This window comes from Pseudomonas persica, assembly GCF_900291015.1.
In the GTDB taxonomy this organism is placed as follows: Bacteria; Pseudomonadota; Gammaproteobacteria; order Pseudomonadales; family Pseudomonadaceae; genus Aquipseudomonas.
In genome coordinates this window covers 1-114,984 of record NZ_OLKL01000006.1, presented here as the reverse complement: position 1 = coordinate 114,984, position 114,984 = coordinate 1, and the positions used below count along the sequence as shown (strand labels likewise).

The 114,984-nt window shown below is 62.7% G+C and carries 98 protein-coding genes, 1 tRNA gene and 1 pseudogene; 47 read left to right on the top strand and 53 right to left on the bottom strand.

Features of this window, described 5'->3' with window-relative positions:
- Positions 1-231 precede the first annotated feature (231 nt).
- The 3 genes from FQ664_RS27485 (at position 232) to FQ664_RS01710 (ending at position 2,961) form a co-directional block, all read left to right on the top strand.
- Positions 232-1,890 (top strand): hypothetical protein, encoded by a 1,659-nt coding sequence (locus FQ664_RS27485; protein WP_218570398.1) that lies wholly within the window; start codon positions 232-234, stop codon positions 1,888-1,890.
- Between the two features lie 94 nt (positions 1,891-1,984).
- The gene (locus FQ664_RS01715) at positions 1,985-2,629 is read left to right on the top strand and encodes a hypothetical protein (RefSeq protein ID WP_256675791.1); all 645 of its coding nucleotides are present in this window, start codon (positions 1,985-1,987) and stop codon (positions 2,627-2,629) included.
- 125 nt (positions 2,630-2,754) lie between these two features.
- Positions 2,755-2,961 carry a DUF3079 domain-containing protein gene (locus FQ664_RS01710; protein WP_144170176.1) on the top strand — a complete coding sequence of 69 codons (207 nt, stop codon included), beginning with the start codon at positions 2,755-2,757 and terminating at the stop codon, positions 2,959-2,961.
- A 289-nt stretch (positions 2,962-3,250) separates the two neighbouring features.
- Here the strand turns inward: FQ664_RS01710 and FQ664_RS01705 are convergent, their stop codons facing one another.
- Positions 3,251-4,570, bottom strand: coding sequence for an OprD family porin (locus FQ664_RS01705; protein WP_144170175.1), 1,320 nt, complete (start codon positions 4,568-4,570; stop codon positions 3,251-3,253).
- Positions 4,571-5,075: 505 nt separating this feature from the next.
- Between FQ664_RS01705 and FQ664_RS01700 the strand changes: the two genes are divergently transcribed.
- Positions 5,076-7,151: a TonB-dependent receptor gene (locus FQ664_RS01700; protein ID WP_144170174.1), complete on the top strand. Its 2,076-nt coding sequence runs from the start codon at positions 5,076-5,078 to the stop codon at positions 7,149-7,151.
- A 516-nt stretch (positions 7,152-7,667) separates the two neighbouring features.
- Here FQ664_RS01700 and aguA read toward each other — a convergent pair.
- Positions 7,668-8,774 (bottom strand): agmatine deiminase, encoded by a 1,107-nt coding sequence (aguA, locus tag FQ664_RS01685; protein WP_144170173.1) that lies wholly within the window; start codon positions 8,772-8,774, stop codon positions 7,668-7,670.
- A gap of 280 nt (positions 8,775-9,054) precedes the next feature.
- Between aguA and rfbC the strand changes: the two genes are divergently transcribed.
- From rfbC to FQ664_RS01665, 4 genes are read left to right on the top strand one after another with little or no spacing between them, the layout of a single operon-like run.
- Positions 9,055-9,600, top strand: coding sequence for a dTDP-4-dehydrorhamnose 3,5-epimerase (gene rfbC, locus FQ664_RS01680; RefSeq protein WP_144170172.1), 546 nt, complete (start codon positions 9,055-9,057; stop codon positions 9,598-9,600).
- Between the two features lie 42 nt (positions 9,601-9,642).
- Positions 9,643-11,457: a sensor histidine kinase gene (locus FQ664_RS01675; RefSeq protein WP_144170246.1), complete on the top strand. Its 1,815-nt coding sequence runs from the start codon at positions 9,643-9,645 to the stop codon at positions 11,455-11,457.
- Entirely contained in the window at positions 11,454-12,860 is a 1,407-nt protein-coding gene (locus FQ664_RS01670; RefSeq protein ID WP_144170171.1) for a sigma-54-dependent transcriptional regulator, read from the top strand. Before FQ664_RS01675 ends, FQ664_RS01670 begins: the two co-directional genes overlap by 4 nt.
- Entirely contained in the window at positions 12,860-13,315 is a 456-nt protein-coding gene (locus FQ664_RS01665; protein ID WP_144170170.1) for a thioesterase domain-containing protein, read from the top strand. Before FQ664_RS01670 ends, FQ664_RS01665 begins: the two co-directional genes overlap by 1 nt.
- Positions 13,316-13,359: 44 nt before the next feature.
- Here the strand turns inward: FQ664_RS01665 and cysQ are convergent, their stop codons facing one another.
- Entirely contained in the window at positions 13,360-14,178 is an 819-nt protein-coding gene (gene cysQ, locus FQ664_RS01660; protein ID WP_144170169.1) for a 3'(2'),5'-bisphosphate nucleotidase CysQ, read from the bottom strand.
- Positions 14,175-14,741, bottom strand: a complete 567-nt coding sequence (gene nudE / locus FQ664_RS01655) for an ADP compounds hydrolase NudE (RefSeq protein WP_144170168.1) — start codon at positions 14,739-14,741, stop codon at positions 14,175-14,177. The genes cysQ and nudE overlap by 4 nt, the downstream gene beginning before the upstream one ends.
- Positions 14,742-14,805: 64 nt before the next feature.
- On the opposite strand from nudE, the gene yrfG reads away from it, so the two are divergent.
- The gene (gene yrfG, locus FQ664_RS01650) at positions 14,806-15,468 is read left to right on the top strand and encodes a GMP/IMP nucleotidase (protein WP_144170167.1); all 663 of its coding nucleotides are present in this window, start codon (positions 14,806-14,808) and stop codon (positions 15,466-15,468) included.
- Positions 15,469-15,579: 111 nt separating this feature from the next.
- On the opposite strand, the gene lysM is transcribed toward yrfG, so the two are convergent.
- Entirely contained in the window at positions 15,580-16,020 is a 441-nt protein-coding gene (lysM, locus tag FQ664_RS01645; protein WP_144170166.1) for a peptidoglycan-binding protein LysM, read from the bottom strand.
- A 181-nt stretch (positions 16,021-16,201) separates the two neighbouring features.
- On the opposite strand from lysM, the gene fdhD reads away from it, so the two are divergent.
- The 3 genes from fdhD to FQ664_RS01630 all read left to right on the top strand — a co-directional run bounded on the left by fdhD (position 16,202) and on the right by FQ664_RS01630 (position 20,182).
- Positions 16,202-17,032: a formate dehydrogenase accessory sulfurtransferase FdhD gene (fdhD, locus tag FQ664_RS01640; protein ID WP_144170165.1), complete on the top strand. Its 831-nt coding sequence runs from the start codon at positions 16,202-16,204 to the stop codon at positions 17,030-17,032.
- A gap of 5 nt (positions 17,033-17,037) precedes the next feature.
- Positions 17,038-19,383, top strand: a complete 2,346-nt coding sequence (locus FQ664_RS01635; protein WP_144170164.1) for an FdhF/YdeP family oxidoreductase — start codon at positions 17,038-17,040, stop codon at positions 19,381-19,383.
- A 316-nt stretch (positions 19,384-19,699) separates the two neighbouring features.
- On the top strand, positions 19,700-20,182 hold the full coding sequence (locus FQ664_RS01630; RefSeq protein ID WP_063914464.1) for a glycine zipper domain-containing protein: 483 nt from the start codon (positions 19,700-19,702) through the stop codon (positions 20,180-20,182).
- Between the two features lie 55 nt (positions 20,183-20,237).
- Here the strand turns inward: FQ664_RS01630 and FQ664_RS01625 are convergent, their stop codons facing one another.
- The 3 genes from FQ664_RS01625 to hslO form a co-directional block, all read right to left on the bottom strand.
- Complete coding sequence (locus FQ664_RS01625) at positions 20,238-20,678, bottom strand: acyl-CoA thioesterase (protein WP_144170163.1); 441 nt, start codon at positions 20,676-20,678, stop codon at positions 20,238-20,240.
- Positions 20,679-20,805: 127 nt separating this feature from the next.
- Positions 20,806-22,347, bottom strand: coding sequence for a phosphoenolpyruvate carboxykinase (locus FQ664_RS01620; RefSeq protein ID WP_144170162.1), 1,542 nt, complete (start codon positions 22,345-22,347; stop codon positions 20,806-20,808).
- 179 nt (positions 22,348-22,526) lie between these two features.
- Positions 22,527-23,426: an Hsp33 family molecular chaperone HslO gene (gene hslO, locus FQ664_RS01615; protein ID WP_144170161.1), complete on the bottom strand. Its 900-nt coding sequence runs from the start codon at positions 23,424-23,426 to the stop codon at positions 22,527-22,529.
- Between the two features lie 122 nt (positions 23,427-23,548).
- On the opposite strand from hslO, the gene FQ664_RS01610 reads away from it, so the two are divergent.
- Positions 23,549-24,343 carry a phosphatase PAP2 family protein gene (locus FQ664_RS01610; protein WP_144170160.1) on the top strand — a complete coding sequence of 265 codons (795 nt, stop codon included), beginning with the start codon at positions 23,549-23,551 and terminating at the stop codon, positions 24,341-24,343.
- Positions 24,344-24,663: 320 nt separating this feature from the next.
- Here the strand turns inward: FQ664_RS01610 and FQ664_RS01605 are convergent, their stop codons facing one another.
- Positions 24,664-25,065 carry an RNA-binding S4 domain-containing protein gene (locus tag FQ664_RS01605; protein ID WP_144170159.1) on the bottom strand — a complete coding sequence of 134 codons (402 nt, stop codon included), beginning with the start codon at positions 25,063-25,065 and terminating at the stop codon, positions 24,664-24,666.
- 109 nt (positions 25,066-25,174) lie between these two features.
- On the opposite strand from FQ664_RS01605, the gene rimB reads away from it, so the two are divergent.
- Positions 25,175-25,657, top strand: a complete 483-nt coding sequence (rimB, locus tag FQ664_RS01600; protein WP_041166351.1) for a retropepsin-like aspartic endopeptidase RimB — start codon at positions 25,175-25,177, stop codon at positions 25,655-25,657.
- Positions 25,654-26,559, top strand: a complete 906-nt coding sequence (rimK, locus tag FQ664_RS01595; protein WP_015268602.1) for a 30S ribosomal protein S6--L-glutamate ligase — start codon at positions 25,654-25,656, stop codon at positions 26,557-26,559. Before rimB ends, rimK begins: the two co-directional genes overlap by 4 nt.
- Positions 26,560-26,672: 113 nt before the next feature.
- Here the strand turns inward: rimK and FQ664_RS01590 are convergent, their stop codons facing one another.
- Entirely contained in the window at positions 26,673-27,986 is a 1,314-nt protein-coding gene (locus tag FQ664_RS01590; RefSeq protein ID WP_144170158.1) for an ATP-binding protein, read from the bottom strand.
- A 13-nt stretch (positions 27,987-27,999) separates the two neighbouring features.
- Positions 28,000-28,740 (bottom strand): osmolarity response regulator transcription factor OmpR, encoded by a 741-nt coding sequence (gene ompR, locus FQ664_RS01585; RefSeq protein WP_012270052.1) that lies wholly within the window; start codon positions 28,738-28,740, stop codon positions 28,000-28,002.
- Between the two features lie 217 nt (positions 28,741-28,957).
- On the opposite strand from ompR, the gene FQ664_RS01580 reads away from it, so the two are divergent.
- The 5 genes from FQ664_RS01580 (at position 28,958) to FQ664_RS01560 (ending at position 39,738) form a co-directional block, all read left to right on the top strand.
- The gene (locus FQ664_RS01580) at positions 28,958-31,282 is read left to right on the top strand and encodes a Tex family protein (RefSeq protein ID WP_144170157.1); all 2,325 of its coding nucleotides are present in this window, start codon (positions 28,958-28,960) and stop codon (positions 31,280-31,282) included.
- The gene (locus tag FQ664_RS01575; protein WP_144170156.1) at positions 31,282-31,665 is read left to right on the top strand and encodes a PaaI family thioesterase; all 384 of its coding nucleotides are present in this window, start codon (positions 31,282-31,284) and stop codon (positions 31,663-31,665) included. Before FQ664_RS01580 ends, FQ664_RS01575 begins: the two co-directional genes overlap by 1 nt.
- A gap of 286 nt (positions 31,666-31,951) precedes the next feature.
- Positions 31,952-33,529: a glutamate--cysteine ligase gene (gshA, locus tag FQ664_RS01570; protein WP_178090936.1), complete on the top strand. Its 1,578-nt coding sequence runs from the start codon at positions 31,952-31,954 to the stop codon at positions 33,527-33,529.
- Complete coding sequence (locus tag FQ664_RS01565) at positions 33,529-34,164, top strand: TetR/AcrR family transcriptional regulator (protein WP_144170154.1); 636 nt, start codon at positions 33,529-33,531, stop codon at positions 34,162-34,164. Before gshA ends, FQ664_RS01565 begins: the two co-directional genes overlap by 1 nt.
- Positions 34,165-34,251: 87 nt before the next feature.
- A complete protein-coding gene (locus tag FQ664_RS01560) occupies positions 34,252-39,738 on the top strand; it encodes a dermonecrotic toxin domain-containing protein (protein ID WP_144170153.1) in 5,487 nt (1,828 codons plus the stop codon).
- 46 nt (positions 39,739-39,784) lie between these two features.
- Here the strand turns inward: FQ664_RS01560 and FQ664_RS01555 are convergent, their stop codons facing one another.
- The 8 genes from FQ664_RS01555 to FQ664_RS01520 form a co-directional block, all read right to left on the bottom strand.
- On the bottom strand, positions 39,785-40,000 hold the full coding sequence (locus tag FQ664_RS01555; protein ID WP_003255829.1) for a TOBE domain-containing protein: 216 nt from the start codon (positions 39,998-40,000) through the stop codon (positions 39,785-39,787).
- A 44-nt stretch (positions 40,001-40,044) separates the two neighbouring features.
- Positions 40,045-40,857 carry an aliphatic sulfonates ABC transporter ATP-binding protein gene (ssuB, locus tag FQ664_RS01550; protein ID WP_144170152.1) on the bottom strand — a complete coding sequence of 271 codons (813 nt, stop codon included), beginning with the start codon at positions 40,855-40,857 and terminating at the stop codon, positions 40,045-40,047.
- Complete coding sequence (ssuC, locus tag FQ664_RS01545; protein WP_144170151.1) at positions 40,854-41,651, bottom strand: aliphatic sulfonate ABC transporter permease SsuC; 798 nt, start codon at positions 41,649-41,651, stop codon at positions 40,854-40,856. The genes ssuB and ssuC overlap by 4 nt, the downstream gene beginning before the upstream one ends.
- A gap of 10 nt (positions 41,652-41,661) precedes the next feature.
- Entirely contained in the window at positions 41,662-42,810 is a 1,149-nt protein-coding gene (gene ssuD, locus FQ664_RS01540; protein ID WP_144170150.1) for an FMNH2-dependent alkanesulfonate monooxygenase, read from the bottom strand.
- Positions 42,811-42,870: 60 nt separating this feature from the next.
- The gene (locus FQ664_RS01535) at positions 42,871-43,836 is read right to left on the bottom strand and encodes a sulfonate ABC transporter substrate-binding protein (RefSeq protein WP_144170149.1); all 966 of its coding nucleotides are present in this window, start codon (positions 43,834-43,836) and stop codon (positions 42,871-42,873) included.
- A gap of 84 nt (positions 43,837-43,920) precedes the next feature.
- Positions 43,921-44,514 (bottom strand): NADPH-dependent FMN reductase, encoded by a 594-nt coding sequence (gene ssuE / locus FQ664_RS01530; protein ID WP_144170148.1) that lies wholly within the window; start codon positions 44,512-44,514, stop codon positions 43,921-43,923.
- 245 nt (positions 44,515-44,759) lie between these two features.
- Positions 44,760-45,398, bottom strand: a complete 639-nt coding sequence (locus FQ664_RS01525) for a peroxiredoxin (RefSeq protein ID WP_144170147.1) — start codon at positions 45,396-45,398, stop codon at positions 44,760-44,762.
- Positions 45,399-45,565: 167 nt separating this feature from the next.
- Positions 45,566-46,900 (bottom strand): OprD family porin, encoded by a 1,335-nt coding sequence (locus FQ664_RS01520; RefSeq protein WP_144170146.1) that lies wholly within the window; start codon positions 46,898-46,900, stop codon positions 45,566-45,568.
- 352 nt (positions 46,901-47,252) lie between these two features.
- Here FQ664_RS01520 and FQ664_RS01515 point away from each other — a divergent pair.
- Positions 47,253-47,501, top strand: a pseudogene (locus FQ664_RS01515) (TauD/TfdA family dioxygenase); the annotation flags it as partial.
- A 108-nt stretch (positions 47,502-47,609) separates the two neighbouring features.
- Here the strand turns inward: FQ664_RS01515 and betT are convergent.
- Together betT and epsC are read right to left on the bottom strand one after the other, a co-directional pair.
- Positions 47,610-49,571, bottom strand: a complete 1,962-nt coding sequence (gene betT, locus FQ664_RS01510; RefSeq protein ID WP_178090939.1) for a choline transporter BetT — start codon at positions 49,569-49,571, stop codon at positions 47,610-47,612.
- A gap of 332 nt (positions 49,572-49,903) precedes the next feature.
- Positions 49,904-50,836, bottom strand: coding sequence for a serine O-acetyltransferase EpsC (epsC, locus tag FQ664_RS01505; protein ID WP_144170144.1), 933 nt, complete (start codon positions 50,834-50,836; stop codon positions 49,904-49,906).
- 391 nt (positions 50,837-51,227) lie between these two features.
- Here epsC and tcyJ point away from each other — a divergent pair, with 391 nt between their 5' ends.
- The 9 genes from tcyJ (at position 51,228) to FQ664_RS01450 (ending at position 60,274) form a co-directional block, all read left to right on the top strand.
- Complete coding sequence (tcyJ, locus tag FQ664_RS01500) at positions 51,228-52,022, top strand: cystine ABC transporter substrate-binding protein (RefSeq protein WP_144170143.1); 795 nt, start codon at positions 51,228-51,230, stop codon at positions 52,020-52,022.
- Positions 52,019-52,687, top strand: a complete 669-nt coding sequence (gene tcyL / locus FQ664_RS01495) for a cystine ABC transporter permease (protein WP_063914445.1) — start codon at positions 52,019-52,021, stop codon at positions 52,685-52,687. Before tcyJ ends, tcyL begins: the two co-directional genes overlap by 4 nt.
- 2 nt (positions 52,688-52,689) lie before the next feature.
- Complete coding sequence (tcyN, locus tag FQ664_RS01490; protein WP_144170142.1) at positions 52,690-53,448, top strand: L-cystine ABC transporter ATP-binding protein TcyN; 759 nt, start codon at positions 52,690-52,692, stop codon at positions 53,446-53,448.
- Positions 53,449-53,775: 327 nt separating this feature from the next.
- On the top strand, positions 53,776-55,017 hold the full coding sequence (locus FQ664_RS01480) for an SfnB family sulfur acquisition oxidoreductase (RefSeq protein WP_144170141.1): 1,242 nt from the start codon (positions 53,776-53,778) through the stop codon (positions 55,015-55,017).
- 152 nt (positions 55,018-55,169) lie between these two features.
- Positions 55,170-56,351 carry an SfnB family sulfur acquisition oxidoreductase gene (locus FQ664_RS01470; RefSeq protein ID WP_144170139.1) on the top strand — a complete coding sequence of 394 codons (1,182 nt, stop codon included), beginning with the start codon at positions 55,170-55,172 and terminating at the stop codon, positions 56,349-56,351.
- A complete protein-coding gene (locus FQ664_RS01465) occupies positions 56,351-57,736 on the top strand; it encodes an LLM class flavin-dependent oxidoreductase (RefSeq protein ID WP_144170138.1) in 1,386 nt (461 codons plus the stop codon). The genes FQ664_RS01470 and FQ664_RS01465 overlap by 1 nt, the downstream gene beginning before the upstream one ends.
- Positions 57,729-58,529: a MetQ/NlpA family ABC transporter substrate-binding protein gene (locus tag FQ664_RS01460; RefSeq protein WP_144170137.1), complete on the top strand. Its 801-nt coding sequence runs from the start codon at positions 57,729-57,731 to the stop codon at positions 58,527-58,529. Before FQ664_RS01465 ends, FQ664_RS01460 begins: the two co-directional genes overlap by 8 nt.
- 1 nt (position 58,530) lies before the next feature.
- A complete protein-coding gene (locus tag FQ664_RS01455) occupies positions 58,531-59,640 on the top strand; it encodes a methionine ABC transporter ATP-binding protein (protein ID WP_144170136.1) in 1,110 nt (369 codons plus the stop codon).
- Positions 59,630-60,274, top strand: coding sequence for a methionine ABC transporter permease (locus FQ664_RS01450; RefSeq protein WP_144170135.1), 645 nt, complete (start codon positions 59,630-59,632; stop codon positions 60,272-60,274). The genes FQ664_RS01455 and FQ664_RS01450 overlap by 11 nt, the downstream gene beginning before the upstream one ends.
- A gap of 93 nt (positions 60,275-60,367) precedes the next feature.
- Here the strand turns inward: FQ664_RS01450 and dibA are convergent, their stop codons facing one another.
- The gene (gene dibA, locus FQ664_RS01445; protein WP_144170134.1) at positions 60,368-62,263 is read right to left on the bottom strand and encodes a phosphodiesterase DibA; all 1,896 of its coding nucleotides are present in this window, start codon (positions 62,261-62,263) and stop codon (positions 60,368-60,370) included.
- Between the two features lie 146 nt (positions 62,264-62,409).
- Between dibA and desA the strand changes: the two genes are divergently transcribed.
- Together desA and FQ664_RS01435 are read left to right on the top strand one after the other, a co-directional pair.
- Positions 62,410-63,594 (top strand): delta-9 fatty acid desaturase DesA, encoded by a 1,185-nt coding sequence (desA, locus tag FQ664_RS01440; protein ID WP_144170133.1) that lies wholly within the window; start codon positions 62,410-62,412, stop codon positions 63,592-63,594.
- A gap of 99 nt (positions 63,595-63,693) precedes the next feature.
- A complete protein-coding gene (locus FQ664_RS01435; RefSeq protein ID WP_144170132.1) occupies positions 63,694-64,722 on the top strand; it encodes a GGDEF domain-containing protein in 1,029 nt (342 codons plus the stop codon).
- Between the two features lie 67 nt (positions 64,723-64,789).
- On the opposite strand, the gene FQ664_RS01430 is transcribed toward FQ664_RS01435, so the two are convergent.
- From FQ664_RS01430 to gabD, 3 genes are all read right to left on the bottom strand, one after another.
- A complete protein-coding gene (locus tag FQ664_RS01430) occupies positions 64,790-66,049 on the bottom strand; it encodes a response regulator (RefSeq protein ID WP_144170131.1) in 1,260 nt (419 codons plus the stop codon).
- 136 nt (positions 66,050-66,185) lie between these two features.
- Positions 66,186-67,463 carry a 4-aminobutyrate--2-oxoglutarate transaminase gene (gabT, locus tag FQ664_RS01425; protein ID WP_144170130.1) on the bottom strand — a complete coding sequence of 426 codons (1,278 nt, stop codon included), beginning with the start codon at positions 67,461-67,463 and terminating at the stop codon, positions 66,186-66,188.
- Positions 67,464-67,646: 183 nt separating this feature from the next.
- Complete coding sequence (gene gabD / locus FQ664_RS01420) at positions 67,647-69,089, bottom strand: NADP-dependent succinate-semialdehyde dehydrogenase (protein WP_144170129.1); 1,443 nt, start codon at positions 69,087-69,089, stop codon at positions 67,647-67,649.
- Positions 69,090-69,517: 428 nt separating this feature from the next.
- Between gabD and FQ664_RS01415 the strand changes: the two genes are divergently transcribed.
- The 6 genes from FQ664_RS01415 to FQ664_RS01390 all read left to right on the top strand — a co-directional run bounded on the left by FQ664_RS01415 (position 69,518) and on the right by FQ664_RS01390 (position 73,797).
- Positions 69,518-69,594, top strand: a tRNA-Arg gene (locus FQ664_RS01415).
- A gap of 216 nt (positions 69,595-69,810) precedes the next feature.
- Positions 69,811-70,314 (top strand): hypothetical protein, encoded by a 504-nt coding sequence (locus tag FQ664_RS01410; RefSeq protein WP_015268561.1) that lies wholly within the window; start codon positions 69,811-69,813, stop codon positions 70,312-70,314.
- An 11-nt stretch (positions 70,315-70,325) separates the two neighbouring features.
- A complete protein-coding gene (locus tag FQ664_RS01405; RefSeq protein ID WP_144170128.1) occupies positions 70,326-70,856 on the top strand; it encodes a DUF5384 family protein in 531 nt (176 codons plus the stop codon).
- Between the two features lie 57 nt (positions 70,857-70,913).
- Complete coding sequence (locus FQ664_RS01400) at positions 70,914-71,237, top strand: hypothetical protein (protein ID WP_144170127.1); 324 nt, start codon at positions 70,914-70,916, stop codon at positions 71,235-71,237.
- Positions 71,238-71,411: 174 nt separating this feature from the next.
- A complete protein-coding gene (locus FQ664_RS01395) occupies positions 71,412-73,142 on the top strand; it encodes a dipeptidase (RefSeq protein ID WP_144170126.1) in 1,731 nt (576 codons plus the stop codon).
- Between the two features lie 217 nt (positions 73,143-73,359).
- A complete protein-coding gene (locus FQ664_RS01390; RefSeq protein ID WP_144170125.1) occupies positions 73,360-73,797 on the top strand; it encodes a CBS domain-containing protein in 438 nt (145 codons plus the stop codon).
- A gap of 6 nt (positions 73,798-73,803) precedes the next feature.
- Here FQ664_RS01390 and FQ664_RS01385 read toward each other — a convergent pair whose 3' ends face one another.
- From FQ664_RS01385 to FQ664_RS01375, 3 genes are all read right to left on the bottom strand, one after another.
- Positions 73,804-74,442 (bottom strand): NADH:ubiquinone oxidoreductase subunit N, encoded by a 639-nt coding sequence (locus tag FQ664_RS01385; RefSeq protein ID WP_144170124.1) that lies wholly within the window; start codon positions 74,440-74,442, stop codon positions 73,804-73,806.
- Positions 74,443-74,510: 68 nt separating this feature from the next.
- The gene (locus FQ664_RS01380) at positions 74,511-74,753 is read right to left on the bottom strand and encodes a DUF2789 domain-containing protein (RefSeq protein ID WP_063914405.1); all 243 of its coding nucleotides are present in this window, start codon (positions 74,751-74,753) and stop codon (positions 74,511-74,513) included.
- Positions 74,754-74,814: 61 nt separating this feature from the next.
- Complete coding sequence (locus FQ664_RS01375) at positions 74,815-75,273, bottom strand: aminoacyl-tRNA deacylase (RefSeq protein WP_015268554.1); 459 nt, start codon at positions 75,271-75,273, stop codon at positions 74,815-74,817.
- 98 nt (positions 75,274-75,371) lie between these two features.
- On the opposite strand from FQ664_RS01375, the gene FQ664_RS01370 reads away from it, so the two are divergent.
- Entirely contained in the window at positions 75,372-76,718 is a 1,347-nt protein-coding gene (locus tag FQ664_RS01370) for an NfeD family protein (RefSeq protein WP_144170123.1), read from the top strand.
- A gap of 2 nt (positions 76,719-76,720) precedes the next feature.
- A complete protein-coding gene (locus FQ664_RS01365; RefSeq protein ID WP_015268552.1) occupies positions 76,721-77,473 on the top strand; it encodes a slipin family protein in 753 nt (250 codons plus the stop codon).
- Positions 77,474-77,521: 48 nt separating this feature from the next.
- Here FQ664_RS01365 and FQ664_RS01360 read toward each other — a convergent pair whose 3' ends face one another.
- From FQ664_RS01360 to abc-f, 3 genes are all read right to left on the bottom strand, one after another.
- Positions 77,522-78,154: a LysE family transporter gene (locus FQ664_RS01360; protein ID WP_144170122.1), complete on the bottom strand. Its 633-nt coding sequence runs from the start codon at positions 78,152-78,154 to the stop codon at positions 77,522-77,524.
- 136 nt (positions 78,155-78,290) lie between these two features.
- A complete protein-coding gene (locus FQ664_RS01355) occupies positions 78,291-78,878 on the bottom strand; it encodes a mechanosensitive ion channel family protein (protein ID WP_144170121.1) in 588 nt (195 codons plus the stop codon).
- The gene (gene abc-f, locus FQ664_RS01350; protein ID WP_144170120.1) at positions 78,878-80,788 is read right to left on the bottom strand and encodes a ribosomal protection-like ABC-F family protein; all 1,911 of its coding nucleotides are present in this window, start codon (positions 80,786-80,788) and stop codon (positions 78,878-78,880) included. The genes FQ664_RS01355 and abc-f overlap by 1 nt, the downstream gene beginning before the upstream one ends.
- Before the next feature lie 50 nt (positions 80,789-80,838).
- Here abc-f and FQ664_RS01345 point away from each other — a divergent pair, with 50 nt between their 5' ends.
- Positions 80,839-81,321 carry a TIGR02444 family protein gene (locus FQ664_RS01345; protein WP_144170119.1) on the top strand — a complete coding sequence of 161 codons (483 nt, stop codon included), beginning with the start codon at positions 80,839-80,841 and terminating at the stop codon, positions 81,319-81,321.
- On the opposite strand, the gene FQ664_RS01340 is transcribed toward FQ664_RS01345, so the two are convergent.
- The gene (locus tag FQ664_RS01340; RefSeq protein ID WP_144170118.1) at positions 81,297-82,346 is read right to left on the bottom strand and encodes an AlgP family protein; all 1,050 of its coding nucleotides are present in this window, start codon (positions 82,344-82,346) and stop codon (positions 81,297-81,299) included. The two genes, FQ664_RS01345 and FQ664_RS01340, sit on opposite strands and share 25 nt — an antisense overlap.
- A 352-nt stretch (positions 82,347-82,698) precedes the next feature.
- On the opposite strand from FQ664_RS01340, the gene FQ664_RS01335 reads away from it, so the two are divergent.
- Positions 82,699-83,337, top strand: a complete 639-nt coding sequence (locus FQ664_RS01335; RefSeq protein WP_144170117.1) for an FKBP-type peptidyl-prolyl cis-trans isomerase — start codon at positions 82,699-82,701, stop codon at positions 83,335-83,337.
- 9 nt (positions 83,338-83,346) lie between these two features.
- Here the strand turns inward: FQ664_RS01335 and rsd are convergent, their stop codons facing one another.
- The 7 genes from rsd to FQ664_RS01300 all read right to left on the bottom strand — a co-directional run bounded on the left by rsd (position 83,347) and on the right by FQ664_RS01300 (position 89,802).
- On the bottom strand, positions 83,347-83,817 hold the full coding sequence (gene rsd, locus FQ664_RS01330; protein ID WP_085691938.1) for a sigma D regulator: 471 nt from the start codon (positions 83,815-83,817) through the stop codon (positions 83,347-83,349).
- A 230-nt stretch (positions 83,818-84,047) separates the two neighbouring features.
- Complete coding sequence (locus FQ664_RS01325; RefSeq protein WP_144170116.1) at positions 84,048-84,554, bottom strand: disulfide bond formation protein B; 507 nt, start codon at positions 84,552-84,554, stop codon at positions 84,048-84,050.
- Positions 84,555-84,775: 221 nt separating this feature from the next.
- A complete protein-coding gene (locus FQ664_RS01320; RefSeq protein ID WP_144170115.1) occupies positions 84,776-86,014 on the bottom strand; it encodes a heme biosynthesis protein HemY in 1,239 nt (412 codons plus the stop codon).
- The gene (locus tag FQ664_RS01315) at positions 86,011-87,111 is read right to left on the bottom strand and encodes a uroporphyrinogen-III C-methyltransferase (RefSeq protein ID WP_144170114.1); all 1,101 of its coding nucleotides are present in this window, start codon (positions 87,109-87,111) and stop codon (positions 86,011-86,013) included. Before FQ664_RS01315 ends, FQ664_RS01320 begins: the two co-directional genes overlap by 4 nt.
- Positions 87,112-87,156: 45 nt before the next feature.
- On the bottom strand, positions 87,157-87,924 hold the full coding sequence (locus FQ664_RS01310; protein WP_144170113.1) for a uroporphyrinogen-III synthase: 768 nt from the start codon (positions 87,922-87,924) through the stop codon (positions 87,157-87,159).
- Positions 87,921-88,862 (bottom strand): hydroxymethylbilane synthase, encoded by a 942-nt coding sequence (gene hemC / locus FQ664_RS01305; RefSeq protein WP_144170112.1) that lies wholly within the window; start codon positions 88,860-88,862, stop codon positions 87,921-87,923. Before hemC ends, FQ664_RS01310 begins: the two co-directional genes overlap by 4 nt.
- 196 nt (positions 88,863-89,058) lie before the next feature.
- Positions 89,059-89,802, bottom strand: coding sequence for a LytR/AlgR family response regulator transcription factor (locus FQ664_RS01300; protein ID WP_144170111.1), 744 nt, complete (start codon positions 89,800-89,802; stop codon positions 89,059-89,061).
- Between the two features lie 296 nt (positions 89,803-90,098).
- Between FQ664_RS01300 and argH the strand changes: the two genes are divergently transcribed.
- Positions 90,099-91,493, top strand: coding sequence for an argininosuccinate lyase (gene argH / locus FQ664_RS01295; RefSeq protein WP_144170110.1), 1,395 nt, complete (start codon positions 90,099-90,101; stop codon positions 91,491-91,493).
- 170 nt (positions 91,494-91,663) lie between these two features.
- Here the strand turns inward: argH and FQ664_RS01290 are convergent, their stop codons facing one another.
- Positions 91,664-92,326, bottom strand: coding sequence for a glutathione S-transferase (locus tag FQ664_RS01290; protein ID WP_144170109.1), 663 nt, complete (start codon positions 92,324-92,326; stop codon positions 91,664-91,666).
- A 147-nt stretch (positions 92,327-92,473) separates the two neighbouring features.
- Here FQ664_RS01290 and FQ664_RS01285 point away from each other — a divergent pair, with 147 nt between their 5' ends.
- A complete protein-coding gene (locus FQ664_RS01285) occupies positions 92,474-92,776 on the top strand; it encodes a hypothetical protein (protein WP_144170108.1) in 303 nt (100 codons plus the stop codon).
- A 70-nt stretch (positions 92,777-92,846) separates the two neighbouring features.
- On the top strand, positions 92,847-93,092 hold the full coding sequence (locus FQ664_RS01280; RefSeq protein ID WP_144170107.1) for a TIGR02647 family protein: 246 nt from the start codon (positions 92,847-92,849) through the stop codon (positions 93,090-93,092).
- Between the two features lie 34 nt (positions 93,093-93,126).
- Here FQ664_RS01280 and FQ664_RS01275 read toward each other — a convergent pair whose 3' ends face one another.
- Positions 93,127-95,070, bottom strand: coding sequence for an FTR1 family protein (locus FQ664_RS01275; RefSeq protein ID WP_144170106.1), 1,944 nt, complete (start codon positions 95,068-95,070; stop codon positions 93,127-93,129).
- 226 nt (positions 95,071-95,296) lie between these two features.
- Between FQ664_RS01275 and FQ664_RS01270 the strand changes: the two genes are divergently transcribed.
- Positions 95,297-95,752 carry an REP-associated tyrosine transposase gene (locus FQ664_RS01270; RefSeq protein ID WP_144170105.1) on the top strand — a complete coding sequence of 152 codons (456 nt, stop codon included), beginning with the start codon at positions 95,297-95,299 and terminating at the stop codon, positions 95,750-95,752.
- Between the two features lie 181 nt (positions 95,753-95,933).
- Here FQ664_RS01270 and FQ664_RS01265 read toward each other — a convergent pair whose 3' ends face one another.
- The 6 genes from FQ664_RS01265 to FQ664_RS01240 all read right to left on the bottom strand — a co-directional run bounded on the left by FQ664_RS01265 (position 95,934) and on the right by FQ664_RS01240 (position 101,996).
- Positions 95,934-97,352 carry an efflux transporter outer membrane subunit gene (locus FQ664_RS01265; RefSeq protein ID WP_144170104.1) on the bottom strand — a complete coding sequence of 473 codons (1,419 nt, stop codon included), beginning with the start codon at positions 97,350-97,352 and terminating at the stop codon, positions 95,934-95,936.
- Positions 97,349-98,224, bottom strand: coding sequence for an efflux RND transporter periplasmic adaptor subunit (locus FQ664_RS01260; protein WP_144170103.1), 876 nt, complete (start codon positions 98,222-98,224; stop codon positions 97,349-97,351). The genes FQ664_RS01265 and FQ664_RS01260 overlap by 4 nt, the downstream gene beginning before the upstream one ends.
- The gene (locus tag FQ664_RS01255) at positions 98,221-98,433 is read right to left on the bottom strand and encodes a DUF1656 domain-containing protein (protein WP_003255905.1); all 213 of its coding nucleotides are present in this window, start codon (positions 98,431-98,433) and stop codon (positions 98,221-98,223) included. The genes FQ664_RS01260 and FQ664_RS01255 overlap by 4 nt, the downstream gene beginning before the upstream one ends.
- Complete coding sequence (locus tag FQ664_RS01250; RefSeq protein WP_144170102.1) at positions 98,430-100,517, bottom strand: FUSC family protein; 2,088 nt, start codon at positions 100,515-100,517, stop codon at positions 98,430-98,432. The genes FQ664_RS01255 and FQ664_RS01250 overlap by 4 nt, the downstream gene beginning before the upstream one ends.
- Positions 100,514-100,966: a MarR family winged helix-turn-helix transcriptional regulator gene (locus FQ664_RS01245; RefSeq protein ID WP_144170101.1), complete on the bottom strand. Its 453-nt coding sequence runs from the start codon at positions 100,964-100,966 to the stop codon at positions 100,514-100,516. The genes FQ664_RS01250 and FQ664_RS01245 overlap by 4 nt, the downstream gene beginning before the upstream one ends.
- Positions 100,967-101,201: 235 nt before the next feature.
- Entirely contained in the window at positions 101,202-101,996 is a 795-nt protein-coding gene (locus tag FQ664_RS01240) for a tetratricopeptide repeat protein (RefSeq protein ID WP_144170100.1), read from the bottom strand.
- 207 nt (positions 101,997-102,203) lie between these two features.
- Between FQ664_RS01240 and FQ664_RS01235 the strand changes: the two genes are divergently transcribed.
- Complete coding sequence (locus FQ664_RS01235) at positions 102,204-102,764, top strand: WCX domain-containing protein (RefSeq protein ID WP_144170099.1); 561 nt, start codon at positions 102,204-102,206, stop codon at positions 102,762-102,764.
- A gap of 56 nt (positions 102,765-102,820) precedes the next feature.
- On the opposite strand, the gene FQ664_RS01230 is transcribed toward FQ664_RS01235, so the two are convergent.
- The 6 genes from FQ664_RS01230 to FQ664_RS28015 form a co-directional block, all read right to left on the bottom strand.
- Positions 102,821-103,684 (bottom strand): ABC transporter permease, encoded by an 864-nt coding sequence (locus tag FQ664_RS01230; RefSeq protein ID WP_144170098.1) that lies wholly within the window; start codon positions 103,682-103,684, stop codon positions 102,821-102,823.
- A gap of 14 nt (positions 103,685-103,698) precedes the next feature.
- Positions 103,699-104,562: an ABC transporter ATP-binding protein gene (locus FQ664_RS01225; RefSeq protein WP_144170097.1), complete on the bottom strand. Its 864-nt coding sequence runs from the start codon at positions 104,560-104,562 to the stop codon at positions 103,699-103,701.
- Positions 104,563-104,568: 6 nt separating this feature from the next.
- On the bottom strand, positions 104,569-105,588 hold the full coding sequence (locus FQ664_RS01220) for an ABC transporter substrate-binding protein (protein WP_144170096.1): 1,020 nt from the start codon (positions 105,586-105,588) through the stop codon (positions 104,569-104,571).
- 18 nt (positions 105,589-105,606) lie between these two features.
- Positions 105,607-106,506, bottom strand: coding sequence for a TauD/TfdA dioxygenase family protein (locus FQ664_RS01215; RefSeq protein ID WP_144170095.1), 900 nt, complete (start codon positions 106,504-106,506; stop codon positions 105,607-105,609).
- A 198-nt stretch (positions 106,507-106,704) separates the two neighbouring features.
- Entirely contained in the window at positions 106,705-107,046 is a 342-nt protein-coding gene (locus FQ664_RS01210) for a tryptophan synthase subunit beta (protein ID WP_144170245.1), read from the bottom strand.
- Between the two features lie 251 nt (positions 107,047-107,297).
- The gene (locus FQ664_RS28015) at positions 107,298-114,977 is read right to left on the bottom strand and encodes an immunoglobulin-like domain-containing protein (protein ID WP_306109817.1); all 7,680 of its coding nucleotides are present in this window, start codon (positions 114,975-114,977) and stop codon (positions 107,298-107,300) included.
- Positions 114,978-114,984 lie beyond the last annotated feature (7 nt).

Here is a 114,984-nt window from a genome sequence, read left to right as displayed (position 1 = left end):
ACCGAGAACTGAACGACGCTGGCCCTTAAACATTTTCGGACCAGCTCGACAGTGGCATTACGCTTAAGAATGATCGCTGCACGGGGCATCTAAGCGGATTGCGGCAGGGACGACAGGATCCAATAAGCCGCGTCGCTGCAACCCAATCCTTGATATCATAAGAAAAGTAATGGCATATTGCCTCAGCGCATGCCTATGCGTACCCAATTGCCCCGGCACAAGGACGAAAATATGACAACTTACTTTGAAGATACCATTTCGAAAATTTATGGTGATAAAGACGATTTTATAATTATAGGACTGACTGGGCAAACCGGTAGCGGGTGTTCAACCGTAGCAAGTATCCTTTCAAAAAGACAAGAACAAATAAAGCACTCTTTATATAAAGGTAACTCCCCGAACAACAACACCCAAAGAAAAGAAAAAATAATATACAAATGCTTTGAACAAACCTGGAACCCTTTTATCTCAATACAAGCCAGTTCAATATTAACATTGCTGCTTAGTGAAAAAAGCATTGAAGATGTTGCAAGATTCGTGGGGGGAGTAGCAGAACTTACCAGTGAACTGCAAAAAATAATCATAGAGACAATTAAAACAATAAAAGACTCGCACAACACCCTAAACCATCAAGATATTGATGCACTAAGATTTTTTTACACCGAGTTCCTACCAAATAAAAACAATGAGCTAAAAAAGCAAATTGGGGGAGCTGGCTATGTCTCTCTATTCCAAACAGTTGGCAATAATGTCAGGAACTCCGGCGACCCAACCTCAGACGAGGTCAACGGCGGAAATTTCTTTTCTCTAGCCGAACGGATCAACAAAATAATCAAAGATATACGTAAGGCTAGGAACAAAGGTCAAAAGACATTCATCGTCATAGACGCTATCCGAAATCCATTCGAAGCAATCTACTTCCAAGATAGATACTCATCATTTTATTTGATGGCTGTTTCTTGTGAGGATGACCAACGAAAAGCCAGGCTCAGAGCACTGGGGCATACGGACAAGCAAATAAAAGCGATGGACGACGAAGAGTACGGCGACAGAAAACTAACCGACAAATCCACATATATAAAACAGGACATTCAAGCCTGCTTACAACGCTCTGATCTTTATGTTAGCAACCCGAACTCAAGCAACACAGTTTCACATTATAGTTTGCTGGCAAATCAGATCATCACTTTCGTTTGTTTGATGGTTCGCCCAGGATTAGTAACACCCACACCATTAGAAAGATGCATGCAAATAGCTTACACCGCAAAACTGAACTCAGGCTGTATTTCTAGGCAGGTCGGCGCTGTAGTAACAGACAAAAATTTCTCAGTCCAATCCGTAGGATGGAATGACACCCCATTTGGGCAAGTTCCTTGCAGTTTGAGAAACAGATTTGACTTAGTTAACGGTAACGACCAAGAAGCATATTCCGAATATGAAAAGTCCGACATTAAATACATCGCTAGATTCACCAAAGAAAGCAGCAGGTACAAAAAAATAGAAAGCACAGGAAGAAATGTCTCGTACTGTTTTAAAAGCGAATACAACGATTTAATCGGTGAAAAAAATCAAGTGCACACCCGCTCTCTACATGCGGAAGAGAATGCGTTTTTGCAACTGTCCAAATATGGTGGCAGAGGTATAGAACACGGAAAACTATTTACAACCGCAAGCCCTTGCGAACTCTGTGCAAAAAAAGCATATCAACTCGGCGTAAAAGAAATTTATTACATTGATCCATACCCTGGAATTGCAATGAGCCACATACTCATGGGCGGCACCAACAATCCAGAACTAATTCTTTTCTCAGGAGCCATTGGAAAAGCATTCCATAATTTATACTCGTCAAAAATGCCTTACAAAGATGAGCTGAATGCATTATCAATTTAACAACTAAGGTACTACATCACAAACTGCACTAACCTGAGTGAAATTTCACGAGCAGAACCAATACAGCGCTAATGTATGCAGGGGTCAGGCTAGCTTGAAACCTATCTGGCCCCCAGCCCTTTTAAAATCAAAGAACGACAAACCAAGTGAGGCGATGGCTGTGCCCTCGAATACGGCGCATGGGGCCCAGCATTGCGACACCTCACCGCTCGATTACTCGCTAGAAAAACTCTGGGCGCTTGTGTCCTCTGACATGCCCCCCTCTGATCAACATGCCCGTCAGGCACTCGAGCACCTGGTCGTTCAAGCTACAAAAACCTCGCTCGACAAGGCCGTTGCCGAGACCTTCGCTCTCCTCTTCTGGTACAGAAACGAGGAAATGCGCGAAGCACTGGAGAATCGCTTGAACATGCCAAGGCTCGCCCCCGTAAGGAATCGGCGCCTGATGTATCTGGTTGACCGGCTTCGCCGTTCTCCATGCATGAAGCCGGAACAAGCCGAGCAGATGAAGCAGCTGGTCACCCGCTGGAAGGACCTGGCTCAAGGTCTGAATGGAAAACAGGTAGAAAAGGCGCAAGCGGTAAACCGTTACGACAAGGTTGCTGCTACATGGGGCGTGGCTGAGCCCGTATCCAGTCTGATGAACATGGTGCTAGAACTGCAAACCCGGCACTTTGTAGACGCCCATCATCTGCCGAATGGCTATGCCCAGTTGGCAACGCGTCCCCCTCACCACTGATCCGGTAATGTTGGGTCAGTTGAGGTTTGTAGTGGCTGTACTCCTCCCCAAGATTGATCTCAATCAAGCCTGACGTCGGCACGCAGCATAGCCTGAGATCAGTCAGCCCTTGAGGGAAGGAAACCATGGCCAAGAAATTCCCCACAAACCCCAGTCACCCGGAGCGCATCTGCTGGGGCTGTGACCTGTACTGCCCGGCCAAGGCATTGGCCTGTGGCAATGGGGCGAGTCGAACCATGCACCCGGTGGAACTGTTTGGCGAGGACTGGGACAGTTTCGAGGACCGGCTGGAGAAGCCGATTGATCGCGAGCAAGGGACTGGGCCCAGGTGAAAGGGGGCGCCCGCTACAGGGATCGTGCCGGGCTCAAGGCATGCGCTGTACCTGTGAGAGATCACCCAGCCCTTTGGGCTGCGCTGTCGCGTAGAGAACCGGGTTCGCAAGCGGCCCGCATACCCTGTGGGCTTTAGCCGCGAAGAGTCCAACGCGGTGCATGGCACCGGCTGCGCCGGTGTTCGCGGCTAAAGCCGCTCCCACAGAGGCCCTGCTAATTCAATGAGTAATGTGCAGTTCTATGAGAGCCCGGGGGCTGCAAAGCAGCCCCTAGGCCATCAGATCAGGATCAGAAGATGCTGATCGGGTACTCGACGAATACGCGGACTTCGTTGCCGTCGTCGTTGTAACCGTTCTGCTGCACGGCGTTGTTGGTACGCACGAACGAGCTACGCAGCTTGATCGACAGGTCCTTGGCCGGGCCGTCCTGCACCACGTAACGGATCTGGTTGAAGATCTCGCGCTCTTTACCTTCACCGAAGCCCTGCGGGTTGGCGACGTTGCGGGTGTTGATGTTGTCACCCACCACGTAGGCCAGCTTGTAGGTCAGGCCCGGGATGCCGTAGGCACCGAAGTCCAGGCCGTAGCCCAGCTGCCAGGAGCGCTCGTCTTCGGCGTTGAAGTCGGACCAGTACGAGTTGGCCAGGTAGATGGTCGAACCACCGTCACCCACGCCACCGGCGTTCTGGTACCAGCCATAGTTGTAGCCGGTGCTGCCGGTGCTGCGCTGGTGCGCGAGGGTGAACGAGTGCGCACCGTACGCGTAGGTGGCTGCCAGGCTCCAGATGGTGTTGGAGTCGCCGTTGAGTTCGGCGCTCTTGACGAACTTGTTGTCGATGTCCGACTTGTAGCCGTTGAAGTCCAGGGTCAGGGACTGGTCGTTGGCGATCGGGAAGACGTAGTTCAGGCCCAGGTAGTGCTTCTTCATCACGTCTTCGTTGTCGGCGGTGTACAGCGAAGCGGTGAAGTTGTCGGTGAACTTGTAGCTACCACCGAGGACGTTGATCGACTTCAGGCCACCACCGTCACGGCGCTCGGCGCTCTTGCGCGCTTCCTGGGTGAAGCGGCCGGCGTTCAGTTCCAGGCCCTGGATCTCCTTGGAGGTGATCAGGGTACCGGTGAAGCTTTCTGGCAGCAGACGGGCGTCGTCGTACTGCAGCACTGGCAGGGCCGGCATCTGGTCACCGTACTTGAGCACGGTGTTGGAGATGCGGAACTTCACCGCAGCGCCACCACGGGCCAGGTTGTGCGGCGAGTTGGCGTTGCCGTTCTCGTCCTTGAAGTCCGAAGGCTTGAAGAAGTCGACACCAGCGCCACCGTTGTGGCCCTTGCCGCCGTCCAGACGCACGGCGTACAGGCCGAATGCATCGACGCCGACACCGACAGTGCCCTGGGTGAAGCCGGAGGAGAAGTTGGCGATGACGCCCTGGCCCCATTCGATCTGGTCGTCGGTGCCGTGTTTCTTGTCGCGGTTGATGTAGGCGTTACGCAGCAGGACGTTGGCGTGGCTGTCCTCGATGAAGCCTTTGCTGTCGGCCTGATCATTGGCCTGTGCCTGGGTCGCGGCGATCATCGCCAGGGCGACCAGGCTGATCCTGGTTTTCAACATGTTGTTTTCCTTATTTCCTAATCAAAAACGCTCTGCAATATGACGCCAGGAACCAACGCCCCTTCGTAGGTTCGACGCTATGCGGATCCAGACTGGAAGGCCGGCCGGTAATGACACGGCGGCCTCTGGCAGCAGCATGGCCAAGATCATGGCCAGCAGGCGTTGGCCGAATCCTAGCCGTGTGCGATTACAAATGTCAAAAAATCGTGAAATGCAGGTTGATATAACCAAAATATCCTGCGGGGCTGGTGCATTTCCATGCAGGTTCGCGCTATCAGGGGACAATTTATCTTGTGTGCGAAATGGCCTTTTGATCGACCGGACAATTTTCTTGTGCCGGCGCTTTCGCAGCACAAGGCTGTTCCTGCAGGAACACCCGCCCCGGCAGAGACCGCAACAAAAAGACACACATGTAACGACAAGCCTTTACAAATACTCATGCAATAGCAAATAGCAAGCATTACCATCCGCACCTCTTTTTCACCTGCTCGATCCGGATGTGCCCATGCTTGTACCCTGCCGTCTTTCACCCCTGACACTTGGCCTGTCGCTGCTGTTCAGCGCCGGCCTGGCCAGTGCCGCCTCCACCACCCTGCCGGAACTGTCGGTCACCGCCGACAGTGAGCGCGAGAAGGACAACCCGCGAGTCAAGGAGGTAAGCACCGCGACCCGCACCTCGACACCGGTGCGCTATGTGCCGCAGGCCATCGACACGGTGAAGACCGCCAACGTGCTGGATTACGGCAGCAACACCCTGGGCAAGGCGCTGGAAGGCATCCCCAACGTCAGCAGCGGTGCCGACACCCGCTTCGACAGCGTGCGCATTCGCGGCTTCGAGGCCAGCAACGACTTCTACCTGGACGGCATTCGCGACGACAGCCAGTACATCCGCGACCTGCATAACATCGAGCGGGTCGAAGTGCTCAAGGGGCCGGCAGCGGTGCTGTATGGCCGTGGCAGCCAGGGCGGTATCGTCAACCGGGTCAGCAAGGCGCCGGAGCCCGGCCGCCGCTCGACCATCGAGGCGCAGGCCGGCAGCGAAGACCTGCGCAGCCTGTATGCCGACCTCAGCACCGACCCCAGCGACACCGTCAGCCTGCGCCTGAACATGGGCAACCAGGACAACAACAGCTTCCGCGACGGCATCGATGGCAGCCGCCAGCTGTTTGCTCCGTCGATCAGCTGGCAGCTCACCCCCGACCTGAACTGGCTGGTGCAATACGAATACAGCCGCTACAACCGCACCCCGGACCGTGGCATCCCCGGGGTCAACGGCCGCCCGGCCGATGTCAGCCGCAGCACCACTTATGGCGACCAGCGCGACTACATCGACGACCGCGCCCAGTCGCTACGCTCACGCCTGAACTACCAGCTGAACGAGACCTGGCAGCTGCGCCACACCCTGGGCCTGTTCAAGCTCGACAGCGAGTTCGACAACACCTACGTCACGGGCTACGACGCCAGCACCGACATCTTGACCCGCCAGCGCTGGCAGCAGGATCTGAACACCCGCAACCTGTTCAACACCCTGGAGGCCGAGGGCGACTTCGACACCCTGGGCCTGGAGCACAAGCTGTTGCTGGGCCTGGAGTTCGGCAACCAGAAGCGTGACCCGGTGCTGTATAAAGCGGTTGACCAGAAGCTGCCAGGCCTGGGCAAACCCGGCGGCAACCAGCAGCTCAATGGCAACCTGGCGCTGTGGAGCGACAACCACACCGTGGTCGATAGCCGCGGCCTGTACCTGCAGGACCAGATCCGCCTGAACGATGAATGGCAGGTGCTTGCCGGCGTGCGCTTCGACCAGTTCGAAGTGCAGACCACCGACAAGGATGGTCGCCGCGAACCACAGGACAGCAACAGCACCAGCCCACGCCTGGGTGTGGTCTACACACCGTGGCGCGACCATTCGTTCTACGCCTCGTGGAGCAAGACCTTCTCGCCGGTAGGCGGCGGTCTGATCGGCATCACCCCAGGCGCAAAGGGCAACACCAACAAGACCAAGCCGGAAGAGACCCGGCAGAAAGAGATCGGGGTGAAAAGCGACTGGCTCGACCAGCGTCTGACCACCACCCTGGCCATCTACGAGCTGGAACTGTACAACCGCCGCACCCGCGACCCGCATGACCCGGCAAACATCCTGCTCAGCGGCTTGCAGCGTTCGCGTGGTATCGAGTTGACCGCCACCGGCAATATCGTTGGCAACTGGTATGTACGCGGTGGCATCGGCCTGCAGGATGCGATCATCGTCAAGGACAACAATGGCCAGGAAGGCAACCGCATCAATGACGTGGCCAAGCGTAACGCCAGCCTGTTCGTGACCTGGAAACCGGAACTGGGCTGGTACGCCGAAACCGGCCTGACGCTGGTGGGTGAGCGTTATGCGGACAACCAGAACACCACGGTGTTGCCGGGGTATGGCCGCTGGGATGCATTGGCGGGGTACCGCACGCATGACTGGGATGTGCGGGCGGCGCTGAGCAACATTGCCGACAAGACCTACTACAGCTCGGCGACCAGTGCGGCGCAGATCCAGGTGGGTGACCCGCGCAGCCTGGTGGTGACGGGCAGTTACAGCTTCTGATCTTTGTTGCCTGTACCGGCCTCTTCGCGGGCTTGCCCGCTCCCACAGGTACTCCACAGGGTTCGAGACATATGATGTCCCTGTGGGAGCGGCTTTAGCCGCGAAGGGGCCGGTACAGGTTCAAGCAATCGATCAGTGCCACACTGCCATCAGCGCCTGCATTTCTGCTTCGCTGATCAGTCCTTGAGGGTATCGCCCGGCAAGCAGACGTCGTGTGTCGGTCGTCCTGACCCTGATGCTTCCATGGTGTTTCAACCACTTCGCCACAAGCCTGAGCGATTGGTGATTCACTGCCGATGGGCGCAAAGCCGACTCACTTGCTGCATTCATTTCTATACGTACTCCCTGGCCCGTGAGCGGCTAATTTACGTAAGGTTTGTTACAGATCCGAGAGCGCGGCATGGCCGAGCTATCTCACTGAAAACTATACAAAACATATGCCATCACAGGCCTGCGGACGGCCCTCGGAAACAAAAAAGGCCCGTCATGTGACGGGCCCCTTCATTCACTGTGCGCTCAACGCTTGACCGGCGCCGGTTGCTGCTGGGTCAGACAGTGGATGTTGCCACCGCCCAACAGCAGCTCACGGCCAGGGATCATCACCACTTCATGGTCCGGGAAGATTTTCGCCAGGATCGCTCTGGCCTCGGAATCTGCCGGGTCGTCGAAGCTTGGCGCAATGATGCCGCCATTGACGATCAGGAAGTTCACGTACGAACCGGCCAGGCGCACCGACGGGTCACGCTCCTGGCTGCCGGCCACCTGATCGACACCGGCACACTCTTCGGCGGTGGCAAACAGCGGCCCCGGGATCGGCATCTTGTGCACGATGAACTCACGGCCCTTGGCGTCGCGGGTGTTCTTCAACACCTCCATGGCGGCGTGGCAACGTGCATAGTTGGGGTCGTTGGAATCATCGGTCCAGGCCAGTAACACTTCGCCCGGGCGCACGTAACAACAGAAGTTGTCGACGTGGCCGTCGGTCTCGTCGTTGTACAGGCCATCCGGCAGCCAGACCACGGTGTCCACCGCCAAGTGGTCGCGCAGCACCGCTTCGATCTGCTCGCGGTTCAGGTGCGGGTTGCGGTTGCGATTGAGCAGGCATTCTTCGGTGGTGATGACGGTACCTTCGCCGTCCACGTGGATCGAGCCGCCCTCGAGCACGAAGCCTTCGGTGTGGTAGCGCTGGCAGCGCTCCATTTCCAGGACCTTGGCCGCCAGCTCCTCGTCGCGGTTCCACGGTGCGTACAGGCCGCCATCGAAGCCGCCCCAGGCATTGAAGCCCCAGTCCACGCCACGCACCTCACCCTGGTCGTTGATGACGAAGGTCGGACCGGTGTCACGCACCCAGGCATCGTCGTTGCTGATCTCGACCACGCGGATGTTCGGCAGGTCGAGCTGGCGACGGGCATTTTCGTACTGGCCAGCGGAAACCGCGACGGTTACCGGCTCGAAGCGGGCAATGGCCTTGGCCAGGGTCACATGGGCAGCCTGCGCCGGCTTGCCGCCCAGGCGCCAGTTGTCCGGGCGCTCCGGCCAGACCATCCACACCTGGGTTTGCGGGGCCCACTCGGCGGGCATGTGGAAACCATCGGCACGGGGAGTGGAGTTGAGGGTTTTCATGGTTGACCTCTGTGATGGCCCTGAGCCGGACTGTGCTGGGGCGTTCGTTAATTTATAACCGATATATATCGATATTTGAAGCCCGATAATCGGGAAATACGCCAATCACCCCTGCACTTAAACCGATAACAATCGACACTAAAGCAGCCTTGGCTGGTGAGCAAAACGGCCTGACAGCTACCATGGCGAGACCTTGTGAACCCCGTTACAGCGCAAGGCGGAAAAAACCGGTGAGACCGGCTACGGTCAATAGGTGAGCAAAACGGGCCAGCGAATCACCATGAACATCATCCCTACCGCAATACCTGAAGTACTGATCATCGAGCCGAAGGTTTTCGGTGACAGCCGTGGTTTTTTCTTCGAGGCATTCAACGCCCGTGAGTTCGCCCGGCGAACCGGCGTGAATGTCGAGTTCGTCCAGGACAACCACTCGCGCTCCATCAAAGGTGTGCTGCGTGGTCTGCACTACCAGGTGGAAAACACCCAAGGCAAGCTGGTGCGCGTGGTGCAGGGAGAAATCCGTGATATTGCCGTGGACGTGCGCAAAAGCTCGCCGACTTTCGGCCAATGGGTGGCGGTGCAGCTGTCGGCCGACAACCATCGCCAGCTGTGGATTCCACCTGGCTTCGCCCATGGCTTTGCAGTGATGAGCGAGTCGGCCGAGTTCCTCTACAAGACCACCGACTACTACAACCCGGGCGCCGACCGTTGCATCCGCTGGGATGACCCGACCCTGGCCATCGACTGGCGGCTGCAGCAACCACCGCTGCTGTCGGACAAGGACAAGCGCGGCCTGCCGCTGGCGGAGGCGGAACTGCTGCCTTAACTAGCGCATAATTGCGTCAGACTTTTCTGGCGCCTTTACGTGATGATTGCAAAACCCACGCCCCCACGCCGTCCCCGCTGGCGCAGCCTGGCCCTGTTGGCCCTGTGCCTGGCCCCATTACTGTGGCCCCTGCATCACCTGGCCGAACGTTACTACCAGGAAGAACTGGCCTCGCAGAACCGCCAGACCCTCGACCTGTACGTCGCCAACCTGCTCGGTACCCTGCATCGCTACGAAACCTTGCCGCAGATACTCGGCGACCTGCCGGCGCTGCGCGGGGTACTGGCCGACCCGTTGCGCCTGGAAGCGGTGACCAACGCCAACCGCCTGCTCAAGGACATCGTCCAGCAGACCGGCGCCGAGGTGATGTACCTGATGGACGTCAACGGCAACACCCTGGCCGCCTCCAACTGGGACAAACGCGACAGCTTCGTCGGCCGCAACTTCGCCTTCCGCCCCTACTTCAACGAAGCCATGGCCGGCCGCCTGGGACGCTTCTTCGGCCAAGGCACCACATCGGCCAAGCGCGGCTACTTCTTCGCCGCCGCCGTGCATGACCGTGAACGCATCGTTGGCGTACTGGTGGTCAAGGTCGACCTTGACCACACCGAAACCCTGTGGGGTCGCACCCCCGAGCAGCTATTGCTCACCGACCACAATGGCGTGGTCATCCTGACCTCGCGGCCGGACTGGCGCTTCCGCGCGACCCGCGCACTGACCGAGGCCGAGCGCCAGGCCATCATCGCCATCCAGCCCTACCCGACCCAGGCCCCGCAACCGCTGGTGCTCAACCCGGACGCCTGGATCAGCCAGACCCGCGACATCAAGGAAACCGGCTGGCAGGTCAGCATCCTCGCCCCGCGCATGCTGGTCGACCGTTCGGTGCAAACCGTGATGGCCATCGGCGCCGGCACCCTGCTGGTGCTGATGCTGCTGGCCGGCCTGGTGATGCAGCGGCGCCGCCACTACATCGACCGCATCGACTTCGAGGCCCGTGGCCGCCAGGAGCTGGAAAAACGCGTGGCCGAGCGCACCGCCGACCTCGAAGGCCTGAACACCCGGCTCAAGAGCGCCGTGCTGGAACGCGAGAACGCCCAACAGGAGGCCGTGCGCGCCCAGGATGAGCTGGTGCAGGCCGGCAAGCTGTCGGTGCTCGGTACCATGTCGGCCAGCATCAGCCACGAGCTCAACCAGCCGCTGGCCGCCATCCGCAGCTATGCGGAAAACGCCGAGATCCTGCTCGACCACCAGCGTACCGAGGACGCCCGCAGCAACCTCAAGCTGATCGGCGAGCTGACCGGGCGCATGGCCTCGATCATCGCCCACCTGCGCGCCTTCGCCCGCCGCGACCGCCACGCCCCGGAGAGCGTGGCCCTGCAGCCGGCCCTGGACGATGCCCTGGCGCTGCTGGCCAAGCGCCGCCGGGCCATGGCCGTGGAGCTGATCCGCGACCTGCCGGAGGCCACCTTGTGGGTGCAGGCCGGCGAGACCCGCCTGCGCCAGGTGCTCGGCAACCTGCTGGCCAATGCCCTCGACGCCCTGACCGAAAAAGCCAACCCGCGCCGCCTGTGGCTAAGTGCCGAGCAGCGCGATGACTGCGTCTACCTGTACATTCGCGACAACGGCCCCGGCTTCAGCCGCCAGGCCCTGGAGCACGCCAAGGAGCCGTTCTTCACCACCAAGACCCGCACCCAGGGCCTGGGCCTGGGGCTGGCCATCTGCGAAAGCCTGATGCGCGCCCTGGGCGGTGAACTGCTGCTGGCCAACCACCCGGAAGGTGGCGCACTGCTGACCCTGCAACTGCGTGTGGCCGCACCTGGCGCTACTTTGCCCAATTCGGAGGACCCCTCGGCATGACCACCGAGACACTGATCGACAGCCGAGCCCAGGTCATCCTGGTCGATGATGACCCGCACCTGCGCCAGGCCCTGAGCCAGACCCTGGACCTGGCCGGGCTCAAGGTGGTTGCCCTGGCCGATGCCCAGGGCCTGGCCGAACGCATCGAGGCCGACTGGCCCGGCGTGGTGGTCAGCGACATCCGCATGCCGGGCATCGATGGCCTGCAACTGCTGGAGCAACTGCACGGCCGTGACAACGAGCTGCCGGTGCTGTTGATCACCGGCCACGGCGACGTGCCGCTGGCGGTTCAGGCGATGCGCGCCGGGGCCTATGACTTCCTGGAAAAACCCTTCGCCAGCGACGCCTTGCTCGACAGCGTGCGCCGCGCCCTGGCCCTGCGCCGCCTGGTACTGGACAACCGCAGCCTGCGCCTGGCCCTGAGCGACCGCCAGCAACTGGCCACCCGCCTGGTGGGCCAGTCGCCGTCCATGCAGCGCCTGCGCGAGCAGATCGGTGCCTTGGCCGGCACCCGCGCCGATGTGCTGATACTGGGTGAGACCGGTGCCGGCAAAGAGGTGGTGGCCCGCGCCCTGCACGACCTGTCCAGCCGCCGCGACGGGCCGTTCGTGGCGATCAACGCCGGCGCACTGGCCGAATCGGTGGTCGAAAGCGAGCTGTTCGGCCATGAGCCCGGTGCGTTCACCGGCGCACAGAAACGCCGCATCGGCAAGTTCGAGTTCGCCAACGGCGGCACGCTGTTCCTCGACGAAATCGAGAGCATGAGCCTGGATGTGCAGGTGAAACTGCTGCGCATGCTGCAGGAGCGGGTGGTCGAGCGCCTGGGCGGCAACCAGCTGATCCCGCTGGACATCCGCATCATCGCCGCGACCAAGGAAGACCTGCGCCAGTCCGCCGACCAAGGGCGCTTCCGCGCCGACCTGTATTACCGCCTGAACGTGGCGCCGCTGCGTATTCCACCGCTGCGCGAACGCGGCGATGACATTCTGGTGCTGTTCCAGTACTTCGCCGACGCTGCCAGCCAGCGCCATGGCCTGTCGCCGCACGCCCTGCAGCCGGCCCAGCGCGCCATGCTGCTGCGTCACGACTGGCCCGGTAACGTACGCGAGCTGCAAAACGCCGCCGAGCGTTTCGCCCTTGGCCTGGAACTGGCCCTGGACGGCCAGGCGCCACCTGCGGCAATGCCTTCGGTACCGATGCCGAGCGGCAACCTCAGCGAACAGGTCGAGCAGTTCGAACGCTCGCTGATTGCTGCCGAACTGGCCCAGCCACACAGCTCCATGCGCAGCCTGGCCGAGGCGCTGGGTATCCCCCGCAAGACCCTGCACGACAAGCTGCGCAAGCATGGCTTGAGCTTCGACGGCGGTAGCGGCGGGCATGACGATCAAGAGGACATCCGTTAATGAACAGCGATAGCCAGTACCTGCAGTCCGTCCTGCACGGCGACATCCCCCTGACCCGCGAAATGGGCCTGGAAGTGCTCGATTGGCAGCAGCACACCCTGCGCCTGCAACTGCCGCTGGCGGCCAACGTCAACCACAAGAGCACCATGTTCGGCGGCAGCCTGTACTGCGCCGCCGTGCTGGTGGGTTGGGGCTGGCTGCACCTGCGCCTGCGCGAGCTGGGGATCGATGACGGGCATATCGTCATCCAGGAAGGGCAGATCAGTTATCCGCTGCCGGTTACCGGGGCGGCGGTGGCGCGTTGTGCGGCGCCGGATGAGAAGACTTGGGAGCGGTTCCTGAACATGTACCAGCGGCGCGGCCGCGCGCGGTTGACGCTGCAGACCACGGTGAGCAATGCCAGTAGTGACGAGCCTGCTGTTACCTTCAGCGGCCAGTACGTCCTGCACCGCTGAAACTGGAAGGCTGTCGCGATCTCTGTGGGATCGCGCCAAGGCTGTCAGATCAGGTTCAGGAAGGCTTGGCGCCAGGCAGCATTTGCCGGCAACGCCAGGAAATACGGATTGAGCAACGACTCCCGCGCCGGGTACCGGAACGGCAAGCCATCAACGCCGATCACCTCGCCCCCGGCGCCTTCCACCACCCCCTGCGCCGCCGCGGTATCCCACTGCGAAGTCGGCGCCAGACGCGGATAGCAATCGGCGCTACCCTCGGCCAACAGGCAGAACTTCAACGAACTGCCGATATTGGCCAGCTCCAGTTCACCCACCGCAGCCCCCAACCCGGCCAACAGCGCTTCCTGTTCCGGGCTGGAATGGCGACGGCTGGCAACCACGGTGAAACGCCCACCCGCCGGCGGCGCGTTGCGTACCTGGATCGGCTGGGCGGCGTCACCGGCTTGCGCACGCCAGGCACCCAAGCCGCGCCCCCCGAAGTAGCAGCGCCCGTTGGTCGGCATGGACACCACGCCAAACACCACCTCGCCGTTTTCAACCAGGGCGATGTTGACCGTGAACTCTTCGCTGCCGGCGATGAACTCCTTGGTACCGTCCAGCGGGTCGACCAGCCACCAGCGGCTCCAGCCCTGGCGCTCGGCCAGCGGAATGTTGCAGTCCTCTTCGGACAGCACCGGGATCTGCGGCGCCAGCGCCAGCAGGCCATCGGCAATCACCCGGTGTGCCGCCAGGTCGGCGGCGGTGACCGGCGAATCGTCGGCCTTGTTGGTCACGGCCACATCGGCACGCCAGAACGGCAGGATCGCCTCACCCGCCAACAAGGCCAGCTTGACCACTTCGTGCATCAATTGCAGGTCGTTCATGCTTCCAGCAGCCCCCGCTGAATCAGCAGGTCACGCGCCAGGTATAGCGCAGCCAAGGCACGCCCCTCGGTGAACTGCGGGTGCATGGCCAGGGCCGAGAGTTCGCGCAGGTTGACCTTGTCGACCCGCATCGGCTCCGGCTCATCGCCTTCCAGGCGCTCCTCGTACAGCTCGCTGGCCAGCACCACCTGGATCTTCTGGCTCATGTAGCCCGGCGACAGCGACAGCTCGGTCAGGTGCTCCAGCTGGCGCGCGCCAAAACCGGCTTCTTCCTTGAGCTCCCGGTCGGCGGCCGCCAGCACGTCCTCGCCCGGCTCGATCAGGCCCTTGGGCAACGACAGCTCGTATTCGTCGGTGCCACCGCAGTATTCCTCCACCAGCACCGCGTGCTCGGCGTCGAGCATGGCCACGATCATCACCGCGCCGTAGCCATTGCCCCGGCCCACCAGGCGCTCGTAGGTGCGCTCGTTGCCATTGCTGAAGCGCAATTGCACGGCTTCGACGCGAAACAGGCGGCTGCTGGCGACGATTTCGCGGCTGAGGACGGTGGGTTTCTGGCGCATGGGGCGGCTCCTTGGCGTGAACGGGTTACTATACCGTGGCTTGCCGACTGATCGAGAGTTTCCCATGCCTGTTCTTCCCTGGTCTGCCATCGATACCGTCCTGCTGGACATGGATGGCACCCTGCTCGACCTGCATTACGACAACCGTTTCTGGCTGGACCACCTGCCCCAGCGCTATGCCGAGCTGCACGGGGTGAGCCGGGCCATGGCGGAAATGGAGCTGCAGCCGCTGTTCGAACGCAATGCCGGCACGCTGAACTGGTATTGCCTGGACTTCTGGAGCCGCGAGCTGCGCCTGCCGATCCGCGAGCTGAAACAGGAAATCGCCGACCTGATTGCCCTGCGCCCGGATGCCGATACCTTCCTGGCAGCGATCCGCGACGCGGGCAAGCGCGTGGTGATGATCACCAATGCGCACCGGGATTCGCTGTCGCTGAAGCTGGAGCGGGTGGAGCTGGCGCCGTATTTCGAGCGGCTGATCAGCTCGCATGACTATGGCTACCCGAAGGAAAGCCCGCAGTTCTGGGATGCATTGCAGGCGGACATCGGCTTTGAGCCGGGGCGCAGCCTGTTCATCGATGACACCCTGGCGATTCTGCGCAGTGCGCGCAGGTTTGGTGTGGGGCATCTGCTGGCGGTGCGCCAGCCGGATAGCCAGGCAGAGCCTCGGGATACCGAGGAGTTTGCGGCGGTCGAGGACTACCGGGAATTATTGGTAGGCCTGTGAAGGCCCTTTCGCGGGTAAACCCGCTCCCACAGGATCACCACAGGTCTGAACTGTGTGCGATCCCTGTGGGAGCGGGTTTACCCGCGAAGAGGCCGGTACAGGCGGCAGAGATCAGTCAGGAATACGCAGCACCTGCCCCGGATAGATCTTGTCCGGGTGCTTGAGCATCGGTTTGTTGGCCTCGAAGATCTTCTGGTACTTGTTGGGGTCGCCATACTCCTTCTTCGAAATGGCACTCAACGTGTCACCCTTCGCCACCGTCACGAACCGCGCCGCCTGCGCCACCGGCCCAGTCACGGTGATCTGGTCATCGACACTGGCCACGCCAGCAATGTTGCCCGCCGCCAGGATGATCTTCTCTTTCTCCTCCTGGCTGGCCACCTCGCCCTTGAGGATGATCGTGTCGCCCTCTACAGTGGCGCTGATATTCGGGTTGCCCAGGCCGACACTTTCCACGTGTTTCTTCAGCTGCTCTTCGGCATTGGCGTTACCGGGGGTCAGCAGGTCGATCAACTTCTCCCCCGCTTCCTTGACGAAACTGAACAAGCTCATAGCGCTCTCCTTGTTGATGAAGCCTCGGACACAGCAGTCTAGGCCAGCTTTTCTCCTACCGCCCCTGTACGACCAATCGACGCTGTCTATCAAGGCATAGACCCTAGCGATTAGACGCCGCCGGCCCGCACGCCTAGGCTTGTGCTATCAAAGAGCTGCCGATAGCCCCGATACCGCCCCGATGAAAAGCAAGCCTCCGGTCTGCGCGGCCTCATCACCCCTGTCCATGCCCGCCGCCAGCAACACCTACGATTACGTCCAGCTCAGCGATGCCAGACGCGACAGCACGCCCTTGGCCGAAGAAGTGGCCCTGGCCATTGCCTACAACGGCCTCAACCAGGCGGTGATGCTGGTCAGCCCCACCGACCTGGAAGACTTCGCCGTCGGCTTCAGTGTCGGCAGCGGCATTGTCGAAGGCACCACGGAAATCTACGACCTGAAGCTCTCCGGCAGCGGCTCGGCGATGTATGCCGACCTGGAGATTTCCAGCCGTGCATTCTGGAACCTGAAAAACCAGCGCCGCCAGCTGGCCGGTACCAGTGGTTGCGGCCTGTGCGGGGTCGAAGCGCTGGAGCAGGCATTGCCAGAGCTGGCCGAGCTGCCTGGTGCGCCCTTGCCACCGGCGCAATGGCTGGTCGGCCTGCGTCAGCGCATCGATGCCTTCCAGCCCCTCGGCCAGCACTGTGGCGCGGTGCATGCGGCGCTGTTCATGGACCGCCACGGCGAACTGCTGCTCGGCCGCGAAGACATCGGCCGGCACAACGCCCTCGACAAGCTGATCGGCGCCCTGCTGCGCCAAGGCATCGACAGCCAGGGCGGCCTGGCCATCGTTACCAGCCGCTGCAGCCTGGAACTGATCCAGAAGGTGTTGCGGGCCGGTATCCAGACCCTGGTCAGCCTGTCAGCGCCCACCGGCCTTGCCCTGCAATGGGCGCGCAAGCACAACCTCAACCTTATCCATCTGCCCAAGCACAGCGCACCGCGGGTCTACAGCCCAGCGGCGGAGTCGTAACACTCGTGACCTCGTACCAACACCTCCCGAACAACGCCCCAGCCTCCTCCCCTCGCTACAAGCCCTACCACGGCCCCGCCGGTGGCTGGGGCGCGCTGCGCAGCGTGGCCAAGGCCTGGGTCGGCAGCGATAACGCGCTGAAGAACATTCGCGCCCTGCTCAAGACCAACCAGAACGGCGGTTTCGACTGCCCCGGCTGCGCCTGGGGCGACGCGCCGGAAAGCGGCATGGTCAAGTTCTGCGAGAACGGTGCCAAGGCAGTGAACTGGGAGGCGACCAAGCGCCGCGTCGATGCGGCCTTTTTTGCCCGCTACAGCGTCACTTCGCTACTGCAGCAGAGCGATTACTGGCTGGAGTACCAGGGGCGCCTGACCGAGCCGATGGTCTATGACGCACCCAGCGACCGCTACCAGCCAATCAGCTGGGACGCCGCCTTCACCCTGATCGCCCGCGAACTGAACAAACTGGCCAACCCGGACCAGGCCGAGTTCTACACGTCGGGACGCGCCAGCAACGAGGCGGCATACCTGTACCAGTTGTTCGTGCGCGCCTACGGCACCAACAACTTCCCCGACTGCTCGAACATGTGCCACGAGGCCAGTGGCGTGGCCCTGGGGCAAAGCATCGGGGTCGGCAAGGGCACCGTCACCTTCGACGACTTCGAGCATGCCGACGCAATTTTCGTCTGGGGCCAGAACCCCGGTACCAACCACCCGCGCATGCTCGACCCGCTGCGCGATGCGGTAAAACGCGGAGCTCAGGTGGTGTGCATCAACCCGCTCAAGGAGCGTGGCCTGGAGCGCTTCCAGCACCCGCAGAACCCGCTGGAAATGCTGACCAATAGCGACCGGCCGACCAACACCGCATTCTTCCGCCCGGCCCTGGGCGGCGACATGGCGATGCTGCGCGGCATGGCCAAGTTCGTCCTGCAATGGGAGCGCGAAGCCCAGGCCAAGGGCGAACCGGCCGTCTTCGACCACGCCTTCATCGCCGAACATGGCCATGGCGTCGACGACTATCTGGCGGTAGTGGATGCCACCCCGTGGGAACACATCCAGACCCAGTCCGGCTTGGCGCTGACCGACATCGAACTGGCCGCGCGCATGTACTGCCGCGGCAAGCGGGTGATCATGTGCTGGGCGATGGGCATTACCCAGCACCGCCATTCGGTGCCGACCATCCAGGAAATCGTCAACCTGCAGATGCTGCGCGGCAACATCGGCGTGCCAGGCGCCGGCCTGTGCCCGGTGCGCGGCCACAGTAATGTGCAGGGTGACCGTACCATGGGCATCAACGAACGCCCGCCGGCGGCCCTGCTGGACGCCATCGAGCAGCGCTTCGGCTTCCCCGTGCCCCGGCACAACGGCCACAACACCGTCGAGGCGATCCACGCCATGCTCGACGGCCGGGCCAAGGTGTTCATCGGCCTGGGAGGCAACTTCGCCCAGGCCACGCCGGACACCGAGCGCACCGCCCAGGCACTGCGCAACTGCGAGCTGACCGTACACATCAGTACCAAGCTCAACCGCAGCCACCTGGTGCACGGCAAACAGGCACTGATCCTGCCGTGCCTGGGGCGCACCGATATCGACCTGCAGGCCGACGGGCCACAGGCGGTAACGGTGGAAGATTCCTTCAGCATGGTCCACGCCTCCAATGGCCAGCTGAAGCCGCTGTCGACGCAAATGCGCTCGGAGCCGGCGGTAATCGCTGGTATCGCCGCCGCCACCCTGGGCAAGAAGCCCGTGGACTGGCACTGGCTGGTGGCTGACTACGACCGCATCCGCGAGCTGATCGGCGACACCATCGACGGCTTCAGCGGCTTCAACCAGCGCCTGCGCGAGCCGGGCGGTTTCTACCTGGGCAACAGCGCCGCCAGCCGCGAATGGAAAACCAGCAGCGGCCGCGCCAACTTCAAGGCCAACCTGCTGCCCGACACGCTGCTCGACGAGCGCGTGCGCGCCAGCGGCCAGCTGCCGGACCTGATCATGCAGTCGCTGCGCTCGCACGATCAGTACAACACCACCATCTACGGCCTGGACGACCGCTACCGCGGCGTGCGCGGCCAGCGCGAGGTGCTGTTCGCCAACGAAGCCGACATCATCCGCCTGGGCTTCCAGCCGGGGCAGCAGGTCGACATCGTGTCGTTGTGGGGGGATGAGCATGTGCGCCGTGTGCACGGCTTTACTCTGCTGGCCTTCGACATCCCGGCCGGGCAAGCGGCGGCGTACTACCCGGAGGTGAACCCGCTGGTGCCGCTGGAAAGCATTGGCGATGGCAGCCATACGCCGACGTCGAAGTTCATTGCCATCAAGCTGGAGCGGGCGCGGGACCAGGGGCGTATCCTGTAGGCATTGTGTTGGCTTCTTCGCGGGTGAACCCGCTCCCACAGGGGCAACACATGACCTGAGAATGGTGATTCCCTGTAGGAGCGGGTTCACCCGCGAAGAGGCCGAAAGCCCCACCGCCAAAAACGAAAAAAGCCCTGTTCCAATGTGGTTCAGGGCTTCGTCATAAAAGTCTCAGACAGCCAAAAAACGATAAAGTTTCACAATAAATACAGTAAGTTAGAGAATTGTGTACAAGTCGTGTTACTCGTCGGATTTCCGTTGCCAGAGCCGTTTGTTAGGCTCAAATTCGCCTCGTCATCCCTATGAGGCTCTCTTGATGAAGAAGTACTCCTCGATACTGTTGTTGTCTTTCAGCTTGCTCAGCGGCGTTGCCATGGCAGGCGGCACCACCGAGGCCGGCATTGGCGGCGCATTGGGTGGGGTACTGGGCTCTGTCGTGGGCCAGTCCATTGGTGGTAGCACAGGCGGCGCGATCGGCGCTGGCCTGGGCGGCGCAGCTGGCAGTGCAGTCGGTGCCAACAAGCACCAGCGTGGTGAGGCAGCCATCGGTGGCGCATTGGGCGCCGCAGGCGGCAACGTGGTCGGCCGCTCCATGGGCGGTACTACCGGTAGTTACATTGGCGCAGCAGCCGGCGGTGGCGCCGGTGGCGCACTGGGTAACTACATGGGCAAAGAGGCCGACAGAGACGACTACCACGATGGCCGTCGCTACCGTCGTGGCTACGATGATGACCGCCGTCACTGGGACCGTGGTCACCATTACGGCCACCGCAAGCACAAGCGCCACTGGCGCGACTAACGCCTGAGGGCTCTGCCCCGGCAACAACAGCCCCGCCCCTGCCAGCGGGGCTTTTTTATGCCTGCGATTCCAGCAGGATGCCAGACAGAATCACCTGCAGCGCCGCTGGCAGCGCCACAGGCCGGCCACTGGCGCGCTCGATGAACACCTGCACCACCGTGCCTGCGGCACACGCCTCCGGTTCCCCTGGGCGGAACAGCGCCAGGCGGTAGTCCACCGTGCTGCCCGCCAGGCGTGCTACCCCCAACCCCACCTCCAGCACATCCGGGAAGCCTGGCAGTGCGTAAAAGTCCGCCGCCGAACTGACCACGAAGGCCGCCAGCTCGCCATCACGCAGGTCCAGCTCGGCCTGTTCGACAAGGAACGCCTGGATGGCGGTTTCGAAGAAGCCGTGTACGGTGGCACCGGCGAGGTGGCCGTTCAGGTCGTTATCCTGGGGGCGGGTGAGGATGGGGTGGAAGTGGGAGAAAGCAGTGCGCTGAGGCGATTCGGTCATCTGGCAGGCTCTTGTCTTCACAATGGATGCTGATAGTGAAACAGAAATTGCGGATTTTGCCCGCACAGACAGCGGATAATAAAAAAGCCGCCCCTAGGGACGGCTTTCTGGTTGCGGCTGGTTCAGCTTACAGCTGTGGGCCAGCGGCCTTGATGGCGTCGGAAACTTCGAACTTCTTGAAGTTTTCGATGAACAGCTTGGCCAGGCCGTTGGCGGCCTCGTCGTAGGCAGCCTTGTCAGCCCAGTTGGTGCGTGGGTTGAGCAGCTCGGTATCCACGCCCGGAACGGCCTTCGGCACGTCCAGGTTGATGATGTCCAGGTGCTCGGTTTCGGCACCGACCAGCGCGCCGCTCTGGATCGCAGCGATCACGGCACGGGTGGTCGGGATGCTGAAGCGCTTGCCAACGCCGTAGCCTCCGCCGGTCCAGCCGGTGTTGACCAGGTACACCTTCGAGTCGAAGCCCTTGATACGCTTGATCAGCAGCTCGGCGTACTCGCCAGCCGGGCGCGGGAAGAACGGGGCGCCGAAGCAGGTGGAGAAGGTCGACTTGATGCCGCTACCCGAACCCATTTCGGTGGAACCGACCAGCGCGGTGTAACCGGACAGGAAGTGGTAGGCCGCCTGCTCGTTGTTCAGGATCGAAACCGGAGGCAGAACACCCGTCAGGTCGCAGGTCAGGAAGATGACTGCATTCGGCTCGCCGCCCAGGTTCGCTGCGGAACGCTTGGCAACGTGCTCCAGCGGGTAGGCCGCACGGCTGTTCTGGGTCAGGCTGACATCGGTGTAGTCGGCGTGCTTGTTGGCGTCGAGAACGACGTTTTCCAGCACGGCACCATGCTTGATGGCCTTCCAGATGACCGGCTCGTTCTTCTCGGACAAGTCGATGCACTTGGCGTAGCAACCGCCTTCGATGTTGAAGACCACGCCCTCGCCCCAGCCGTGCTCGTCGTCACCGATCAGGTAACGGCTTTCGTCGGCCGACAGGGTGGTCTTGCCGGTGCCGGACAGGCCGAAGAACAGGGTCACATCGCCTGCTTCGCCGATGTTGGCGGCGCAATGCATTGGCAGTACGTCGGCAGCCGGCAGCAGGAAGTTCTGCACCGAGAACATGGCTTTCTTCATTTCGCCGGCGTAGCGCATGCCAGCGATCAGCACCTTCTTCTGGGCGAAGTTGATGATCACGCAACCATCGGAGTTGGTGCCGTCACGCTCGGGCTCGCACACGAAGTTGGCGACGTTGAGGACCTGCCACTCGCCACGGCCAGCCGGGTTGTACTGTTCCGGGTTGATGAACAGGCAACGCCCGAACAGGTTCTGCCAGGCCGTCTGGGTGGTCATCTTCACCGGCAGGTAGTGCTCGGCGGCTGCCCCTACGTGGACGTAGGAAACGAAGTGATCCTGGGCGTTGTTGAACGCCTCGACGCGGTCCCACAGGGCATCGAACTTGTCGGCCGGGAACTTGCGGTTGATCGGGCCCCAGGCAATGGCGTCCTGGGTGGAAGGCTCTTCGACGATGAAACGGTCAGCCGGCGAACGGCCAGTACGGTGACCAGTCTCCACGACCAGTGCACCAGTATCGGCTAGTACGCCTTCACCGCGTTGCAGCGCTTCTTTTACCAGCTCATCGACGCTCAGGTCGGTGTACACGGTGTTGTTGGCTTGCGTCATGAGATACCCCATCCGGCCCGAGGCCGAGTGCTCCAAACGTTTTGTAGTTGTCTTGAAAAAACTACTACAGCGAAAAAAGTGGCCGGATTATGCCAGAAACGCCCAAAAAAAGTAGGCCCCTCCTGTCAGAACTGCGCTTTTGCGCAATTCGACAGGAGATTGTCCTGTGCTTAAACGTTTCAGTGACGAGTTTCTGAGGCTACGTCAGTGCCGCCACCGGCAAACAGTTGCGCGACGTCGTTGGCGTCGAAGAAATAGCGCTCGTTGCAGAACTGGCAATCGATCTCCACCTGCCCGCCGCATTCTTCCACCAGCGTCTTGGCGTCGTGCTCGCCCAAACTGACCAGCGCATTGCCGGAACGTTCGCGCGAGCAGCTGCAGTTGAAGCGCAGCGGCTGGATATCGAACAGGCGCACGGCGTCTTCGTGGTACAGGCGGTGCAGCAGGGTTTCGTTGCCTTCGGCCCATTCCTCGGGTTTGAGGGTCTTGGCCAGGGCCACTACGTGCTGCCAGCTATCCTCACGCTCTTCATCATCCGGCTGGCGATCACGCGGCAGCTGCTGCAGCAGCAGGCCACGGGCCTTGCCGCCTTCGGCATTGAGCCAGAAGCGCGTATTCAGCTGCTGCGACTGCACGAAGTAGTTGGTGAAGCATTCCGACAGGTCGGCGCCATCGAGGTCAACGGTACCCTGGTAGCGCTGGCCCTTGACCGGGTCGATGGTCAGGGTCAGATGGCCATCGGGCATCAGTTGCGACAGGCTGGCGCCGTCAGGGATCTGTTCGGCGTCATAGCGAGCCATGCCGCGGATATCGCGCTCGCCCGAGCACTCCACCATCAGCAGCGGGATCGGCCCTTGCGAACGCGCCTGCAGAATCAGTAGGCCGTCGAACTTCAGCGCCCCCACCAGCAAGGCGGTGGCGGCCATCAGCTCGCCGAGCAGTACCTGCACCGGCTGCGGGTACTCATGACGCGCCAGCACCGCGGCGTAGCTGTCATCGAGAGACACCCACTCGCCGCGCACATCGCGCTCGTCGAAGATGAAACGTTGGGTGAAATCGGTATCAGGCAAGTCGCTCATAGGTTTTGGCTATCTGAAAATGGTGACATAAATGGTTACAAGGGTTGTCGGAACACATGCGAGAACCCTGTGACAGAGCGCTCACAAGGCGCTCCGACTCCTGTTTGCAATAGAGGTATTTTATGGACAATCGACCACTGTTCCAAGCAAGGTGGTCCTGGGGGCCATTGGCAGCCTGTACGCTGCTTCCCATTGCTCTACTGTGTTTCTGGTTATGGCCCATTGGCCAGATCCTGTGCCTGACTTTCGACGAGTGGCTATTCCACAGCCTAAATGCGCCGCTAGCCGACAACACCATCTGGCGCTACATCTGGACCGTCGGCAGCCTGCGCCCGTTCGACATCGTCGTCGGCCTGATCCTTCTGGCAGTGCTTATCCGTGGCGACTGGGTGTTCAAGGCAACCCAGGTTCGCCAGGCATTTTTCGGCTTTCTGGTCACGCTAATCCTCTTAGTGGTGATTCGCGCGCTGTTTTCCAAGTGGGTGGATGCAGCCGGCTGGCAGCACAAGAGCCCGTCGATGATGTTCGACGAGGTGGTACACCTCAGCGACTACTACCCGAACCTGGAGGCGGCCTGGGAGCTCAAGGACCGTTCCAGCAAGAGTTTCCCGGGGGACCATGCCTCGGTGCTGCTGATCTGGGCGCTGTTCATGAGCGTGTTCAGCCGCCGCCTGATGCAGTACCTGGTGGTCTGGGGGCTGGCGGTGCTGTTCATGTTGCCGCGGCTGGTGGCCGGGGCGCACTGGGGGCAGGATGACTATATCGGCGGGTTGCTGATGGCGGTGCTGGCGTTGGGCTGGAGCTGCTATACGCCGCTGGCGGCCATGGGTAGCGAAGCGTTGATACGCTGGCCGGCGCCGCTGTTCAACCTGCTGGGCAAATTACCACTGATCGGACGGCTGGCCGTCACCCGTTAGGGCCATGGGGCTGCTGCGCAGCCCATCGCCGGCAAGCCAGCTCCCACAGGGATCGCACACGTTTCAGGGCTTGCGCATTACCTGTGGGAGATGGGCCCAGCCCTTTGGGCTGCGCTGTCGCATAGAGAACTGAATTCGCAAGCGGTCCGTGCATCCTGTGGGAGCGGCTTTAGCCGCGAAGAATCCAACGCGGTGCATGGCACCGGCTGCGCCGGTGTTCGCGGCTAAAGCCGCTCCCACAGGGCCCCTGCTAATTCAACGAGTTATGTGCAGTTCTATGAGAGCTGGCTTGCCGGCGATGGGCCGCAAAGCGGCACCGGCTATTCAAAGCTCCCATGCAGCTGGTGAATCTGCCGCCGCTGCTTCTTGTTCGGCCGGCCATCGGTAGTCACGCCCATCGCCCCCGCCTTGCGCATTTCGGCCGCTTGTTCACGCCGGCGCACACTCTCTTCGGTTTCTTCATACAGCGTCTGCGCCTCTGGCGCCCCACGCCGCACCACGGACAGCGCCTTCACCACTACGGTACGTTCATCGAACCCGGTGCGCAGCACAAACTCGTCACCCACCCGCGGTTCCTTGCCCGGCTTGCAGCGCTCGCCCCGGCAATGCACCTTGCCGCTTTCAATCGCCGCCTTGGCCAGCGCACGGGTCTTGTAGAAGCGTGCCGCCCATAGCCATTTGTCCAGGCGGACCTTGTCGTCGTCTTCGGCTTTTTGTGCCATCCCGTTACCTCGAACACTGTGTTTCATCGAACTGTACTACCGTAACGATCGGATGCAAAAAATCCCCGCCGTGCTTACAGTTCAACACCTCAGCAGCAGGGTGCGCTTCGTGAAGACATTTGACCATTTGACTGTAATCGGCCTGCGCGAGTGGGTCGCCCTGCCCGACCTTGGTGTGGCCGGGCTGCGCGCCAAGATCGACACCGGCGCCAGTACCTCCAGCCTGCACGCCACCGAGGTGGAACCGTTCGAGCGCGACGGCCAGCCCTGGGTCCGCTTCACCGCACACCTGGGCTCGGTGGTGCAGTTGCGCCACCGTCGCTGCGAGGCACCGCTGGTGACCATGAAAACCATCAAGAGCTCCAACGGCCAGGCCCAGACCCGCTATGTCATCCGTACGTCACTGGCCCTGGGCGATGGTGTGTGGGAGGTAGAATTCACCCTGGCCTGCCGCAAGAACATGCGTTATCGCCTGTTGCTGGGTTCCAAGGCCCTGATCCATGGTCAGTTGGTGGTCAACCCTGGCCTGAAGTACGTCCAAGACAAACCGGCCTTTCCGGCCACCCTCTCCCCTGTCACAGGTGCTGCATGAAGATCGCTGTGCTGTCGCGCAATCCGCGTCTGTATTCCACCCGCCGCCTGGTCGAAGCCGGTACCCAGCGGGGCCACGAAATGGTGGTGATCGATACCCTGCGGGCCTACATGAACATTGCCAGCCACAAGCCGCAGATCCACTATCGCGGCAAGCCGCTGGAAGGCTTCGACGCGGTGATCCCGCGCATTGGTGCCTCGGTAACTTTCTATGGCTGCGCGGTGCTGCGCCAGTTCGAGATGATGGGCGTATATCCGCTCAACGAGTCGGTAGCGATTGCCCGCTCCCGTGACAAATTGCGTTCGCTGCAACTGCTGTCGCGGCGCGGCATCGGCCTGCCGATTACCGGCTTCGCCCACTCGCCGGACGACATCCCCGACCTGATCCAGATGGTCAACGGCGCCCCGCTGGTGATCAAGGTGCTGGAAGGTACCCAAGGCATCGGCGTGGTGCTGTGCGAAACCACCAAGGCCGCCGAATCGGTGATCGAGGCATTCATGGGCCTGAAGCAGAACATCATGGTGCAGGAATACATCAAGGAAGCGGGTGGCGCGGACATCCGCTGCTTCGTGGTCGGCGACAAGGTGATTGCCTCGATGAAGCGCCAGGCCAAGCCAGGGGAATTCCGCTCCAACTTGCACCGCGGCGGGGTGGCCAGCCTGATCAAGATCACCCCGGAAGAACGCATGACCGCCATACGCGCGGCCAAGGTGATGGGGTTGAGTGTGGCGGGTGTGGATATCCTGCGTTCCAACCATGGGCCGCTGGTAATGGAGGTGAACTCGTCGCCGGGGCTGGAAGGCATTGAAGTGACCACCGGCAAGAACGTGGCCGGGATGATCATCGAGCATCTGGAGAAGAATGGCGGGCCTAATCAGACCCGGACCAAAGGGAAAGGTTGATTCAAGCCTGTTCCGGCCTATTCGCGGCTAAAGCCGCTCCCACAGGATCACCGCAGCCCACAGGCCTGTGCAACCTGTGGGAGCGGCTTTAGCCGCGAAGAGGCCGGTAAAGCTCACACAGCATTACGTGGCAACAACAGCCCCAACGGCAACCTTACCCGCGCCTCGATCCCACCACCGGAGCGGTTGCGCAATTCCACATTCCCACCATGCTGCGCCGCGATCCGCTTGACGATCGCCAACCCCAGCCCGGTGCCCTTGCCCCCGCGCGCCCGGTCGCCCCGAATGAACGGGTTGAAGATGGTCTCCAGCTCCGACTCGTCGATCCCCGTCCCGCGGTCCAGCACGCTCAGCACCACATACGGCGCACTCTCGTCGCCCGACACGTAGGCGGCCACCTCGACCCCCTTGCCGGCATGGTGCAGGGCATTGCCGATCAGGTTGCCCAGCATGCGCTTGAGCGAAACCCGGCGTAGCGGGAACGGTGGGATCGGCTCCAGGCACAGCCGCACCCGTTCTTCCGGCTGGTTGTACGGCGCCACCACCTCGCGCACCAGGTCGGCAAGGTCGACCTCCTCCACCGGCTCGTCCCGGCCATCGCGGATAAAGGCCAGGAACTGGTCGAGGATCGCGTCCATGTCCTCGATATCGCGAACCATGTCGTCACTCAGTTCGTTGTCGCTGTTCAACAACGACAGCGACAGGCGCAGGCGCGTCAGCGGTGTTCGCAGGTCGTGGGAAACCCCGGCCAGCATCAGCTCGCGCTCACGCCCGGCCTGTTCGACATCCTCGGCCATCTGGTTGAAGGCCTTGTACACCTCGGTCATCTCGCTGGGCGTATCGCTGATCGGCAGGCGCACACTGCGCCCCTGGCCCAGCTGACGGGCAGCGAATACCAGGCGTTTGAGCGGCTGGTTCAGCTGGCGCACGAAGATCCACGCCGAGGCGGTGGACAACAGCCCGATGGCCAGGAACCAGCCCAGCACGTTCCAGATCTTCTGCCCACGCAGCGGGTGCGGGTACAGCGGTACCTTCAACCAGCCTGGGCCCAGGCTTGGCGCGTTGACCCACAACGCCGGTGGCGCATGAATACGCAGCCGCACCTCGGTGTCTTCGCCCAGCTCGGCCTGCATCTGCCGCTGGTAGATTTCGCTGTAGGGCCAGTGCTGCTCGCCTTCGGGCACACCCGAGCCGGTCACGCGGATAAGGCCTGCCGCCTCAGCGATTCTGTCGCGGTTTTCTTCATCGGCAGCCCAATAGGCGCGCAAGGTCAGCGCCACACCGTGGCTGTACTGACGGTCGACCAGCACGTCCTCGTTCATCAACAGGTAGACCAGGGTCAAGGCCTTGGAGAACAGGACGACGATCAGCACCAGCCATAGGGTGCGGGCGAAGAAACTTTGCGGAAACCAGAGCGGTGTTTTCATCGACGGCGCGGCATCATTTACCGGCGTTTCCGTCCGGCACGAACACATAGCCCACGCCCCAGACGGTCTGGATATAACGCGGCTTGGACGGGTCCGGTTCGATCATGCGGCGCAGGCGCGAAATCTGCACGTCGATGGAGCGCTCCAGCGCATCCCATTCGCGGCCCCGGGCCAGGTTCATCAGCTTGTCGCGGGTCAGCGGCTCGCGGGCGTGCATCACCAGCGCCTTGAGCACGGCGAACTCGCCGGTGGTGAGCATGTGCACTTCGTCGCCACGCTTGAGTTCGCGGGTGGCCAGCGACAGCTCGTAGTCGCCGAAGGTGACCGACTCGTCTTCGCTACCAGGCGCACCCGGCACGCTCGGTGCCTGGCGGCGCAGCACGGCCTTGACCCGGGCCATCAGCTCGTCCGGGTTGAACGGCTTGCCGAGGTAGTCGTCGGCGCCCAGCTCCAGGCCCTTGATACGGCTGAGCTCGTCACCCTTGGCGGTAAGCATGATGATCGGGATCTGGTTGTTCTGCTGACGCAGGCGCTTGCACGCCGACAGGCCATCCTCGCCAGGCAGCATCAGGTCGAGCACCACCAGGTTGAACACCTCACGCTGCAGCAGGCGGTCCATCTGCTCGGTGTTGGGCACTGCGCGGGCACGGTAGCCCTTGCTGGTGAAGAAACGTTCCAGCAGGCTGCTCAGCCCCGGGTCGTCATCGACGATGAGAATCTTGTCACCTTCAGCGGTGTTTGGCGTGCCGGTCATGAATAACTCCTCTGATATCGCCGCGCATTATGGCGTAGCCATTGCTGCACGTTGCGTGAGCATTGTTAGCAGATTTTTCCCCCGGCGCCAGTTCCGGCTGGCCGGGCGCCATCACCGCAAGCCGTTTGCGATGGGTATAATGCGCGGCTTTCATCCAGCGCCGCCGGGCGACAGGCCCACAGGCGACCCCCGTATTCACAAATGTCAGGTGGTTTACATGGACAGCATCAACAGCCGTATCGCCGAGGAACTGGGCGTACGCCCCCAGCAGGTCGAGGCGGCCGTGGGCCTGTTGGACGAAGGCTCGACCGTGCCCTTCATCGCCCGTTACCGCAAGGAAGTGACCGGTAGCCTGGACGATACCCAGCTGCGCCATCTGGAAGAGCGCCTGCGCTACTTGCGCGAACTCGACGAGCGCCGCGCCAGCATCCTGGCCAGCATCGAGGAACAGGGCAAGCTGACCCCGGGACTGGCCCGTGAGATCAAGCTGGCCGACACCAAGACCCGCCTCGAAGACCTGTACCTGCCGTACAAGCAGAAGCGCCGTACCAAGGGCCAGATCGCCCTGGAAGCCGGCCTCGGCGAGCTGGCCGACGGCCTGTTCAACAACCCCGACCTGGCCCCGGAAAGCGAAGCCGCGCGCTTCGTCAACGCCGACAAAGGCGTGGCCGACGTCAAGGCCGCACTGGAAGGCGCCAAGTACATCCTGATGGAGCGCTTCGCCGAAGACGCCGCCCTGCTCGACAAACTGCGCAGCTTCCTCAAGCAGGAGTCGGTGCTCAGCGCCCGCGTCGTACCTGGCAAGGAAGAAGAAGGCGCCAAGTTCCGCGACTACTTCGCCCATGACGAACTGCTGCGCAACGCCCCGTCGCACCGCGCCCTGGCAATTTTCCGCGGGCGTAATGAAGGCGTGCTGAGCGCCTCGCTGAAAGTCGGCGAAGAACTGCCCGGCACCCTGCACCCGTGCGAGCTGATGATCGGCAACCATGTTGGCATCGAGAACCGCAACCGCCCGGCCGACAAGTGGCTCGGCGAAGTGGTGCGCTGGACCTGGAAGGTCAAGCTTTACACCCACCTGGAAACCGACCTGTTCGGCGAGCTGCGCGACAACGCCGAAGGCGAGGCGATCAACGTGTTCGCCCACAACCTGCACGACCTGCTGCTGGCCGCCCCGGCCGGCCCGCGCGCCACCCTGGGCTTCGACCCGGGCCTGCGTACCGGCTGCAAGATCGCCGTGGTCGATGCCACCGGCAAGCTGCTGGACCACACCACGGTCTACCCGCACGCGCCGAAGAACGACTGGGACCGCACCATTTCCATCATGGCCGCGCTGTGCGCCAAGCACTCGGTGGAGCTGATCGCCATCGGCAACGGCACCGCCAGCCGCGAAAGCGACAAGCTGGTGACAGAGCTGGTCAAAAAGTACCCAGCGCTGAAGATCACCAAAGTCATGGTTTCCGAGGCTGGCGCTTCGGTGTATTCCGCATCGGAACTGGCCGCCCGCGAGTTCCCGGACCTGGACGTGTCGATCCGTGGCGCCGTGTCGATTGCCCGCCGCCTGCAGGACCCGCTGGCGGAGCTGGTGAAGATCGACCCGAAATCCATCGGTGTCGGCCAGTACCAACACGACGTGTCCCAGCTGAAACTGGCGCGGGGCCTGGACGCCGTGGTCGAGGACTGCGTGAACGCCGTGGGTGTGGACGTCAACACCGCCTCGGTGGCGCTGCTGACGCGCATCTCCGGCCTCAACGCCACCCTGGCGCAGAACATCGTCGCCCACCGCGATGCCAACGGCCCGTTCGCTACCCGCGCGGCGCTGAAAAAGGTCAGCCGCCTGGGTGAAAAAACCTTCGAACAGGCCGCAGGCTTCCTGCGCGTGATGAACGGCGACAACCCGCTGGACGCCTCCGCAGTGCACCCTGAGGCCTACCCGCTGGTACAGCGCATTGCCGCCGACACCCACCGCGACATCCGCTCGCTGATCGGCGACAGCAGTTTCCTCAAGCGCCTGGACCCGAAACAGTTCACCGACGAAACCTTCGGCCTGCCCACCGTCACCGACATCCTGCAGGAACTGGACAAGCCTGGCCGCGACCCACGCCCCGAGTTCAAGACCGCCACCTTCCAGGACGGCGTCGAAGACCTCAAGGACCTGGAACCGGGCATGATCCTCGAAGGCGTGGTGACCAACGTCACCAACTTCGGTGCCTTCGTCGACATCGGCGTGCACCAGGACGGCCTGGTGCACATCTCGGCGCTGTCGGAAAAGTTCGTCAAGGACCCGCGTGAAGCGGTCAAGGCCGGCGACGTGGTCAAGGTCAAGGTCATGGAAGTGGACATCCCGCGCAAGCGCGTCGGCCTGTCCATGCGCATGAGCGACACCCCGGGCGAGAAGGTCGACGGCAACCGCGGTGGTAACCGTGGCAATGGCGGCAACCGCCAGCAGCAGGCGCCGCGTCAGCGCGAAACCGCCACTGCCGCCCCGGCCAACAACGCCATGGCTGCCCTGTTCGCCAACGCCAAGCAGCTGAAGAAGAAGTGATGGACGTACCACGCGAGTACGTCGAAAGCGCCTTCAGCCAGCTGCTCGGCTGCCGCCTGCAACGCCTGGAAACAGGTGTTGCCGGGGTAGCCCTGGCGCTCGAGCCACACTTGCGCAACCGTGGCCAGAAGCTGCACGGCGGAGCGATCTTCAGCCTGGTGGACATCGCCATGGGCCTGGCCTGCTCGTCCAGCCATGGCTTTGACCAGCAAAGCGTCACCATCGAGTGCAAGATCAACTACATGCGCGCCGTCAGTGACGGCGAGGTACTGTGCACCGCCCGTGTGCTGCACGCCGGGCGGCGCACCCTGGTGGTCGACGCCGACGTAGTTCAGGGCGACAAGCTGGTGGCGAAAGCGCAAGGAACCTTCGCGGTTCTCTAGCTCACCAAGCAGTATCTGCGGTATTTTCGGCAACAACCGGGGCCGCTTCGTGCCCCATCGCCGGCAAGCCGGGCTCCCACAGGTAATACACAAGCCTGAATATTCAGGATTACCTGTGGGAGCCCGGCTTGCCGGCGATGGGCTGCGAAGCGGCCCCCGAAGTCGGCGCTGCGCAATGCCGGAACCGCGTAAACCAGGCGACAACGCCAGTTCCTTTTCCCACTACCCTTGTAGACCGTCTTTTCTACCCCCATATTGGGGCGACTGACGCGTGAAGGAATACATCTTGAGCGACCTCCTCAACCGCCGCCTGAGCCTGCTCGGCGCCAATCTCCCCCTGCTCAAGCAGTGCCTGCACGGTATTGAGCGCGAATGCCTGCGCGTGACCGACCAAGGTCGCCTGGCCCAGACTCCGCATCCGCAAGCCTTGGGATCGGCGCTGACCAACGAGCAGATCACCACCGATTATTCCGAGTCGCTGCTGGAGTTCATCACTCCGGCCCTGCCCGACCCGGCCAAGGTGCTCGAAAGCCTCGAAGAGACCCACCGTTTCGTCTACAGCAAGCTGGGCGACGAATACCTGTGGAGCCCGTCGATGCCCTGCACGCTGCCAGCCGAGGAGGACATCCCGATCGCCGAGTACGGCAGCTCGAACATCGGCAAGCTCAAGCACGTCTACCGCAAGGGCCTGGCCCTGCGCTACGGCCGCACCATGCAGTGCATCGCCGGTATCCATTACAACTTCTCGCTGCCCGAAGCGCTGTGGCCGCTGCTGCGCGCCGCCGAAGGCGGCAGCGAGAGCGACCGCGACTACCAGTCGTCGGCCTATATCGCGCTGATCCGCAATTTCCGCCGCTACAGCTGGCTGCTGATGTACCTGTTCGGCGCCTCGCCGGCCCTGGACAAAGGCTTCCTGCGTGGCCGCCCGCACCAGCTCGAAGAGCTGGACGCCGAAACCCTGTACCTGCCCTACGCGACCAGCCTGCGCATGAGCGACCTGGGCTACCAGAGCAACGCCCAGGCTGGCCTCACGCCGTGCTACAACAACCTGGCCAGCTATACCGACAGCCTGCGCAAGGCGGTGGGCACGCCCTACCCGCCCTACGTTGAAGTCGGCACCCACGTGGATGGCGAGTGGGTCCAGCTGAACACCAACATCCTGCAGATCGAAAACGAGTACTACTCGAACATCCGCCCCAAGCGTGTCACCTACACCGGCGAGCGGCCGATCCAGGCCCTGACCTCGCGCGGCGTGCAGTATGTGGAAGTGCGCTGCCTGGACATCAACCCGTTCCTGCCGGTGGGCATCGACCTGACCGAGGCGCGCTTCCTCGATGCGTTCCTGCTGTTCTGCGCGCTGGAAGACAGCCCTCCGCTGGACAACGGCGAATGCGGCCAGTGCACCAGCAACTTCCTGACCGTGGTCAAGGAAGGCCGTCGCCCGGGCCTGGAGCTGCAGCGCAATGGCCGGCCGATCGGCCTGAAGGACTGGGCCAGCGAGCTGATCGAGCACATCCGCTCACTGGCTGACCTGCTCGACCAGGCGCAAGGCGGCGAAGAACACGCCAAGGCCCTGGATGCCCAGCAGGCCAAGGTCGACGACGCCTCGCTGACCCCGTCGGCCCAGGTGCTGGCGCGCATGGCCGAGCATGACGAAAGTTTCGTCAGGTTCGCCCTGCGCCAGAGCCGTATTCACGCCGAAACCTTCCGCGAGCAGCCACTGCCCGCCGAGCGACAGCAGGCCTTCGAAACCCTCGCCCGAGAATCACTGGCCGAACAGTCGCGCCTGGAGCAGCAGGAAGTCGGCGACTTCGACCTGTTCGTCGGCGCCTATCAGGCCAGCATCCTGGCGATCAGCAACTGATGAACCGCAGCGCCTCCCCGCGCAAGCCGCGCGCCAGCAGCCAGGCCAGGATCGAGGCAATCCTGGCGGCTGCACGCGAGTTGCTGGCCGAGCAAGGGGTGGCGGCGCTGTCGATCTATAGCGTGGCCGAGCGCGCACAGATTCCGCCGTCCTCGGTATACCACTTCTTCGCCAGCGTACCTGCGTTGCTGGAAGCGCTGACAGCCGATGTGCACCGGGCTTTTCGCGAGGCCTTGAGTGCACCGATCGACAGCTGTGCTTTCAGCACCTGGCAGCAACTGTCGCGGCTGGTCGAGCAGCGCATGCTCGATATCTACAACGAAGATGCCGCAGCGCGTCAGTTGATCCTCGCCCAGCATGGGTTGAGCGAGGTGGTGCAGGCCGACCGCCAGCACGACATGGAGCTAGGCGAACTGATGCATAGCTTGTTCGATCGGCATTTCCAGCTGCCGACAATGCCGAGCGACGTGGATGTCTTCGCCCTGGCCATGGAGCTGAGCGACCGCGTCTACGCCCGGTCGATGCAGCTGTTCGAACAGATCACGCCACGCATGGCAGAAGAAGGCATGCGTGTGTTCGAAGCCTATATGGCGCTCTACCTCCCGCCTTTCCTGCCTAAACGTCGGACCGTCTGAGCCGATATACATCTACTGCCCGGCAGCCCGCAACGATCGATTCAATGAGCTCTCAGCGCACGCGCATCCTCATAGAGATCATTGTTCATGCCAACATCAGAACGCAGCCCCGACATCGTCAAGGCGTTACCTCGCGCCAACACAGCCACCATCGGCCATCAGTTGGCCGGCAAAAGCAATCTCCTCGTGGCCGCCCGGCAAACGCAGAAAAGTTGTGCCGAGCAACTGCGCAGCCTTTTCAGCCAAGCCCCGGAATTGCGTCAAACCGTGCATAACGCGTTGCAAGCTCACCTGCAGGTAGACCCCACCGAGTGTGGCCTGCTCTATGGCGAACACCAAGTGACCATGCTGACCTTCGCTGCTCGCCTACTGGCTGGCCCAGTGTTCGCCAACCCCTTTGCCGATTGGTCCACATGGGGTTTCGACCACTCAGCGGCACAGGCCAAATGGACTGCCGCAGACTGGACATACAACCTCACACCGATTGTGAACGCAGCGAAACTGCGCGCTGACAGCGACTACTGGAAGGGGCGAATGCCGGGCACTGCCGTGTCGCGGCAAAAACACGCAAGCAACCTGCTGCGTCAACATTTCTCCAGCAGCCTGGATATTGCGTTCGGTATCGGCGAGCTGGACAGCAAAAGCTGGCAGCAAGGTAAACAGCCCGAACCGCCCCATGCACACGTGGAATGGCGCCTTCCAACCGGACGCCGGCTTACCAGCACGGCAGCACTGTTGATCGGCCCGCAAGCCAGCGACACACGCTGGCTAATTTACCTGCCGAGCGTACAGAACACAGTCCTGGCGTTCGCTAGCCTTGAAAACATGCGCGACTGGATCTTCCTGAATCGCTTCATGTTTTGGTCGGACCCCAGGTCGCCAATTTCCGCCGGCACACGCGACGACGTTATCGTCACGAGGATTCATGAGGATGGCTTCAGCACGCAAATAGCGGAATATCTGCTGCAGTTCCAGGCGGTTTCCGACCATTATCTACTACAGGCCAGCAAGCACAGCGAAACCAGCCCCCTGGACTGGACTGATTTACAGATCTGGGAGGCCAAGCGCAACACGATCGTGCGGGCGTCCCTGTCCCCCACGGTCGAAGCCACTATCGACGAGGTGATCGCGGCCGACCTCGCACTGGCGGACGAAGAGGTTCACTTTGCCTGCCTGGAGGAGTACACGCCGATAGGCTGGCGCAATCAGCATATCGAGCACCAGGCAGCACTGCTGGAACAGTATCTGGATGGCGAAGTAGCACCCACTTCGGCCAAGGTAACGCTATTGCGTGAACGCCAAGCCGCCCTGGACCTGCTGCAGGATTCGCTGGACACCTTCCTGTTAACGCTGCCCGAGCCGGTGACGCGCAACGACCTGCAGGCAAACAGCGGTGAACTGAGCCGGGCAGAACAGATCAGCCAGGGGTTGTGCCAGGCCCTGCTGAAAGAAGCACGTCTGCAGAATACGTTAGGCAACCTGTCAGCATCCCATCTGGACTGGATCGAACAGCTCGTCGACAGGCCTGTACCGAGTCTGCAACGCCAGGTGCAGGTCAGCGCGCTGGAACTGGTTGCTGGCGACCATACCTGGCAGCTGTGTGGCTACATGACATTCCGTGCCATCCCCGAAGACGATGACGTCGCCCAGGATGATACGGTGCTGCTCTACCGGCCTGGCCAGCGCGGCGGCCTGATGGCATTCGAGAATGAGACCGAGCTCAACAGACGCCTGCTGGCTACCCTCCACGGCGCATGGCCGGACGCACTGCTCGAGTCTGCCCTGCCAACCGACACCTCACGGCTTTTCGCGGTGCTGGCCAACTCGCCAACGATAACCCTCAAGTACCTTCCTGTTCTTAGGCACTTCATGCAGCATTGCGTGCAGACTGTCATCAACGCGCTCCCCGCCAACGCTACAAGGGAGCAATGCAGACAGCGCCTGTGCATAAGTGAAAACCGCGCCAGGGCGCAGGCTCTGGCGCGGTTCGCGGAACAGAACCGCAGCAGCTATATCCAGACGCAACTGACACCATTGCGGCACCTTGGCACGCAACAGCTGACCGAACTGGCCACCCACATAAGCTCGCTGGAGCGCTCTCTACATGCCTCTGGCGAGTTGCTCAGACGGAGCCTGCCACCGCGCCAGCAATTCGCCCGGGTGAAACTGCAGCAACACCTGCGCAGCGAATTCAACCTGCGGCAAATACCGCAAATTACCCTCGACATCGCCGACAGCGTCACCCTGAAAAGGATTGTGACTGGTCAATCGGCAATCGGTGGCGCCGGATCAAGAGAGGTAGCAGTATTCAGCGAGGCGCGCAGTGACGTTGCCCTGGAGTCATTCATGCTGTGGGCGCTCGATGATGAACGGCGCCTGCGACTGGGCAACGCCAGGATCAAGTTCGAGCCGGCCAGCAACCCGTTACTGCAAAAAACGATTACCCCGGCCTACATTGCCAAGCTGATCGAACAAATGGACATGGCGGGCAGCTATGAAAAACGCATCATCAGTGCGTACCAGGGATTCGAGCAGGAGTCGTCCTGGCAGGTGCAATGGCGCCAGGAAACCCTCCGTCTCCCTTTCCAACACCGCCTGCGATTGCTGGTGCTTTCCCGCCCGACCAGCCTTGACGCCGATGGCCAGCGCCTGCTGGAACAGTTCTGCCAGAAACAGGCCGATACGGTAACAGCCAGAACGATAGCCTATCATCCGGTGATACTTAGACCTGGTGAGGCAGCAGACGGCTCAAGCGACAGCGTGGGGCTTTCAGCCATCCATGTCATAAAGGGCTCGACGGGGCCCGTGCTGCTGTATATTCCGGATGCACCCAATGGCAAGGTCATCAGCCAGTACGCCAGCCCCTCCGAGGCCTGCCGAGCCCTGCAACGCATGGCGCTGGACGACAAGATGGCCCGTTTTCTGGCTGCCCGGTCCCAGTCTGGCGACCCGGACCGCCATGCAAGCTACATCAAGACTGCCCAGCAAAAGAACTTCAGCGGCTTCATCGGGATCGGTTCGGCGCGCTCCGAATCCTTGTCGGCGCATGAGTCTCACCTGGACATGGGCGAGCGAATCCGCAAGCACCGCGCCACCTCACGCAGTCAGGCCGACCTGGCGCTAACGGCCGCCGACACCTTCGACCATCATTTCTTCATGGGGCTGAAACTGGCGCTTTGCTTCTTGCCAGGCGTGGCCACGGCGATCGCGCTTTACGATGGCTGGCAGGCGGCGAACGCCGCCGTCAGGGCCTTCGAAGCAAGCAATGTGGAAGAGGGCCTCCAACACCTGACCAGCCTGCTGCAATCATTGAATGATGCCGTTCTCACCCTAGCGCCGCTGGCTGCCATCCCCGCCGGGCCTGCGACGACGGCACGCCAGTTGACCCGGCAACGCCAGAGCGGAGGCACCCTTCGGCCTGTGGCCAGTATTCGCAAAATGCGCCCCAGCCCGTTTGCCGGTTATGAAGTGGAGTTGCCAACAGGCCCGATGGTGCGCTCCACGCACCCGCAAGGCGTGGGGGTATTCGAGCACGTAGCAACCCGGCAACAATACATTGCGCGTAACAACGTATGGCACGCCGTCGAGTGGGATCCGACAAACGCTAGCTGGAGGCTCAAACCCCAGGGCACCCGCTCCTACCGTCAAGCAGTGCGCCTGAATGATCAGGGCATATGGGATACCCCTGGCAGGCTGAGCGGTCTGCTGGTCGACAACGGCCTGGCTGGTGGCGGTGGCGCGCTCACTACCCTCTACAACCATGGCGTAGCCTACTGGCGCATGGCGCTTCGCCGACAACCGCCAAGGTTGACCGGTATGGCGCTCGCACACGACATAAACGACGAACTCAAACGCATCGTCCTACGCATGCGCTCCAAACAGACGGCTTACAACACAACCAAACGACAGGCCGCCGAAGTACCACTGACCGATGCGCACAAGGCAGCAATCGTCAGCGCACGCAATCAACTGAGTGATGAGCTCAACCAGAATATCGAATTCAACTCGCGCAGCATTGCCCGCCTCAGGGAACACCGGGCGACCTTGAGCAGGGCGGACTACACCAGGTTCGTCTCACTGTGTGAGGAAAACATCAGCGAAATGAGCGTTCTCGATATGCAGCTGATTTCCGACCGTCTCGTCATGGCTACGAATGAGGTAAGGCTGGCAGTGAATGCAATCCAGGCTCTGCCCGGGCCCACAGCCCCCGCCGCATTGGTAATGCGCCTGACACAGGACTCGCTGAAGGCAAACAGGGAAATGATTGCTACCTTGCTGGAAGTAGAGCGCTTGGCTATTCGCCATAACGCCAGGCGCAATGTCTTGCAGGGCAGGGCACTGACCGATTACCTGAGGAAGGTTGAAGGTACGGGCATGACGCTTGACGTGACCAATGCACAACTCGTTCGAGCATCCATCCTCTCGTCGACGCTGTTCGATGCTAGCGCTGTCGAGCATCCGCAATTGGGCGCATTCCTGGTGCATTTCAATGAACAAGGTACTGCGTTGCGCAACGTCCTCTACAGTCACCTGCAGATGCCGAACGCCAGCCTTGGCAGAACCCAGGAACGCAGCTTCCTGAGCAATGCGCAAAGCCACTATCAGCGCTTTCTGAGCCATGTCACGGCATGGCAAGACAACTTCGAGGAGCTACTGTCAGCTACTGAAACCCAGGCTTTGCGCCAACTGTTGCGCCAGTTGATCGATGAAATCGAGAACACCCTCGGCAAGATCAACACGGCCCGGCAACGCACTGCCAGCAAACCCGGTCGTGGCGCTAGCCGACCGCGCTTGTTCGAAACCGCGGACGGGCCGCGGATCGGCAACGAGTTCGTGGAGCACGGGCAGACACGCATGCGCATCAACCAGCCGCATTCCGATCAGCCCCATACCGTCTATGCCAGGAACGAGGCAGGTCATTGGCAAATATCCGCGCCAGTACCCACGGCGCCTACGCAGTCGATGTCTAGCCTGGTGAAAACTGCCACTGCGCGTCTGGAGGATGTCCCACGGCAACAGGCCAGGCTGCGCCAGTACCAGATACCGCAAGCGTTGCCTGTTGATCTGCAAGACATCGCCCAGGGACACGCGCAGCAACTGCGCTTCATCGCCGACAGGATTCGCCAGAAAGCGGGCAACACCATGACTGCTGAGCAAACCGCCTTGACACAAAGGCTGGCAACCGCCGCCGAGCAAATGGAGGCACTGGGCCGCCAGTTGCGCACCGCCCAGACCAAAGCGACCAGCAAGCCGACCGTGGGTTACCTGGAATACCTGGTTGAGCAGCAAGAAGTGGAAATTGCCTGGTCGCGTACCTTGCCCCCCAAGCTGGACCGCAAGGGCAAGCCCGTCGAGTATCTGGAGGAATATCGCATCCTCGATCGGGTTACCCGGCAAGTATTGTGGTATGCGCACTTCCACTTCCGGCAGAAACCGGCACACGGCTTTACACGGCTGGAGGCAGGCCACCTGAAACTGGCGCGCGAACGCGACCTGGGCGAAGGCGCCTGGCGGGGCAGCATGACCGAGACGCAAGCTAGCAAGCTATTTGAAAACCTGCGGCCGGCCAGTTGATCCTGTGTCACCACCTGGGCTGGCAGCCAACCCAGGTGGTGACCGCTTACAGCTTGGCGATAGACACTTCAGTCGATTTGACAAAGGCAATCACCTCACTGCCCACCTGCAGCTCCAGCTCACGCACGGAGCGGGTAGTGATGACCGAAGTGACGATGCCCGAGGCAGTCTGCACGTCGATTTCCGACAGTACCGGCCCTTCGAGGATTTCTTTCACGGTGCCTTTGAACTGGTTGCGAACGTTGATGGCTTTGATGGTCATGATTGGCTTCCTTCTCTTTGGCTTCAGTCTGGTGAGTGAGTCATTCAGTGCGCCCACCGCAGCTGCGTGGGCAGCGGGGCTACAGGATCCGGCTCGGGCGCAACGCCCGGGGCCGACAGAACACGGTTGAGCACTTCGCTTTCCAGCGCGGCCAGGCGGTGCGAACCACGCGCCCGAGGCCGTGCCAGGTCGACAGTGAGGTCGAGCCCGACCTCGCCGTCCTCGATCAGGATCACCCGGTCAGCCACGGCGACTGCCTCGCTGACATCGTGGGTAACCAGCAACACGGTGAAACCGTGCTGACGCCACAGGCGTTCGATCAGTTGCTGCATCTCGATACGGGTCAATGCATCCAGTGCACCGAGCGGCTCGTCCAGCAGCAGCAGGCGTGGCTGGTGAATCAGCGCCCGGGCCAGGGCCACACGCTGCTTCTGGCCACCCGAGAGCGCTGCCGGCCATTCATTGGCGCGGTCGGCCAGGCCAACTGACTCCAACGCTTCCAGCGCACGCGGGCGCCAGTCGCCAGACAGGCCCAGGCCAACGTTGTCGATTACTTTCCTCCACGGCAGCAGGCGCGCGTCCTGGAACATCAGGCGGGTCTCTTCGCGGGCCTGTTCCAGCGGCGCGGCACCGGCCAGCAACTGGCCTGCAGTGGGCTGGTCGAGGCCGGCCAGCAAGCGCAACAAGGTACTCTTGCCGCAGCCGCTGCGGCCGACGATGGCGACGAACTGGCCGGCCGGAATATGCAGTTCGATGCCCTTGAGCACTTCGCGCTGACCAAAGGTCTTGCGCAGGCCGCTGGAAGCCAGCGGGATACCACGCAGCAGGCGTGGCGGCTGCTCCTTGAGTACGCTCATGCGCCCTCCTTCCTGGCCACTTGATAGGCCGGGTGCCAGCGCAGCCACACACGTTCCAGGCCGCGGGCGGCGAGGTCGGCAAGCTTGCCGAGCACGGCATACAGGACGATGGCCAGCACCACCACGTCGGTCTGCAGGAATTCGCGGGCGTTCATTGCCAGGTAACCAATGCCGGCGTTGGCCGAGATGGTTTCGGCAACGATCAGGGTCAGCCACATGAAGCCCAGGGCAAAACGCACACCGACCAGGATCGAAGGCAGCGCCCCGGGCAGGATCACCTGGCGGAACAGGCTGAAGCCGGACAGGCCATAGCTGCGCGCCATCTCCACCAGCGCCGGGTCGACGTTGCGGATGCCGTGGTAGGTGTTCAGGTAGATCGGAAACAACGTGCCCAGCGCGACCAGGAAGATCTTTGCCGACTCGTCGATACCGAACCACAGGATCACCAGCGGGATCAGCGCCAGGTGTGGCACGTTGCGGATCATCTGCACCGAGCTGTCGAGCAGGCGTTCGCCCCAGTTCGACAGGCCGGTGATGAAGCCCAGCACCAGGCCGATGCTGCCACCGATGACAAAGCCCAGCCCGGCACGCCAGCCACTGATGGCCAGGTGAGTCCAGATCTCGCCACTGCGCACCAGCTCGATGCCGGCGCTGACCACGGCGCTGGGCGCCGGCAGGATGCGCGTCGACAACCAGCCAGCGCTGACCGCCAGCTGCCAGACCGCCAGCAGCAGTACCGGCAGCGCCCACGGCGCCAGGCGCTGGGCCAGGTTGTTGAAAGTTGCACGAGTCATGGCCTGGCCCTCAGCTCTGCGCGACGGACTTGGGCAGGATGTCGTTGGCCACCATTTCGCCAAACGGGCTCACATAACCGCCAGTCATGGCTTGCTCCGGGCGTTGCACATCCAGATGCGGGAACAGCAGCTCGGCCACCCGGTACGATTCTTCCAGGTGCGGGTAACCGGAGAAGATGAAGGTATCGATGCCCAGCTCGGCATATTCCTTGACCCGTGCAGCCACGGTCGGGCCATCGCCGACCAGTGCAGTGCCGGCACCGCCACGTACCAGGCCGACACCCGCCCAGAGGTTGGGGCTGACTTCCAGGTTGTCGCGTTTGCCGCCGTGCAGGGCCGCCATGCGCTGCTGGCCCACCGAGTCGAAACGCGCCAGCGATGCCTGGGCACGGGCGATGGTGTCATCGTCCAGATGCGAGATCAGGCGGTCGGCAGCAGCCCAGGCTTCCTCGTTGGTTTCCCGCACGATCACATGCAGGCGGATACCGAAGCGGACTTCCCGGCCTTGAGCGGCAGCTTTTTCACGCACCTGCGCGATTTTTTCGGCAACGGCTGCCGGTGGCTCGCCCCAGGTCAGGTATAGCTCGACCTGCTCGGCGGCCAGGTCCTGCGCAGCTTCGGACGAACCACCGAAATACAGGGGTGGTCGAGGCTGCTGGATCGGTGGATAGAGCAGCTTGGCGCCCTTCACCTGAATGTGTTTGCCGTCGTAATCGACGTTTTCACCTTCCAGCACCCTGCGCCAGATACGGGTGAATTCTACCGAGGCTTCATAGCGCTCTTCATGGCTAAGGTGCAGGCCATCACCAGCCAGCTCATCCGGATCGCCACCGGTCACCAGGTTGAACAGCGCGCGGCCATTGGACAGGCGGTCAAGGGTTGCCGCTTGGCGTGCCGCCACGGTCGGCGAAATGATCCCGGGGCGCAGGGCGACCAGGAATTTCAGGCGCTCGGTCACTGGGATCAGCGACGCTGCCACCAGCCAGGAATCCTCGCAGGAGCGTCCGGTGGGGATCAGCACCCCGCCAAAACCGAGGCGGTCGGCAGCCTGGGCGATCTGCTGCAGGTAGCCGTGGTCGACGGCGCGGGCGCCCTCGGAAGTGCCCAGGTACTTGCCGTCACCATGGGTAGGGAGGAACCAGAAAATGTTAAGGCTCATTGGAGTTGTCTCCTCAGGGGTGGCTCAAGCCGGAGTGACGCCCCGGCTCAGGCAAATCAATCAAGGCGCGCTGGCGACCTTGGCCGGTGGGGTCCAGATCACATCCTTGATGCTCAGCGGCTTGGGTATCAGCTTGAGTGCCTGGAAGGCGTCTGCGATCTTCTGTTGCGCGGCTATCACTTCGGGGGTGAGCGTTGCCGCACCGTAGCCCTGGCGCTTGACCGAGGTCAGGGTGATGTCCACAGGCAGGCCGAGCAGGGGGGCGACCTGGTCAGTGACCTGCTGAGGGTTGGCCTGGGACCATTCACCTACGGCGCGCACTTCTTCAATCAGGGTATTGATCACTGCCGGGTGCTGGGTCGCGTAGTTGCGGGTGGCCAGGTAGAACTGATGGTTGTCGACCAGGCCCTTGCCGTCGCGCAGGGTATGAGCCTGCAGCTGTTTCTCGGCGGCAGCCTGGTACGGGTCCCAGATCACCCAGGCGTCCACGCTGCCGCGCTCGAAGGCGGCACGGGCGTCGGCCGGGGGCAGGTACACCGGCTGGATGTCGCTGTACTTCAGGCCCGCGTCCTCCAGGGCGCGGACCAGCAGGTAGTGGACGTTGGAGCCTTTGTTGAGAGCGACTTTCTTGCCCTTGAGGTCTTTGACCGACTGGATCGGCGAGCCCTTCGGTACCAGGATCGCCTCGCTGTGCGGCGCTGGCGGCTCGTAGGCGACGTACAACAGATCGGCACCGGCGGCCTGGGCGAACACCGGTGGGGTTTCGCCGGTGACGCCAAAATCGATGGAGCCGACGTTCAGTCCTTCAAGCAGCTGCGGGCCGCCGGGGAACTCGGTCCATTGCACCTGCACGCCCTGCTCGGCCAGGCGCTTTTCCAGCGTGCCCTTGGCCTTGAGCAGCACCAGGGTGCCGTATTTCTGGTAACCGATACGCAGGCTCTCGGCCTGGGCTTGGGTGATGGCGCCGAAGGACACAGCCGCCGCAAACAGGGCGACCAGACCGCGACGCAAGAAGACTGTGCGCATGGCGCTCTCCTGTGCGAGTGGGTTCGGGTGGCACCTGCTTGCCTCGTTGTCGGGCGAGTAAGGTGGTGAAGCGGGTCGGGCCGGTCAGATGCTCCAGCGAGCGCTGATCAGGCGTTCATTCAGTACACCGGGGACCACGGGGCGCGGCCGACGGGCCAGCGCAACGTAGAAGGTTTCCAGCGAGTCGTGCAGACGCTCGTCCAGTGCCGGTACCAGCTGCGCGGGCTTGCCGCCCTGCGCGTAAGCGACCTGGCTGTCGTCGGCGAAGATCCCTTGCAGGGTCTCCTGCGCCTTGAGTGCCGACAGCACGGGCTTGAGTGCGTAATCCACCGCCAGCATGTGGGCGATGCTGCCGCCAGTGGCGATCGGCAACACGATCTTGTGCGCCAGGGCGCGTTCGGGCAGCAGGTCAAGCAAGGTTTTCAGCGCCCCGGCAAACGATGCCTTGTACACCGGAGTAGCGACGATCAGGCCATCGGCCTGCGCCACCAGCTGCTGGAAGTGCTGCACCTGCGGGCTGTCGAAACGGGCGTGCAGCAGGTCTTCGGCGGGGAAGTCACGTACCTGGAACGTCACTACCTCGACGCCACGGTCCTGTAGCCACTGGCGCGAACGCTCCAGCAGCACGCCGGAGCGTGAACGGGGACTGGGGCTACCACCGATTGAGACGACCAGCATTGCAGCGCTTCCTTGTGTTCTGTTGGGAGTGACATTAACAGCCACCGCATATATCTAGAAATCATATTTTTTCATTTGTTTATTCCATTTTATCAACCTTCTGTGCCGGCCCTTTCGCGTGCGATTCCTGTGGGCGCGGGTTTACCCGCGAAGGGGGGCACACGTTTCCTGCAGGCATAAAAAAGGGCCGTCGAAACGGCCCGAATATCCCTGCTATGGCTAAGAGCAATGCAACGAGGAATTCTTTAACGATTGGGCTGCGGGGTCAGCCGCAGATAGGGTTTGACCGCCCGATAACCTTTGGGAAAGCGCTGCCTGATCTCTTCCTCGTCCTTGAGCGAGGGCACGATCACCACATCGTCACCGTCCTGCCAGTTACCTGGCGTGGCGACCTTGTGGTTGTCGGTCAGCTGCAGCGAGTCGATCACCCGCAGGATTTCGTTGAAGTTGCGCCCGGTACTGGCCGGATAGGTGATGGTCAGGCGTACCTTCTTGTTCGGGTCGATGACAAACAGCGAGCGCACGGTCAGGGTGTCGCTGGCGTTCGGGTGGATCAGGTCGTACAGGTCGGAAACCTTGCGGTCGGCGTCGGCGATGATCGGGAAATTGACCACGGTGTTCTGGGTCTCGTTGATGTCATCGATCCACTTGTGGTGCGAGTCGACCGGGTCCACCGACAGAGCAATGGCCTTGACCCCGCGCTTGGCGAACTCGTCCTTGAGCTTGGCAGTCAGGCCCAGCTCGGTGGTGCACACCGGGGTGAAGTCGGCCGGGTGAGAGAACAACACCCCCCAGCTGTTGCCCAGCCACTCGTGGAAGCGGATTTTGCCTTCGCTGGAATCCTGTTCGAAATCGGGGGCGATATCGCCGAGTTTGAGGCTCATGGGCTGCGGCTCCTGTGCTGGGTTCTGGACCGTGTGGGTTCAATGTGCCTGCATTCGATTAAAAATAAAAAGAATAAATATCGATTTATTTATAACTATATGGAATTTATGATTACAGACACAAAAAAGCCTCGCACTAGGCGAGGCTCTTTCGGTAACGCTAGAGCTTACATGAAGGCGTAAGTGTAGTTCACGATGAAGCGAGTCTGATCTTTGTCCGGGTTGCTTTCGCCGCTACCACGGTAGACACCTTGACGCAGGCTGAAGCCCAGGCCTTTGAAGGTACCCTGCTGCAGGGTGTAGTCGACACGTGCGTCACGTTCCCATTCGTTGTAGGTACCGCTGGTCCTAGCATTCTTGATGTCATCACCACGCAGGTATGCAACCGAAGCCTTAAGGCCTGGAACGCCCAGGGCCGCGAAGTCATAGGAGTACTGACCGAAGGTGGTGTTTTCGCCAGCGCGGGCGAACTGGTTGATCATGCTGTCGGTGAACAGGTAGAAGCTCGCGCCGCCATTGCCTTCCAGCGAAGAAGTGGCGCCGTCCTTGCGAACGCTACCCTGGTTCAGCCAGACGAAACCACCATCATCACCCACCTGCTGGTGGCCGAGCATCAGCGCGTGGCCACCCAGGGTATAAGTGAACATGGCGCTCCAGGTCTTGTTATCGACCTCGCCCACGTTCTTCGCGTAGCCACCGTTGTTGTCGAAGGTGTAACCGGTCTGGCCATTCTTGCCATCGCTGCTGCTGTCGAAATAGCGCAGGTCAGTCTTGAACGACTGGTTGTCGGAAATCTTGAAGACGTGGGTAGCACCCAGGAAGTGCTGCTTGTAGAAGTCTTCCAGGTTCGAGTAGTAGTACTGCAGGGTCAGGTCTGGAGTGAGCTTGTAGTCACCACCGGCGAACTGGAACTTGTTGCTGTCGCGGAAGGCGCCAGAAACGGAAAGACCGGTACGGTTGCTCGACGCACGACCCATGGCGTGGGTCAGTTGACCAGCGTTGAGGGTCAGATTGTCGATTTCCTTCGACTGCAGGGTGCCACCTTCGAAGGTCTGCGGCAGCAGACGACCGTCGTTGGAGACTAGGATCGGCAGGTTAGGCGCCAGGGCGCTACCGTAGTGGATCTCTGTCTTGGAGAAGCGAGCCTTGGCATTACCGCCAATGCGTGCCCAGTCATGGACTGCCGAACCATCGGAGTCGCTTGGGAAGAAGGTGTTGTTGGCATTTGGACGGCTGCCACGGCCACCATCCAGGTGAATGCCCCACAGTGCCTGAACGTCGACACCAAAACCTACGGTGCCTTCGGTGAAGCCAGACAGGTAGTCGAGCTTGAAGCCCTGACCGCTTTCTTTCTGGTCAATACCGCTTTCGCGGTTGTCATCGTTGAAGTACATGGTGCGCGAGCTGAGCGACAGCTTGCTGTCTTCGACGAAACCGGCAGCGCCTGCTTGTTGGGCGAGAACCCCCAGTGCCACGGCCAGAGCCAGGCTGGACTTGTACATGTTTTGCTCCTCTACGTTCTAATTTTTGTGTATCTCTGGCGGAGGGGTCTTCTGCCCCGCTCACCGTGGATTGGCGATTTAGTCCCAAAGGGTGACCGTTAAGTCAATCGTTTCTAAACGTTTCGCGACTTTGGTCTAAGACGCCACCTGCGCTACAGGATAATGACAATCCTATAAATCCAAAATGACCGTTTTATGAATTGGTAAGATTTTTACGGAATATGTTAGGAACTGTTACTGCCATTAGTTCGTAGTAGATCGTTTTTTAATAACTATTGGTTATTTGCAAACGTTTGCTAATACCCTAATTCCGTATCGTTCTATCGGGACGAAAAAGCCTGGCAGCGCCAAGCGGCGCAACAACCCGCCGCTGTCGCACCCGGTAGTGCGCGCACAGCTGAGCGAGCTGGAAAGCGAGGCGCTGCTGAAACTGCTGTTCGCCCATGCGACGCGGACGGAGTTCAGCATTCGCTGGCGGTGGCAGGAAAATGATGTGGCGTTCTGGGACAACCGCGTGACCCAACATTTTGCCGTGGACGATTACCGGCCGAACCGACGGGTGATGCATCGGGCGACCATTCTTGGAGATGCGCCCTTCTGATAGAAATGCATCAGCAGTGCCGGCCTCTTCGCGGGTAAACCCGCTCCCACAGGTACCGCACCGGTATTGAAGCCAGTGTTATATCCGCGAAGAGGCCGGTGCAGGTTATTACCTGACCAGATGCAGGAACTGCATGTGCCGTTCGTACTGGTCGAGGATGTCGTTGATGATCTGCTCCTTGCTGTAGCCCACCAGGTCATAGTTCTGGCTGCCTTCGCTCAGGTGCACCTCCGCCCGGTAGTAACGGCGGTTCTTCAACTCCTGCGTACCCAACCCACCCAGGGCGAACGATGGCGTGAAGTAGCCACGCATCTGCACCTGGTAAATGAACGGCTGTTCCTCGCCGTGGCCAATCTTCAGGCTGACGTTGTCGTGGCTCGGGTCGTCCTGGGTAATCAGCACCAAGCCCTTCTGCTCGAACACTTCACGCACATCGGCAATCGCCGGGCGCACCACGTCGTCCATGAAGCGGTACACCTCATCACGCGACGGGAAGTGCACCGCCTGGCTCAGGCGCTGGCGCCAGCCGCCACGGCCGCGGCGTGACTGGGCGAACGGGGCCAGCGAATGCATCTGTGCGATCTGCCGTTGCGACTCCAGGTAGAAGGCCTTGTGCAGCCCCCACATCATGCACAGCAAGATCAGCGAAAACGGCAACGAGGTCAGCACCACCGCCGACTTCAGCGAATCGATGCTGCCGGCGAACAACAGCGCACTGGTGATCAGCGCCGTCATCGCACCCCAGAAGATGCGCAGCCAGTTCGGCCCGTCCTGGTCGGTATCACCGCCCTTGGCCGACAAGGTCGACAGCACCACGGTGCCCGAATCGGCCGAGGTGACGAAGAACACGAAACTGATGAACACCGTCATGGCGATCACCGTCTTGCTCCAGGGGTAGGTCTCCAGCAGCAGGTACAGGCTCATCGACGGGTTATCCAGCGCCGACTGGCCCAGCGCGGTCATGCCGTGGTTGATCACCTGGTCGAGGGCGCTGTTGCCGAAGATCGACATCCACGCCAGGGTGAAGCCCAGCGGAATCAGCAGCACACCGAAAACGAACTCGCGGATGGTGCGGCCACGGGAGATGCGGGCGATGAACAGGCCCACGAACGGCGCCCAGGCAATCCACCAGGCCCAGTAGAACACCGTCCAGCCGCCCAGCCAGTCGCGGTTCTCGCCGTAGGCATAAACGTCGAAGCTCTTGCGCGGCAAGGCCCCCAGGTAGTCGCCGAGGTTCTGGATCAGCGTGTTGAACAGGTGTTGGGTAGGCCCGGCGAACAACACGAACAGCAGCAGCGCACAGGCCAGGAACAGGTTGATGTCGCTCATCACCCGCACGCCCTTCTCCACCCCGGCGACGGCCACGGCCACCGCCGCGCCCATCATCAGGGTGATGAGCAGCACCTGCACCCACTGGCTGTGGCTGATGCCGAACAGGTACTCGAGACCGGCGTTCAGGTGCAGCACGCCAAAGCCCATGTCGGCGCCCAGGCCGAACACTGTGGCGATGATGCCGAAGCCATCCACCGCATAACCGATCGGCCCGTTGATGCGCTTGCCGATCAACGGGTACAAGGCCGAGCGCAAGGCCAGCGGCAGGTTATGCCGGTAGGCGAAGTAGGCCAGGGCCATGCCGACAAAGGCGAACACGCCCCAGCCATGCAGGCCCCAGTGCAGGAACAGGATCTGCATCGCCTGGCGCCCGGCCTCGACCGTGCCCGCTTCGCCCTGGGGTGGCTGCAGCATGTGGGTCAGGGGTTCGGAAACGCAGAAGAAGAACAAGGTGATACTGATGCCAGCGGCGAACAGCATGCCGGCCCACGACAGGTAGCTGAACTCGGGCTCGTCGTGGTCGGCACCGAGCTTGATCTTGCCATAGCCGGACAAGGCGGTGACCACCACGAAGACCAGGTACAGCGTCATCGCCAGCATGTAGTACCAGCCGACCGTGTTGGCCGCCCAGTTCTGCGCCGCCAGCAACCAGTCGCCTGCTGCTTGCGGATAGGAAATGACCACCAGGCCGAAGATGAGGATGAAACTTGCCGCGAAATAGAACACCGGGGGGTTCATGCGGATCTTGCCGTTGGCAAGGGACGGGGTCGGTGCACTCATTGGGGGTGCACCTCGTCGAATGACGTAAGGCTCGGAATGAACGGGTTCAGCAAAGGAATCCTCCTGTTGAACACCGGCAGCGGACCAGCGTTTTTCATTGAACAAGCGTTCAAGTTAAACATGGATCGGATTTCAATGCGAATTGCGGCGCTGATTGGTGCCCTCCTGTTCTGGCCCTTTCGCGGGTAAACCCGCTCCCACAGGTACCGCACAGGACTCAAAATCTGTGGAGTCCCTGTGGGAGCGGGTTTACCCTCGAAGAGGCCGGTCTCGGCCACGAAAATGTCAGATCAGTTCTTGTCCTGGCAATCCAGTTGCAGGTTGGCCTGGGTAATGTTGCTCTCGGGCGGCACACTGCGGGTCAGCCACACATTGCCGCCAATGGTCGAGCCTTTGCCGATGGTGATCCGCCCCAGCACCGTGGCCCCGGCATAGATCACCACATCATCCTCGACGATCGGGTGGCGTGGCAGGCCCTTGTGCAGGGTGCCCGATTCATCGCTGGGGAAGCGCTTGGCGCCCAGGGTCACCGCCTGGTAGATGCGCACGCGCTCGCCGATGATCGCGGTTTCGCCGATCACCACGCCAGTACCGTGGTCGATGAAGAAGCTCGGGCCGATCTGCGCCCCGGGGTGAATGTCGATCCCCGTGGCCGAATGCGCCAGCTCCGAGCTGATCCGCGCCAGCAACGGCAGGCCGGCCTGGTACAGGTGATGCGCCAGGCGGTGGTGGATGATTGCCAGGATGCCCGGGTAGCACAGCAGCACTTCATCGACGCTGCGCGCCGCCGGGTCACCGTGGTAGGCGGCCAGCACGTCGGTGTCGAGCAGCACGCGCAGGCCCGGCAAGGCAGCGGCGAAGCCCTGCACCAGGCTCAGCGCATGAGCATCGACGCCGGCCAGCTCGCCCTTGCTATGCCGCGCGGCGTAGCGCAGCTCCAGGCGGGCCTGGGCCAGCAAGGCGGTCAGCGCGGCATCCAGGGTATGGCCTACGTAAAAGTCTTCACTTTCTTCGCGCAGGTCGACCGGGCCAAGGCGCATGGGGAACAGTGCGCCGCACAGTTGCTCCAGAATCTGCCGCATCGCCTCGCGCGAAGGCAGCTCACGCCCGCCCTGCTCGCCGCTGCTGCGGCCGTTGCGGGTGCGCCATTGTTCACGGGCGCCGCGCAGGCCGGTGACGATGCTCTGCAACTGCCAGTGCCCGGATGAAGGTTGTTCGCTCACGGTTTTCTCCTGCCTGAAGAGGCCAACTGTTTTTATCGGCAGGTCAGGCCTCTTCGCGGGTAAACCCGCTCCCGCAGGTACACCACAAGGGCCAAGATCTGTGGGTTCCCTGTGGGAGCGGGTTCACCCGCGAAAGGGCCGGACCTGCCTACATGCAATCCACTCTACGTCAAATCCGACTCTTGGAAAAAACAACGCTTTATTCCATCCTGCGCTAAGTCAGGCATAAGCCGCGATGACGGAGCAGGCAACCTCGCCTACCCTCAAAGCAGCCAGCAACTGGCAAATACCAAAACGGAAATAACAAAATAATTTTTTAGTATTTCCTGGCCTAAGCAGCCAACCCTATAGTCGCCACCCACTACTTCCACAACAAGCGCGGGGCTCTGACATGTCGAAATTCGCCAAACCGCTACTCAACGCCAGCCTGGCCCTCCTGCTGGGTGCCGGCCTGCTCAGCCAGGCCTTCGCCGGCGAGCAGCTGAAGACCATCCAGGAAAAAGGCGTAATCAACGTCGGCCTTGAAGGCACCTACCCACCGTTCAGCTTCCAGGACGAAAACGGCAAGCTGACCGGCTTCGAAGTGGAGCTGTCCGAGCTGCTGGCCAAGGAGCTGGGGGTAAAGGCCAAGGTACAGCCGACCAAGTGGGACGGCATCCTCGCCGCACTGGAGTCCAAGCGCCTGGACGTGGTGATCAACCAGGTGACCATTTCCGAAGAGCGCAAGAAGAAGTATGACTTCTCCGAGCCTTACACCATCTCCGGCATCCAGGCGCTGATCCTGAAGAAGAAAGCCGAGCAGCTGAACATCCACAAGGCTGCCGACCTGGCCGGCAAGAAGGTCGGTGTCGGCCTGGGCACCAACTACGAGCAATGGGTCAAGCAGGACGTGCCGCAAGCCGATGTACGCACCTATGAAGACGACCCGAGCAAATTCGCCGACCTGCGCAACGGGCGCATCGACGCCATCCTGATCGACCGCCTGGCCGCGCTGGAATACGCGCAAAAGGCCAAGGACACCGAACTGGCCGGCGATGCTTTCTCACGCCTGGAAAGCGGCGTGACGCTGCGCAAGGGCGAGCCGGAACTGCTGGCAGCGATCAACAAGGCGCTGGACAAGCTCAAGGCTGACGGCACGCTGGCCAAGCTGTCCGAGAAATACTTCGGTGCCGATGTCACCAAATGATCGCTGAAAGCCTGCAACTCGTTGTCGACTCCACGCCCTTCCTGCTGAAGGGCGCGGGTTATACAGTGCTGCTCAGTGTTGGCGGCATGTTCTTCGGCCTGCTGCTGGGCTTTGCCCTGGCATTGATGCGGTTGTCGAAGATCTTGCCACTTAACTGGCTGGCGCGGGTCTACGTGTCGTTCTTCCGCGGCACGCCGCTGCTGGTGCAGCTGTTCGTCATCTACTTCGGCATGCCACAGATCGGCATCGAGCTCGACCCGATCCCGGCCTCGCTGATCGGCCTGTCGCTGAACATGGCCGCCTACATCTGCGAAATCCTGCGCGCGGCGATTTCCTCGATCGACCGTGGCCAGTGGGAAGCCGCTGCCAGTATCGGCATGACCCGTGTCCAGGCCATGCGCCGGGCGATCCTGCCCCAGGCCTTGCGCACCGCCCTGCCACCGTTGGGCAACAGTTTCATCTCGCTGGTCAAGGACACCGCCCTGGCGGCGACCATCCAGGTGCCCGAACTGTTCCGCCAGGCCCAGCTGATTACCGCGCGCACCTTTGAAGTGTTCACCATGTACGTGGCGGTGGCGGTCATCTACTGGGTGCTGTGCAGCATCCTCGCGCACTTCCAGAACCGCATGGAAGCGCGAGTCAACCAGCATGACCAGGAGCATTGAGCATGATTGAAGTGCAAGGCCTGACCAAGCGGTTCAAGGGCCAGACCGTGCTCGACGGTATCGACCTGACCGTGCAGCCCGGCGAAGTGGTGGCCATCATCGGCCCCAGCGGCTCCGGCAAGACCACCTTCCTGCGTTGCCTCAACTTGCTGGAAACACCCGATGCCGGGCAGATCCAGATTGGCGACATCAGCATCGACGCCAACCGCCCGCTGGGTGGGCAGCAAAGTGCGATCCGCCGCTTGCGCCAGCAGGCCGGGTTCGTGTTCCAGAACTTCAACCTGTTCCCTCACCGCACGGCCCTGGAAAACGTGATCGAGGGACCAGTGATCGTCAAGAAGACGCCCCGCGAGCAGGCCATCGAACTGGGCCGGCGCCTGCTGGCCAAGGTCGGCCTGGCGGGCAAGGAAGACGCCTACCCGCGGCGCCTGTCCGGTGGCCAGCAGCAGCGGGTGGCCATCGCCCGCGCCCTGGCCATGGAGCCGGAGGTGATCCTGTTCGACGAACCGACCTCGGCGCTGGACCCCGAACTGGTGGGTGAAGTGCTGGCGACCATCCGCGGCTTGGCCGAGGAGAAGCGCACCATGATCATCGTCACCCACGAGATGACTTTTGCCCGGGATGTGGCGAACCGGGTGATCTTCTTCGACAAGGGCATGATTGTGGAACAGGGCGAGGCCAAGGCGCTATTTGCGGCGCCGAAGGAGGAGCGTACCCGGCAGTTCTTGCGCAAGTTCCTCGGGACTGCTGCCTCCGGGTAAACCTGCACCGGCCTCTTCGCGGGTAAACCCGCTCCCACAAGGTTCCCACCACACTCAAGAGCTGTGAGGCCCCTGTGGGAGCGGGTCTACCCGCGAAAAGGCCGGGCACATCCACTGCAAATCCCTCCTTCTATACATATTCCAAAGTGTTAGTTCATAAAGTTTTTATAAAGCATTAGGGTATATAAACCGGACCACCGGACCAGCACACATCTGCCGCGATCAGCTGTAGCGGCATAACTTTTTTGTGAGGTCAGGAATGGTCAGGATCACCATCACCCCAGTGCGTAACGCCCGGGCATTGAGTGCAGCCAAGGAGCGGTACTGATGTCCAGCCAACCCGATACCCAATTCCACAGCGATCTCGACAGCTCGCCCCTGCTGCTGCCGGCCAAGGTACTGCGCAACGACGCCGAAGCCCTGCAAGCAGCCCGCGAACTGGCCGAGGTCGCCCGCGAGCAGGCCGCCCGCCGCGACCAGCAACGCAAACTGCCATGGGCCGAGATCGAACTGTTCACCCGCAGCGGCCTGGGTAGCATCAGCGTACCCAAGGCCCATGGTGGCCCCGATGTGTCGTTCGAGACCGTGGCCGAAGTGTTCCGCCTGATCAGCGCCGCCGACCCCGCCCTGGGGCAAATCCCGCAGAACCAGTTCGGCATCCTGCAACTGCTGCGCCTGACCGCCACCGAGGCGCAGCAGGCGCTGATCTTCCGCAGCGTGCTCGACGGCTGGCGCATCGGCAATGCCGGCCCCGAACGCGGCACCAAGGACACCCTCACCCTCAAGGCCAGGATCACCCGCCTCGGCGACAGCTATCGCATCAGCGGCGAGAAGTTCTATTCCACCGGTGCCCTGTTCGCCCACTGGGTGGCGGTCAAGGCACTGGACGACGAAGGCCGCCAGCGCCTGGCGTTCGTACGCCGGGGCAGCCCGGGGCTGCGCATCGTCGATGACTGGTCCGGGTTCGGCCAGCGCACCACTGCCAGCGGCACCGTGCTGCTCGACCAGGTACCGGTGGCTGCCGACCTGGTGATCGACAACTGGCGCCAGCGCGACATTCCCAACATCCAGGGCGCGGCCTCGCAGTTGATCCAGGCGGCGATCGATGCCGGCATTGCCGAAGCGGCGATCGAAGACGCCATCAGCTTCGTGCGCGAAAAGGCCCGGCCATGGATCGAGGCCAAGGTCGACCGCGCCAGCGACGACCCCTATGTAATCGCCGACATCGGCCGTCTGCAGCTCGAGCTGCACGCTGCCGAAGCGCTGCTGCGCAAGGCCGCGCGAGTACTCGACGAGGTCCATGCGGCGCCGATCGATGCAGCCAGCGCGGCGCGGGCCTCGATAGCAGTGGCCGAGGCCAAGGTGCTGACTACCGAAGTTGCCCTGCAGGCCAGCGAGAAGCTGTTCGAGCTGGCCGGTAGCCGCGCCACCCTCGCCGAGTTCAACCTCGACCGCCACTGGCGCAATGCCCGGGTGCACACCCTGCATGACCCGGTGCGCTGGAAGTACCACGCGGTTGGCGCTTACCACCTTAACGGTACCTTGCCAGCGCGGCATTCCTGGATCTGATTTGAGGGCCCTGGGGGCTGCTTTGCAGCCCAATCGCCGGCAAGCCAGCTCCCACAGGGACCGTACAGGCCTGGAAGGCAGTGCAGGACCTGTGGGAGCTGGCTTGCCGGCGATTGGGGCGCGAAGCGGCCCCTAGGGCCCCGGAGAGCAATATGACTACAGCAATCATCACCAGCGACACCCAGGCCCTGAATGTCGCCGAAGACATCGCCCAGCAACTGCGCCGCGACAGCGCCCTGCGCGACCGCGAGCGCCGTCTGCCGCACGCCGAACTGGAACTGTTCACCCGCTCCGGCCTGTGGGCCATCAGTGTACCCAAGGCCTTCGGCGGCGCCGGCGTGTCCAACGTCACCCTGGCCAAGGTCATCGCCCGCGTCGCCCAGGCCGACGGCTCGCTCGGGCAGATCCCGCAAAACCATTTTTACGCCCTGGAAGTGCTGCGGGTAAACGGCACACCCGAACAGCAACAGCGCCTGTACGCCGAAGTACTGGCGGGCAACCGCTTCGGCAACGCCCTGGCCGAACTGGGTACCAGGACCGCCAACGAACGCACCACTCGCCTGACCCGCGACGGCGATGGCCTCCGCATCAATGGCCGCAAGTTCTACGCCACCGGCGCCATCTACGCCCAGCGCATTCCCACCTCGGTGGTCGATGAGCACGGCGTGCAGCACCTGGCCTTCGTTCCGGCCGACAGCCAGGGCCTGCAGGTGATCGACGACTGGAGTGGCTTCGGCCAGCGCACCACCGGCAGCGGCTCGGTGGTGTTCGACAATGTATACGTCAGCGCCGCCGATGTGGTGCCGTTCCAGAGCGCCTTCGAACGCCCCACCCCGGTCGGCCCGCTGGCGCAGATCCTTCATGCTGCCATCGACACCGGCATTGCCCGCGCCGCCTTTGATGATGCCCTGCACTTCGTGCGTACCCGCAGCCGCCCCTGGGTCGACTCCGGCCTGGACAAGGCCAGCGATGACCCGCTGACACTGAAGAGCTTCGGCCACCTGGCGATCCGCCTGCATGCCGCCGAAGCCTTGCTGGAGCGCGCCGGCGAATACCTGGACCGCGCCCGCGACGACAGCACTGCCGACAACGTGGCCACCGCGTCCATTGCAGTGGCCGAGGCCCGCGCCATCAGTACCGAGATTTCCCTCGCGGCCAGCACCACCCTGTTCGAACTTGGCGGTAGCCAGGCCACCCTGGCCGAACACAACCTCGACCGCCACTGGCGCAACGCCCGCGTGCACACCCTGCACGACCCGGTGCGCTGGAAATACCAAGCCATCGGCAACTACTACCTCAACGATACCAACCCGCCACGCCGGGGGACCATCTGATGGCCAGGCAGATCCTGCTCAATGCCTTCAACATGAACTGCATCGGGCACATCAACCACGGCCTGTGGACTCACCCACGGGACACCTCGACCCAGTACAAGACCCTGGACTACTGGACCAGCCTGGCGCGCCTGCTGGAGCGTGGCCTGTTCGACGGGCTGTTCATCGCCGACATCGTCGGCACCTACGACATCTACGGCCAGTCGCTGGACGTCACCCTCAAGGAGTCGATCCAGCTGCCGGTCAACGACCCGCTGCTGCTGGTCTCGGCCATGGCCGCCGTCACCCGCCACCTGGGTTTCGGTGTTACCGCCAACCTCACCTACGAGGCGCCGTACCTGTTCGCCCGGCGCCTTTCCACCCTGGACCACCTGAGCAATGGCCGGGTGGGCTGGAACATCGTCACCGGCTACCTCGACAGCGCCGCCCGGGCCATGGGCCTGGCGCAGCAACCGGAGCATGACCGCCGCTACGACCAGGCCGACGAGTACCTGCAGGTGCTGTACAAGCTGCTGGAAGGCAGCTGGGCCGACGATGCCGTGGTCGCCGACCGCCAGCAGCGTGTCTACGCCAGGCCCGACAAGGTGCGCAAGGTCCGGCATCAGGGCGAGTTCTACAAGGTCGACGGCTACCACCTGTGCGAACCCTCGCCACAGCGTACCCCGGTGCTGTTCCAGGCCGGCAGCTCGCAGCGTGGCCTGGCGTTCGCCGGCAACCATGCCGAATGCGTGTTCATCAGTGGCCAGGACAAGGCCACCACCCGTGCCCAGGTCGACAAGGTGCGCGCCGCCGCCCAGGCCGCTGGCCGCGACCCGCAGGCGGTCAAGGTGTTCATGGGCATCACGGTGATCGTCGCCGCCACCGAGCAGCAGGCCCAGGCCAGGCACGCCGAGTACCTGCGCCATGCCAGCGCCGAGGCCGGGGTCGCGCACTTCGCCGCGTCCACCGGTATCGACTTCGCCGCCTACGCGCTGGACGAGCCGATTGCCTTCAGCCAGGGCAACGCCATCCAGTCCGCCACGCGCCAGTTGCAGGACAACGCCTGGACCCGCCGGCGCCTGCTGCGGCAGCACGCCCTGGGTGGCCGCTACGTGACCCTGGTCGGTGCGCCCGAACAGGTGGCCGAGCAGCTGATTGCCTGGATCGATGAAACCGGCCTGGACGGTTTCAACCTGACCCGCACCGTAACCCCGGAAAGCTTCGAGGACTTCATCGACCTGGTCATCCCGCAGTTGCAACAGCGTGGCCGCTACAAGACCGCCTACGCCGAAGGCACCCTGCGCGAAAAACTGTTCCAGGCCGACCACCCGCACCTGCCTGCCGACCACCCCGGCTCGGCTTACCGCTATACCTCTACCCCGACTGGAGCCCTGCACCATGCTTGATAAACTGTTCCGGCCCGTCGCGGCCATTGCCCTCACCCTCGGCCTGTCCGCCAGCGCCTTGGCGGCCGAACCGCTGAAGATCGGCACCACCTCGGCCTTTGCCATCCCGCTGGAAGCCGCAGTGGAAGAAGCACACAAGCAAGGCCTGGAAGTGAAGCTGGTCGAGTTCAGCGACTGGATCGCGCCGAATGTCAGCCTCAACAGCGGCGACATCGACGTGAACTACTTCCAGCACATCCCGTTCCTGGAAAACGCCAAGGCGGCCGCGGGCTTCAATCTGGTGCCCTACGCCCCGGGCATCATCAACAACGTCGGCCTGTACTCGAAAAAGTACCAAAGCTTCGCCGAGCTGCCTGAAGGCGCCAGCGTGGCCATCGCCAACGACCCGATAAACAGTGGCCGTGGCCTGCAACTGCTGGCCAAGGCCGGGCTGATCACCCTCAAGCCGGGGGTCGGCTACAAGGCCACCGAGGACGACATCGTTACCAACCCGAAAAAATTGAAGATCCTTCAGGTCGAAGCCGTGCAGCTGGTACGTGCCTATGACGACGCCGACCTGGTGCAGGGCTACCCGGCCTACATCCGCCTGGCCAACAGCTTCGACGCCAACTCCGCACTGCTGTTCGACGGCCTGGAGAACAAGGAGTACGTGATCCAGTTCGTCATTCGCCCGCAAAGCAAGGACGACCCGCGCCTGGCCAGGTTCGTCGACATCTACCAGCACTCGCCAGCGGTGCGCGCAGCCCTGGACAAAGCCCACGGCAAGCTCTACCAGGCCGGTTGGGAGGGCTGACATGAGCCAGGCCAGCGCGCTCCGGGCGCCCACCATACAACCACTGCCGCCAACGGCCAGGGAGCAGGCCCTGCGCCCGGAGGTCAATGAAGCCCACGTGCGCTTCATCGGCCTGGGCAAGACCTACCCGGGCCAGGCGCAACCGGCCCTGCAAAGCATCGACCTGAACATCCGCCGGGGCGAGATCTTCGGCATCATCGGCCGCAGCGGCGCCGGCAAGTCATCATTGCTGCGCACCATCAACCGCCTGGAACAACCCAGCCAGGGCCGGGTACTGATCGACCAAGTGGACATCGCACCCTTCGACGAGGACCACCTGGTGGCCCTGCGCCGGCGCATCGGCATGATCTTCCAGCACTTCAACCTGATGTCAGCCAAGACTGTGTGGCAGAACGTCGAGCTGCCCCTGAAGGTGGCCGGCGTGGCCAAGGCCGAACGCCAGCGCAAGGTACGCGAACTGCTGGAACTGGTCGGCCTGCAGGAAAAGCACCACGTGTATCCGGCGCAGCTGTCCGGCGGGCAGAAGCAGCGCGTGGGCATTGCCCGGGCGCTGGTGCATGCCCCCGAGATCCTGCTGTGCGACGAGGCCACCTCGGCGCTGGACCCGGAAACCACCGCTTCCATTCTCGAACTGTTGCGCAACATCAACCAGCGCCTGGGCCTGACCATCGTGCTGATCACTCACGAGATGGCGGTAATCCGCGATATCTGCCACCGGGTGGTGGTGCTGGAACGCGGAGAAGTGGTCGAGCAGGGTGAGGTCTGGGGGGTGTTTGGCTCACCACGCCACGAGGTCACCCGCACCCTGCTTGCGCCGTTGCAGGCCAGGTTGCCAGCCGCGCTGCAAGCCAGCCTGCGGGCCAGCCCGGCGAGCCGCGACAGCGCCGTGGTGCTGAAGCTGACCCTGCTCGGCGAGCCCGAACTGTCTGCCCTGTTCAACGACCTTGGTGGCCGCGTGCGCCTGCTGCAGGGCGGTGTGCAAACCATTGGCGAGCATGCCCTTGGGCAGCTGATCCTGTCGGTGCAGCACTCGCCGCACGACACCCATCAATTGCTGGAACGCGCCCGCCGCTGGGCCGAGGACGTGGAGGTACTGGGGCATGTGGTTTGATCGCCTGCTGGAAGGTTTGCTCGATACCCTGCTGATGGTCGGCGTGTCGTCGCTGATCGCCCTGCTGGTGGGGGTACCGATGGCGGTGCTGCTGGTCACCAGCGACAAGGGCGGGATCTTCGAGGCGCCGCTGCTGAACCGGGTGCTGGGCGCCTTCGTCAACCTGTTCCGCTCGATCCCGTTCCTGATCCTGATGGTCGCGCTGATCCCCTTTACCCGCCTGGTGGTGGGCACCACCTACGGCGTATGGGCGGCGGTGGTGCCGCTGACCATTGCCGCCACACCGTTCTTCGCACGGATTGCCGAGGTCAGCCTGCGTGAAGTTGACCACGGCCTGGTGGAAGCTGCGCAGGCCATGGGTTGCCGGCGCGGGCACATCGTCTGGCACGTGCTGCTGCCCGAGGCGCTGCCGGGTATCGTGGGGGGGTTCACCATTACCCTGGTGACCCTGATCAACTCCTCGGCCATGGCCGGGGCGATCGGTGCCGGGGGCTTGGGGGATATCGCCTACCGCTACGGCTACCAACGCTTCGACAGCCAGATCATGCTGACCGTGATTGCCATGCTGGTGGCATTGGTGGCGTTGATCCAGCTCGGTGGCGACCGGTTGGCGAAAAGCCTGAACAAGCGTTGAATTCTTCGCGGGTAAACCCGCTCCCACAGGGATATCACTGACATCAAACCCTGTGCAGTACCTGTGGGAGCGGGTTTACCCGCGAAGAGGCCCTCAACCCCAGCGCAAATCCGCAGCCGGCACCGGCCGCCCGAACCAGTACCCCTGCCCCAGCTGACATTGCTCCTGCAGCAGAAAGCTGGCCTGCTCCGCCTGCTCGATACCCTCGGCATGCACCTGCATGCCCATGCTGCGGGCCAGGGCGATGATCACCCGGACGATCGCGATATCGTCCTCATCATGCGGCAAGCCGGCGACAAAGCCCTGGTCGATCTTCAGCTTCTGCACCGGCAAACGCTTGAGCCGCAGCAACGATGAATACCCGGTGCCAAAGTCGTCGATGGCCAAGGTCACCCCCAGCTCACGCAGGCGATGCAACTGCTCCAGCGCTACCTCCGGATCTTCCATCACCGCACTCTCGGTCACCTCCAGCTCCAGCAAGGCCGGGGCCAGGCCGGTGTCGTGCAGCACTTCGGCCACCTGCTGGTACAACTCATGCTGGCCAAACAGGCGGCTGGAGATGTTCACCGCCACGAATGCCAGTTGCCGGCCTTCTCCCTGCCACTGCACCATCTGCCGACACGTCTGGCGCAATACCCAGGCATCGATCTCGGCAATCAGCCCGTTGCGCTCGGCAATCGGGATGAATTCGCCCGGTGGTACCAGGCCGCGCTGGGGATGCTGCCAGCGCACCAGCGCCTCGACGCCGACCTGGTAGCCGGTCGCCAGGTCGTGCACCGGCTGGTAGAACACCCGCAGCTCGTCCTGCTCCAGGGCCCGGCGCAGCTCGCCGGCGGTTTCGACCCGGTGCTGGGCGTGGGCGGTCAGCTCTTCGGTGTACAACGCATAGCAGGCCCGCCCGTTGCTCTTGGCCTTGTACAAGGCCGAGTCGGCATTGCGCAGCAACTGCTCGGCACTCAAGGCATCGCTGGGGAACAGGCTGATGCCTGCACTGACACTGATGAACAGGCGGTTACCGTCGAACAGAAACGGCTCGCGCATGCGCTCGATGATGCCCTGCGCCAGCCTGCCCGCCTGGCCGACCTCCTGGCAGCTCTCCGCCAGCACGGCAAATTCGTCGCCGCCCAGACGCGCCAGGGTCACGCCGCTGCCCAGCACGTCACCCAAGCGCTCGCCCACCAGCTTCAGCAACTGGTCGCCGACAGTGTGACCAAGGCCGTCGTTGATGCTCTGGAAATGGTCCAGGTCCAGCAACAGCAGGGCACAACCGCGCTTGTTGGCCTGGGCTGCGGCCAGGGCCTGCTCGACCCGGTCGGTGAACAACAGGCGGTTGGGCAGGCCGGTCAGCGGGTCGTGGTGGGCCAGGTAGGCCAGCTCCTGTTCCGAATGCTTGATCGCGCTGATGTCACTGAACACCGCCACGTAATGGCTGAGCTCGCCTTCGTCGTCGCGGATGGCGCAAATGGTCTGCCACTGCGGGTAGATTTCGCCGCTCTTGCGCCGGTTCCAGATTTCGCCGCTCCACTCGCCCTTCTCGGCCAGGGTGGCGAAGACCTGCTGGTAAAAGACCAGGCCATGGCGGCCCGACTTGAACTTGTTCGGGCGCTGGCCGATGACCTCGTCCTGCCGGTAGCCGGTGATGCGCATGAAGGCACGGTTGACGTGCACGATCAGGCCATTGCGGTCGGTCACCAGCACACCTTCGAGGGTGCTGTCGAACACTGCCGCGGCCATGCGCAAGCGTTCACGGTCTTCGCCACGCATACGCGCGCCAACACCGATGAAGTTGAGCAGGCGCACCCGTGACACATAGATCAGCAAGGCGCTGAGCAGCACCCAGACCACCACGTTGATCTGCCGGCCCACGGTCAGTGCCAGAGGGTCGTCAGTCATGCCGTGCAGCACCACCTCGGCCAGCGTCAGCCAGAGGATCGAGAGCACCACATACAGCGCAGCCATGCGCAAGGCGTCGCGAACGGAAACAGACATGTCGGGTGCGATAGCCCATCAGAAAGGAGGGGGCATTATAAAGGCTGAAACATGTCGTGACCTCCTATCTGAACGGTTGACTGGTTTTATTTCCCTGCCAAGGGATAATCACCCCTTCCCCCTGCATTCCGAGGGTATTTACACCTATGTGGTACAACGGCCTGCTCGACTTGTCGGCCTGGCAACTGGTCGGCATCACCCTGTTGATGACCCACGTGACCATCGTCAGCGTCACGGTCTACCTGCACCGCTACTCCGCGCACCGGGCCCTGGAGCTCAACGGCGCGCTCAAGCACTTCTTCCGTTTCTGGCTGTGGCTGACCACGGCGCAGAACACCCGCGAATGGACCGCCGTCCACCGCAAGCATCACGCCAAATGCGAAACCCCCGACGACCCGCACAGCCCGCTGTACAAGGGCCTGGGTACGGTGCTGCGCAAAGGTGCCGAGCTCTACCGGGAAGAGGCGCGCAACCCCGAAACCCTGCGCATCTACGGCAAGAACTGCCCGGACGACTGGATCGAGCGCAACCTATACGCACGCTACAAGCTGGGCGGCATCGCGCTGATGGCGGTGATCGACCTGCTGCTGTTCGGCACCATCGGCATCACCATCTGGGCGGTGCAGATGATGTGGATTCCGTTCTGGGCCGCCGGTGTGGTCAACGGCCTGGGCCACGCCCTCGGCTACCGCAACTTCGAGTGCCGCGACGCCGCCACCAACCTGGTGCCGTGGGGCATCGTCATCGGTGGTGAAGAGCTGCACAACAATCACCACACCTACCCCAACTCGGCCAAGCTGTCGGTCAAGCGCTGGGAGTTCGACATGGGCTGGGCGTGGATCCGCCTGTTCTGCCTGCTGCGCCTGGCCAAGGTGCAGCGCGTGGCGCCCATCGCCCACCAGGTGGCCGGCAAGGCCAGCCTGGACATGGACACTGCCATGGCCATCCTCAACAACCGCTTCCAGATCATGGCCCAGTATCGCAAGCTGGTGATCGCCCCGCTGGTCAAGCAGGAACTGGCCCGCGTCGATGCCTCTCTGCGCCACCACTTCCGTCGCGCCAAGCGCCTGTTGTCGCGCGAGACCAGCCTGCTGGAGGACCGCCACCATGTGCGCATCGAGTCGATGCTCGCCCACAGCCAGGCGTTGAAGACCATCTACGAAAAACGCCTGGCTCTGCAGCAGATCTGGGCGCGCACCAGCGCCAATGGCCACGACATGCTGGCCGCCATGAAAGACTGGGTACACGAGGCCGAAACCAGCGGCATCCATGCCCTGCGCGACTTCGCGGCACAACTGAAGACCTACTCGCTGCGCCCGACCGGTACCTGACCGCCGTTGATCGGCACGCCCCTTGGCGGGGCGTGCCGCCCGGAACTTCGCCCCCTCGTTTCCACTCAAACCCGGCACATCGCCCGCGTGGCGGGCCGGATGCTGGCCGCACGCTTTCACGTCGAGACCTACTCCGTGCACATGGCCAAGAACATTCCAACGACGCTGCCCGGCACCCCCCTTTCCGAGGCCGCCCAGACCTTGCTTGCGCTGCTCCACGCGCAGGGCGAGGTTGCCCGCCTGAGCGAGCGCGAGCAGCTGTTCAGTTCGCTGCTCGACAGCGTCAACGCGGTGCTTTGGGCCTTCGACTGGGAAACCCGCCAGATGCTGTACGTCAGCCCCGCCTACGAGCGCATCTTCGGTCGCCCGGCCAGCCTGGTACTGGCCGACTACAACGAGTGGCGCGACAGCATCTACCCGGACGACCTGGAGTTCGCCGAGCGCAGCCTGGCCCAGGTACTGCTCAAGGGCTCGGTGGAAGACCGCGAGTACCGTATCCTCAATGCCGACGGCCAGCTACGCTGGCTGAGCGACAAGTGCTACATCAACCAGCAACGTGATGGCGACCGGGTGATCATCGTCGGCATCGCCGAAGATATCACCGAGAAGAAGCGGCTCGAAGGTGAGCTGCAGCGCCTGGCCACCACCGACGTACTGACCCAGAGCAGCAACCGCCGACACTTCTTCGAGTGCGCCCAGCAAGCCTTCGACAGCGCCCGCGAAGACGGTACGCCACTGGCCTTCCTGCTACTGGACATCGACGACTTCAAGCGCATCAACGACAGCTACGGCCACCAGGAAGGCGACCAGGTGTTGCAACACATCGCCGACAGCGGCAAGGCCGTACTGCGCCGCGGCGACCTGTTCGGGCGCATTGGTGGCGAGGAGTTCGCAGCGGTGTTCCCGGGCTGCAGTGCCCAGGTGGCGGAGCAGATTGCCGAGCGCTTGCAGCGCCAGATCCAGCGGCTGAGCTTCAGCCATGGGGAGCAGACCTACGGGGTGACGGTGAGTCAGGGGGTGACCGGGCTGACTGATGAGGATGTAGCGCTGGACAGCCTGTATGCCCGGGCCGACGCGGCAATGTACCAGGCCAAGAGGCAGGGCAAGAACCAGATCGTCCGCGGCTGAGCTTTGGGAGGCTTTGCCCCCCGATCACCGGCAAGCCAGCGATGGGCTGCAAAGCGGCCCCAGAATCTCAGCTGGAAACCTCGGCCTCAGCCACCGGCGGCTCTTCCTGCGGCTTTACTTCCGGGTTCTCCACCTTGCGCAGCCGGCTCAGCTCCGGCAGGCCAAGCTTGAGCAGGCGCGCAGTCTTGCTGCTGGCCACCTTCTCCAGCCCCAGTTCAGGTGGCAGCCGCGACAGCTGCCCAGCCAGGTTCATGGCCAGGATCTCCCGCGAGTACACGCCGCCGCCCAACTGGTAGATCGCCGCGATCAACTCGCGTAATCCCAGCGGCAACCGCCAGCGCGTACGCAGCGCCGAGCCGAACGCAGCGCCGAACTCGTTGAGCGACAGCTGGACCTGGTCCTCATCCAGCTCGCCCCCGGCCAGTCGCCACTCCTGCAGGCAGCGCAGCACCGCCAGGTCGCCCAGGCAATGCAGCAGCCCTGCGCAGTAGCAACGCCCCTCGTCCAGTTCAAGCATGCGCGCCAAGGTTCGCCCATATTCGGCAGCGTGCAGCGAAAGGTCCCAGTAACGGGCCGCATGCTCGGCCAGCAACGGGTCGCTGAGGCGCGCGCTGCGCTTGAGGGTCATGCCCAGGATCAGGTTCATGCTCTGGGTGCTGCCAAGCTTGTTCAGGGCCTGCAACAACGTCTGCACCGGTGCTTCGCGGTGCAGCGCTGCGCTGTTGGCCGCAGCGATCAGGACAGCGGTGATTTGCGGGTCGCGCTGCACTTCCTCTTCGAGCACTCTCAGGTTCAGGCCCTGGGGGTTGAGCGCGCGCTTGATCGCCACCTGCACATCGGCCAGCAGCGGCCCGCCATCGGCGCTAGCGCGACGCTGTTCGAGGTAGGCCGGCAGGCTGGCACCTGCCTGCAAGGCCGGTGCCGGGCAGGCGATCTCTTCGCCAACCGCCAGCAGCAGCTCTTCCAGGCGCTTGCGCAGGGTGTCCAGATTCAGCGGTTTGCTCAGGTAGGCTGTGGGGTGCAGTGGCAGTGCCTCGCGCACACTGGCGCTGTCACTGCGGTTGCTCATGAGTATGAACGGCAACCCCGAGCCTTTGGCGCGCACCTTGCGCAACAGGTCGAGGCCATCGACACCAGCCAGTTCGCGCGCGGCGATGATCAGGTCGGGCTTGCTGGACAGCGCGCTCAGTGCCTGCGAACCGTCGGCGCACACCTGCAGGCGGGCATCACAACGCACGCTGAGCAGCATTTCGCTGAGCATGTCACGTACCCAAGGGTCGCCCTCGACAATCAGTACGCTTGGTGGGGTGGGGTCTGCAGCGTTCATCGCCAACTCCTGAATAGCCCTGCCACACAGTCCGTCGCAGCTTCCTGAGCAAATCCTCCGACAACGATAGCGCCCCATGGCTTTCCTGGGCACAAAAAAAACCCGCCGAAGCGGGTTTTTTCTGAAGCGTGTCACATCAGGCGATTTCAGCGAAGCACTCTTCGATGATAGCCAGGCCTTTGTCCAGCAGAGCGTCTTCGGCGGTCAGCGGAACCAGGATACGCAGGACGTTGCCGTAGGTGCCGCAGGACAGCAGGATCAGGCCCTTCTCGCGGGCCTTGGCGACAACCTGGCCAACAGCAGCAGCGTTCGGGGTGTGGGTGCCTTTTTCGAAGACTTCGACAGCGACCATCGAGCCCAGACCACGGACGTCGCCGATGATCGGGTATTTTTTCTGGATTTCGCGCAGGCCAGCGGTCAGGCGCTCACCCACCGCTTTACTACGGTCCAGCAGTTTCTCTTCTTCGAACACTTCGATCACGGCCAGGGCCGCGGCGCACGCGATCGGCGAACCGGCGTAGGTGCCGCCCAGGCCGCCCGGAGCGATGGCGTCCATGTACTCGGCCTTGCCGCACACACCGGCCAGCGGGAAGCCGCCAGCGATGGATTTGGCGAAGGTGGTCAGGTCAGGCGCAACGCCCATCTGTTCCATGGCGAAGAAGGTGCCAGTACGGCCAGCGCCGGTCTGTACTTCGTCGGCGATCAACAGGATGCCGTGCTGGTCGCACAGGGCGCGCAGGCGCTGCATCAGCTCTTTCGGCGCGGGCAGGAAGCCGCCTTCGCCTTGTACCGGCTCGAGGATGATCGCGGCGATGTCGCGTGGCTCGGCGTCGTTCTTGAAGATGCGCTCGACCGAGGCGATGGCGTCGTCAACGCTGATACCGTGCAGTTCGCTCGGGAACAGGGCGCGGAAGATGCCACCTGGCATCAGGCCCATGCCAGCGGAGTACGGCACGACCTTGCCGGTCAGGCCCAGGGTCATCATGGTACGGCCGTGGTAGCCGCCGGTGAAGGCGATGACGCCAGCGCGGCCAGTGGCGGCACGGGCGATCTTGACGGCGTTTTCAACGGCTTCGGAGCCGGTGGTGACCAGCAGGGTCTTCTTGTCGAAGTTGCCTGGGACCAGCTTGTTGATCTTTTCGCACAGCTCTACATAGGGTTCGTAGGCCAGCACCTGGAAGCAGGTGTGGCTGACCTTGGTCAGCTGCTCTTGCACGGCCGCAACCACTTTCGGGTGCAGGTGGCCGGTGTTCAGTACTGCGATGCCACCGGCGAAGTCGATCAGTTCGCGGCCTTCAACGTCGATCACGGTCGAGTTCTTCGCGGTATCGACGAAGATCGGGTGGATCTGGCCAACGCCACGTGGGACGGCGGCGACACGACGTTGCATCAAGGATTCGTTGGTCTTGCTCATAATGCCCTCATTGCGCCGGTTTGGAGTGGCGCTTTTATTCGGGGGTGGCTGGGAGTGCTCGCGAACAGTATTCGTTGATCGACTGCCGTGAACGCCCTGGCCACCAGGTACTGCGATGTAAAAAAGGCCAGCGAGACGTCGCTCTCGCGCCCCGCTGGCAGAGGTAAAGCCGTTACCGTGCGATCAGACGCTGATGCACAGGTATTTGATTTCGAGGTAGTCCTCGATACCGTACTTGGAACCTTCGCGGCCCAGGCCCGAAGCCTTGATGCCACCGAATGGTGCTACTTCGTTGGAGATCAGGCCGGTGTTGATACCCACCATGCCATATTCCAGGGCTTCGGCAACACGGAACACACGGCTCATGTCGCGGGCATAGAAGTACGAGGCCAGGCCGAACTCGGTGTCGTTGGACATGGCGATGACTTCGGCCTCGTCCTTGAAGCGGAACAGCGGCGCCAGCGGGCCGAAGGTCTCTTCCTTGGCGACGGCAGCGGTCTTCGGCACGTCGACCAGGATGGTCGGCTCGAAGAAGTTGCCTTCGATGATCTTGCCACCGGACAGCACCTTGGCGCCTTTGGAGACGGCGTCTTCGATGTGTTCCTGGACCTTGGCGACAGCCTTGCCGTCGATCAGCGGGCCAGTGGTGGTGCCTTCTTCCAGGCCGTTACCGATCTTCAGCTTGGCAACAGCGGCGGCCAGCTTCTGGGCGAACGCGTCGTAGACACCGTCCTGCACGTAGATACGGTTGGCGCAGACGCAGGTCTGGCCGTTGTTGCGGTACTTGGAGATGATCGCGCCCTCGACCGCCTTGTCCAGGTCGGCGTCGTCGAACACGATGAACGGGGCGTTGCCACCCAGCTCCAGGGAAACCTTCTTGATGTCCTTGGCGCATTCTTCCATCAGCTGGCGACCGATTTCGGTCGAGCCGGTGAAGGACAGCTTGCGGACCAGGGAGTTGCCGGTCAGTTCGCCGCCAACTTCGCCAGCGCTGCCGGTAACCACGCTCAACACGCCAGCCGGGATGCCGGCACGGTGGGCCAGCTCGACCAGCGCCAGGGCAGAGTACGGGGTCTGCGAGGCAGGCTTGAGCACCATGGTGCAGCCAGCGGCCAGGGCCGGGCCGGCTTTACGGGTGATCATGGCGGCCGGGAAGTTCCACGGGGTGATGGCCGCGGTAACGCCGATTGGCTGCTTGATGACGATCAGGCGCTTGTCTGGCTGGTGGCCCGGGATGGTGTCACCGTAGACGCGCTTGGCTTCTTCGGCGAACCACTCGATGAACGAGGCGGCATAGGCGATTTCGCCCTTGGCTTCGGCCAGCGGCTTGCCTTGTTCGGTGGTCATCAGGCGAGCCAGGTCGTCCTGGTTCTCGATCATCAGTTCGAACCAGCGACGCAGCTTGGCCGAACGCTCTTTGGCGGTCAGGGCACGCCAGGCCGGCAGGGCCTTGTCGGCGGCTTCGATGGCGCGGCGGGTTTCCGCAGTGCCCATCTTCGGCACGGTACCGATGACTTCACCAGTGGCCGGGTTGGTGACCTTGATGGTCTGGCCGTTGTCCGCATCCAGCCACTCACCATTGATGTAGGCTTGCTGGCGGAACAACTGAGCGTCTTTGAGCTGCATGTCGGCTTCCCGAATTGTTGATTGTTGAAAAGCGCCCAAGGCAGGGCATCGAGCGTTTGAAATCTCAAACGAATGCTAAGCGGCTGCTGGGGTGTTGGACAATAGGCTGTTCGAAAAAAAGAACGAATGGTTGAACACCCTGGCGGAAATTTCATCATCTGCGTAATGGCAACCGGCCTCTTCGCGGGTAAAACCGCTCCCACAGGATCTCCACAGAATGCAGAATCTGTGCAGTACCTGTGGGAGCGGGTTTACCCGCGAAGAGGCCAGTACAGGTTAGACGAAGGAGCTGAAGGAAATGTGATGGGAGGACCGACGGCCCTCCACCCCACGATGCCGAAGAGGCCGGCACAGGCAGCAGAGGAAAAACAGCTACAGATCAAGGCGATGGACGCCACCGGATCAGATGGGTATCATGCGTGCGCGTTGCACTCGTAGCTCAGCTGGATAGAGTACTGCCCTCCGAAGGCAGGGGTCGTGGGTTCGAATCCCGCCGAGTGCGCCATATCCCTCACAAAGCCCGCCTTGCGCGGGCTTTGTCGTTTCTGCAAATCAGCACCGGCCTGCTCGCGTTATTTCGTTTGGCGCTTATCAAAGCCGGCTTCAGTTCTGATGGCTTTACCTGTCTGGATCCATCTGCTTAGAATAGTGGCATTATGCCTCATCCTTCAGATGGATCGTCGCAAGGTTAACCATACCCTCCAGGGACTCAGGAATGAAAATGCTGAAACACTGTCTGGCCTTGACCATCGCCGCCACTCTCGTGGGTTGCCAGGCGACCGGTGAGCAATACCAATCCGATGTGTTCGATGCCAGCCAGGTAAACACCCAGCAGGAAGCCAAGACCGTGAAAATCATCACGGTATCGCCGACCAAGATCAAGGTCAGCAACGAGAAGAACCAGAAGGCCGCAATGATGGTTGGCGGTGTACTGGGCGCGCTGGGTGGCGCGGCGCTGGGTGCGGGCCACAACAAGGACACCGCGATCATCGGCGGCGTGGCTGGCGGTGGCGCTGGCGCCCTGGCCGGTTCCCTGGTCAGCGATACCTCGCTGGTGCCTGGCGTGCTGATCGGCTACTCGGAAAACGGCAAGATCTACACCTCCGCCCAGGTTGGCCGCCCATGCGATTTCGAAGTGGGTGGCATCTCCCTGATGGTGATGACCATCTCCAACGAAACCCGCATCCAGCCAAATGCGACCTGCCCAGATCCGAAAAAGAGCTGAGGCCTGAGCACATGAAGCACTTTGTTCTGGGCACCGCCCTCGTACTGTCTGCCGCAACTGCCGCAGCGGGCCAGTTCGATCAGCTCTACCAGATCGAGCAGCAGACCAAGCAATCCGAAGCCGCACTGGAAACCGAACGCCTGCGCCAGGCCGCCGCCGCCGAGCAGCGCGCCGAAGCTCGCGAAGCCGCTGCCCGCCAACAGCGCGCAGCGGCCCAGCGTGCCTCCGCGCAGCGTGCCGCCGAGAAACAGCAGGCGCAAGCAGCCGAGCACAAGCGCGTGCAGACCCGCGAGGAAGCCTACGAGGACGAGCTGCGTGCATTGGAGCTGGAAGAGCGCCGCCTGGCCCTGCAAGCGAAAAAGGCAAAGGTCGCCCGCGCCAACGACTTTATCGATGCCGAGCTGCGCGACAGCGCCGCACGCACCGATGTGATCCAGTCCAATGCCGATTCGGCACGCAATGTCACCTCGGGCGCCAAGTCGCTGCTCGAGGATTCCGGCAAGGCAGAAGTGAAACGCGCCGGCAGCCTGTTCGGCGAGTAACCATCCAGGTGCAGCCCCGGCCCGCTGGCCGGGGCCGCCCGTTGCAGAGACAACATCATGCTACGTCTGATCATGCTGGCCACAGCCGGCCTGCTGCTGAGCGGCTGCCTGCAGGAAGAAGCCAAGTTCCCCGCCGTCGATCTGCACGGCCGACTGGTCGTCGACCAGGAAATGACCGCCTCGCGACAGGCGCAGGGTATCCAGGGCGAGTACTTCAAGCGCGTCCTGAGCGTGAACGGCCAGGACATGGCCTTCAATGACTTCGTCCAGCAATACTGCCCGGACAGCAACACCCGCAACGAAACCTGCATCAAGGCCTTCCGCATCAAGAAGATCGACGATGTCAGCGGTGCCACGAGGTTCCTGCCCAACGGGCTGTAATCACCGTTCGAAGCACTGAAAAGGCCCCGGCAACCCGCCCGGGGCTTTTTCGTTTGTGCGACATGTCGCGTTTCTGGCACTCCCGTACCACGGGTCATTGGTGTTAGCGTGAGCGTCTTCCCGTTTCCCGACGGGTAACCCACAACAATGATTGGCGAAGGAATGCGCACAACCATGCACCTGAAAAAAATCACCGCCGCCACCTTGCTGCTGGCCAGCATCGGCCTGTTCACCCAGCCGGCCCAGGCCAACCTTACCCAACAGCAGTCGGCTGCCATCGTCAAAGCCTTCGACGGCAGCGACCCAAGCGACTTCAAGCAGTTCATCGGCAAGCTCAAAGGCAGCGACCTGGCCAAGGCCGACAACCTCGAAGCAACCCTCGATACCTACCTGGCCGGCAAGCCATTGGCCGCCGAGCAGCAGAACGAGATCAACCGCCTGCTCGGCCTGTACACCCGCATCAAGTACGGCAAGGCTGCCAGCGAAACCCTGCGTGAACTGGTGGCCATTCCCACCTTCAACGTCGAGGGCACACCGCAGCACGAGAACCCCGAGTTCCTCCGGATCGCCGACAAGATCAAGGCCCTGGCCGACAGCTTCGGCCTGGCTTTCCGCAACATCGACAATCGGGTGTACGAGATTTCGCTGGGCAGTGGCCAGGAAGTGGTCGGCATCCATGCCCACGCCGACGTGGTACCGGTCAACCCGGACAACTGGAAGCTGGCCGATGGCACGCGCCTGGACCCGTTCAAGGTCACCCTGGTCGGCGACCGTATGTACGGCCGCGGCACCGAAGACGACAAGAACGGCATTGTCGTGGCGATGTACGCGCTGAAAGTGGCCAAGGACGAGAACCTGCCGCTGGCCCGCCAGTTCAAGCTGCTGATCGACACCACTGAAGAAACCAGCGGCGATGCCATCCCCTACTATTTCGAGCGCAACCCCACGCCCGACTACAACCTGGCCCTCGATGGCGGCTACCCGGTGGTCATCGCCGAGAAGGGCTACGGCACGGTCATGGCCAGCTTCAGCAAGCGCCCGGCCAGCGGCAAGGGTGCCGAGATCGTCAACCTGACCGGCGGCCTGGCCACCAACCAGATCCCGACCACCTCGGTCGCGACCCTGGTCACCGACAACCCGGCGAAGCTGGCCAGCCAGCTGGAAAAAGCCGGCGCCGATTACGTGAAGCGCAATGGCGGCGACTTCAGCATCGCTGCCAAGGCCGAGGGCAAGCAGGTGTTGCTCACCGTGACCGGCGTTTCCGCCCACTCTTCGGAGCCGGAGTCCGGAGTCAACCCGGTGGCGCGCATGCTCGGCTTCATCAACGGCCTGGGCCAGCGGGTGCCGCTCAAGCACAACCACTTCACCGACGCCGCCCGCTACGCCGCCGACAACTGGGGCCTGGACTATCTGGGCAACACGCTCGGCGTGGCCTTCAAGGACCCGTTCATGGGCCCGCTGACCGCCTCGCTGACCTTTGTCGGGGTGGATGAAAAAGGCCTGAAACTGGCGGTGAACCTGCGCATTCCGAAAGGCAAGCCAATTGCCACGATCAAGGACGAACTGGCCGACAAACTGGGCAAATGGACCCGGCAAAGCCACACCTCGGTGGCCTTCGACTACAGCCTTGACGAGCCGATGTACCGCAACCCCGAGGGCGAGTGGGTCAAGGCCTTGCTTGCCGTGGCCACCGAAAACCTGGGCATGAAGCACGAGTTCGGATCCTCGGCGGGTGCGACCTCGGTACACGACCTGCCTAACGGCGTGCAGTTCGGTCTGGCCATGCCGGATGTGAAGTACACCGGGCACAACGACAATGAGTTCAAGACCGTGGAGCAGTTCATGCTGGACTTGCAGGTAGTGAGCGAGATGGTGGCGCGGATCGGGCAGATGCCGAAACTCTGATTGACTGTGCCGGCCTCTTCGCGGCTGAAGCCGCGCCCACAGGGATCGCACAGGTTTCAATGTGGGAGCGGCTTTAGCCGCGAAGAGGCCGGCACAGGTGACAACTCATGACGTTTTTCAATCGACTCGATGCCGTTTCCTGCATTGCCGTGCAGAGCGCCGTACCGGATGCTTTATTTACACCGAGACATCGCTTTTTCCACCCGCAGAGGCCCGTATGAAGACCGTCGAACAAATCCTCAAGACCAAGTCCCAGCACCAGACCGTTTACACCATCGGCCCGGATGACTCGGTACTCGACGCCCTGAAGCTGCTGGCGGAGAAAAACGTCGGTGCGCTACCGGTGGTCGAGAGCAACCAGGTGGTGGGTATCGTCAGTGAACGGGACTATGCGCGCAAACTGGTGCTCAAGGGCCGCTCGTCCGCCGCTACCCCCGTGCGCGAGATCATGAGTGCGCCGGTGGTCACCGTGGAACCGAAGCAGAATCTCGAGTACTGCATGAACCTGATGACCAACCGTCACCTGCGCCACCTGCCGGTGGTCAGCAATGGCGAGCTGCTCGGCCTGCTGTCGATCGGTGACCTGGTCAAGGAAACCATCGCCGAACAGGCCCGCCTGATCCTGCAACTGGAGCAATACATCCGCGGTGAATGAAGCGCCTCAATGGTAGGCGCGCTCCAGCTCGTCCAGCTGATGGTCGAAACTGCGCAGGCGCGCCGACCAGGTGTACACCAGCACTTCCAGGTCCCGGTTGAGCACGGCAGTATTGCCATGGCCGCTGGGGGTTGGCTCGCCCAGATCCAGTTGGTAGCGTTCTCGGGCCATGGCCTGGGCCACGCTCGACAGGTCGCGGGCATTGGCCAGCCAATGGTGATGGTGGTCATGAATTTCGCGGTCAAGCAAGCGGCACTGGCGTTTCAGGGCATCCAGGCTCTGCTCCAGCGGCGTGCCCTTGAGCTCGCCCATGACCTCTTCGAAGGTGCGCCCCGAATGCCAGTAGCTGCCCCAGAAATAGCGGTCGAACACCGTCTCGACGCGGCGCAGCGCGACTTTGGTGTTCCAGATGGTCAGCAACGTTCGCCCCTGCACCACTTCGCGCTTGTTCAGGTGCAACTGCTGCCAGGCGATCCACGCCAGCGCCACCAGTGCAACCGCCACAGTGACAGCGGCAGCGGCGTACAGGAAATGCACCGCCTGGTTCATCTGTTGCGTCTGCCTGATGCCATAGAAGTAACTGGCCGTCAGGGCGCCCAGGATCGTCACGGAGCACCAGAACCCCGGTGCGTAGGGATCTTTCATCGCGCTATCCCCTGTTGTTTTCCTGAGCATAGCAACGGCCAATCACTCGTCAGGTGCCACTCGGCGCTTTATTTTCGAGGGCGACGCAACGCTTCGTTGAGTTGATCGAACGGCTCCGCCCAGTCGGCATCCTCGTTGATGCTGTCCTTGAGGAACTCGCGCTGAGAAGCGTTCCAGAACGGCGCATCCACCAGCTTGATGTCGTTCTTCAGTGGCGAGTGACTAGCAATGAACTGATCGATGCTCACCGCATCGTCAGGCAGGCCCAGTTGTTTGAACAGCTCGGCAAACGGATGGATCGGCGCTTCCATGGTTCCTCCTGAGAGCCAGGCAAGCCGTCCACGACGCCCGCCCGGCATTGGTGTGAGAACATCAGCACAGCTCGCGCACTTCGGCGTGCGGCACCAGTTTCATGTACTGCTCCATGCTCATGTGAATCAGATGATCGTGGTCACCCGCTTCCAGGTAGACATCACCCTGGCGGGTCAGGCTCGGGTCGACCAGCATTTTTATCTGGTAGGCATCACCAAGGGCCGGTACGGCACCGCGCTCGCAGTCGCCGAACAAGCTCGGCAGGCCGCTTTCACGGGTCAGTTGCCAGGCCCCGGACATGCGCACCTTGGTCATGTCCAGATGCCGGTTGGCCGGTAGCACGGCCATGATGTAGTTGCCATGCCGGTCATCGAGCATCACCGACTTGGCGACCCGCTCGGCGGGTACGCCGGCCGTGCGGGCCGACTCCAGACTGGTGGCTGAATGTGGATGGGGAATGATGTCGTAGTCGCAGTTGGCCTTGTCCAGGCGATCCTGCAGGGTCTTTGCCATACGCATGATGCACCTCCGGTTTCGCCCCCCAATTTCCAATTTTAGGCCGACTACCAGCGGGCAGGGCTAAACTTGTGCAATACAGACAAACGAGGTGACGACAGGTGATCGCCCGCTGCTGGCGCTGGCTGTTGCTGCTGTTGCTGCTTGGCATCACGCCAGGCGGCCTGGCAGCGCCCGGTGCAGTCTGGGTGCTGGGCATCGATGACGCCATCGGCCCGGCCAGTGCCGACTACCTGGTGCGCAGCCTCGATCAGGCCCAGGCGCAGGGCGCGCAACTGGTGGTTATCCGCATGGACACCCCGGGCGGGCTGGACAGCGCCATGCGCCAGATGATCAAGGCGATTATCGCCAGCCCCGTACCGGTCGCCACCTTTGTCGCCCCCAGCGGTGCCCGCGCCGCCAGCGCCGGCACTTATATCCTCTACGCCAGCCATATCGCGGCCATGGCGCCCGGGACCAACCTGGGTGCCGCCACGCCCGTGCAGATCGGCGCCCCGCCAGGCACGCCGAAGGACGACAAGGCCAAAGGCAGCGATGATGAAACCCTCGCGCGCAAGCAGGTCAACGATGCGGCGGCCTACATGCGTGGCCTGGCGCAACTGCGCGGGCGCAATGCCGACTGGGCGGAAAAGGCTGTGCGCGAGGCGGTCAGCCTGTCCGCCAGTGAGGCCTTGCGGCTGAACGTGATCGACCAGGTGGCCGATGACCTGCCTGACCTGCTGCGCAAGCTCGATGGCAAAACACTCACGATCGCTGGCCAGCCCTACCCGTTGCAGACCGCTGGCGCCAGCCTGGTCGAGCGCTTGCCGGACTGGCGTACACGGGTGCTGGCGGTAATCACCAACCCCAGCGTGGCGCTGATCCTGATCATGATCGGCGTGTACGGCTTGCTGTTCGAGTTCATGAACCCCGGCTCGACGGTAGGTGGCGTGGTCGGCGGCATCTGCCTGCTGCTGGCGCTATACGCCCTGCAGCTGTTACCGGTGAGCTTCGCCGGGGTGGCGCTGATATTGCTCGGCATCGCCTTCATGATCGCCGAAGCCTTCCTGCCCAGTTTCGGCGTGGTCGGCTTCGGCGGCATCGTCGCCTTCGTGGTCGGCGCGCTGATCCTGATCGACACCGATGCCCCCGGTTTCGGCATTCCGCTGCCACTGATCGGCACCCTGGCGGTGCTCTCGGCGCTGCTGATCGGCGGTGTGCTGGGCATGGCCCTCAAGGCCCGCCGACGGGCGCTGGTCAGCGGTGACGCCGGTCTGGTCGGCAGCCTGGTCACCGTCACCCAGGTGATGGCGGGCAACCCGTTCTGTGGCTTTGTGCTGGCCCAGGGCGAGCAATGGCAGGCGCAGTGTGCAACGCCACTGCAAGCGGGCCAGAACGTGCGGGTAACCGCGCGTCATGGCGTCATGCTGGAAGTCAGCGCCGCCGCGCCCGCGGCGCAAGGAGAATGACCATGTTCATGCAATTGGGTTTCGGCGCGGTGCTGATCGTGCTGGCGATGCTGTTGCTGTCGGCGTTCCGCATCCTGCGCGAATACGAGCGCGGCGTGGTGTTCCAGCTGGGGCGCTTCTGGCAGGTGAAGGGGCCGGGGCTGATCCTGTTGATCCCGGTGATCCAGCAAATGGTGCGGGTCGACCTGCGCACCGTGGTGCTGGATGTACCACCGCAGGATGTGATCACCCGCGACAACGTCTCGGTCAAGGTCAACGCCGTGCTGTACTTCCGCGTGCTCGATCCGCAGAAGGCGATCATCCAGGTCGAGGACTTTCTCGTGGCAACCAGCCAGCTGGCCCAGACCACACTGCGTGCGGTGCTCGGCAAGCACGAACTGGATGAACTGCTGGCCGAACGCGAGCAGTTGAACTCGGACATTCGCCAGGTGCTGGATGCGCAGACCGATGCCTGGGGCATCAAGGTAGCCAACGTCGAGATCAAGCATGTCGACCTCAACGAATCGATGGTGCGCGCCATTGCCCGCCAGGCCGAAGCCGAGCGTGAACGGCGGGCCAAGGTGATCCATGCCGAGGGTGAGTTGCAGGCGTCGGAGAAGCTGATGCAGGCGGCGCAGATGCTGAGCAAGGAGCCGGGGGCGATGCAGTTGCGTTATATGCAGACGCTGGGGACGATTGCCGGGGACAAGAGCTCGACCATCGTCTTTCCGCTGCCGGTGGATTTGCTCAAGGGGTTAGTGGACAAGCAAAAATAGCGGTGGCCCATTCGCGGGCTTGCCCGCGAATGGCCTGAAGGCGATCTATCAGACTGGCGCGCGGCGCAGCGTAGCCAGGAAGGTAGCCGCGCCAATGAACAACCCGGCGAACGTCCGGTTCAAACGCTTCTGCTGCTTGGGTGTACGCAGCAAGCGCAACACCCGCGCAGCCAACCCGGTGTACCCCGCCATCACCAGCATGTCCACGGTGACCATGGTCACGGTGATCGCCAGATACTGTGGCAACAGCGGCTCATGCGGGTTGATGAACTGCGGCAGCACCGCCAGCATGAACACCAACGCCTTGGGGTTGCTGACGTTGACCAGGAAGCCACGGAACACCAGGCTCAGTGGTTTACCGATCGGGCGCACGGCGGATTCATCGCTCATGTCCATGGGCAGGGCACGCCACTGCTTGTAAGCCAGGTAGATGAGGTAGGCGACACCGAACCATTTGATGACCTGGAAGGCGGTAGCCGAGGCTGCCAGGATGGCACCGACGCCGGCGGCAATGATGGCGATCTGCACGATCAGGCCCAATTGCAGGCCCAGGGCGTTCCAGTAACCACGCCAGAAGCCGTATTGCAGGCCGCTGGACATCGAGGCAATCGCCCCGGCACCGGGTGAAAGGCTGATCACCCAACAGGCGGCAAAGAAGCCCAACCACACCTCCATCGACATCACACACCTCGCTCGAACATATGTTGCAAAACGTTAAACTAAGGTGTTGGTGAAAAAATAACCAGCGATTTCTGAGGATTTGTATTGCCTGTGCCGGCCTCTTCGCGGGTTTACCCGCGAAGAGGCCGGTGCAGGTTCAGTCGGCCTCGGCAGGCGACGCTTTGTGCATAACCTGTACCTCAGCACCTCGCCAGCGCCGCACCGACTTCTGAAAGAACTGGCTATTGGGCACCTGCACCAACGCCCCGCCCGCCTCGGGCATTTCCATCAGGGTGGTGAACAGCAGGTTGATGGCGATCACCCGGCCTTTCACGCCCGGCTTGTCCAGGGTGTCGACCAGTTCGACCACGTCACCGATGCGAAACGGCCCGACGGTGAAGATGAGCACCGCGCACAGCAGGTTGGACAGCACGCTCCACATGGCGAAGAAGGCCACCGCCGCCACTGCGACGAAGCCGGACAGTGCTGTCCACAGCACCGTCGCCGATACCCCCAGCCGCTCCAGCAAGAACAGCAGCGCGCTGCCCATGATCAGCCAGCGCAGGGCACCACGCACCGGCATTAGCAGCTCCGGCGGCAACGGGTAACGCCGGCCCAGGCGGCTCAACCCGCGAGCGACGATGCGCTGCAGGACGAAGGCCGCCACCAGGATCAACAGAATCTGCAAGCCCAGCCAGAAGGTGTCCATCCATTGCCCCGGCAGCAGCGAACGCAGTTCCTCCATCAGGACAGCGCCTCGAGTTCGGCCTGCATGCTTTCGAGGGTTTCCAGCGCTTCCATCCAGGCCTCTTCCAGTTCGCCTTCACGCTGCTTGAGCTTGGTCTGGCGCGCCAGCAGGTCACGCAACTCGTCCTTGCGCGACGCGTCGTAAAGGCCACCATCACCCAGCGCGGTCTCGATCTCGGCCAGTTGCGCATGCACCTGGTTGAGCTCGGTTTCCAGCTTGTCGGCGGCCTTCTTGTGCGGGGCCAGTTGCTGCCGCAAGGTTGCGGCAGCCTGGCGTTGGGCTTTCTTGTCGGTCTTGTCCGGGTTGACCGGGGCGGTACTGGCCGGCGCGCTGCGCTGGCGGTACTCGACCAGCCAGCGGCTGTAGTCGTCCAGGTCACCGTCGAAGGTTTCGACCTTGCCCTCCGCCACCAGCAGGAAATCGTCGGTGGTGCTCTTGAGCAGGTGACGGTCGTGCGATACCACTACCACAGCACCGGCGAACTCCTGCAGGGCCATGGTCAGCGCCAGGCGCATTTCCAGATCGAGGTGGTTGGTCGGTTCGTCGAGCAGCAGCAGGTTCGGCCGCTCCCAGGCGATCAGTGCCAGTGCCAGGCGGGCTTTCTCACCACCGGAGAAGTTCACCACCGGCTCGTCGACGCGGTCGCCATGGAAGTCGAAGCCACCTAGGAAATCGCGCAGGGTCTGCTCGCGCTCGGTGGGGGCGATGCGCTGCAGGTGCAGCAACGGGCTGGCCTTGTCGTCCAGCGAGTCCAACTGGTGCTGGGCAAAGTAGCCCACCGCCAGGTTCTCGCCACGCACCAGGCGACCCGACAGCGGCTCGAGCTCGCCCGCGAGGTTCTTGATCAGGGTCGACTTGCCGGCACCGTTGGGGCCGAGCAGGCCAATGCGCGCACCGGGGGTGAGCTGCAGCTTGACCTTGTCGAGGATCGCCTTGTCACCGTAGCCCAGGCGGCCTTCGGACAGGCTCAGCAGCGGGCTGGAGATTTTCTGCGATTCGCGGAAGACGAAGTCGAACGGCGAATCGACATGCGCCGCCGACAGCTCCTCCATGCGTTCCAGGGCCTTGATCCGGCTCTGTGCCTGGCGGGCCTTGGTGGCCTGGGCCTTGAAGCGGGCAATGTACTTTTCCATGTGCGCACGCTGGGCCTGCTGCTTCTCGTAGGCCTGCTGCTGTTGCGCCAGGCGTTCGGCACGGGTGCGCTCGAAGGCGGTGTAACCGCCCTTGTACAGGTTCAGCTTGCGCTGCTCGACGTGCAGCACATGGTCGACCACGGCATCGAGGAAGTCGCGGTCGTGGGAGATCAGCAACAGCGTACCGGGGTAGCTCTTGAGCCAGTCCTCCAGCCACAGGATAGCGTCCAGGTCCAGGTGGTTGGTGGGCTCGTCGAGCAGCAGCAGGTCGGACGGGCACATCAGGGCCTGGGCCAGGTTCAGGCGCATCCGCCAGCCACCGGAGAAGTCGCCGACGCGGCGATCCATCTGCTCGTTGGTGAAGCCCAGGCCGGCCAGCAGCTTGCGCGCGCGGGCGTCGGCGGTATAGCCGTCGGCGCTATCCAGCTCACTGTGCAGGCGCGCCAGGGCGGTACCGTCGTGGGCCTGCTCGGCCGCGGCCAGTTCGGCCTGGACCTTGCGCAGGCGTGCGTCGCCGTCGAGCACATAGTCCACGGCCAGGCGGTCGAGGGTGTCGACCTCCTGGCGCATGTGGGCGATGCGCCAGTCAGCGGGCAGCTGGCAATCGCCGGCATCGGGCGACAGCTCACCGCGCAGCAGGGCGAACAGGCTGGATTTTCCGGCACCGTTGGCGCCGATCAGGCCGGCCTTGTGACCGGTGTGCAGGGTCATCTCGGCGCCTTCTAGCAAGCGCTGCGGACCACGCTGTAAAGTGAGGTTGGATAGTCTGATCATGATGGTCGCGGAGTCTACCAGCTTCCTCGACCCATAGCGCGAGTGGAACCATGCACACCGACCTGTGGAATCACACCCTGGCCTTGTACGCCAGGCCCGGCGTGGAAGCGGCCTGCCTTGACCTGCAGACGCTGGGTGGCGATGTCTGCCTGCTGCTGTGCGCAACCTGGCTGCAGGCGCGTGGCGTGGCTGTGCGGGACGAGCGCGTACAGGCATTGCGCGAGGTTACCGAGCCCTGGCAGCGCGAAGTGGTCAGCCCATTACGTAGCTTGCGCCAACAGTGGCGAGCCGCAGCGCAAAGTGATGCGCAGCTGGCGGCGTTGCGTGAGCAGCTGAAGGGGTTGGAGTTACAGGCCGAGAAAGCCTTGCTGGGGCGTTTGCAGGAGCGTTCGCGCCAGTGGTCGGCGGACGCCCATGAGCCCCTGGACGACTGGCTGGCCCGGCTGGCGCCGGACCAAGCCCGCCACCACGACGCGCTGGCTCGATTGCGCGTCGCGGCGGCAGCGTTTCAGGACGCCGAAGACGGTGCCTGAGCCGAGCTGCTGGCGGGTGTCGATGGTGCTACCGAAGCTGCCGGGGTGGCCGAGTTGGTCGCGGCGGCCGGGGTGCCGGCGGCAGACGTAGCCGGTTTGGCTTCGGCTGGCTTGCTGGCAACAGGCTTGGCAGTTGCTGGTTTGGCGGTAGCTGGTTTCGCGGCGGGCTTAGCAGCAGCTTTGGCTGGCGCTTTGGCCGCCGCTGGCTTGGCTGCGGCAGCGGGCTTGGCCGCAGGTTTGGCGGTTGCAGGCTTGGCAGCAGCGGCTTTGGTAGCTGGCTTCGCTGCAGGCTTGGCAGCAGCGGCTTTGGCAGCTGGCTTCGCTGCAGGCTTGGCAGCAGCAGTGGCCTTGGCAGCAGGCTTCGCTGCAGGCTTGGCAGCAGCAGTGGCCTTGGCAGCAGGCTTCGCTGCAGGCTTGGCAGCAGCAGTGGCCATGGCAGCAGGCTTCGCTGCAGGTTTGCCAGCAGCAGTGGTCTTGGCAGCAGGCTTGGCCGCAACAGTGGCCTTGGTAGCTGGTTTGGCGACAGGTTTGGCCGCAGCAGCCCTGGTGGCGGGTTTGGCGACAGGTTTGGCCGCAGCAGCCCTGATGGCGGGTTTGGCGGCTGCCGGTTTGCTGGTCTTGGCAGCACGCTGGTCAAGCGCCTTGGCTGCAGCTTCGCGAACCTTGCCTACACCCTGGGCCAGCTTGAGGCTGTCCTGGGCATCGCGCTTGAGTTGCTGGATATAAGAACGGGTCTGGGTTTGACGCTCCTTGAGGGCGTCGAGCAGTTGTTCAATTTCGCCAATGGCTTTTTGCGCCTTGCTCTGCGCCTTGGCTTTACCTGCCTTGGCCGCGTCTTGCAGTTTCAGGCGACCGTTGTGCAGTTTTTCCTGGGCCTTGCCACGCTGCTTTTCCAACTTGGCCAGCAGTTTTTCCGCATCAGCCAGCGCTTGCGAGCAGGCATCTTCCAAGTGTTCGAGCAAGCTGCCCGAAAGTTGCTGGAGCAGGTGTAACGGCGTGCTTACTGGCTTCTTTTTGGCCGACATGGTTTACCTCCTGGCTGACGAGATTGCGGCTCATACTATGCTTCTGCTGCTACCGCCGCTAGGGCATGTTGACAGTAATGTTTACGCCGCGTTGCATGCCTGGGCAAAGTTGTTATCTTGCAGCTCCGAGCAAGTGTAGTTGCTGAATAAATCATTGCTGATATTTGGCAGTTATCTGTACCGGCCCTATCGCTGGCAAGCCAGCGCCCACAGGCACTGCGCCTGACTTGAAGTCGATGCGGTCAAAGTGGGAGCTGGCTTGCCGGCGATAGGGCCAGTACCGGTAGATACAAAGACTGAAATCTGTCGAAACACTGGCATACTTCCACGCTCATTGGCGCAGGAACTGACCATGTCTCGATATCTTGTTTTAGGTTTATGCCTGCTGGCGCCCATCGCCCTGGCCGACAGCAACGAACATGACCTCGCCTACAGCCTCGGCGCCAGCCTGGGTGAGCGGCTGCGCCAAGAGATGCCGGGCCTGCAACTGGATGCGCTGGTCGAAGGCCTGCGCCAGTCCTACCAAGGCCAACCGCTGAAACTCGACAAGGCACGCATGCAGGCCGTGCTCCAGCAGCATGAAACACAGCAAGGCGATGCCGCCATGCAGAAGCTGCAGGCTGCCGAAACGCGCTTCATGGCCAGCGAGCGCGGTCGTTATGGTGTGCACGAACTACCGGAGGGTGTGCTCTACAGCGAACTGCAAGCAGGTACGGGCGCGCAGCCCAAAGCCGGTGGCAAGGTGCAGGTGCGCTATGTGGGCAGGCTGCCAGACGGCTCGGTGTTCGACCAGAACCAGACGCCCCAATGGTTCAGCCTGGATTCGGTGATCGAAGGGTGGCAGGTGGCATTGCCGCGGATGCACACCGGCACCAAATGGCGCCTGGTGATTCCGTCGGCGCAAGCCTATGGCGCCGAGGGCGCGGGTGACCTGATCGCACCCTACACACCCCTGGTGTTCGAGATCGAACTGCTGGCGGTTGGCGACTGACGCCAACCCTCAGGCCTGGACTGCGCCCTCTTCCTTGTGCGCGTTGTGCAGCACTTCGATCAGACAGTCTTCGAGCTCGAAGCGCTCGTGTAGCAGGCCACCCAGCTTGCCCAGCTTTTCGGCAAAGCGTTCGGTGTCCTTGCACTCCCCCTTGGCGCAATGGTCATTGAAGGCCAGGGCGATCTGGGTACTGTCGTTGATCCGTGGGTTGATGTCTTCGGCCAGCTTCAGCGCCTTCTCGTCGCCGAAAGCCTTGGCCTCACTGACCAGCTGCTCGCAGACTTCGAAATGCCACGCCGAAACGTAGTCGACAAGGAGCGCGCAAAACTCCCCGTTCGTGTCCTTGTCGGCGAAGGCCGGCTTGGCATCGCGCAAGGCGCGGAAAGCCTGCACCAGTTCCTGGCGCTCCTCCAGCCAGCGGTCGATCAGTTTGTGAACCCCACCCCAGCGTTCCTGAGCGTTCTGACAACTATCGAGCATGGCGATCTCTTCCCTTCTGGGTAAATGCCGCTGCACCTCGCACCACGACCGTGCAGCACAAAGGTGACATCAGCAGGCGGCATCGAGCAGTTGTGTTTTCGGTATGCGTGCTGGGAGATTATTCCCGCGCGTGCTGCCCTTCAAGGTACGCAGCGGACAAAGTTCATACAAGTGTTTAATACCCTGTTACATCGCCATTGGTCGTGCCAATGGCCCAACCTTGCGCCAGGTCATGTTCTCGCCAGGCTGCGGAAACGATACGCCAGCAGGCAGCTCAAGGGCAGCACCGCCAGCAGCAGGAAAGCCAGCAGGCTCCACTCGGGCAGGGTCAGGTCGAGAAAGCTCCAGGTCAGCGAGTTGCAATCCGGGCCACCGAACAACAGTTGCCGGGCCGCCTCGCCCCAGGACTGCTCAAGCAGCCGCCCGAGCGGCATAGGGCAGACAGGGATGGCCCCGTCATCCCCTTGCAACCAGACATGTCGCCCTGCCAGTAATGCCCCGGCCAGCGAGCAGCCCAGCGTCGCCCGCGCGTAACAGCGAATGCCCGCCGTATCCGGTGCCTGCAACACTGCCGCCAGGCACAGCAGCGCGTACACGCCAAGCAACAGCCGCTGGCTGAAGCACAACGGGCACGGCACCAACCCCAGGACATTTTCCAGGTGGAAGGACGCGGCCAGTACCGCCAGTGCAGCGAGGCAGGCAGGTAGGAAAAAGGTGCGCAAACGGGCCGGCAGCATGGGCGGTGAAGGTCCCGGGGTAATGAAGTGACTTGAAACGGTAGAGGAAAGACGCGCTTTGTTTCAAGGCGCGACAGCAATGACAAGTCGCTGAATCGCGAAGGAAATTTCCAGTCATGCGGTAGGAAACGTCTGAAGAAAAGGACTGCAGATCTAACTTACATCGACAGACAAATTACCCGCCCCCGGAGCCCGCACCTTGGCGCGGGCTCTGGGGTAGGTCAGGCGCGTACGCCTTCGGGCAAAGGCAGGGCTAGCAGGCGCTCGTCCAGCAGGCCGAGGCCCTCCTGGAACAGTTGGTTGCTGCGCTCGGTCTCGCCAAGGCCAGCGAGCAGGCGCGCCAGCTCGGCGCAGGCCTCGGGGTTGCGCTCCATGCGCAGGCTGCTTTCCAGATAGTCGCGCGCCTTGCCCCACAGGCGGTTCTGCAGGCTCAGGCGGCCCAGGGTCAGCAGCAGGCTGGCGTCTTGCGGGTGGGCCTTGAGCCAACCTTCGGCAGTTTGCAGCTGGCGCGCCGGGTCATCACCGCGCACCAGGCCGTACAGGCGGGCCAGGTGGCTTTCGTATTCACGCTTGAGGGCAGTGCGCAACACTTGTTCGGCTTCGCTCTGGGCTCCCACCTGGCGCAATTGCTCGGCGTAGGCCAGCACCAGCTGTGGCTCCTGGCGCTGGGCCGCGGTCAGTTGCTGCCAGGCGCGCTCCAGAGCCTGACGGGCACTTTGCGCGTCCTCGCCACGGGTGGTGGCCAGGCTCAGGTTCTGGCCCCAGGCACGTTGTTCCAGGGCTGCCAGCTCGGCGCCCGGCAGCACCTTGCCCTTGCGCAGGTCGGGCAGCAGGCGGATCAGAGCCGACCAGTCGCCGCGCTCCAGGTGCAGGCGCTGCAGCAGGCGCAGCACCTGGCTGTTGTGCGGGTGGCGCTCCTGCATGGCCAGCAGGGTTTCCAGGGCGCCATCGCTTTCGCCACGGTCCATCTGCAGCTGCGCATGGGTCAGCGCGATGGCCAGTTCCGCTTGCGGCTGGCGTTCCAGGGCACGTTCCAGCAGATTGTCGCTGTCTTCGGTTCGGCCTTGCTCGTTGGCGGCACGCGCGGCACCGAGGTAGTACAGCAACGGCTGGCGCTCGGCCTCGGCGGCACGGTGCAGGTGGCGCTGGGCACTGGCCCAACGGCCCTCGGCGAGATCCAGCTGGCCCTGCTCGATGGCCAGACGAACGCGCCGGCTGCGGTTACGCCGCGACCACGGGTTGACTACCCCGCTGGAAGTCAACACCAGGCCGACCAGGTAGCGCACCAGCCACAGCAGCACAACCACAGCCAGCAAGCCGGCCAGGGCCGCCCACAACCCCGACTGGTAGCGGAAGCTGCCATAGGAGATCAGCACATAGCCGCTGTGCTTGGCGACCGCAATACCCAGGGCCGCGGCAACCACAATCGCCAGCACGGCCAGCAGGTAGACACGCTTCATGGCTTGCCTCCCTCAGCTTCGACCGGCAGGTGGCGGCGCTGAATATAGGCCTGCACTGCGGCCAGGCTTTCGCTGAGGTCGGGGGTAACCACCGACACCGGTTGCTCGGCCAGGGCATTGAGGCTGTCAAGCATGGCCTTGCTTTGCGGGTTGTCGGCGTTGAAGTTGGCCAGCAGCACGCTGCGGGCGTCGTCCAAGGCCTGGGTGTAGACCTTGGGGTCGCCATTGAGCGCTGCCCACTGGGCCTGCTCGATGGTCAGGCTCAGGGCCAGGCGCAGCTGGTTAAGTTGCTGCCCGGCCAGCAGCGGACGCACGTTGTCATCGGCGTTGAAGTCGATCTGGAAGTACTTGGAGATCTCGGCCCACCACTGCGACAGGCGACTGGCACCATCACCCTCGGCAGTCAGGGCGCCAAGGGCATCGGCATTGCTGTCGAACTCCGGCGACTGGGCGCTGAGTTGCTGCACCAGCTCGCGCTGCGCGGCCAGTTTCAGGAACAAGCCGGTACGGTCCGGCTGCTGGGTGCTGTTGAGCGTGGCCAGGCTGCGCGCCAGCTGCTCACGGGCGGCGAAGGCACCCGGATCGCTCTGCTCGCGCAGGATCTCGTCAGCACCCTCGACCAAGGCCTTGGCACTGGTAATGTCCTGCAGCGCCGACAGGCGCAGGGTAGCCAGGCGCAGCAAGTGCTCGGCCTCGGCCAGGCGCCATTCCTTGCGGCTTTCGCCCAGCACGGTTTCCAGGCGCTGGCTGAGGCGCTGCTGGTCGCCTTGCAGCTGCGCCACCAGGCGGCGGCGGTCTTCCAGCTCGCTGGCCGCCGGCAGGCTGGCCAGTTGCGCGCTGATCTGCTGCTCACGCTGCTGCAGGGCCTCGGCGCGCAGGTTCAACGCCTCGATGTGCTGGCCCTGGTTGAATTCGCTGCCTTGCAGTTGACGCACCTGCCAGACACCCCAGCCACCTACCGCCACCCCGGTCGCGCCCAACAGCAGGGCCAGCGTTGCCAGGCCACTGCCGGAGCGCTTGGCAGGTGGGGCGGTGACGGGTTCCGCCGGCGCCTGTGCCGACGGCTGATCGTTATTGGACAAGACAGTCTCGCTCACGTATCCATCCTTTGCATGGGGGCGCATCGCGTTCAGCTTAGCGCCTTAAGAGGCAGGTGCAGCGCTGCGCTGCACGGCTGCCAGCAAGGCCGTGGCACTGGCGCCACGGCAATCCACAACCTGTTGGGCCCCGGCGGCCCTGGCCTGTTCGGCGACCCGCGGGCTGGGCACGAACAGCGGCAGACGCGCCAGCTGCGGCCAATCGGCACCGGCCATCTGCTGCAAGTGTTCAAAACCCTGCCCACTGCTGACCACCAGGCCATTGAGGCGTTCCGCTTCGATCCGGCGCATCAGGGTGCCCACCGGGTAAACCGGCAGGCAGCGACGATACAGTTCCAGATAATCGACACTAGCACCTTGCTCTGCAAGACGCTCTGCCAGCAGTTCGCGACCTCCGACACCACGCACGATCAAGACCCGCGGCGCCGGCACGGCAACTGCCTGGCGCAGGGCTGGCAGTGCCAGCAACGCTTCGCTGTCATCCCCTCGTGGCGGGACGCTCACCGCCAGGCCCGCGCTCTGCAGCACGGCGGCGGTCGCCTCGCCCACAGTGAACCAGCCTTGCACGGGGGGCTGCAGGCCGGCTTCGGCCAGTTGTTCAAGCAACAACCGGGCCGCCGGCTTGCTGACCACGATGACCGCCTGGAAACCCTGCAGGCCTTCCAGCAACAGGCGTTGCTGGTTATCCACAGCGACGGGCTCGATCGCCAGCAGCGGCAGACAGCTGCTGCCCACCCCCGCCGCCGCCAGGCTTTGCGCCAGTGCCGCACAGTCCTCGGCAGGCCGGGTCAGCAACAGGCGCCATTGGCTCACGGGTGGCCGGCCTCGCCGTAGACTTCCTTGAGGATGGCCTCGGCGCCCTGGCCCAGCAGGTCTTCGGCCACTTGTACGCCCAAGGCCTCGGCAGCAGCGCGAGGAGCACGGGCATCGGCCACCAGCAGGGTACCGCCGCTGGGCTGGCCGACCAGGCCACGCAGCCACAGCTGGTCACCTTCCAGTACCGCATAGCAGGCAATCGGCACCTGGCAGCCACCATTCAGGCGTTTGTTCAAGGCGCGTTCGGCCACCACCCGGTCGGCGGTATCGGCATGGTGCAGCGGCGCCAGCAGCGTGTGGATCTGCTGGTCGGCGCTGCGGCACTCGATGCCCACCGCCCCCTGGCCGCCAGCCGGCAGGCTGTCATCGACGCTGATGGTGGAGGTGATGCGGTCTTCGAAGCCCAGACGGATCAGGCCGGCGGCGGCAAGAATAATGGCGTCGTACTCACCAGCATCCAGCTTGGCCAGGCGAGTATTGACGTTGCCACGCAGAAAGCGGATTTGCAGGTCCGGGCGACGCGCCAGCAACTGGGCCTGGCGACGCAGGCTGGAGGTACCGACGATGCTGCCGGCCGGCAGCGCGTCGAGGCTGGCAAAGCGGTTGGAGACGAAGGCATCGCGCGGGTCTTCGCGCTCGCAGATGCAGTACAGGCCCAGGCCCTCGGGGAAGTCCATGGGCACGTCCTTCATCGAATGCACGGCGATATCGGCTTCATTGTCCAGCAGAGCGGTTTCCAATTCCTTGACGAACAACCCCTTGCCACCGATCTTCGCCAGCGGCGCGTCGAGCAGCTTGTCGCCACGGCTGACCATGGGCACCAGGGTCACCAGCAGACCGGGGTGGGCCTGCTCGAGGCGGGCTTTGACGTATTCGGCCTGCCACAGGGCCAAGGCACTTTTACGGGTGGCAATGCGGATTTCGCGAGTGGACATGGAACGCCCCGATCCAGAGAAATGCTGTCGATGATAACAGCATCGCCGGTATCGCTAGCAGATGTGGATCAGGATCCTGTGCTTACCTGTACCGGCCCAATCGCCGGCAAGCCAGCTCCCACAGGGGCCGAGCAAGGCTCAAGGCTGACGCTATACCTGTGGGAGCTGGCTTGCCGGCGATTGGGCCGGTACAGGCTCAGAGAGTCTGCATCATCTTGCGCACACCAGCCACATGGCGCCGGCTGACGGTCAGGGCGTCCCCGTCCAGGCCTTTCAGGTACAGCTGGAAATGCCCCAGCGGGGTACGCTGCAGGCGTTCGATACGCTCACGGGCAACCAGCGCGTTGCGATGGATACGCACGAAGCGTTCGCCAAATTCGTCTTCCAGAGCCTTGAGCGGCTCGTCGAGCAGCACTTCCCCAGCCTCGTGGCGCAAGGTCACGTACTTGTGGTCGGCAATGAAGTAGATCACCTGGGGCAAAGGGATCAGCTCGATGCCTTTGCGCGTGCGGGCACTGATGTGGCTACGCGGGCCGCCACCTTCATTGGCCGGTCGGGTGAGCGCTGCCAACTGGGTGCGGTTGGGCTTTTCGGCCTTGCGCAAGGCGTCGCGCAAGGCCTGGGCCTGGAAAGGTTTGGTCACATGGCTGAGGGTACTGTCCTTGAACGCCTCGGTACCGTATTCATCGTCTCCGGTGCAAAACACCACCGCCGGCGGCGCTTCGCGCTCGCACAGGCGAGCAGCAACCTGCAGGCCGTCCAGGCCTGGCATGCCGATGTCCAGCAGGACCACATCGGGCTTGAGGCTTTCGATCAGCGCCAGGGCCTCCTCGCCGTTGGTGGCGCTAGGCTCCAGCACGGTGTAACCCTCCAGTTCGCCGAGCAGCCGGCTAAGGCGCTCACGGCCTTGGGGTTCGTCATCAACGATCAGGACATTCATAATTGCGCTGGATTCCTGAATGAGTCTCGCACAGGTATAGCGTAGACAGGTATGGTTCGAGCGACACTAAGGTCACGCTCTAGACCGGTGCGATGGCCAAAGATTCACTCGGCCGGCAGATTCACTGCCAGTCCTCAGTCCAACTGTAGACGGTCCGTGGAACACTGCCGTTCATTCCTGCAAATCCTTCTCTATCGTTTTCCGCGCATTTCTCACGACCAGCGCCCTGCGGCGGCCAGCCCAACCCTGCTATCATCGACGCCACTTTTTCGTTCACGCCTGCAATGAGTGAATCCATGAGCACCGACAAGACCAATCAGTCCTGGGGCGGCCGCTTCAGTGAGCCCGTCGACGCCTTCGTCGCCCGTTTCACCGCCTCGGTCGATTTCGACAAGCGCCTGTACCGCCACGACATCATGGGTTCGATCGCCCATGCCACCATGCTGGCGCAGGTCGGCGTGCTCAGCGATGCCGAGCGCGACACCATCATCGATGGCCTGAAGACCATCCAGGGCGAGATCGAGGCCGGCACCTTCGACTGGCGCGTCGATCTCGAAGATGTGCACATGAACATCGAGGCACGCCTGACCGACCGTATCGGCATCACCGGCAAGAAGCTGCATACCGGCCGTAGCCGCAACGATCAGGTGGCCACCGACATCCGCCTGTGGCTACGTGACGAAATCGACCTGATCCTCGCCGAAATCACCCGCCTGCAGCAGGGCCTGCTGGAGCAGGCCGAGCGTGAAGCCGAAACCATCATGCCCGGCTTCACCCACCTGCAGACGGCCCAGCCGGTCACCTTCGGCCACCACCTGCTGGCCTGGTTCGAAATGCTCAGCCGCGACTACGAGCGCCTGGTCGACTGCCGCAAGCGTGCCAACCGCATGCCCCTGGGCAGCGCCGCACTGGCCGGCACCACCTACCCGATCGACCGCGAACTCACCTGCAAGCTGCTGGGCTTCGAAGCTGTGGCCGGCAACTCGCTGGACGGCGTGTCGGACCGCGACTTCGCCATCGAATTCTGCGCCGCCGCCAGCGTGGCGATGATGCACCTGTCGCGCTTCTCCGAAGAGCTGGTGCTGTGGACCAGCGCGCAGTTCCAGTTCATCGACCTGCCAGACCGCTTCTGCACCGGCAGCTCGATCATGCCGCAGAAAAAGAACCCGGACGTGCCAGAACTGGTACGTGGCAAGAGCGGCCGCGTGTTCGGCGCCCTGACCGGCCTGCTGACCCTGATGAAAGGCCAGCCGCTGGCCTACAACAAGGACAACCAGGAAGACAAGGAACCACTGTTCGACGCCGCCGACACCCTGCGTGACTCGCTGCGTGCCTTTGCCGACATGATCCCGGCAATCAAGCCCAAGCACGCCATCATGCGTGAAGCGGCCCTGCGCGGTTTCTCCACCGCCACCGACCTGGCCGACTACCTGGTACGCCGTGGCCTGCCGTTCCGTGACTGCCACGAGATCGTGGGCCACGCGGTGAAGTATGGCGTGGACACCGGCAAGGACCTGGCCGAGATGAGCCTGGACGAACTGCGCCAGTTCAGCGACCAGATCGAGCAGGACGTGTTTGCCGTACTGACCCTGGAAGGCTCGGTCAATGCCCGTAACCACATTGGTGGTACCGCGCCGGCGCAGGTCCGTGCGGCAGTTGCTCGCGGCAAGGTGCTGCTGGCTTCGCGTTAACCACCGGGGCGAGGGCTTCGCCCTCGTTCGCGGGTGAACCCGCTCCCACAGGTATCGCACAGGCTTCAAAGGCAGTGCAGTCCTGTGGGAGCCTGAGGGTTTACAGAGGCTTCAGAAGCAGTGCAAAAGCTGTGGGAGCGGGTTTACCCGCGAATGACCAGACACCGATATCAGCGCTTGCCGCTACGAATCATCTCCATGAAGGCCGGCATCGCCGCCTCCTTGTCCGCCACGATCCGCGCCATGTGCGGGTTGTCGCGCATCAGCTGCAGCAACGCCTTGGCCTGCGGGAAGTCCGCCAGGAAGTCGATGTTCAGCACCTTCTTGCCTACGGCGCAGGCCAGGTCGACCGAGAAGCAGAACATCAGGTCTGCCAGGGTCAGTTGCTCACCCGCCACATAAGGCGCGAAGCGGCCGTTGCGCTTGAGCGTGGCAAAACCGGCCAGCAGGTCGGCACGGGCTTTTTCCTTTATCAGCGGCTCCACCGACATGCCAAAGAAAGACTCGGCGTAGCAGGTACGCGCCGGCAGCTCGATGTACAGCTCGATTTCCTTGAGCAGCTCACGCACCTTGGCTTGGCCGAACGGGTCAGTCGGCAGCAGCGCCTTGCCGCCCTGGGTCTGCTCGATATAGTCGAGGATCACGCTGGTCTCACTGAGGAAGCCATGTTCGGTCTGCAGCACCGGCACCTTGCCTCGCGGGCTTACTTCCAGCGCCTGTGGCGCCTGGCCGCCATAGAAGGTGATTTCCTCGAAGGGCAGGCCTTTTTCCAGCAGGGCCAGCTTGACCATGTTGTAGTAGTTGCTGACCGAAAAACCATGAAGCTTGAGCATGAGGTAACAGCCTCCAGGCCGTAAGGGGTTGGCCTGGCCTTTATAGACCGTACGCCCGGCTCTGACTAGCGTCATGCACCCCGTCAATGCCCGGGCATTGCTGCCACAGGCGTGGCACACTGTGCATCCCATCCTAGGAGTACCGCCATGAGCGAGCCCACCGACATCGACAATGACGACGACGAAGCCTTCGCTGAGGCAACGCTGACCCAGGCTATCGAAAACCAGATAGAAAGCGGCGAGCCGCCTGCGGCCAAGGCCACCTTCAACAAGCTGACCTTGGTTGGCTATGAGCGTGAAGACATTCTCAACCTGATGGCCCATGTGCTGGCCTTCGAGATCGACAATATGCTGGTGGAAGACCGTGCGTTCAACAGCGAGTGGTATGAAAGCGCCCTGCGGGCGCTGCCAGAGCTGCCGCCTGAGATGGATCAAGGCGACGACGAATAACCCGTCTACACTCGAAGGTCAGGCACCGTAGAACGGTGCCGTCATCCTTGTCTGGAAGTCAGGAGTCGCCATGCCATTTACCCCCGATCTGATCGCTGAACTGGAAGTGCTCGCGCTGTTCAAACACGACAGCAGCCAGGAAGGCATCAAGATTCACAAGAACGCCTCCCCCACTCTGGTTGCCGCTGCGCAACGACTGTATGAAAAGGGGCTGACCGATCAACCTGATGGCGGCTACCTGACCAGCCTGGGTCATGACGCTGTCGAAAGTGTCCAGTTACTGCAGAACATTCTCAAGGCGCCACAACCGGCCTGAGCCGATATTGCAAGGGGCCGCGCTGCGGCCCCATTCAGTTTGCCGCTGTCCTGCGCTTTTCTACCAGACGCGAACGCCCGTACAGGAACACGATGGCCAGCAAGGCCACTGCCTGCGCCAACAGCGAGTAGGCATCGGCGTGAATCCCCAGCCAGTCGAACTCGAAGAACGCCACCGGCCGCGTGCCCAGCACCCCGGCCTCTTGCAGCGCCTTCACGCCATGCCCGGCGAACACCACCGACAAGGCACATAGCATCGCGGCGTTGATGCTGAAGAACAGCGACAGCGGCAGCTTGGCCGAACCACGCAGGATCACCCAGGCCAATCCCACCAGCAGCACCAGCGCCGTGGCACCACCCGCCAGCACCGCCTGGTGCCCGGCTGGGCCTGCCTGCAGCCACAGGGTTTCGTAGAACAGGATCACTTCAAACAGTTCGCGGTATACCGAGAAGAATGCCAGCACGGCAAAACCGAAGCGTCCGCCGCCACTGACCAGGCTGCTCTTGATGTAGTCCTTCCAGGCGGCGGCATGGCGGCGGTCGTGCATCCACACGCCAAGCCACAGCACCATCACCGCGGCGAAAAGCGCCGTGCAGCCTTCCAGCAGTTCGCGCTGGGCGCCACCGACGTCGATCACGTAGGCCGCCAGGGCCCAGGTGGCGAAACCGGCCACCAGCGCCAGGCCCCAGCCGATGTTGACACTGCGCACCGCCGACTGCTGGCCGGTATTGCGCAGGAAGGCCAGGATCGCCGCCAACACCAGAATCGCCTCCAGGCCTTCGCGCAGCAGGATCAGCAAGCCGGATACAAAGCTCAGCGACCAGCTCAGGCCATCGCTGCCCAGCAGCTTGGAAGCCTGCTCGAGCTTGGCCTTGGCTTCGCTCAGGCGTTGCTCGGCCTGGACCACCGGCAAGCCGTCCTGCAGCGACTGACGGTAGGCCATCAGCGTTTTTTCGGTGTCCTTGCGCGCCTGGGTGTCGATGTTGTCCAGCGAACTTTCCACCAGTTCGAAGCCTTCCAGGTAGGCCGCTACTGACAGGTCATAGGCCTGGTCGTGATCACCTGCGCGGTAGGCCGCCAGGCTCTTGTCCAAGGTGCTGGCGGTGTATTCGAGCAATTGCGCCGGGCCACGCTTGACCTGTGGCGGCTGGGCACGCTGGGCGCGGAACGCCTCCACGGCCGTGCCACCTTCGCTGGCGGCGACTTCGGCCGGGGTCTGGCGGGCCAGATCGGCGATGTTCCAGGTCTTGTCGCCTTTGCCAGCCTGCGGATTGGCGGTGAAACCGGCAATGTATGCGGCCACGTCCCAACGCTGGCGATCATCCAGCTGGTCGGCAAAGGACGGCATCTCGGTACCGTCGATGCCCAGGGCCAGGGTGTTGTAGAGGTCGAACAGGCTCAACTGGTCGAGGCGCGCGACATCGCGCAGGTTAGCGGGCGCAGGTTCCAGGCCCACGCCTGCCGGGCCATCGCCGGCACCGCTGTCACCGTGACAGATCGAGCAGTTTTGCGCGTACAGCGAAGCGCCACGGGCCGGGTCCGGGGTTATCACCGGAGCCTGGCTGACCTCATAGGCCACCGCCAGGCGCGCGCCCAGCTGGCGGGCCTGCCTGGCAACAGCCGCGCCCTCCTGGCGCTGGTCGATGGCCTGGCGCAGCGCCTGGACGCCCTGCTCCAGGGCTGCTTGTTCAGCATGCGCAGGCAGGCCTTTGACCAGGTCGGCCAATACCGCGCTGAACTCCTGCTGCTCGCGGTATTCACCATCGTCGATCACCTTGCCGTCTTGCACGGTCGGCGGGTAGTCGGCGCCAATGTAGTCCAGCAGGTGCAGGGCCTTGGTGGCCTCGGCGGGGGCTTCGGCCAGCGCCAGGGTGCTGCACAGCGCCAGCACCGGGCCGAACAGTAGAGCCGGTAGCCAGGCAAGCAGACGGGAACGGGTATTCATGGCCAGTCTCGAAGGGAATGCGAAAGAGAACATTGTTCACTTCCACTTTGCTTCGCTCAAGGGCACAGGGCAGATTTCACGAAAAATCTTGGTACAAATCAGATGAAGAGGGATGGCCGCGTCGCAGTACCTGTGGGAGCTGGCTTGCCGGCGATGAAGGCTGCACCGATGTCACCAGAAACACCGGGTATCCATTGATTCATCGCAGTTAGGACCATAGCCACTAGCCTGTTGAGCAATTCATCAGGAGACAGGGAACATGGATCGTCCCCATTCAGGGCAGTTACGGCTTGGCCGGTTCTCGGAAACCAGTCGATTGTATTTGCTTACCAGCACCACCCTTAACAGAGCCCCAATTTTCAATGATTTTCACTCGGCCCGCTTGCTGGTGGCCGAGTTCCGCCAGGCTGAGGAGGAAGGTACCGCCCGATCGCTCGCCTGGGTGGTAATGCCAGATCATTTTCACTGGCTGGTCGAGCTTGGGCCGGCCAGCCTGAAGCGCTTGATGCGCAGGGTGAAGTCTCGCAGCACCATGATGATCAACGGGTATCAAGGGCGAAGCGGCCAGCTCTGGCAGAAGGGTTTTCATGACCGGGCGTTGCGCCGTGAGGAGGATGTGCAAGATGTGGCGCGGTATATCGTCATGAACCCGAAACGGGCGGGCCTGGTTGCGAGGGTTGGGGATTATCCGCATTGGGATGCGATCTGGCTCTGACCGAGTGCTGTCTGTGAGGGCCCTATCGCCGGCAAGCCGGCTCCCACAGGGTGCTCACCTGCCTTGCAGCTGCTGCTGACCTGTCAGGGCCTCATCGCTGGCAAGCCAGCTCCCATAGGTAAATCACAGAGCTCTAAGGCAGTGGAGTACCTGTGGGAGCTGGCTTGCCGGCGATGGGGCCTCAAGGCTTGGCGGTGCCCTTCCACCCCCCACCCAACGCCAGGAACACCCCAATCTGCCCCAACGCCACTTGGCTATTGGCCGCCGCCAGTTGCGCGCGCATGTCGGTATAGGTGCGCGTCGCCTGCAGGTCGGCCAGGAACGACTCACGCCCGGCCTGGTAATAGCGATGCGTCTGGTCCGCCGCTTCCTTGGCCGACTTCTCCGCCTCGGCCAGCGCGTCACGCCGGTCCAATAGGGCACTGTACTGCGCCAGGCGGGTCTGGGTCTCGCGAATGGCGTTCAGCACTACCCCATCAAAATTCGCCAAGGCTGCCTGGGTCGAAGCTTCGGCCATGCGAATGCGGGCGCGGGTGCCGTTGGTGGGGATGGTCCAGCTGATCTGCGGGCCGAAACCCCAGCGGTTGGTCGACGGCTCGCCGAGGTTCTCGAGGATACCGATGGTGCCCACCTGGGCGCCGATGCTGATGTCCGGGTACAGCGCGCCGGTGGCAACACCAATGTAGGCAGTGGCAGCGGCCAACTGCCGTTCGGCCTGGCGCACGTCGGGACGGCGCTTGAGCAACGCCGCGCCATCGCCCACCGGGACCAGCTGGTTCAGGTGCGGCAGCTCGGCACAATCGGCAGTGCCGGCAGGCAGCTGATCGACCGGTTTGGCCAACAACGCGGCCAGGGTGTACATGCCGGTCTCGCGCTCCGCCTTGAAGCGTGGCAGTTCGGCGCGCAAGGATTTGAACTGGGTCTGCGAGCGGGTGACCTGGGTTTCGTCGCCGCGGCCCGCATCGCGCAGGCGCTGGTTGAGTTTCACGCTCTGCTCCTGCAGGTCGAGCGACTCGCGGGCAATATGGTATTCCTCGTTGGCCGAACACACCTGGGTGTAGGCCTTGACCACGTCCGCCACCAGGGTGATGCGGGCGGTATCGGCAGCGGCCTGCACTGCGTCGGCATTGGCCTTGGCCGCCTCGGTGCCACGCTTGAAGGTGCCCCACAGGTCGAACTGGTACGAGGCACTGATGATGGCCTCGCCGATGTTGGCCACCGGCACTTTCTCGGGCAGCAGGAAGGCCTCACCCGACTCCTGCAGGCGCTGGGCGCCAAGTTTGACGCCGCCGTTGAAGCCACCTTGCGACTCAGCCACTTCGACCTGGGCGCGTGCCTTGGCGATGTTGGCGGCAGCCACGCGCAATTCGGTGTTGGCGCTCAGGGCCTGGCGCACCAGCTCGTTCAGCCGTTGATCCTGATACAGCTGCCACCAGTCCTCGGGCACCGGTGCCGATACCACGCTGTCGGCATCCTGGCGCAGCGGGCCGTTGAGGTCGCTGCGCTGCAGCGCCGCGTCCTGTGGTACTTCGTAGTCGGGGCCGACCATCATGCAGGCCCCCAGCGACAGGCACAGCCCGGCCAGGATCAGCTGTTTCATGGGTGCTGGCCCTCGATGATCGACACCGTGGCGGTTCGCCCGGCGATCATGCGGAAGTCTTGCGGCACTTCGTCAAAGGCGATGCGCACCGGAATACGCTGGGCCAGGCGTACCCAGCTGAACGCCGGGTTGACGTTGGGCAGCAGGTTGACGCCGCTGCTGCGGTCGCGGTCCTCAATGCCGGCGGCAAAGCTTTGCACATGGCCACGCAGGCGGGTGTTGTCGCCCATGACACGAATGTCCACGGCATCGCCGATGTGGATACCACCAAGCTTGGTTTCCTCGAAATAGCCATCGACGTGGTACGAGGCGCTGTCGACCACCGACAGCACCGGGTGGCCGGCGGTGACGAATTCGTGATTACGCGGTGCGCGGTCGTTGAGGTAGCCGTCCACCGGGCTGCGCACCACCGAGCGGTCGAGGTTGAGCTGAGCGGTATCGACGGCTACCTGCGCTTCGCTGACGGCGGAACGGGCACGGGCCTCGCGGGACTGGCTTTCTTCCAGCTGTTCGGCGGCCACCAGGTTGCCCAGCTTGCGGTTGCGCTGCGCTTCGCGGGAGGCCTGGGCCAGGGTTTCCTGGCGTTCACCCAGGGTCGCCTTGGCCTGGCGCAGGGCCAGGGTGAAGCGGTCCTGGTCGATGGTGAACAGCACATCGCCGCGCTTGACGGTCTGGTTGTCACGCACCTCGACCTTCTGGATCAGCCCGGACACATCCGGGGCAATCTGGATCACGTCAGCGCGGATGTGGCCGTCGCGCGTCCAGGGGGCGAACATGTAATACACCACCATCTGCCACACGAGCACGGCGGCGAAGGTCACTACCAGCAAGGTCAGGACCACACGGCCCAGGGTCAGCAAAGGTTTTTTCATGGCAGCATCAGGTTTCGGCAAAAGTGGTCCACCGCGCCAAGCAGCACGGCATACAGGGCAACGTTGAACAACGCCCGGTGCCAGACCAGGCGGTAAAAATGCAGGCGTACCAGCACCGCGTGTACTCCGAGGAACAGCAGGTAGGTACCAAACATCATCACCAGCAGCGTGGGCAGGAATACCCCGCTGATATCCAGTTCACCAATCACAGGGGCGCTCCGTCGAGGCCGGGGGGCAGTTGCGGTTGTTCGGCTGGCTCGAGCATCACCTCCACGCCAGGCAGCAGCGCCAGGCGCAGGCCGCTCAGGGCGTGCAACAGGTGGGTGCGGGCATCGCCGCGCTCGTACAGTTCATCCAGGTTCAGCGCCAGGCGGGCGCGCTCCATGTTGCGCAGCAGCGCGGCAGGGGCGTGCAGACGTTCGCTGGCACGCAGGCAGGCGGCGTAGTGCGCGCCGACTTCCTCGATCACCGTGCTCAGGCGCTCGCGAGCCTGCTGGCCGGCACGCGGCATATAGGCCAGCAGGTCGAGCAGGTTCAGCCCCACGCGCAGGTCGCGCAGTGCCACGCCGCTGTCCTGGCCGGTTTGCGACAGGCGCGGCAGGTGCTGCATCAGGCGGTCGAGCATTTGCACCCCAACCTGGCGGTGCTCGACCAGGGTGGCCGGCTCGGTCATTTCGACAATGTCGCGCCAGGCAAAGCGGGTCATGCGCTTGGCCGCCAGCTCCACGCCGAACGGGCGCATCACCAAGGTCCAGATGAAGGCGAACAGCAACCCCACGGGCCCGGCCAGGTTGGAGTTGAGGAAGGTGAAGAAGTCGGCGTCGTAGGCGCCCTGGATGCTGATGAAGGTCGATGTGTTGACGATGGTCAGCAAGGTGCCCAGGTAGAAGCGCGGTTGCACGGTCAGGGTGCCGACGCAGATGAACGGCACGGCGAAAGCCAGCACCAGCATCGGGAAATCGTGCAGGTTGGGCAGCACCAGGAACAGGTACAGGCTGGAGAAGATGACCGACATCAGCGTCCAGAAGAAGAACCTGTAGATCTGCGGTGCCGGGTCGTCCATGGCGGCGAAGAAGCTGCACGACACGGCGGCGAGGATCACGGCGCTGGCGCCGTCGTTCCAGCCCAGGCCGATCCACAGGCCGCAGGCGACGATGATCGCCAGCACGGTTGAGGCCACCGAGTACAGCATCAGGCCACGGTCGAAGAACGCCGTCAGGCGACCCAGGCGCCAGTGGCGATACACCGCGCGCCAGGGTTTGGCATCGTCACTGCGCAAGGCATGTTGCAGGCTGCAGCAGTCCTGCCACAGGTCGGCCCATTCAGTCAGGCGATACAGGGCATTGGACAGTAGCAGTTCGGCGCGCTGGTCGAGGGCGGCGGCGCCGGGTTGCAGGCGCTCGATCTGTTCGTGCAGGGCGGTCCAGCGGGCGACCGAGGCGCTGTCGGCGGTGCCCTTGAGCCACTCGCGGGCGGCATCGAGCAGCGCTTGCAACTGGGCGAACTGTGCCGGGGCGCGGCCTTCGAGGGCTACCAGGGCGTCGTCGAGGGCGTCGATCACCGGCAGCAGGTGGATCATACGCCCACGCAACTCGCGGGCGTTCTTCAGGGTGTGCGGACCGGCGCCTTCATGGCCGAGCTGGCCGATCATCAATTCCAGCGAGTTGAAGGTAGCGACCATCGCCCCACGCATGCCGCCAACTTTATCGGCGCCGACATCGCGGGCCAGGTAGGTGTCGCTGTAGCGGATCGCCTCGCTGAACCAGCTGCCGGTGGCATCGACTACAACCGGCGCCAGCCGGCGTGGCCAGAAGATCGCCCCGACCACCGCCGCGCAGACGATCCCCAGGCAGATTTCCTGGGCGCGGGAAGACGCCACGTCGAACACTGCCAGCGGGTTGTCGACCACAGCCAGGGCAATCATCGGCAAGGTGTAGCCAGCCAGCATCAGCACGTAGTTGTTGGCGGTACGCAGGTTCAGCGAAAGGAACAGCAAGGTGCCGGTCCACAGGGCGATGGCGATACTCAGCAGCAACGGCGACTGCACCAGCGGTGGTACCAGGAAAATCGCCCCGCCGGCACCGAGCAGCGTGCCCACGGCACGGTACAGGGCCTTGGAGCTGGTGGGGCCGAGGAACGGGCTGGAGACGATGTACACCGTGGCCATGGCCCAATAGGGGCGCGGCAACTGCATGAGCAGGGCGATGTACAAGGCAATCATGGCCGCGGCAAAGGTACGCACGCCATAGAACCAGTCGCGGGCCGGGGGCACCGAACTGAAGAAACCGTTCATGCCGCCCCGCCTGAATTGCCCAGGCCGGCAGCTTCGAAGGCACGCAGCACGCGCAGTGCGGCTTCCAGGTCGGCCTGGGCGATGCCATGCAGCACCTCGCGGCGCAGGCGTACCAGTTCGGCTTCGATGGATTCGGCCAGGGCGCGGCCTTCGGCGGTCAGGCTCAGGGCCTTGGCGCGGCGGTCCAGCGGGTCTTCGCTGCGGCATACCAGGCCAGCCTTGCACAGCTGGTCGAGCAGGCGCACCAGCGACGGGCTTTCCAGGCCGGCGGCCTGGGCCACGGCCACCTGATGCACGCCGTCGCCCAGGCGCACGATCATCAGCAACGGCGCGGCGCAGGCCTCGGAAATGCCGTAACCGGTCAGGGCGGTATGGCAGATGCGCCGCCAATGGCGGGCGGCAACCACCATGCCACTGCTGACTTGCAGACGCAGGAGATCAAGGGACATGACAGGAACCAAGGATAATCATAGTTTGCTAACTATCAATATACGCTTGTGCCTCCCCCTGTCGTCAACCAACGGTGACGGATCGACGGGGTGAAATATTGTTCATGCTTTTGTCTGTAGCGGCCTCTTCGCGGGTAAACCCGCTCCCACAGAGACCGCACCCAGCCTGAGCCCTGACCAATACTTGTGGGAGCGGGTTTACCCGCGAAGAGGCCGGCACAGGCAACAAAAGCAATCAGCGCTGAATCTGGTCTTCCAGCTTCATGGTCAAGGCCAATGTACTGCCCATTTGCACCGCCCGGTCACGCCACTCCTGGTAGCGTGCCTCGTCACGGCTGCTGAAGTGCACCGCCAGCTCCTCGGCCGCCTGCACCACCCCCGCCGCTGCCGCCAACTCCAGCCAGTACAGCGCGGCCTTGAGGTCAGCCTCCACGTACAGCCCGTGCATCAACCGGTAGCCCACCTCAAAACGGCAGCGTGCCTCGCCCCGCTCGGCCCCGCGCAGGAACCACTGGTAGGCCTGCACCAGGTCGACCTGCCACTGCAGGCCGCCATTACACACCTCTTCCTCGTACAGGTCACCCAGCGCGGCAGCGGCATGCAGCATGCCCCGCTCGAACGCCTGCCGGTAGCACTCCGCCGCCTGCACGTAAGAGGGCTCGATGCCTTTGCCGAAGTAATGTTGCTGCCCAAGGTTGAACCACGCCGCGGCATTACCCTGCAGGGCCGCCATGCGCAACAGGTGGCCGGCCAACCCGGTGTCAGCACGCCAGTATTTGCCGTTGAGCCAGATCCAGCCAAGGTCATTGAGCGCCGCTACGTTGCCTTGCAAGGCCTGGCGGCGCAGGTCGACATACACCGCCTGCAAATCGCTGGCTTCGTCCAGGCGGCTGACCAGCAGCGAGCGCTGGCTGGGCAACCCTATCCCGACAAACAGTCGCTGTCGCCTCCCGACAGCGGCCGGCGGGGCAATGACCCGCTCGGGCAGAAGGCGGGCAAGCAGCGAATGGATATTGCTGGCAGCAGACATGTTCATCCTCATTGAACGACACACAACCCCAACCTTCGGCTGTGATGAGGCGTGATTCTGCGTGACGTCACGTCAAAACCTGTCGCGAACGATTCGGCACCAGGCAACCAAATGCGACTTCCTTGATCTGAGCAGGCTGTGGCCAATTGCCATGACCCACGCCTGCCGCCATCCTATTGCGGCAAGCCTAGACAAGGACGTTATCTTTTGCCGTTCGCCACCACTCGCGCCACCCTCAGCCGGCAGTGGGCGCTGCTGCGCCAGCTGCCCAGCCGTTCCCCAGGCATTACCAGCGCCGAGCTGGTCTGGCGCCTGCGTGACGTGGGCTTCACTGTCAGCAAACGCACTGTCGAGCGCGATCTCAATGAGCTGTCGCTGATATTTCCGCTGGAGCGCAATGACAAGAGCATCCCGTTTGGCTGGCACTGGTCGGCAAGCGCCGTGGGCGAGTTGCGCGGCAATTTCGACTTGCTGACACACCTGCGCGGTGATGCCTTGCAACCGGCCCGGGGTGAGGGGGTGGGGTTGGTGGCGCGGATCAGCGATGCGCTGGCGCGGCAGTTGCGCGATGCGCCGCTGAGCAGTGACATGCAGCTGACAGCGCTGGAGCACGGGCACCGGTTGCGGGCCACGGTGAGCGATGGCTGGCCGTTGCGCTGGTGGCTGTTGAGCCATGGGGATGGGGTGGTGGTGGAGCAGCCTGTTGGCTTGCGGGAGGAGATTGGCAGGATCCTCAGCAATGCGGCGGCGCAGTACCAGAATTTGTAGTCTGTGCCGACCTCTTCACGGGCTTGCCCGCGAAGAGGTCGGCATAGGCTTACCCGTTAGCGCTGCATCCCCCAGCGCCGCACTGTCAGCCGCTCCAAGGTGTTGAACACCAGCCCTTCCACCAGCAAGCCGATCAGGATCACCACCGCCAACCCGGCAAACACCTTGTCGGTGTACAGCTCGTTGCGGTTCTGGAAGATGTACCAACCCAATCCGCCTTGGCCACTGCTGGCACCAAACACCAACTCGGCAGCGATCAGTGTGCGCCAGGCGAACGCCCAGCCGATCTTCAACCCCGACAGGATCGACGGCAGGGCAGCCGGCACCAGGATGTGCAGCACCAGCCGCAGCCCTTTGAGGCCATAGTTGCGTCCAGCCATGCGCAGGGTCTCGGACACCCCGAGAAAGCCCGCATAGGTGTTCAGCGCCAGCGCCCACAGCACCGAGTGCACCAGCACGAAGATCAGGCTGTTGTCACCCAGCCCGAACCACAGCAAGGCCAGGGGCAACAGGGCAATCGCCGGCAACGGGTTGAACATCGAGGTCAGGCTGCCCAGCAGATCGCGCCCAAGCTGGGTCGACACCGCCAGACTGGTGAGGCCGAAGGCCAGGATGATCCCCAGCAGGTAACCCTTGAGCAAAATCACCAGCGACACGCCAACCTTGGTCGGCAACTCACCGCTGACCAGGCCGTCCCACAGCGCCGTGGCCGTCTGCAGGAAGGTCGGCAGCAGCAGATCGTTGCCCTGGTAGCGGGCGATGGCCTCCCACAGCACGGCGATCAGCAGCAGGATGACCGCCTTGCGCAGCCAGCCGTGCTGCCACAGGCGTTGCGCCAGCGGTAGCTGGCGTTCCAAAGGCACACTGAGCAGGGGCTCCAGCTGCACCTCGTATTCCTGGCGTACAGGTGTAGCGGTCATGGCTGAAGCTCCTGTCAGTAGGCGATACGGATATCGTTGAAACCAAGATCGTCGGGCTGTTCAGGCGCATCCGCCTCATCGAACAGCAAACGATGGATGCGCCGGGCACTGGCCTGGAAGTCGCTGCCACCCAGGCTGCCCAGGTCGTATTGGTGGCTATGCACTTCGGCACGCACCCGCCCCGGGTGGGGCGACAGCAGCAGGATGCGGTTGCCGACCACCAGTGCTTCTTCGATGGAGTGAGTAACGAACAGCAGGGTAAAACGCACCTCTTCCCACAGCAGCAGCAATTCTTCCTGCATCTTGCGCCGGGTCAGCGCGTCAAGTGCCGCGAACGGTTCGTCCATCAGCAGGATCTTCGGCTGCGTGGCCAAGGCCCGGGCAATCGCCACGCGCGCCTTCATGCCGCCCGACAGGGTGTGCGGGTAGGCATCGGCGAAAGCGGCCAGGCCGACTTTTTCCAGATAGTGCCGTGCCCGCTCCTCGGCTTCAGCGCGTTTCAGCCGACCCGACACCAGCAGCGGGAACATGACGTTCTGCTTCACCGTCTTCCACGGCGGCAGTTGGTCGAATTCCTGGAACACCACGATGCGGTCGGGGCCAGGGCCATTGACCGGCTGGCCCTGCAGCAGAATCTGCCCTTCCTGGGGCGAGATGAACCCGGCCACGGCCTTGAGCAAGGTGGACTTGCCGCAGCCGGAGGGGCCAAGCAGCACGAAACGGTCGGCACGGTCGACTGCGAAGCTGACCCGGTGGGTGGCCCGCACCACGCGTTGCGCGGTGCGGTATTCGAGGCTGAGGTTATCCACCTTGAGCAACGGTGGCGTGGCGACACGGCTCAGGTTGCTGGCCGTGTGGCCTGGCAATGGGGCGGTCATGATCGGTCAGCTCCCCTGCAGCGGGCGTTCATCCTGGAAGAAGTAGTCCTTCCACGATTCCGGCTTGTGCTTGATGGCGCCTACCCGATAGAGGAAGTCGGCCAGCTTGTAGGTGTTCTTTGGCGTGACGGTGAATTCGTACTGCGGGTTGTCGATCAGCTTGATCAACGTGTCGCGGTCGATCTTGGCCTTGGTCACGCGGATGTAGGTGTCGGCGGCAGCCGCCTTGTCCTTCTGGGCGAAGTCCGCAGCTTCGCCCAGCGCATCGACGAAGGCCTTGTAGGTCTTGGGGTTGTCCTTGCGGAATTTCTCAGTGGCGAACAGCAAGGTTGGCGAGTTGGGGCCGAGCAGCTCGTAGCTGTCGAGCACAACGTGCACGTTTTTGTTAGCCAGCACCTGGTCCTGGAACGGCGGGTTGGAGAAGTGCCCATTCAGTTCGGTACCGCCGGCCAGCAGCGCGGCAGTGGCATCCGGGTGCGGCACAGCCAGGGTGTATTTGTCGAGGCGGTTGTATTCCTTGTCGCCCCACTGCTGGGCGGCGGCGTACTGCAGGAAGCGCGACTGCACCGAAACGCCTACCGCCGGTACGGCGATGCGGTCTTTATCGGAGAGGTCGGCAATGGTCTTCACGTTGGGGTTGCTGCTGACCAGGTAGTATGGGAAGTTGCCCAGCGAGGCCACGGCCTTGACGTTCTGTCGGCCCTTGGTTCGGTCCCACACGGTCAACAGCGGGCCGACGCCGGCGCCGGCGATATCCACCGAACCGGACAGCAGTGCGTCGTTGATGGCCGAACCACCCGACAACTGGGCCCAATCGACTTCGATGTCGATGCCCTGCTCCTTGCCATGTTTTTCGATCAGATGCTGGTCACGCACTACATTCAGTAGCAGGTAGACGATGCCGAACTGCTCGGCAATGCGAAGCTTGCCTTCTGCTTGCGCCGTGGCGGGGGCTGCCAGGCTGCCGACGACCAGGCTTGCGCCCAGACCGATGCTTGCCGCCAGGTGGCTGATGGATTTACGCATGATGGGTTTCCTCAGTCGTCAGAACGGGGCATCGCCCTGGATGGTGGTGCGGTACAGCTTGCGCCGCAGGTGTGCGGGGCAGCCGGTAGCCAAGTGGATCAGCGAGCGGTTGTCCCAGAACACCAGGTCGTGGGGCTGCCACTGGTGGCGGTAGATGTTCTGTTCCAGCACGCTCAGGGCATACAGTTGTTGCAGCACGTCGCGGCTTTCGTCGTCTGGCAGGCCGACGATGCGGGTGGTGAAGCCTTCGCTGACGAATAGCGCCTCGCGGCCGTTTTCCGGGTGGGTACGGACCACCGGGTGGATGACTTCTTGTACCTGCGCCAGCTGCTCGGCGGTCAGGGTCGGGCGCCAGTTGCCTTCGAACTTGGTCTCGGCATAACGGGCGGTATAGGAGTGCGCAGCACTGCGGCCCTCGACCACGTTGCGCAGGGCTGCGGGTACGGCGTCCCAGGCTTTGTGCATGTCGGCGAACAGGGTATCGCCGCCCTCATCCGGCAGTTCCTGAGCGTGCAGCATGGAACCGAGGCTGGGCAGTTCCTTGTACGACAGGTCCGAGTGCCAGAACTTGCCGGCGTCCCCCAGGCCGATGTTCTGGCCGTTTTCGATGATGTTGGAAACGATCAGGATCTCGGGATGGCCGGCGAGCAGGAACTGCTTGAGCACATGGATCTGCAATGGGCCGAAGCGGCGGCTGAAGGCGATCTGCTGGTCGGGGCTGATGCGCTGGTCGCGGAACACCAGCACATGGTGGTCGAGGTGGGCGCGATGGATACGGGCGAAATCCTCGGTGCTGACCGGTCTGGCCAGCTCCAGGCCGATGATCTCGGCGCCTACGGCACCGGAGCACGGGCGGATTTCGAAGCGTTGCGGCTGGGCGCTGTCGATGATCGACAAGGCGTTCGAGGCGGTTGACATTTTTCACTCCCACGCAGTGCGCGACTTCAATGGCGCGCAACGATCAGAAACGCACGGGGATTTCCCGTGTGGGTTCAAGTCGTGCGGCGCATCGATTGGTCGACGGGTACGCAGTGGAAGCGACTATAAAGTCATAAGATTTATATTTTAAATACCGTTAAAGAATAACCATAGCACTGCTGTCAGGGGCATTGCGCGTCAGATAAGCCCGCCCTGCTCTTCTTCATCGATGAGGTTGTTCAGGCTGCTGAGCGCCTTGCGCGCCCTGGAGCGGTTAAGCAGCTTGGCCTGCGCGCCAGCGGGCAGGTCAGTGATATTGAATACACCCTTGGCGGTCAGCACGTCGATCAGGTCCTCGAGCACGCGGATCATGTCGAGGTCGCTTTGCTTGAGCTGGTTGAGGCTGTTTTCCACGACGTCCTCGGCAAACCATTCCTGGATATCGGCATGGTCGGCGGGAAGCATTTCGGTGAACTGGTCAAAGGCGGCTGCTTCTACCCGCAGCAACTTGCCGCCGGTGTCGCGTTGCACGTAGAACATGGCGGTGTCCCTCGTCACGTTGGTTCCTTGATGGTAGACAGCAGCATAGGCAAAGATCGCCGGGCACGCAGGGCTGGCGCCAGAGTATGCGCTGTCGCAGGATGTCCGGAAAGAGCCGTGGCCGCTGAGCGGCCAATCGCCGGTAAGCCAGCTCCCACAGGTACTGCACAACTCTCAAGAGCTGCACAGTACCTGTGGGAGCTGGCTTGCCGGCGATCGGGCTGCAGAGCAGCCCGCTAGCGCATCAGCAATCAGCTGTCCTTGTTGTGGATGATGATGGTCGGGTCAGCACCGCTGATCAACGAGTTGATCGTGGTATTGGACCAGTTCACCCCTTCCAGCTTGATAGTCACGTCGGCGTTGGCGATACCACCGGCGGCGTTGAGCTTGCCTTCGCTGCTGACCTGCAGCGTCGTCGTGCCGTCCACCGTGGTGAGTTTCAGGTAGTTGTCGATGGTGCTGCCCTTCTCGCCCTGGAGCAGGTCCTTCAGGTCGATGCGGTCGCCCTCGGCCACCTTGAAGTCCTTGATCACGTCATTGCCGGTATCGCCAGCCTTCCACACGAAGGTGTCGGCACCACTGCCACCGGTCATGGTGTCATCGCCCTTGCCGCCAAGCAGGATGTCATTGCCTTCACCGCCGAGCAGGGTGTCCTTGCCCAGGCCGCCGATCAGGATGTCATTGCCCTTGCCGCCATCGAGGGTGTCGTCGCCGCCCTGGCCGAACAGCAGGTCATTGCCCGCACCACCGTTGAGGATGTCATTGCCATCGTTGCTACGCGAGACATCGAATTCGCTGACGTGCTCGACGATGTACTTGTGCAGCACGCGACCGTCGACATCACCCACGGCCATCCCCAGCTGGCCTGCCACATAGCCCTGTATGGCTTCGACACCGTTGCCGGCGACCGAACCGAAGCTCACCAGGTCACCGAAGATGATGTCGTTGCCATCAGCACCGTTGACGGTGTCATTGCCCGGTACGGTGGCTTCGCTGTGCCCCAGGATCGCTTCCGCCAGCTTGCTCGGATCGATGTTGGTCTGCGGCTTGCTATCGGTGTCGTAAGGCTTCAGGTCGTTGACATTGACCGCGCTGTTGAGGCCGATGGCTTCCACGCCAGACAGACTGGACAGCAACAGGAAGCTTTGTTGGGAGTTGTAGTCTGCATAGTAACCGCTTTCGACATAGGAGAACTCATAGGTGCCATCACCTTGGGCATGCAGCTGTCCGGACGCACCACCGTCGTTGGTCCAGCCCTTTTTGCCCCAGTACTCGGCGGTCATGTTGCCTTTGGCATCGATGCTGAAGCGGTTGTCGCTGCCCACCATCTTGTTGGTGACCACGTCACCCAACTTGTAGCCGATCGACTTGAGCACGGAATCCACCGTGGTGCCAATGTTCCTGAAGGTGCCCTCACGCTCGCCAGCCTGATACACGTTCGGCTGCCCGTCGGTGATGAAGAATGTCTGGCGGCTGCCGGTGTTGCCCGCCTCCATCAATTGCTTGAACCAGTTGGCGGTGGTCTTGAAGGCATCCTCGTAGTTGGTCGAACCGCTGGAATAGAGCGTATTGAGCGCAGTGTAGAGCGCGCTCAGCGCGTTCTTGTCGCCCAGGTTGACCGAAACCGTACTGTTCACCTGGCTGGAGAAGTCCACCAGCAGGATGTTCACTGTGCCGGACTGCGCGCCCTTGACGCTGTTGGCCAAGGTATCGAACACCGACTTCAGCGAGTTGCGCGCGGCATCGACCGCACTGCCCATACTGCCCGACGTATCGACGATGAATGCAATGTTGTAGTCCTGACCCGGCGTCACGTGCAGGCCACTGATGTCGGCAACGATGATGTCGCTGGTGACGGTGCCGGTGAACGTGTCGCTGTCGGTGGTCAGATTGCTGGCGGTGTAGGTGTCCGGATAGACGGTGACCTTGATCGTGCCTTCGGTGGAGGCTTTGCTGCCGCCCACGCTCTCGGTGGCGGTCGAGGTGACCTTCACATCGAAACTGCCCTGGTAGTACGCCGGCGGCTTGATGCTCAGGCCGTTGAGGTTCCAGCCGGTGACGTCAACCGAAGTGGCGCCGATGGTGACGGTATGACCGGCGCCATCGCTGAGTACCGAACCTGCCGGAATGCCGTCCAGCTTGACGCTCAGGCTCTCGGAGCCGTCGGTGTCGGTCAGGTTGGTGGAAATGCCAACCAGCTTGACGGTGCCGTTCTCCGGCCCTTCGTTGAGCCTGTAGCCGTCGTAGTAGCCCTGGCCGTCACTGCCGTGGAAGTCGGACACGGAAAGCCCTGCGTTGCCCATCGCCGTCACGTTCGGGTACATCGGAATGGCCGAGCTGTTCAGGTCGGTCACCGGGCCGTTACCGACCTTGACGTTGATGTCCAGGCTGCCCGGGCCGGCCTGGTTGGCATGGTAGATCTCCAGGGTGTAGTAGCCGCTGACAGGCGGCGAGAAGCTGCCGGAAATCGTACCGCCTGCACCCCAGGTAGCGCCGACCACACTGGTTTTGCCGATGTACACCTGCAAGCTGTCATCGGCGACGCCGCTGAAGGTGTAGGTCTGGCCGGCTTCCAGGTAAATCAGGCCAGAGGTCTTGGAGCCAGTGCCGGCGGTAACGCTGCCGCCGGAATCGGCGCTGGTAACCTGCTCGGTCTTGCTGGCACTGCCAGAGTTGGCGAACACGGTCTTCAGCGCAGCACCGCTGATGCCGTTGCCGTTGGTGCCCAGGCCCGTGAGGCTGTTCCAGGTTTCCCGGGTCAGGCCGAGCGAATCGGGGTTGTTGCTGCCGATGTTCAAGTCAGGCTTGTCGGCTACCGGCGCGATGTCGACCTTCAGCGTTGCCTCGTTGCCTGCAGCGCTACCGTCGGTAGGCTTGTACTTGATCTGGGCGTAGTCGGCCTGCTTGTTGCCGACGCCCGTTCCGCCATAGCCGTCGATACCCGACTCGTTGGGTTTCGGCACGAACCGCAGGTTGCCGGCAGCGATGTCGGCCTGGCTGACGGCCTGGTTCTGGGCAACGTTGACCCAGGCGCTGCCGTTGAAGAGCTGCAGGGAGCCCGCTGGCAGCTGGGTGAAGGTCACACCCAGGCTCGACAGGGCGCTGTCGACGTCGGAAATGTTGAAGTCGCTCCAGGTCAGCACCAGCGGCGTGTCTTCGACGCCGCTGACGGCGCCGCCGGTGGCGACCGGTGCGTCGTTGACCGCGATCACATTCACCGTGGTCGTGGCGGTGTTCGAGGTGTTCACGCCGTCGGTCACCGTCACGGTGATGATGCGAGGCGTGGTGCTCGGGTTCTCGCTGCTGTTGATGAAGGTGATGTTCTTGATTGCCTGGATATAGTCGGCCAGCGATGCAGAGCCGCTCAGAGTCAGGACTACCTTGCCTTCGGTGCTGTTGGCATTGATCGAGATGCCGTTGACACTGTTGCCTAGGTTCAGCGCGTCACCCGGCTGGCGGTTGGTCAGGGTGACCGTCGCGCCCGTCAGCTGCGAGCTGTCGAAGTCGGTGATGGTGACGTCCACATCGCCGATCGACACACCACTGCCTGGCTGGTTCTCGGTGAAGGTGGTCTGGTAGTCGGCACCGGTCTTGCCGCTGGAGTCGTTGCCATCCAGGTCCAGAACCGGGGCTGGCTCGAAGATCTGGGTGGTCACGCTGCCGGCGCTGGAGCTGATGTCGAGCTGCTCGAAGTTGCCGCCTGTGGCCGAATCGATCTTGACGGTGAAGTGCTCGGTACCCTCGGTGATGCTGTCCTTGAAGGTCGGGATGGTGAACGTTGCCTGCGTGCTGTTGGCCTTGATCACCACGGTGGCTACGCCGGTGTAGTCCGTGCCATCGGCTGCGGTGCCGGTGTAGCTCAGTTTGACGGTGACGTCGGTCTCAGCCTTGTTGGTCAGGTTCAGGACGTATGTGGCGTTGCCACCTTCAGCAACCGCTGTGGTACCGCTGAGGCTCAGGGTGGTGGTCTGGATGGTATCCGTGACCGCTGTGACTGCCGCCGTATCGCTGACGTTCAGCTGCTCGAAGTTGCCACCGGTGGTTTCGGTGATTTTCGCCGAAACGTTGCCTGCATCGATATAGACGTCATCGGTTGGGGCCGGAACGGTAACGGTCCCGGAGAGCTTGCCCGCTTCGATACTGATGACAGCGCCGTTGCTGAGCTTGATGGTCATGTCGGTGCCGGCCTTGTTGGTCAAGGTGGCGGTGTAGGTGATCTGACCACCTTCCTCGACGGCAGGCGTGGCGCTGAGGCTCAGGCTGGTGGGGTCGATGGTGTCCTTGACCTGGGTGACCGCGTAGGCGCCGTCGGTGGACAGTAGCTCGAAGTCACCACCCGTAGTGCCGTTGATCTTGGCTTGTACCGTGCCCGCATCGATGTACGGATCGTCCGCAGGTGCCTTGACGGTGACGCTGCCCTGGGTGGCACCTTGGGCGATGGTGATGGTCTCGCCGTTGCTCAACCGGACAGTCATCTCGGTGCCGGCCTTGTTGGTCAAGGTGGCGGTATAGGTGATGTTGCCGCCTTCGTCGACAGTTGGGGTCGCGGTCAGGGTGAGCGCAGTGGCGTCCGGGGTAGCCGGGTTGTCGGTGACAGTCGTCACTGGCTCGCCCACGGCCACGGTCTTTTCGTAGTTGCCACCCGAGACCTCGGTGATCTTGTTGCTCAGGTCCAGGTTGGTGTTGTGGACGTTGTTCGGCGCGGTGAACGGTACCGATGCCGACGACTCACCCACTGGAATGGTGATGGTCTGACCGTTGGCCAGTTTCACCACCAGGTCGGAACCGGTGACCTGGTGATTGACCGACGCGGTGTAAGTCACCACACCGCCCTCGACCACGCTTTGCGTAGCGGTCAGGGTCACGGTGGTGGTATCGATGGTGTCGGTGACCTTGGTCACGGCAGCGGTGCTGCTGACATCCAGCTTCTCGAAGTCACCGCCGGTGGTACCGGTGATGGTCACGCTGAGGTCTTCGGCATCGACGTACACGTCGTCGCTCGGGGCGTCGATGGTGATCGAGGCTTCTTTCGAGCCGGCGGCAATGGTGATGGTCTCGCCGTTGCTCAGCTTGATCACCAGGTCGGTACCGGCCTTGTTGGTCAAGGTGGCGGTGTAGGTGATCTTGCCGCCTTCGGCCACGGTGTCCGTCGCGGTCAGGGTGAGCGCAGTGGCGTCCGGGGTAGCCGGGTTGTCGGTGACAGTCGTCACTGGCTCGCCCACGGCCACGGTCTTCTCGTAGTTACCACCGGAGATATCGGTGATCTTGTTGCTCAAGTCCAGGTTGGTGTTGTGGACGTTGTTCGGTGCAATGAACGGTACCGAAGCCGACGACTCACCCACTGGAATGGTGATGGTCTGGCCGTTGGCCAGTTTCACCACCAGGTCCGAACCGGTGACCTTGTGGTTGACCGACGCGGTGTAAGTCACCACGCCGCCTTCATCGACCGTCGAAGTCGCGGTCAGCGTCACGGTGGTGGTATCGATGGTGTCGGTGACCTTGGTCACGGCCGCGGTGCTGCTGACGTCCAGCTTCTCGAAATCACCACCGGTGGTACCAGTGATGGTCACGCTGAGGTCTTCGGCATCGACGTACACGTCGTCGCTCGGGGCGTCGATGGTGATCGAGGCTTCTTTCTGGCCAGCGGCAATGGTGATGCTTTCACCGTTGCTCAGTTTGATCACCAGGTCGGTACCGGCCTTGTTGGTCAAGGTGGCGGTGTAAGTGATCTTGCCGCCTTCGGCCACGGTGTCCGTCGCGGTCAGGGTGAGCGCAGTGGCGTCCGGGGTAGCCGGGTTGTCAGTGACGGTTGTCACCGGCTCGCCCACGGCCACGGTCTTCTCGTAATTACCGCCCGAGATATCGGTGATCTTGTTGGTCAGGTCCAGGTTGGTGTTGTGGACGTTGTTCGGCGCGGTGAACGGTACCGATGCCGACGACTCACCCACTGGAATGGTGATGGTCTGACCGTTGGCCAGTTTCACCACCAGGTCGGAACCGGTGACCTGGTGGTTGACCGATGCGGTGTAAGTCACCACACCGCCCTCGACCACGCTTTGTGTAGCGGTCAGGGTCACGGTGGTGGTGTCGATGGTGTCGGTGACCTTGGTCACGGCCGCGGTGCTGCTGACGTCCAGTTTCTCGAAATCACCACCGGTGGTACCGGTGATGGTCACGCTGAGGTCTTCAGCATCGACGTACACGTCGTCGCTCGGCGCGTCGATGGTGATCGAGGCTTCCTTCTGGCCAGCGGCAATGGTGATGCTTTCACCGTTGCTCAGTTTGATCACCAGGTCGGTACCCGCCTTGTTGGTCAAGGTAGCGGTGTAGGTGATCTTGCCGCCTTCAGCGACAGTGCTGGTTGTACTGAGGCTCAGGTTCGTTACATCAGGTGTGGCCGGGTTGTCAGTGACAGTCGTCACTGGCTCGCCTACCGCCACGGTCTTCTCGTAATTACCGCCCGAGATATCGGTGATCTTGTTGGTCAGGTCCAGGTTGGTGTTGTGGACGTTGTTCGGCGCGGTGAACGGTACCGATGCCGACGACTCACCCACTGGAATGGTGATGGTCTGACCGTTGGCCAGTTTCACCACCAGGTCGGAACCGGTGACCTGGTGATTGACCGACGCGGTGTAAGTCACCACACCGCCCTCGACCACGCTTTGCGTAGCGGTCAGGGTGACCGTAGTGGTGTCGATGGTATCGGTAACCTTGGTCACGGCCGCGGTGCTGCTGACATCCAGCTTCTCGAAGTCACCGCCGGTGGTACCGGTGATGGTCACGCTGAGGTCTTCGGCATCGACGTACACGTCGTCGCTCGGCGCATCGATGGTGATCGAGGCTTCTTTCGAGCCGGCGGCAATGGTGATGCTTTCACCGTTGCTCAGTTTGATCACCAGGTCGGTACCGGCCTTGTTGGTCAAGGTGGCGGTGTAAGTGATCTTGCCGCCTTCGGCCACGGTGTCCGTGGCGGTCAGGGTGAGCGCAGTGGCGTCCGGGGTAGCCGGGTTGTCAGTGACGGTTGTCACCGGCTCGCCCACGGCCACGGTCTTCTCGTAGTTACCACCGGAGATATCGGTGATCTTGTTGCTCAGGTCCAGGTTGGTGTTGTGGACGTTGTTCGGCGCGGTGAACGGTACCGATGCCGACGACTCACCCACTGGAATGGTGATGGTCTGGCCGTTGGCCAGTTTCACCACCAGGTCGGAACCGGTGACCTGGTGATTGACCGATGCGGTGTAAGTCACCACACCGCCCTCGACCACGCTTTGCGTAGCGGTCAGGGTGACCGTAGTGGTGTCGATGGTATCGGTAACCTTGGTCACGGCAGCGGTGCTGCTGACATCCAGTTTCTCGAAGTCACCACCGGTGGTACCGGTGATGGTCACGCTGAGGTCTTCGGCATCGACGTACACATCGTCGCTCGGCGCATCGATGGTGATCGAGGCTTCTTTCGAGCCGGCGGCAATGGTGATGCTTTCACCGTTGCTCAGCTTGATCACCAGGTCGGTACCGGCCTTGTTGGTCAAGGTGGCGGTGTAGGTGATCTTGCCGCCTTCGGCCACGGTGTCCGTGGCGGTCAGGGTGAGCGCAGTGGCGTCCGGGGTAGCCGGGTTGTCAGTGACGGTTGTCACCGGCTCGCCCACCGCCACGGTCTTCTCGTAGTTACCGCCCGAGATATCGGTGATCTTGTTGGTCAGGTCCAGGTTGGTGTTGTGGACGTTGTTCGGCGCGGTGAACGGTACCGACGCCGACGACTCGCCCACCGGGATGGTGATGGTCTGACCGTTGGCCAGTTTCACCACCAGGTCGGAACCGGTGACCTGGTGATTGACCGACGCGGTGTAAGTCACCACACCGCCCTCGACCACGCTTTGCGTAGCGGTCAGGGTGACCGTAGTGGTGTCGATGGTATCGGTAACCTTGGTCACGCTATCG

Bases quoted from the DNA above. Each gene is read 5' to 3' on its own strand.
- FQ664_RS01555 (WP_003255829.1), bottom strand. From the start codon at position 40,000: ATGACCATCAAAGCCATCAACGTTCGCAACCAGTTCAAAGGCACCGTG.
- FQ664_RS01560 (WP_144170153.1), top strand. From the start codon at position 34,252: ATGCCAACATCAGAACGCAGCCCCGACATCGTCAAGGCGTTACCTCGC.
- FQ664_RS01265 (WP_144170104.1), bottom strand. From the start codon at position 97,352: ATGAAACAGCTGATCCTGGCCGGGCTGTGCCTGTCGCTGGGGGCCTGC.
- FQ664_RS01465 (WP_144170138.1), top strand. From the start codon at position 56,351: ATGGCCAGGCAGATCCTGCTCAATGCCTTCAACATGAACTGCATCGGG.
- ompR (WP_012270052.1), bottom strand. From the start codon at position 28,740: ATGACCGGCACGCCAAACACCGCTGAAGGTGACAAGATTCTCATCGTC.
- FQ664_RS01365 (WP_015268552.1), top strand. From the start codon at position 76,721: ATGTTCATGCAATTGGGTTTCGGCGCGGTGCTGATCGTGCTGGCGATG.
- FQ664_RS01535 (WP_144170149.1), bottom strand. From the start codon at position 43,836: ATGCGCACAGTCTTCTTGCGTCGCGGTCTGGTCGCCCTGTTTGCGGCG.
- FQ664_RS01400 (WP_144170127.1), top strand. From the start codon at position 70,914: ATGCTACGTCTGATCATGCTGGCCACAGCCGGCCTGCTGCTGAGCGGC.
- hslO (WP_144170161.1), bottom strand. From the start codon at position 23,426: ATGAGCGACTTGCCTGATACCGATTTCACCCAACGTTTCATCTTCGAC.
- argH (WP_144170110.1), top strand. From the start codon at position 90,099: ATGAGCACCGACAAGACCAATCAGTCCTGGGGCGGCCGCTTCAGTGAG.
- FQ664_RS01455 (WP_144170136.1), top strand. From the start codon at position 58,531: ATGAGCCAGGCCAGCGCGCTCCGGGCGCCCACCATACAACCACTGCCG.
- FQ664_RS01430 (WP_144170131.1), bottom strand. From the start codon at position 66,049: ATGAACGCTGCAGACCCCACCCCACCAAGCGTACTGATTGTCGAGGGC.
- tcyL (WP_063914445.1), top strand. From the start codon at position 52,019: ATGATCGCTGAAAGCCTGCAACTCGTTGTCGACTCCACGCCCTTCCTG.
- FQ664_RS27485 (WP_218570398.1), top strand. From the start codon at position 232: ATGACAACTTACTTTGAAGATACCATTTCGAAAATTTATGGTGATAAA.
- nudE (WP_144170168.1), bottom strand. From the start codon at position 14,741: ATGCGCCAGAAACCCACCGTCCTCAGCCGCGAAATCGTCGCCAGCAGC.
- FQ664_RS01395 (WP_144170126.1), top strand. From the start codon at position 71,412: ATGCACCTGAAAAAAATCACCGCCGCCACCTTGCTGCTGGCCAGCATC.
- FQ664_RS01380 (WP_063914405.1), bottom strand. From the start codon at position 74,753: ATGGAAGCGCCGATCCATCCGTTTGCCGAGCTGTTCAAACAACTGGGC.
- betT (WP_178090939.1), bottom strand. From the start codon at position 49,571: ATGAACCCCCCGGTGTTCTATTTCGCGGCAAGTTTCATCCTCATCTTC.
- FQ664_RS01575 (WP_144170156.1), top strand. From the start codon at position 31,282: ATGGACGTACCACGCGAGTACGTCGAAAGCGCCTTCAGCCAGCTGCTC.
- FQ664_RS01450 (WP_144170135.1), top strand. From the start codon at position 59,630: ATGTGGTTTGATCGCCTGCTGGAAGGTTTGCTCGATACCCTGCTGATG.
- FQ664_RS01620 (WP_144170162.1), bottom strand. From the start codon at position 22,347: ATGACGCAAGCCAACAACACCGTGTACACCGACCTGAGCGTCGATGAG.
- FQ664_RS01375 (WP_015268554.1), bottom strand. From the start codon at position 75,273: ATGCGTATGGCAAAGACCCTGCAGGATCGCCTGGACAAGGCCAACTGC.
- FQ664_RS01670 (WP_144170171.1), top strand. From the start codon at position 11,454: ATGACCACCGAGACACTGATCGACAGCCGAGCCCAGGTCATCCTGGTC.
- FQ664_RS01410 (WP_015268561.1), top strand. From the start codon at position 69,811: ATGCTGAAACACTGTCTGGCCTTGACCATCGCCGCCACTCTCGTGGGT.
- FQ664_RS01705 (WP_144170175.1), bottom strand. From the start codon at position 4,570: ATGTTGAAAACCAGGATCAGCCTGGTCGCCCTGGCGATGATCGCCGCG.
- FQ664_RS01210 (WP_144170245.1), bottom strand. From the start codon at position 107,046: ATGTTCTACGTGCAACGCGACACCGGCGGCAAGTTGCTGCGGGTAGAA.
- FQ664_RS01565 (WP_144170154.1), top strand. From the start codon at position 33,529: ATGAACCGCAGCGCCTCCCCGCGCAAGCCGCGCGCCAGCAGCCAGGCC.
- gabT (WP_144170130.1), bottom strand. From the start codon at position 67,463: ATGAGCAAGACCAACGAATCCTTGATGCAACGTCGTGTCGCCGCCGTC.
- ssuB (WP_144170152.1), bottom strand. From the start codon at position 40,857: ATGAGCGTACTCAAGGAGCAGCCGCCACGCCTGCTGCGTGGTATCCCG.
- FQ664_RS01700 (WP_144170174.1), top strand. From the start codon at position 5,076: ATGCTTGTACCCTGCCGTCTTTCACCCCTGACACTTGGCCTGTCGCTG.
- FQ664_RS01280 (WP_144170107.1), top strand. From the start codon at position 92,847: ATGCCATTTACCCCCGATCTGATCGCTGAACTGGAAGTGCTCGCGCTG.
- rfbC (WP_144170172.1), top strand. From the start codon at position 9,055: ATGAACATCATCCCTACCGCAATACCTGAAGTACTGATCATCGAGCCG.
- ssuE (WP_144170148.1), bottom strand. From the start codon at position 44,514: ATGCTGGTCGTCTCAATCGGTGGTAGCCCCAGTCCCCGTTCACGCTCC.
- desA (WP_144170133.1), top strand. From the start codon at position 62,410: ATGTGGTACAACGGCCTGCTCGACTTGTCGGCCTGGCAACTGGTCGGC.
- FQ664_RS01520 (WP_144170146.1), bottom strand. From the start codon at position 46,900: ATGTACAAGTCCAGCCTGGCTCTGGCCGTGGCACTGGGGGTTCTCGCC.
- FQ664_RS01300 (WP_144170111.1), bottom strand. From the start codon at position 89,802: ATGAATGTCCTGATCGTTGATGACGAACCCCAAGGCCGTGAGCGCCTT.
- FQ664_RS01230 (WP_144170098.1), bottom strand. From the start codon at position 103,684: ATGACCGCTACACCTGTACGCCAGGAATACGAGGTGCAGCTGGAGCCC.
- FQ664_RS01665 (WP_144170170.1), top strand. From the start codon at position 12,860: ATGAACAGCGATAGCCAGTACCTGCAGTCCGTCCTGCACGGCGACATC.
- FQ664_RS01340 (WP_144170118.1), bottom strand. From the start codon at position 82,346: ATGTCGGCCAAAAAGAAGCCAGTAAGCACGCCGTTACACCTGCTCCAG.
- fdhD (WP_144170165.1), top strand. From the start codon at position 16,202: ATGAAAAGCAAGCCTCCGGTCTGCGCGGCCTCATCACCCCTGTCCATG.
- FQ664_RS01320 (WP_144170115.1), bottom strand. From the start codon at position 86,014: ATGAAGCGTGTCTACCTGCTGGCCGTGCTGGCGATTGTGGTTGCCGCG.
- hemC (WP_144170112.1), bottom strand. From the start codon at position 88,862: ATGTCCACTCGCGAAATCCGCATTGCCACCCGTAAAAGTGCCTTGGCC.
- FQ664_RS01525 (WP_144170147.1), bottom strand. From the start codon at position 45,398: ATGAGCCTCAAACTCGGCGATATCGCCCCCGATTTCGAACAGGATTCC.
- FQ664_RS01590 (WP_144170158.1), bottom strand. From the start codon at position 27,986: ATGAAAACACCGCTCTGGTTTCCGCAAAGTTTCTTCGCCCGCACCCTA.
- FQ664_RS01360 (WP_144170122.1), bottom strand. From the start codon at position 78,154: ATGTCGATGGAGGTGTGGTTGGGCTTCTTTGCCGCCTGTTGGGTGATC.
- FQ664_RS01355 (WP_144170121.1), bottom strand. From the start codon at position 78,878: ATGGAGGAACTGCGTTCGCTGCTGCCGGGGCAATGGATGGACACCTTC.
- abc-f (WP_144170120.1), bottom strand. From the start codon at position 80,788: ATGATCAGACTATCCAACCTCACTTTACAGCGTGGTCCGCAGCGCTTG.
- FQ664_RS01675 (WP_144170246.1), top strand. From the start codon at position 9,643: ATGATTGCAAAACCCACGCCCCCACGCCGTCCCCGCTGGCGCAGCCTG.
- dibA (WP_144170134.1), bottom strand. From the start codon at position 62,263: ATGTCTGTTTCCGTTCGCGACGCCTTGCGCATGGCTGCGCTGTATGTG.
- FQ664_RS01390 (WP_144170125.1), top strand. From the start codon at position 73,360: ATGAAGACCGTCGAACAAATCCTCAAGACCAAGTCCCAGCACCAGACC.
- FQ664_RS01225 (WP_144170097.1), bottom strand. From the start codon at position 104,562: ATGACCGCCCCATTGCCAGGCCACACGGCCAGCAACCTGAGCCGTGTC.
- FQ664_RS01240 (WP_144170100.1), bottom strand. From the start codon at position 101,996: ATGTCTGCTGCCAGCAATATCCATTCGCTGCTTGCCCGCCTTCTGCCC.
- FQ664_RS01460 (WP_144170137.1), top strand. From the start codon at position 57,729: ATGCTTGATAAACTGTTCCGGCCCGTCGCGGCCATTGCCCTCACCCTC.
- FQ664_RS01285 (WP_144170108.1), top strand. From the start codon at position 92,474: ATGAGCGAGCCCACCGACATCGACAATGACGACGACGAAGCCTTCGCT.
- FQ664_RS01435 (WP_144170132.1), top strand. From the start codon at position 63,694: ATGCTGGCCGCACGCTTTCACGTCGAGACCTACTCCGTGCACATGGCC.
- tcyJ (WP_144170143.1), top strand. From the start codon at position 51,228: ATGTCGAAATTCGCCAAACCGCTACTCAACGCCAGCCTGGCCCTCCTG.
- aguA (WP_144170173.1), bottom strand. From the start codon at position 8,774: ATGAAAACCCTCAACTCCACTCCCCGTGCCGATGGTTTCCACATGCCC.
- FQ664_RS01385 (WP_144170124.1), bottom strand. From the start codon at position 74,442: ATGAAAGATCCCTACGCACCGGGGTTCTGGTGCTCCGTGACGATCCTG.
- ssuD (WP_144170150.1), bottom strand. From the start codon at position 42,810: ATGAGCCTTAACATTTTCTGGTTCCTCCCTACCCATGGTGACGGCAAG.
- FQ664_RS01250 (WP_144170102.1), bottom strand. From the start codon at position 100,517: ATGAACGGTTTCTTCAGTTCGGTGCCCCCGGCCCGCGACTGGTTCTAT.
- gabD (WP_144170129.1), bottom strand. From the start codon at position 69,089: ATGCAGCTCAAAGACGCTCAGTTGTTCCGCCAGCAAGCCTACATCAAT.
- FQ664_RS01245 (WP_144170101.1), bottom strand. From the start codon at position 100,966: ATGTCCCTTGATCTCCTGCGTCTGCAAGTCAGCAGTGGCATGGTGGTT.
- FQ664_RS01710 (WP_144170176.1), top strand. From the start codon at position 2,755: ATGGCCAAGAAATTCCCCACAAACCCCAGTCACCCGGAGCGCATCTGC.
- rsd (WP_085691938.1), bottom strand. From the start codon at position 83,817: ATGCTCGATAGTTGTCAGAACGCTCAGGAACGCTGGGGTGGGGTTCAC.
- tcyN (WP_144170142.1), top strand. From the start codon at position 52,690: ATGATTGAAGTGCAAGGCCTGACCAAGCGGTTCAAGGGCCAGACCGTG.
- FQ664_RS01630 (WP_063914464.1), top strand. From the start codon at position 19,700: ATGAAGAAGTACTCCTCGATACTGTTGTTGTCTTTCAGCTTGCTCAGC.
- FQ664_RS01275 (WP_144170106.1), bottom strand. From the start codon at position 95,070: ATGTTCTCTTTCGCATTCCCTTCGAGACTGGCCATGAATACCCGTTCC.
- FQ664_RS01625 (WP_144170163.1), bottom strand. From the start codon at position 20,678: ATGACCGAATCGCCTCAGCGCACTGCTTTCTCCCACTTCCACCCCATC.
- FQ664_RS01405 (WP_144170128.1), top strand. From the start codon at position 70,326: ATGAAGCACTTTGTTCTGGGCACCGCCCTCGTACTGTCTGCCGCAACT.
- FQ664_RS01580 (WP_144170157.1), top strand. From the start codon at position 28,958: ATGGACAGCATCAACAGCCGTATCGCCGAGGAACTGGGCGTACGCCCC.
- FQ664_RS01470 (WP_144170139.1), top strand. From the start codon at position 55,170: ATGACTACAGCAATCATCACCAGCGACACCCAGGCCCTGAATGTCGCC.
- FQ664_RS01290 (WP_144170109.1), bottom strand. From the start codon at position 92,326: ATGCTCAAGCTTCATGGTTTTTCGGTCAGCAACTACTACAACATGGTC.
- FQ664_RS01335 (WP_144170117.1), top strand. From the start codon at position 82,699: ATGTCTCGATATCTTGTTTTAGGTTTATGCCTGCTGGCGCCCATCGCC.
- yrfG (WP_144170167.1), top strand. From the start codon at position 14,806: ATGCCTGTTCTTCCCTGGTCTGCCATCGATACCGTCCTGCTGGACATG.
- FQ664_RS01605 (WP_144170159.1), bottom strand. From the start codon at position 25,065: ATGGCACAAAAAGCCGAAGACGACGACAAGGTCCGCCTGGACAAATGG.
- FQ664_RS01345 (WP_144170119.1), top strand. From the start codon at position 80,839: ATGCACACCGACCTGTGGAATCACACCCTGGCCTTGTACGCCAGGCCC.
- FQ664_RS01220 (WP_144170096.1), bottom strand. From the start codon at position 105,588: ATGCGTAAATCCATCAGCCACCTGGCGGCAAGCATCGGTCTGGGCGCA.
- FQ664_RS01325 (WP_144170116.1), bottom strand. From the start codon at position 84,554: ATGCTGCCGGCCCGTTTGCGCACCTTTTTCCTACCTGCCTGCCTCGCT.
- cysQ (WP_144170169.1), bottom strand. From the start codon at position 14,178: ATGAACGACCTGCAATTGATGCACGAAGTGGTCAAGCTGGCCTTGTTG.
- rimK (WP_015268602.1), top strand. From the start codon at position 25,654: ATGAAGATCGCTGTGCTGTCGCGCAATCCGCGTCTGTATTCCACCCGC.
- FQ664_RS01610 (WP_144170160.1), top strand. From the start codon at position 23,549: ATGGACAATCGACCACTGTTCCAAGCAAGGTGGTCCTGGGGGCCATTG.
- FQ664_RS01270 (WP_144170105.1), top strand. From the start codon at position 95,297: ATGGATCGTCCCCATTCAGGGCAGTTACGGCTTGGCCGGTTCTCGGAA.
- ssuC (WP_144170151.1), bottom strand. From the start codon at position 41,651: ATGACTCGTGCAACTTTCAACAACCTGGCCCAGCGCCTGGCGCCGTGG.
- FQ664_RS01215 (WP_144170095.1), bottom strand. From the start codon at position 106,506: ATGTCAACCGCCTCGAACGCCTTGTCGATCATCGACAGCGCCCAGCCG.
- lysM (WP_144170166.1), bottom strand. From the start codon at position 16,020: ATGAGCTTGTTCAGTTTCGTCAAGGAAGCGGGGGAGAAGTTGATCGAC.
- FQ664_RS01480 (WP_144170141.1), top strand. From the start codon at position 53,776: ATGTCCAGCCAACCCGATACCCAATTCCACAGCGATCTCGACAGCTCG.
- FQ664_RS01260 (WP_144170103.1), bottom strand. From the start codon at position 98,224: ATGAAAAAACCTTTGCTGACCCTGGGCCGTGTGGTCCTGACCTTGCTG.